This is a genomic window from Paraburkholderia sp. A1RI_3L, from assembly GCF_048957895.1.
Lineage (GTDB): Bacteria > Pseudomonadota > Gammaproteobacteria > Burkholderiales > Burkholderiaceae > Paraburkholderia > Paraburkholderia kururiensis.
Genome location: NZ_JARCHA010000004.1, coordinates 1 through 114,140, shown reverse-complemented (window position 1 = coordinate 114,140; position 114,140 = coordinate 1). Strand labels below are relative to the sequence as shown.

General features: G+C 64.9%; 101 protein-coding genes and 2 pseudogenes (1 of these 103 running past the window's edge). 48 read left to right on the top strand and 55 right to left on the bottom strand.

Annotated elements, in window-relative coordinates; all coding sequences use genetic code 11:
- The 3 genes from PXJ20_RS13360 to PXJ20_RS13350 all read right to left on the bottom strand — a co-directional run.
- Nucleotides 1-216: the 5' portion of an ABC transporter permease gene (locus tag PXJ20_RS13360; protein WP_017775597.1), read on the bottom strand. 576 nt of this gene lie to the left of the window's left edge; only the first 216 of its 792 coding nucleotides appear in the window; its start codon is at nt 214-216; the stop codon falls past the left edge of the window.
- Nucleotides 213-1,148: an ABC transporter permease gene (locus PXJ20_RS13355; RefSeq protein ID WP_413214986.1), complete on the bottom strand. Its 936-nt coding sequence runs from the start codon at nt 1,146-1,148 to the stop codon at nt 213-215. The genes PXJ20_RS13360 and PXJ20_RS13355 overlap by 4 nt, the downstream gene beginning before the upstream one ends.
- A gap of 66 nt (nt 1,149-1,214) precedes the next feature.
- Entirely contained in the window at nt 1,215-2,336 is a 1,122-nt protein-coding gene (locus tag PXJ20_RS13350; protein ID WP_413214987.1) for an ABC transporter substrate-binding protein, read from the bottom strand.
- A gap of 360 nt (nt 2,337-2,696) precedes the next feature.
- Here PXJ20_RS13350 and PXJ20_RS13345 point away from each other — a divergent pair, with 360 nt between their 5' ends.
- Nucleotides 2,697-3,467 (top strand): DeoR/GlpR family DNA-binding transcription regulator, encoded by a 771-nt coding sequence (locus PXJ20_RS13345; protein ID WP_017775594.1) that lies wholly within the window; start codon nt 2,697-2,699, stop codon nt 3,465-3,467.
- A gap of 16 nt (nt 3,468-3,483) precedes the next feature.
- Here the strand turns inward: PXJ20_RS13345 and PXJ20_RS13340 are convergent, their stop codons facing one another.
- The 6 genes from PXJ20_RS13340 to PXJ20_RS13315 form a co-directional block, all read right to left on the bottom strand.
- A complete protein-coding gene (locus PXJ20_RS13340) occupies nt 3,484-4,656 on the bottom strand; it encodes an enoyl-CoA hydratase/isomerase family protein (RefSeq protein ID WP_421032197.1) in 1,173 nt (390 codons plus the stop codon).
- Nucleotides 4,653-5,468 (bottom strand): enoyl-CoA hydratase, encoded by an 816-nt coding sequence (locus tag PXJ20_RS13335; RefSeq protein ID WP_421032662.1) that lies wholly within the window; start codon nt 5,466-5,468, stop codon nt 4,653-4,655. Before PXJ20_RS13335 ends, PXJ20_RS13340 begins: the two co-directional genes overlap by 4 nt.
- Entirely contained in the window at nt 5,468-6,361 is an 894-nt protein-coding gene (mmsB, locus tag PXJ20_RS13330) for a 3-hydroxyisobutyrate dehydrogenase (protein ID WP_421032196.1), read from the bottom strand. Before mmsB ends, PXJ20_RS13335 begins: the two co-directional genes overlap by 1 nt.
- Nucleotides 6,362-6,383: 22 nt before the next feature.
- Nucleotides 6,384-7,931: a CoA-acylating methylmalonate-semialdehyde dehydrogenase gene (locus tag PXJ20_RS13325; protein WP_421032195.1), complete on the bottom strand. Its 1,548-nt coding sequence runs from the start codon at nt 7,929-7,931 to the stop codon at nt 6,384-6,386.
- A gap of 123 nt (nt 7,932-8,054) precedes the next feature.
- A complete protein-coding gene (locus PXJ20_RS13320) occupies nt 8,055-9,764 on the bottom strand; it encodes an AMP-binding protein (protein ID WP_421032194.1) in 1,710 nt (569 codons plus the stop codon).
- Between the two features lie 123 nt (nt 9,765-9,887).
- Complete coding sequence (locus PXJ20_RS13315) at nt 9,888-11,021, bottom strand: acyl-CoA dehydrogenase (RefSeq protein ID WP_421032193.1); 1,134 nt, start codon at nt 11,019-11,021, stop codon at nt 9,888-9,890.
- A 296-nt stretch (nt 11,022-11,317) separates the two neighbouring features.
- On the opposite strand from PXJ20_RS13315, the gene PXJ20_RS13310 reads away from it, so the two are divergent.
- From PXJ20_RS13310 to PXJ20_RS13295, 4 genes are all read left to right on the top strand, one after another.
- Nucleotides 11,318-12,349, top strand: a complete 1,032-nt coding sequence (locus PXJ20_RS13310; RefSeq protein ID WP_277598312.1) for an AraC family transcriptional regulator — start codon at nt 11,318-11,320, stop codon at nt 12,347-12,349.
- 58 nt (nt 12,350-12,407) lie between these two features.
- Nucleotides 12,408-14,051, top strand: a complete 1,644-nt coding sequence (locus PXJ20_RS13305) for an NfeD family protein (RefSeq protein ID WP_421032192.1) — start codon at nt 12,408-12,410, stop codon at nt 14,049-14,051.
- The gene (locus PXJ20_RS13300; protein WP_277598314.1) at nt 14,048-14,824 is read left to right on the top strand and encodes a slipin family protein; all 777 of its coding nucleotides are present in this window, start codon (nt 14,048-14,050) and stop codon (nt 14,822-14,824) included. The genes PXJ20_RS13305 and PXJ20_RS13300 overlap by 4 nt, the downstream gene beginning before the upstream one ends.
- A 227-nt stretch (nt 14,825-15,051) precedes the next feature.
- A complete protein-coding gene (locus PXJ20_RS13295) occupies nt 15,052-16,353 on the top strand; it encodes an NCS2 family permease (RefSeq protein WP_126877191.1) in 1,302 nt (433 codons plus the stop codon).
- Between the two features lie 164 nt (nt 16,354-16,517).
- Here PXJ20_RS13295 and PXJ20_RS13290 read toward each other — a convergent pair whose 3' ends face one another.
- On the bottom strand, nt 16,518-16,811 hold the full coding sequence (locus PXJ20_RS13290) for a DUF1488 domain-containing protein (protein ID WP_017775583.1): 294 nt from the start codon (nt 16,809-16,811) through the stop codon (nt 16,518-16,520).
- A 427-nt stretch (nt 16,812-17,238) separates the two neighbouring features.
- On the opposite strand from PXJ20_RS13290, the gene PXJ20_RS13285 reads away from it, so the two are divergent.
- The 11 genes from PXJ20_RS13285 to PXJ20_RS13235 all read left to right on the top strand — a co-directional run bounded on the left by PXJ20_RS13285 (nt 17,239) and on the right by PXJ20_RS13235 (nt 31,512).
- Nucleotides 17,239-19,239, top strand: a complete 2,001-nt coding sequence (locus PXJ20_RS13285) for a sigma-54-dependent Fis family transcriptional regulator (RefSeq protein WP_421032191.1) — start codon at nt 17,239-17,241, stop codon at nt 19,237-19,239.
- A gap of 85 nt (nt 19,240-19,324) precedes the next feature.
- On the top strand, nt 19,325-20,455 hold the full coding sequence (locus PXJ20_RS13280; protein WP_421032190.1) for a VIT1/CCC1 transporter family protein: 1,131 nt from the start codon (nt 19,325-19,327) through the stop codon (nt 20,453-20,455).
- Nucleotides 20,456-20,593: 138 nt separating this feature from the next.
- Entirely contained in the window at nt 20,594-20,914 is a 321-nt protein-coding gene (locus tag PXJ20_RS13275) for a 2Fe-2S iron-sulfur cluster-binding protein (protein ID WP_033351199.1), read from the top strand.
- 324 nt (nt 20,915-21,238) lie between these two features.
- Nucleotides 21,239-21,739, top strand: a complete 501-nt coding sequence (locus PXJ20_RS13270; protein ID WP_421032189.1) for a nuclear transport factor 2 family protein — start codon at nt 21,239-21,241, stop codon at nt 21,737-21,739.
- Nucleotides 21,740-21,977: 238 nt separating this feature from the next.
- Nucleotides 21,978-22,196 carry a hypothetical protein gene (locus PXJ20_RS13265; protein WP_017775579.1) on the top strand — a complete coding sequence of 73 codons (219 nt, stop codon included), beginning with the start codon at nt 21,978-21,980 and terminating at the stop codon, nt 22,194-22,196.
- A gap of 524 nt (nt 22,197-22,720) precedes the next feature.
- Entirely contained in the window at nt 22,721-23,923 is a 1,203-nt protein-coding gene (locus tag PXJ20_RS13260; RefSeq protein WP_421032188.1) for a nitrate/nitrite transporter, read from the top strand.
- A 142-nt stretch (nt 23,924-24,065) separates the two neighbouring features.
- A complete protein-coding gene (gene nirB, locus PXJ20_RS13255; protein ID WP_421032187.1) occupies nt 24,066-26,498 on the top strand; it encodes a nitrite reductase large subunit NirB in 2,433 nt (810 codons plus the stop codon).
- Between the two features lie 55 nt (nt 26,499-26,553).
- Entirely contained in the window at nt 26,554-26,922 is a 369-nt protein-coding gene (nirD, locus tag PXJ20_RS13250) for a nitrite reductase small subunit NirD (protein ID WP_126877258.1), read from the top strand.
- A 13-nt stretch (nt 26,923-26,935) separates the two neighbouring features.
- Complete coding sequence (locus PXJ20_RS13245; RefSeq protein WP_421032186.1) at nt 26,936-29,743, top strand: molybdopterin-dependent oxidoreductase; 2,808 nt, start codon at nt 26,936-26,938, stop codon at nt 29,741-29,743.
- 13 nt (nt 29,744-29,756) lie between these two features.
- Nucleotides 29,757-30,332 carry an ANTAR domain-containing response regulator gene (locus PXJ20_RS13240; RefSeq protein WP_017775574.1) on the top strand — a complete coding sequence of 192 codons (576 nt, stop codon included), beginning with the start codon at nt 29,757-29,759 and terminating at the stop codon, nt 30,330-30,332.
- 10 nt (nt 30,333-30,342) lie between these two features.
- Nucleotides 30,343-31,512 carry a CmpA/NrtA family ABC transporter substrate-binding protein gene (locus PXJ20_RS13235; RefSeq protein WP_421032185.1) on the top strand — a complete coding sequence of 390 codons (1,170 nt, stop codon included), beginning with the start codon at nt 30,343-30,345 and terminating at the stop codon, nt 31,510-31,512.
- Between the two features lie 95 nt (nt 31,513-31,607).
- On the opposite strand, the gene PXJ20_RS13230 is transcribed toward PXJ20_RS13235, so the two are convergent.
- The 4 genes from PXJ20_RS13230 to PXJ20_RS13215 form a co-directional block, all read right to left on the bottom strand.
- Nucleotides 31,608-32,549, bottom strand: coding sequence for a choline ABC transporter substrate-binding protein (locus PXJ20_RS13230; protein WP_017775572.1), 942 nt, complete (start codon nt 32,547-32,549; stop codon nt 31,608-31,610).
- Between the two features lie 93 nt (nt 32,550-32,642).
- A complete protein-coding gene (locus PXJ20_RS13225; protein WP_033351194.1) occupies nt 32,643-33,620 on the bottom strand; it encodes a GlxA family transcriptional regulator in 978 nt (325 codons plus the stop codon).
- Nucleotides 33,621-33,779: 159 nt separating this feature from the next.
- Nucleotides 33,780-34,685, bottom strand: a complete 906-nt coding sequence (gene choW / locus PXJ20_RS13220; protein WP_017775570.1) for a choline ABC transporter permease subunit — start codon at nt 34,683-34,685, stop codon at nt 33,780-33,782.
- On the bottom strand, nt 34,678-35,847 hold the full coding sequence (locus tag PXJ20_RS13215; protein WP_421032184.1) for a quaternary amine ABC transporter ATP-binding protein: 1,170 nt from the start codon (nt 35,845-35,847) through the stop codon (nt 34,678-34,680). Before PXJ20_RS13215 ends, choW begins: the two co-directional genes overlap by 8 nt.
- 583 nt (nt 35,848-36,430) lie before the next feature.
- On the opposite strand from PXJ20_RS13215, the gene PXJ20_RS13210 reads away from it, so the two are divergent.
- Nucleotides 36,431-37,354, top strand: coding sequence for a sterol desaturase family protein (locus PXJ20_RS13210; protein WP_421032183.1), 924 nt, complete (start codon nt 36,431-36,433; stop codon nt 37,352-37,354).
- Between the two features lie 64 nt (nt 37,355-37,418).
- Here the strand turns inward: PXJ20_RS13210 and rhaS are convergent, their stop codons facing one another.
- From rhaS to PXJ20_RS13180, 6 genes are all read right to left on the bottom strand, one after another.
- Nucleotides 37,419-38,426, bottom strand: coding sequence for a rhamnose ABC transporter substrate-binding protein (gene rhaS, locus PXJ20_RS13205; protein ID WP_017775567.1), 1,008 nt, complete (start codon nt 38,424-38,426; stop codon nt 37,419-37,421).
- Between the two features lie 154 nt (nt 38,427-38,580).
- A complete protein-coding gene (locus PXJ20_RS13200; protein ID WP_421032182.1) occupies nt 38,581-39,600 on the bottom strand; it encodes an ABC transporter permease in 1,020 nt (339 codons plus the stop codon).
- Entirely contained in the window at nt 39,593-40,669 is a 1,077-nt protein-coding gene (locus tag PXJ20_RS13195; RefSeq protein WP_126877202.1) for an ABC transporter permease, read from the bottom strand. Before PXJ20_RS13195 ends, PXJ20_RS13200 begins: the two co-directional genes overlap by 8 nt.
- Nucleotides 40,666-42,201, bottom strand: a complete 1,536-nt coding sequence (locus PXJ20_RS13190) for a sugar ABC transporter ATP-binding protein (RefSeq protein WP_421032181.1) — start codon at nt 42,199-42,201, stop codon at nt 40,666-40,668. Before PXJ20_RS13190 ends, PXJ20_RS13195 begins: the two co-directional genes overlap by 4 nt.
- 63 nt (nt 42,202-42,264) lie before the next feature.
- Nucleotides 42,265-43,194, bottom strand: a complete 930-nt coding sequence (locus PXJ20_RS13185) for an amidohydrolase family protein (protein ID WP_421032661.1) — start codon at nt 43,192-43,194, stop codon at nt 42,265-42,267.
- 32 nt (nt 43,195-43,226) lie between these two features.
- Nucleotides 43,227-43,541, bottom strand: coding sequence for an L-rhamnose mutarotase (locus PXJ20_RS13180; RefSeq protein ID WP_126877203.1), 315 nt, complete (start codon nt 43,539-43,541; stop codon nt 43,227-43,229).
- Between the two features lie 131 nt (nt 43,542-43,672).
- On the opposite strand from PXJ20_RS13180, the gene PXJ20_RS13175 reads away from it, so the two are divergent.
- Entirely contained in the window at nt 43,673-44,704 is a 1,032-nt protein-coding gene (locus PXJ20_RS13175) for a LysR family transcriptional regulator (protein ID WP_421032660.1), read from the top strand.
- On the opposite strand, the gene PXJ20_RS13170 is transcribed toward PXJ20_RS13175, so the two are convergent.
- From PXJ20_RS13170 to PXJ20_RS13155, 4 genes are all read right to left on the bottom strand, one after another.
- A complete protein-coding gene (locus PXJ20_RS13170; RefSeq protein WP_421032180.1) occupies nt 44,698-45,480 on the bottom strand; it encodes an SDR family NAD(P)-dependent oxidoreductase in 783 nt (260 codons plus the stop codon). The genes PXJ20_RS13175 and PXJ20_RS13170 overlap by 7 nt on opposite strands.
- A 74-nt stretch (nt 45,481-45,554) precedes the next feature.
- Entirely contained in the window at nt 45,555-46,733 is a 1,179-nt protein-coding gene (rhmD, locus tag PXJ20_RS13165) for an L-rhamnonate dehydratase (RefSeq protein WP_017775559.1), read from the bottom strand.
- 54 nt (nt 46,734-46,787) lie between these two features.
- Nucleotides 46,788-48,137 carry an MFS transporter gene (locus PXJ20_RS13160; protein WP_421032179.1) on the bottom strand — a complete coding sequence of 450 codons (1,350 nt, stop codon included), beginning with the start codon at nt 48,135-48,137 and terminating at the stop codon, nt 46,788-46,790.
- A gap of 35 nt (nt 48,138-48,172) precedes the next feature.
- Nucleotides 48,173-48,925 carry an SDR family NAD(P)-dependent oxidoreductase gene (locus tag PXJ20_RS13155; RefSeq protein WP_126877206.1) on the bottom strand — a complete coding sequence of 251 codons (753 nt, stop codon included), beginning with the start codon at nt 48,923-48,925 and terminating at the stop codon, nt 48,173-48,175.
- A 399-nt stretch (nt 48,926-49,324) separates the two neighbouring features.
- Between PXJ20_RS13155 and PXJ20_RS13150 the strand changes: the two genes are divergently transcribed.
- Together PXJ20_RS13150 and PXJ20_RS13145 are read left to right on the top strand one after the other, a co-directional pair.
- The gene (locus tag PXJ20_RS13150; RefSeq protein ID WP_421032178.1) at nt 49,325-49,870 is read left to right on the top strand and encodes a hypothetical protein; all 546 of its coding nucleotides are present in this window, start codon (nt 49,325-49,327) and stop codon (nt 49,868-49,870) included.
- A 137-nt stretch (nt 49,871-50,007) separates the two neighbouring features.
- The gene (locus PXJ20_RS13145; protein ID WP_421032177.1) at nt 50,008-50,298 is read left to right on the top strand and encodes a hypothetical protein; all 291 of its coding nucleotides are present in this window, start codon (nt 50,008-50,010) and stop codon (nt 50,296-50,298) included.
- Between the two features lie 33 nt (nt 50,299-50,331).
- On the opposite strand, the gene PXJ20_RS13140 is transcribed toward PXJ20_RS13145, so the two are convergent.
- Nucleotides 50,332-50,673 (bottom strand): zinc ribbon domain-containing protein YjdM, encoded by a 342-nt coding sequence (locus PXJ20_RS13140; protein ID WP_017775554.1) that lies wholly within the window; start codon nt 50,671-50,673, stop codon nt 50,332-50,334.
- Between the two features lie 181 nt (nt 50,674-50,854).
- Here PXJ20_RS13140 and PXJ20_RS13135 point away from each other — a divergent pair, with 181 nt between their 5' ends.
- Complete coding sequence (locus PXJ20_RS13135; protein ID WP_421032176.1) at nt 50,855-51,631, top strand: alpha/beta fold hydrolase; 777 nt, start codon at nt 50,855-50,857, stop codon at nt 51,629-51,631.
- A 76-nt stretch (nt 51,632-51,707) separates the two neighbouring features.
- Here PXJ20_RS13135 and PXJ20_RS13130 read toward each other — a convergent pair whose 3' ends face one another.
- From PXJ20_RS13130 to PXJ20_RS13120, 3 genes are all read right to left on the bottom strand, one after another.
- Complete coding sequence (locus tag PXJ20_RS13130; protein WP_126877209.1) at nt 51,708-52,676, bottom strand: LysR family transcriptional regulator; 969 nt, start codon at nt 52,674-52,676, stop codon at nt 51,708-51,710.
- Between the two features lie 91 nt (nt 52,677-52,767).
- Nucleotides 52,768-53,664 (bottom strand): SDR family oxidoreductase, encoded by an 897-nt coding sequence (locus PXJ20_RS13125; RefSeq protein WP_421032175.1) that lies wholly within the window; start codon nt 53,662-53,664, stop codon nt 52,768-52,770.
- 50 nt (nt 53,665-53,714) lie between these two features.
- Complete coding sequence (locus tag PXJ20_RS13120) at nt 53,715-54,485, bottom strand: glucose 1-dehydrogenase (protein ID WP_421032174.1); 771 nt, start codon at nt 54,483-54,485, stop codon at nt 53,715-53,717.
- 105 nt (nt 54,486-54,590) lie between these two features.
- Between PXJ20_RS13120 and PXJ20_RS13115 the strand changes: the two genes are divergently transcribed.
- On the top strand, nt 54,591-55,517 hold the full coding sequence (locus tag PXJ20_RS13115) for a LysR family transcriptional regulator (RefSeq protein ID WP_421032173.1): 927 nt from the start codon (nt 54,591-54,593) through the stop codon (nt 55,515-55,517).
- A gap of 55 nt (nt 55,518-55,572) precedes the next feature.
- Here the strand turns inward: PXJ20_RS13115 and PXJ20_RS13110 are convergent, their stop codons facing one another.
- Nucleotides 55,573-56,406, bottom strand: coding sequence for a hypothetical protein (locus tag PXJ20_RS13110; protein WP_421032172.1), 834 nt, complete (start codon nt 56,404-56,406; stop codon nt 55,573-55,575).
- A 360-nt stretch (nt 56,407-56,766) separates the two neighbouring features.
- Between PXJ20_RS13110 and PXJ20_RS13105 the strand changes: the two genes are divergently transcribed.
- On the top strand, nt 56,767-57,711 hold the full coding sequence (locus PXJ20_RS13105; RefSeq protein ID WP_421032171.1) for an Acg family FMN-binding oxidoreductase: 945 nt from the start codon (nt 56,767-56,769) through the stop codon (nt 57,709-57,711).
- Between the two features lie 86 nt (nt 57,712-57,797).
- Here PXJ20_RS13105 and PXJ20_RS13100 read toward each other — a convergent pair whose 3' ends face one another.
- On the bottom strand, nt 57,798-58,130 hold the full coding sequence (locus PXJ20_RS13100) for a DUF2322 family protein (RefSeq protein ID WP_421032170.1): 333 nt from the start codon (nt 58,128-58,130) through the stop codon (nt 57,798-57,800).
- Nucleotides 58,131-58,191: 61 nt separating this feature from the next.
- On the bottom strand, nt 58,192-58,605 hold the full coding sequence (locus PXJ20_RS13095; protein WP_017775545.1) for a CBS domain-containing protein: 414 nt from the start codon (nt 58,603-58,605) through the stop codon (nt 58,192-58,194).
- A gap of 223 nt (nt 58,606-58,828) precedes the next feature.
- Between PXJ20_RS13095 and PXJ20_RS13090 the strand changes: the two genes are divergently transcribed.
- Nucleotides 58,829-59,488 carry a glutathione S-transferase family protein gene (locus PXJ20_RS13090; RefSeq protein ID WP_421032169.1) on the top strand — a complete coding sequence of 220 codons (660 nt, stop codon included), beginning with the start codon at nt 58,829-58,831 and terminating at the stop codon, nt 59,486-59,488.
- Between the two features lie 117 nt (nt 59,489-59,605).
- On the opposite strand, the gene PXJ20_RS13085 is transcribed toward PXJ20_RS13090, so the two are convergent.
- The 5 genes from PXJ20_RS13085 to xylA form a co-directional block, all read right to left on the bottom strand.
- The gene (locus PXJ20_RS13085; protein ID WP_017775543.1) at nt 59,606-60,787 is read right to left on the bottom strand and encodes a sugar ABC transporter permease; all 1,182 of its coding nucleotides are present in this window, start codon (nt 60,785-60,787) and stop codon (nt 59,606-59,608) included.
- Complete coding sequence (gene xylG, locus PXJ20_RS13080) at nt 60,784-62,370, bottom strand: D-xylose ABC transporter ATP-binding protein (RefSeq protein ID WP_017775542.1); 1,587 nt, start codon at nt 62,368-62,370, stop codon at nt 60,784-60,786. The genes PXJ20_RS13085 and xylG overlap by 4 nt, the downstream gene beginning before the upstream one ends.
- Before the next feature lie 118 nt (nt 62,371-62,488).
- Nucleotides 62,489-63,526, bottom strand: coding sequence for a D-xylose ABC transporter substrate-binding protein (gene xylF / locus PXJ20_RS13075; protein ID WP_017775541.1), 1,038 nt, complete (start codon nt 63,524-63,526; stop codon nt 62,489-62,491).
- Between the two features lie 96 nt (nt 63,527-63,622).
- Nucleotides 63,623-65,101 (bottom strand): xylulokinase, encoded by a 1,479-nt coding sequence (xylB, locus tag PXJ20_RS13070; RefSeq protein WP_017775540.1) that lies wholly within the window; start codon nt 65,099-65,101, stop codon nt 63,623-63,625.
- A gap of 54 nt (nt 65,102-65,155) precedes the next feature.
- Nucleotides 65,156-66,478: a xylose isomerase gene (gene xylA / locus PXJ20_RS13065; RefSeq protein ID WP_126877219.1), complete on the bottom strand. Its 1,323-nt coding sequence runs from the start codon at nt 66,476-66,478 to the stop codon at nt 65,156-65,158.
- 368 nt (nt 66,479-66,846) lie between these two features.
- Between xylA and PXJ20_RS13060 the strand changes: the two genes are divergently transcribed.
- Nucleotides 66,847-68,055, top strand: coding sequence for a XylR family transcriptional regulator (locus PXJ20_RS13060; RefSeq protein ID WP_026121609.1), 1,209 nt, complete (start codon nt 66,847-66,849; stop codon nt 68,053-68,055).
- 75 nt (nt 68,056-68,130) lie between these two features.
- A complete protein-coding gene (locus PXJ20_RS13055; RefSeq protein WP_421032168.1) occupies nt 68,131-69,210 on the top strand; it encodes an aldose epimerase family protein in 1,080 nt (359 codons plus the stop codon).
- A 58-nt stretch (nt 69,211-69,268) separates the two neighbouring features.
- Here PXJ20_RS13055 and PXJ20_RS13050 read toward each other — a convergent pair whose 3' ends face one another.
- From PXJ20_RS13050 to PXJ20_RS13035, 4 genes are all read right to left on the bottom strand, one after another.
- Nucleotides 69,269-70,480: a diguanylate cyclase domain-containing protein gene (locus tag PXJ20_RS13050; protein WP_421032167.1), complete on the bottom strand. Its 1,212-nt coding sequence runs from the start codon at nt 70,478-70,480 to the stop codon at nt 69,269-69,271.
- A gap of 312 nt (nt 70,481-70,792) precedes the next feature.
- Nucleotides 70,793-71,980, bottom strand: coding sequence for a GGDEF domain-containing protein (locus PXJ20_RS13045; RefSeq protein ID WP_421032166.1), 1,188 nt, complete (start codon nt 71,978-71,980; stop codon nt 70,793-70,795).
- A 398-nt stretch (nt 71,981-72,378) separates the two neighbouring features.
- On the bottom strand, nt 72,379-73,818 hold the full coding sequence (locus PXJ20_RS13040; RefSeq protein WP_421032165.1) for a polysaccharide pyruvyl transferase family protein: 1,440 nt from the start codon (nt 73,816-73,818) through the stop codon (nt 72,379-72,381).
- A 12-nt stretch (nt 73,819-73,830) separates the two neighbouring features.
- On the bottom strand, nt 73,831-75,057 hold the full coding sequence (locus PXJ20_RS13035; protein ID WP_421032164.1) for a Rieske 2Fe-2S domain-containing protein: 1,227 nt from the start codon (nt 75,055-75,057) through the stop codon (nt 73,831-73,833).
- 436 nt (nt 75,058-75,493) lie between these two features.
- Between PXJ20_RS13035 and PXJ20_RS13030 the strand changes: the two genes are divergently transcribed.
- On the top strand, nt 75,494-76,213 hold the full coding sequence (locus PXJ20_RS13030; RefSeq protein ID WP_017775531.1) for a FadR/GntR family transcriptional regulator: 720 nt from the start codon (nt 75,494-75,496) through the stop codon (nt 76,211-76,213).
- An 8-nt stretch (nt 76,214-76,221) separates the two neighbouring features.
- Here the strand turns inward: PXJ20_RS13030 and PXJ20_RS13025 are convergent, their stop codons facing one another.
- Nucleotides 76,222-77,964 carry an IlvD/Edd family dehydratase gene (locus PXJ20_RS13025; protein ID WP_421032163.1) on the bottom strand — a complete coding sequence of 581 codons (1,743 nt, stop codon included), beginning with the start codon at nt 77,962-77,964 and terminating at the stop codon, nt 76,222-76,224.
- 499 nt (nt 77,965-78,463) lie between these two features.
- Here PXJ20_RS13025 and PXJ20_RS13020 point away from each other — a divergent pair, with 499 nt between their 5' ends.
- The 4 genes from PXJ20_RS13020 to yjfF are packed head-to-tail and all read left to right on the top strand — an operon-like array spanning nt 78,464 to nt 83,161.
- Nucleotides 78,464-79,429 carry an ABC transporter substrate-binding protein gene (locus PXJ20_RS13020; protein ID WP_017775529.1) on the top strand — a complete coding sequence of 322 codons (966 nt, stop codon included), beginning with the start codon at nt 78,464-78,466 and terminating at the stop codon, nt 79,427-79,429.
- Between the two features lie 38 nt (nt 79,430-79,467).
- Complete coding sequence (locus PXJ20_RS13015) at nt 79,468-80,985, top strand: sugar ABC transporter ATP-binding protein (protein ID WP_126877225.1); 1,518 nt, start codon at nt 79,468-79,470, stop codon at nt 80,983-80,985.
- Nucleotides 80,982-82,019, top strand: a complete 1,038-nt coding sequence (locus PXJ20_RS13010) for an ABC transporter permease (protein ID WP_421032162.1) — start codon at nt 80,982-80,984, stop codon at nt 82,017-82,019. Before PXJ20_RS13015 ends, PXJ20_RS13010 begins: the two co-directional genes overlap by 4 nt.
- A complete protein-coding gene (gene yjfF, locus PXJ20_RS13005) occupies nt 82,016-83,161 on the top strand; it encodes a galactofuranose ABC transporter, permease protein YjfF (protein ID WP_421032161.1) in 1,146 nt (381 codons plus the stop codon). The genes PXJ20_RS13010 and yjfF overlap by 4 nt, the downstream gene beginning before the upstream one ends.
- Before the next feature lie 64 nt (nt 83,162-83,225).
- Here yjfF and PXJ20_RS13000 read toward each other — a convergent pair whose 3' ends face one another.
- Both PXJ20_RS13000 and PXJ20_RS12995 read right to left on the bottom strand, forming a co-directional pair.
- On the bottom strand, nt 83,226-83,627 hold the full coding sequence (locus tag PXJ20_RS13000; RefSeq protein WP_017775525.1) for a hypothetical protein: 402 nt from the start codon (nt 83,625-83,627) through the stop codon (nt 83,226-83,228).
- An 84-nt stretch (nt 83,628-83,711) separates the two neighbouring features.
- Nucleotides 83,712-84,308: a hypothetical protein gene (locus PXJ20_RS12995; RefSeq protein WP_017775524.1), complete on the bottom strand. Its 597-nt coding sequence runs from the start codon at nt 84,306-84,308 to the stop codon at nt 83,712-83,714.
- A 134-nt stretch (nt 84,309-84,442) separates the two neighbouring features.
- Between PXJ20_RS12995 and PXJ20_RS12990 the strand changes: the two genes are divergently transcribed.
- From PXJ20_RS12990 to PXJ20_RS12935, 12 genes are all read left to right on the top strand, one after another.
- Nucleotides 84,443-84,829, top strand: coding sequence for a hypothetical protein (locus PXJ20_RS12990; RefSeq protein ID WP_413215027.1), 387 nt, complete (start codon nt 84,443-84,445; stop codon nt 84,827-84,829).
- A 41-nt stretch (nt 84,830-84,870) separates the two neighbouring features.
- On the top strand, nt 84,871-85,218 hold the full coding sequence (locus tag PXJ20_RS12985) for a hypothetical protein (RefSeq protein WP_421032160.1): 348 nt from the start codon (nt 84,871-84,873) through the stop codon (nt 85,216-85,218).
- Between the two features lie 435 nt (nt 85,219-85,653).
- Nucleotides 85,654-86,313: an NADPH-dependent FMN reductase gene (locus PXJ20_RS12980; RefSeq protein WP_017775521.1), complete on the top strand. Its 660-nt coding sequence runs from the start codon at nt 85,654-85,656 to the stop codon at nt 86,311-86,313.
- A gap of 211 nt (nt 86,314-86,524) precedes the next feature.
- Nucleotides 86,525-86,779, top strand: a complete 255-nt coding sequence (locus PXJ20_RS12975; RefSeq protein WP_421032159.1) for a transcriptional regulator — start codon at nt 86,525-86,527, stop codon at nt 86,777-86,779.
- Nucleotides 86,780-86,873: 94 nt separating this feature from the next.
- Nucleotides 86,874-87,785, top strand: coding sequence for a ferritin-like domain-containing protein (locus tag PXJ20_RS12970; RefSeq protein WP_421032158.1), 912 nt, complete (start codon nt 86,874-86,876; stop codon nt 87,783-87,785).
- A 25-nt stretch (nt 87,786-87,810) separates the two neighbouring features.
- Entirely contained in the window at nt 87,811-89,265 is a 1,455-nt protein-coding gene (gene iaaH, locus PXJ20_RS12965) for an indoleacetamide hydrolase (RefSeq protein ID WP_421032157.1), read from the top strand.
- Complete coding sequence (locus PXJ20_RS12960) at nt 89,262-90,062, top strand: CDP-diacylglycerol diphosphatase (RefSeq protein ID WP_421032156.1); 801 nt, start codon at nt 89,262-89,264, stop codon at nt 90,060-90,062. Before iaaH ends, PXJ20_RS12960 begins: the two co-directional genes overlap by 4 nt.
- Nucleotides 90,063-90,320: 258 nt before the next feature.
- Nucleotides 90,321-90,878: a carboxymuconolactone decarboxylase family protein gene (locus PXJ20_RS12955; RefSeq protein ID WP_421032155.1), complete on the top strand. Its 558-nt coding sequence runs from the start codon at nt 90,321-90,323 to the stop codon at nt 90,876-90,878.
- Between the two features lie 38 nt (nt 90,879-90,916).
- A complete protein-coding gene (locus PXJ20_RS12950) occupies nt 90,917-91,762 on the top strand; it encodes a helix-turn-helix domain-containing protein (protein WP_421032154.1) in 846 nt (281 codons plus the stop codon).
- A 143-nt stretch (nt 91,763-91,905) separates the two neighbouring features.
- Nucleotides 91,906-93,525 carry an MFS transporter gene (locus tag PXJ20_RS12945; protein WP_421032153.1) on the top strand — a complete coding sequence of 540 codons (1,620 nt, stop codon included), beginning with the start codon at nt 91,906-91,908 and terminating at the stop codon, nt 93,523-93,525.
- Nucleotides 93,522-94,628: an HlyD family secretion protein gene (locus PXJ20_RS12940; protein ID WP_421032152.1), complete on the top strand. Its 1,107-nt coding sequence runs from the start codon at nt 93,522-93,524 to the stop codon at nt 94,626-94,628. Before PXJ20_RS12945 ends, PXJ20_RS12940 begins: the two co-directional genes overlap by 4 nt.
- A 20-nt stretch (nt 94,629-94,648) precedes the next feature.
- Nucleotides 94,649-96,040 (top strand): efflux transporter outer membrane subunit, encoded by a 1,392-nt coding sequence (locus PXJ20_RS12935; RefSeq protein ID WP_421032151.1) that lies wholly within the window; start codon nt 94,649-94,651, stop codon nt 96,038-96,040.
- A gap of 121 nt (nt 96,041-96,161) precedes the next feature.
- Here PXJ20_RS12935 and PXJ20_RS12930 read toward each other — a convergent pair whose 3' ends face one another.
- The 4 genes from PXJ20_RS12930 to PXJ20_RS12915 form a co-directional block, all read right to left on the bottom strand.
- Entirely contained in the window at nt 96,162-98,036 is a 1,875-nt protein-coding gene (locus PXJ20_RS12930; protein WP_421032150.1) for a thiamine pyrophosphate-dependent enzyme, read from the bottom strand.
- Between the two features lie 154 nt (nt 98,037-98,190).
- Complete coding sequence (locus PXJ20_RS12925) at nt 98,191-98,832, bottom strand: response regulator (protein ID WP_421032149.1); 642 nt, start codon at nt 98,830-98,832, stop codon at nt 98,191-98,193.
- A gap of 1 nt (nt 98,833) precedes the next feature.
- Nucleotides 98,834-100,459: a histidine kinase gene (locus tag PXJ20_RS12920; protein WP_421032148.1), complete on the bottom strand. Its 1,626-nt coding sequence runs from the start codon at nt 100,457-100,459 to the stop codon at nt 98,834-98,836.
- Nucleotides 100,460-100,535: 76 nt separating this feature from the next.
- On the bottom strand, nt 100,536-101,798 hold the full coding sequence (locus PXJ20_RS12915; RefSeq protein ID WP_421032147.1) for an ABC transporter substrate-binding protein: 1,263 nt from the start codon (nt 101,796-101,798) through the stop codon (nt 100,536-100,538).
- Nucleotides 101,799-102,100: 302 nt separating this feature from the next.
- Here PXJ20_RS12915 and PXJ20_RS12910 point away from each other — a divergent pair, with 302 nt between their 5' ends.
- Nucleotides 102,101-102,715 carry a winged helix-turn-helix domain-containing protein gene (locus tag PXJ20_RS12910; protein ID WP_421032146.1) on the top strand — a complete coding sequence of 205 codons (615 nt, stop codon included), beginning with the start codon at nt 102,101-102,103 and terminating at the stop codon, nt 102,713-102,715.
- Between the two features lie 31 nt (nt 102,716-102,746).
- Here the strand turns inward: PXJ20_RS12910 and PXJ20_RS12905 are convergent, their stop codons facing one another.
- From PXJ20_RS12905 to PXJ20_RS12870, 8 genes and pseudogenes are all read right to left on the bottom strand, one after another.
- Nucleotides 102,747-103,775, bottom strand: a complete 1,029-nt coding sequence (locus PXJ20_RS12905) for a hypothetical protein (protein ID WP_421032145.1) — start codon at nt 103,773-103,775, stop codon at nt 102,747-102,749.
- 50 nt (nt 103,776-103,825) lie between these two features.
- Nucleotides 103,826-105,562, bottom strand: a complete 1,737-nt coding sequence (locus tag PXJ20_RS12900) for a LuxR C-terminal-related transcriptional regulator (RefSeq protein ID WP_421032144.1) — start codon at nt 105,560-105,562, stop codon at nt 103,826-103,828.
- 290 nt (nt 105,563-105,852) lie between these two features.
- A complete protein-coding gene (locus PXJ20_RS12895) occupies nt 105,853-106,437 on the bottom strand; it encodes a hemerythrin domain-containing protein (RefSeq protein ID WP_421032143.1) in 585 nt (194 codons plus the stop codon).
- On the bottom strand, nt 106,421-106,789 hold the full coding sequence (locus PXJ20_RS12890) for a carboxymuconolactone decarboxylase family protein (RefSeq protein ID WP_421032142.1): 369 nt from the start codon (nt 106,787-106,789) through the stop codon (nt 106,421-106,423). Before PXJ20_RS12890 ends, PXJ20_RS12895 begins: the two co-directional genes overlap by 17 nt.
- A gap of 98 nt (nt 106,790-106,887) precedes the next feature.
- Complete coding sequence (locus PXJ20_RS12885; protein ID WP_126877236.1) at nt 106,888-107,091, bottom strand: hypothetical protein; 204 nt, start codon at nt 107,089-107,091, stop codon at nt 106,888-106,890.
- Between the two features lie 49 nt (nt 107,092-107,140).
- Entirely contained in the window at nt 107,141-107,494 is a 354-nt protein-coding gene (locus tag PXJ20_RS12880; RefSeq protein ID WP_421032141.1) for a cupin domain-containing protein, read from the bottom strand.
- A gap of 28 nt (nt 107,495-107,522) precedes the next feature.
- Nucleotides 107,523-108,230 carry a succinate dehydrogenase iron-sulfur subunit gene (locus PXJ20_RS12875; protein WP_421032140.1) on the bottom strand — a complete coding sequence of 236 codons (708 nt, stop codon included), beginning with the start codon at nt 108,228-108,230 and terminating at the stop codon, nt 107,523-107,525.
- 293 nt (nt 108,231-108,523) lie between these two features.
- Nucleotides 108,524-109,045 (bottom strand): annotated as a pseudogene (locus tag PXJ20_RS12870) (transposase); the annotation flags it as partial.
- Nucleotides 109,046-110,042: 997 nt separating this feature from the next.
- On the opposite strand from PXJ20_RS12870, the gene PXJ20_RS12865 reads away from it, so the two are divergent.
- The 4 genes and pseudogenes from PXJ20_RS12865 to PXJ20_RS12850 form a co-directional block, all read left to right on the top strand.
- Nucleotides 110,043-110,450 (top strand): hypothetical protein, encoded by a 408-nt coding sequence (locus PXJ20_RS12865; RefSeq protein ID WP_421032139.1) that lies wholly within the window; start codon nt 110,043-110,045, stop codon nt 110,448-110,450.
- 74 nt (nt 110,451-110,524) lie between these two features.
- Nucleotides 110,525-112,708: a phosphocholine-specific phospholipase C gene (locus tag PXJ20_RS12860; protein WP_421032138.1), complete on the top strand. Its 2,184-nt coding sequence runs from the start codon at nt 110,525-110,527 to the stop codon at nt 112,706-112,708.
- 455 nt (nt 112,709-113,163) lie between these two features.
- Nucleotides 113,164-113,347: pseudogene (locus tag PXJ20_RS12855) on the top strand (IS5/IS1182 family transposase); the annotation flags it as partial.
- A gap of 207 nt (nt 113,348-113,554) precedes the next feature.
- The coding region (locus PXJ20_RS12850) for an SDR family NAD(P)-dependent oxidoreductase (protein WP_421057422.1) at nt 113,555-114,140 on the top strand (586 nt) is incomplete at its 3' end.

The window sequence follows — 114,140 nt, the reverse complement described above, 5'->3', positions numbered from 1 at the left end:
AATGCCCACCACGATGGTGAGCAACGCCATCAGAATGGAATAGCCGAACGAGGCCTGAAAACGTGGGTCGGCCAGCACCACGCGATACGCGTCCAGGCTATACGTGTCGCGCCGCATCCGCAGGCTGAATTCGAACGTTGCGATGAGCGGCACGAGGAAATATACGGCGCCTACGATCATCGCCGTCCATGCGCCTACGCGCGATTGCGTCTTCATCGGCGCCCCCTTTCTGCGCGTGAACGCAGCCAGATATAGCCGCCGTTCGAAAGACCGGTGACGAGAATCATGCCGAGCGCGAGCGCATAGCCCAGATTCTGGTTATGCAGCACGTCCCCGCGAATCTGCGCATAGAGCAGGATCGTCACGATATTGAGCGAACTGCCCGTGAGCGCATACGCTGTGGCCACGGCACCAAACGAATTTGCAAAGAGCAGCAGCGTGGCGCCGAGCACACTCGGCCACAGCACGGGCAACGCGACGTAACGCCAGTACTGCCAGGCGGTGCCGCCCAGCGAATCGCAGGCCTCGCGCCATTCGCGTTTCAGGCCGTCGAGTGCGGGCGTGACGATCAACACCATCAGCGGAATCTGGAAATACAGGTACGTGAGCGTCAGCCCCCAGAAACTCAGGATGCTGAAACCCGTGGCATACAGATTGACGCCCACATATTTCTTGAGCAGAAACGTGACGAGACCCACGCGGCCCAGCGTGCAGATGAACGCGAAAGCGAGCGGCACGCCGGCGAAGTTCGACGCGACGCCGGAAAACGTCATCAGCGTGGGACGAATCCAGCGCGGCAGTTTGCCATGCACCGCGGCCCATGCGAGCAGCGAGCCGAGTACGGCCCCGCCCGCGGCCGATGCCGCGCTGACCTTGAAGCTGATCCAGTAGGCGTCGAGCACGCCTTCCTGAAACAGTTGCCTGAAATTGTCGAGCGTGAAATGGCCCTGCGCGTCCTGGAACGCACCGACCATGAGAAACGCGGTCGGCAGAATCAGAAAGAGCACGGCAAAAACGAAAAACGGCAATACGCCGATCCAGACCAGCAGCCCCGAATGCTGTGCCGGGTTGACCTGGGGCGCCGGCGCGGGCACGCGCGGAACGACGAGTTCCGGCGACCCCGGGCCGAGATCCTGTGAAGCAGCCATCAATATTCCCCGAGAAGGCGGCCCCGTGGGTACGGAGCCGCCTGGTCGCAACTTCGGTTACTTCACTTACTTCACGTTGGCGCCGACAGCCCCGTCCCACTGCTTCGTGATCGTGTCCTTGTACGCGTCCTGCTCGGCGAGCGTCGGAAACACGGCAGCCTTGTAGGCAGCAGCCGGCGGCAGCTTGTCGAGCAGCGCCTGCGGCACCTTCTTCGCCGAAATCAGCTCGTTATAGCGGATGGGGTGGCAGTAGCCCGTGAGCCAGCCGATCTGGCCTTCGTCGGAGTAGAGGTATTCCATCCAGAGCTTCGCGGCATTCGGGTGCGGCGCGTAGGCGCTGATGGCCTGCACGTAGACGCCTGCCACCACGCCCGTCTTCGGCACTACGACGTGCACCTTGGGGTTGCCCTTGAGCGTGTCGCGGTCTGCGAGCGCGTTGTAGTCCCAGCGCACGATGATGGGCGTGGTGCCCTGCGCGAGCGACGCCGCCTTGCCGATCACGGGCACGAAGTTGCCGCTCTTGTTCAGGTCCGCGAAGAACTTGAGCCCCGCCTTGTCGGCCGCGGCCACGTTGCCCTTCGTCTGCGAGAGGCCTGCCGCGAACACGGCCTGAATGGCCTGGTTCGCCGTACGCGGATCGCCCGCGAGCGAGACGGCATTGCGGTAGTCGGGCTTGAGCAGATCGCTCCAGTCGGCCGGCACCTTGTCGATCATGTCGCCGTTCACTTCGAACGAGAGCACGCCGTAATAGTCGCCGTACCAGTAGCCTTCAGGGTCCTTCGCCGAATCGGGAATCGACTTCCACGTGGACACCTTGTACGGCTGCAGGAGGCCCGCAGCCTTCGCGGTGGGACCGAACGAGAGGCCCACGTCGATCACGTCCGGCGCCTGCGGTCCCTTGTTGCCCTTATTGGCCTTGATGGCTTCGACCTCGTCGCCTGAGCCGGCATCCGGGTTCAGTTCGTTGATCTTGATGCCGTACTTCGCCTGAAAGGCGCTGATCATGGCGCCGTAGCCGCACCAGTCATGGGGCAAGGCGATCACCGTCAGTTGCCCTTCCTGTTTCGCCGCGGCGACGAGCGCGTCGGGCGGCGCAGCCCATACCTGCGTCATGCCCGTGGCCGCAACCAGTGCGGCGGCCGCGACAGCCGACATCGAAACAAAACGGCTTGACCTCGTGCGGTTCATGGTGTTTCCCATCCTCTGCCGAAATTGCTGCGTTATAAAAAATTGCAGAAAGACTGCAGGCGGCTTCCCGTCGCCGCGTCTGCGAGCCTCCGCCCGCCTGTTGTTCTGTCAGGACGTTGCGGGCGGCGCGCCCGATAGTAGCGGCGGAATGCGTCAAATTCGTGTCACGCAAGAGCATATGCGCGATGCACAGAGGTCGTGCGCAGAGCACGGTGCCCGGTGTGAGCGAAGGCTAATTTCAAATGCACAAATATGCAAGTCCACAAAAAAATACAACGAAGGAACGCGGCTCGTACAGGTAAGCTACGCGTGCTGCGGCCTGCTGTTCGCCGCCTCACTTCAAGACAGAGCACCCTTCAAATGTGGCAGGAAGACCGTCATCAGAGAATCCGTACGCTGCTCTCCACGCTGCACCGCGTTTCCACGGAACGCATCATGGCGGAGCTGGGCGTATCGCGCGAAACCGTGCGGCGCGATCTGCTGGACCTGGAAGCCATGGGCGAGCTGCGCCGCGTGCATGGCGGCGCGGTGCGCCCCGCTGACGAAGCGCCTATCGACGAACGCGCCCATACGCGCGTGAAAGCGAAGTCCGCTGTGGTAAAGGCGGCAACGGGCATGGTGGCAAGCGGGCAAACGCTCTTCGTGGATGCGGGCACCACGACGTCGCTGCTCGCCGAGCAACTGGCGAAGCTCGCCAACCTGACGGTGGTCACCAACTCGATCGACGTGGCGCTGAAGATGCGCGGCGCAAGCGGCGAGGCCGAAGCGCCCAACGAAGTGATCCTGCTGGGCGGGTCGATCAGCAATCGTGCGGCGGCCACCATGGGGGCCGCCACCGTGCTCGACATCCATCGCTATCGCGCGGACCTCGCCCTGCTCTCGCCCGTGGGCATCGACGCCCGGCACGGCGCGACCAACTACGACCAGGGCGAAGCGGACGTGGCCCGCGCGATGGTAGCCAACGCGGACCGCGTGGTCGTGCTCGCCGACTACAGCAAGATCGGGCAGCGCAGCCGCATTACGTGGTGCCCGCTCGAGCGAATCGACGTCTTGATTACGAACGCAAAGGCCGCCGAGGCCGCGGGCTTCACGTCGTTGAAACGAAAATTGAGACGCGTGCTGCTGGCTTAGTGTCTACACCTGGCGCCTACGCTTCCCCCAGCTCCGCAAGCGGATGCGCGTCCCTGCGCCACGGCGACGAAATGAAGTGGCGCACGCGTTCGGGCCGCACTTCGAAGAGCGTGAGCGGTGCCCAGCGCGGACGCCGGTCTTTGTCTACCAGATGCGCCCGCACGCCTTCGCAAAAATCGCCGTCTTCAATAGCCCGCGTCACGATGCCCAGCTCCATGCGAAAGCATTCGGCCAGCGTCATCTGCCGCCCGCGCAGCAGCGCCTCGCGCGTGACGTAGAGCATGGTGGGCGAATGCGACGTCAGGGCGTCGTAAGTCGCCTGTAACCACTGACGAATCTCGCGCGGCGCCTCACGCTCCAAGTCCTGCTTCAGCGTCGCGACCATGCGATCCACACCCGAACGCCGGTCGAAGTGCCGCAGGATCAATTGCGTAAACGGTGCGAGCGGCGCGTGTGGAACGACGTTGCAAGGCGGCTCGAATACGCGTCGCAATGCATGGAGCAGATCGCCGTCATGCGGCATGCGCAAGAGTCTTTCCTCGAACGAGGCGAGCCATTCCGCTGGCACGCAAAGGTCGGCCAGTTGCAGGCGCAGCGCGTCGGCGCCCGAAAGCGTGGCGCCTGTGAGGCCCACGTACAGTTCCATCTCCGCGGGCATCACGCCGAGAAAACGCGTGGCGCCGACGTCGGGCAGAAAGCCGATGCGCGTTTCCGGCATCGCGAGCTTCGAGCGGTCCGTCACGATACGCAGACGCGCGCCCTGCCCGAGCCCCATGCCCCCGCCCATCACGATGCCATCGAGCAGCGCGATGACAGGCTTCGCAAACGTGTGAATCGCGTAGTCGAGCCGGTATTCGTCGATGAAAAACTGCTGCCATGCGGCTCTGGTCTCTGCATCGCGTTGCCTCGCGAGCGCATACAAAGCGCGCACGTCGCCGCCTGCGCAAAAACCCCTTTCACCTGCGCCGCGCAATACGACTGCAACGATCGCGTCGTCGTCGCGGCAGCGTTCCAGCAGCATGGCAAGCTCGCGCACCATCGCGTGCGAAAGCGCGTTGATGGCCGAGGGCCGGTTCAATGTGATGACCGCGACGCGATTCACCACGCGCAACATCACCTCTGGTTCAGTGGTCGGCGCGAGGTTAGAGGGACTCGAAACCTGCGCCGACGCCTCGCGAAGCGCGCTCATCGTGTGCCCTCCGCTGTACTACTCCTCGTACTGCTCCCCATACTGCTCCAACGCGGCGCGCGCTTTTCCAGAAATGCATTGACGCCCTCGCGCTGATCGGGATGATCGAACAGGTCCACGAAGCGCTCGCGTTCCACCGCAAGCGCTGCCGCACGCGGCACGCCGTTACGCGCCTGGTGGATCAACTGCTTGCTGAACGTGATGGCCTGCGGACTCAGCGTCGTAACGCGCGTCGCCATCGCCAGTGCCGCCTCACGAGCGGCGCCTGTTTCCACCACTTCTTCCACGAGGCCGATGCGCAACGCGGTCTGCGCGTTCACGCGTTCGCCCGTGAGGATCATTCGCTTCGCCCAGCCCTCGCCCACGAGCCACGGCAACGTCTGCGTGCCGCAGCCACAGCACAGAAGGCCCACGGCGGTCTCGGGCACGGCGAGTTGCGCATGCTGTTCGGCGATGCGCACGTCGCAGGCGAGCGCACATTCCAGTCCGCCGCCCATCGCATAGCCGTTGATCGCGGCAATCACCACGGGCCGCGCGTTCTGCAATGCTTCAAATGCCGCGCCGAAACGCGCGGCCGCTTCGCGTGCCACGCGCTTGTCGCCGTCGGCGAACGTATTGAGGTCCGCACCTGCGCTGAAGAAGCGCGGACCGTCGCCTGTGATGACGAGCGCCCGCACGCATTCGTCGGCATCGAGCGTTTCCACGGTTCGTTGCAATTGCAGCAGGCCTTCGGGCGTGAACGCATTCGCGGGCGGGCGCTTCAATGTGACGAGCGCGATGGCCCCGTCGTGCGCGTAGTCAAGTTCGATCATCACGCGCCCTCGCCGTCGCGATACAGCTTGATGATCGAAGAGAAGTCGAGCCGTCCTTCGCCGCGGCTGCTCATCGCCTGGTAAAGCTGCTGCGCGAGCGCGCCGAGATACACCGGTTGATGCGCCGAACGCGCGGCGTCCGTAGCAAGGCCCAGGTCCTTGAGCATCAGGTCCGTGCCGAAGCCGCCCGTGTAGCCGCGCGATGCGGGCGCAGTCTCGATCACGCCGGGAAACGGGTTATAGGTATCTGAACTCCAGCAGCGCCCCGTCGACGTGTTGATGATGCCGGCAAGCACCTTGGTGTCGATGCCGAGCGCCGCGCCCAGCGACATGGCCTCCGCCACGCCCGCCATCGTGATGCCGAGCAACAGGTTGTTGCAGATCTTCGCGACCTGCCCCGTGCCCGTGTCGCCGCAATGCACGAGGTTCTTGCCCATCGCGGACAAGACCGGCCGCACGGCTTCGAATGCGGCCGCGCTGCCGCCCACCATGAAGGTCAACGTGCCCGCGGCCGCCCCGCCTGTACCGCCCGACACGGGCGCATCCACGAATGGATTGCCGTGGTCGGCCGCGAGCGCCGCGAACGCCTTCGCGCTCTGTGGATCGATGGTGCTCGAATCGATGATCGTCACGCCCTTCGCGATGCCGGCCAGCACGCCGTCCTTCGCCGTGAGCACGTCGCGCACGTGCGCCGCGGCGGGCAGCATCGTCATCACGCATTCAACGTCTGTCGCCGCGATCTTCGGCGACGCCGCCGCCTTCGCGCCCGCATCCACGAGCGACTGCACGGCCTGCGCGTTGAGGTCGAACACGTTGAGCGCGTGCCCCGCTTTCAGCAGATTGCGCGCCATGGGCGCACCCATGTTGCCGAGCCCGATAAAGCCTATTTTCATGGCCTGTTCTCCTGTTTGCCGTTCAGCGCAGGCTGATGGTCGTGTTCACGCCGTCGCTGGTCGTCGCGTCGTCGAACCAGCGCGCGGTCACGGTCTTGGTCTGCGTGTAGAACTGCACCACCTGCTTGCCGTACGGACCGAGGTCGCCGAGCTTCGAACCGCGCGAGCCCGTGAAGCTGAAGTACGGCACAGGCACCGGAATGGGAATGTTGATGCCCACCTGCCCCACGTCGATCTCGCTCTGGAATTTTCGCGCAGCCGCGCCGCTCTGCGTGAAGAGGCCCACGCCGTTGCCGAACGGATTGCTGTTCACCAACGCGATGGCCTCGTCGAGCGTGGGCACCGTCATGACGAGCAGCACCGGGCCGAAGATCTCGTTGCGATAGATGTCCATGCTCGTCGTGACGTTCGAGAAGAGGGTCGGGCCGATGAAGTTGCCGTCTTCGTAGCCCTTCACGCGCACGCCGCGCCCATCGAGCACGAGCGTCGCGCCCTGCTTCACGCCCGATTCGATCAGACCGAGAACACGCGCCTTCGCCGCTCGCGACACAACGGGCCCAATGTCCGTGCCGGGCTCGTGGCCCGCGTTCACCTTCAAAGCTTTGGCTTTTTCCACGAGGTCGGGCAGCCAGTCCTTCGCTGCGCCCACGAGCACGGCTACGGAGGTCGCCATGCAGCGCTGTCCCGCTGCGCCGAACGCGGCGCCCACGAGCGCATTGAGCGACTGCTCGCGATTCGCATCCGGCAACACCACCGCGTGATTCTTCGCGCCCATCATCGACTGCACGCGTTTGCCGTGCTCGCTGCCGAGGCGATAGACGTGCGTGCCTACCGCCGTCGAACCGACGAACGAAATGGCCTTCACGAGTTCATGCGTGCACAGCGCATCCACCACATCTTTCCCGCCATGCACGACGTTCAGCACACCCGCCGGCACGCCGGCTTCCAGTGCCAGTTCGACGAGCTGCATGGTGGAGAGCGGGTCCTGCTCCGAAGGCTTCAGCACGAACGTGTTGCCGCAGACCAGCGCCATCGGAAACATCCAGAGCGGAATCATGGCCGGGAAGTTGAACGGCGTGATGCCCGCGCACACGCCGAGCGGCTGGCGCAGCGTGTAGGTGTCCACCGTGCCCGCCACGTTTTCGAGAAACTCGCCCTGTTGCAGCGTGCCGATGGAACATGCGTGCTCCACTACTTCGAGCCCGCGAAAGATGTCACCCTCGGCATCGGGCAGCGTCTTGCCCTGCTCCGCGGTCAGCGTCTTCGCGATACGCGGCATGTGCTCGCGAATCAGCGCCTGGTACTTGAGCATGATGCGCATGCGCGCACCCACCGGCGTGTTCTTCCATGTCGCGAACGCGACATGTGCGGCGCGGATGGCGGCGTCCACTTCATCGGCCGTCGCGAACGGTACGCGCGCCAACACGTCCTGCGTGGCGGGATTCACCACGTCGCGCCATTCCGTGGTTTTCGAGTCGACGAACTCGCCGCCGATCAGCAGCTTGACGGCAGGTGGTGCATCGGATGACGAAGCCGATGAAAGGAAAGAAGCGGAAGGAACGGCGCTCATGCTGTGTCTCCTGTGCGAGAGAGGCCGCCGCGCACCAACACGCATGCGGCGGCGTCTGAAGATGAAGCGATGTGAAGTAGCGGCGAAGATGCGCGCGACGAACCCTCGCCGCCCCGGTGACGATCAACGCAGATCGGGAAAGTCCTCTTCCCAGTACTCGCCGGGCAGGCGGTCGGGCTCAGTGGGCCGCTCCTCTTCGCGGCGCCTTAGCTCGACGCGGCGGATCTTGCCGGAGATGGTCTTCGGCAGATCGCTGAACTGCAGGCGACGAATCCGCTTGTACGGCGCGAGCTTTTCGCGCGAGAAGCGGAACACGCTGCGCGCAAGTTCGGGTCCGGCCTCGAAGCCCTGACGCACGGTGACGAACGCTTTCGGCACGGAAAGGCGCAACGGGTCCGCGCTCGGCACCACGGCGGCCTCGGCAATCGCCTCGTGCTCGATCAGCACGCTTTCGAGTTCGAACGGGCTTAGCCGGTAATCCGACGACTTGAACACGTCGTCGGCGCGGCCCACGTAGACGTAGTAGCCGTCGTCGCGGCGCATCGCCACGTCGGACGTGTGGTAGTAACCGTTGCGCATCGCGTGGTCGGTCGCGTTCGCGTTGTTCGCGTAGCCCGTCATGAGACCGAGCGGACGCTGCGCAAACGGCAAGGCGGGCAGCGCGATTTCGCCTTCGCTCGCGGGCTGATCGTCGGCATCGACCAGTTCCACCGTGTAGCCTGGCAGCGGCCGACCCATGGCCCCCGGCACCACGGGCTGCCCCGGCGAATTGCCGATCTGGCAGGTGGTTTCGGTTTGCCCGTAACCGTCGCGAATCGTGATGTTCCAGGCGCGGCGCACGCGCTCGATGATCTCGGGATTGAGCGGCTCGCCCGCGCCCACGATCTCGCGCAGCTTCACGTCGTACGAGGCGAGCGGCTCCTGCACGAGCATGCGCCACACCGTAGGCGGCGCGCAGAGCGTCGTCACGTTGAAGCGCACGAGTACCTCGAGTATTTCGCGCGGCACGAAGCGCGCGTAGTTGTAGACGAACACGCAGGCCTGCGCATTCCAGGGCGCGAAAAAGCAGCTCCATGCATGCTTGGCCCAACCTGGCGAGCTGATGTTCCAGTGCACGTCGCCGGACATGAGACCGATCCAGTACATCGTAGAAAGATGCCCGACGGGATAGCTCTGATGCGTGTGTTCGACAAGCTTCGGCTTGGACGTCGTGCCCGAGGTGAAATAGAGCAGCAGCGGGTCGGTCGCACGCGTGGGGCCCTCCGGCACGAAATGCGGTGAAGCTTCGCAAGCGTCGGCCAGGTCGAGCCAGCCTTCGCGCCGCGCACCCACGGCAATGCGCTTCACGCTCGCGTCGATCGAATCGAATTTTGCAAGCTCCGCGCCGTCCACGATGACGTAGTGCGCGCCGCCCAGCTGGACACGATCGCGCACGTCGTCAGGCGAAAGCTGCGTGGTGGCGGGCAGCACGATGGCGCCCAGCTTCATGGCCGCGAGCATCACGTCCCACAACTCCACGCGGTTCGGCAACATCAGCAGCAGACGGTCGCCGCGCGTCACGCCCACGCTGCGCAGATAGTTCGCCATGCGCGAAGAGCGCTCCGACATCTGCGCGTACGAAAGCTTGAGCCCTTCGCTTTGCGGGTCGTCGACGATCCATAACGCCGGGTTGTGATTGCCGCGAGCGATGACATCGAAGTAGTCGAGCGCCCAGTTGAATTCGTCCATCGCCGGCCATGCGAACTCGCGATACGCGCCCTCGTAGTCGGTGCGATGGCGCAACAGCAGATCGCGCGCCTCGATAAACCGCTTCGCTGCAGCTCCGTCGTTCATCGTCGTCTCCTGATCGGCGCGAATGTGCGCTCTGTGCCGCTTATTGTGCGCCCGCGTGGGGTCGTTTAGGGTGGCTTACGGTGGCTAAGATCTCTTTGGGGCCTTTTTCCAAGAGCCCTTCTTTTATACGTGTCGCGCAATCACCATCCGCTGCACTTCGCTGGTGCCTTCGTAGATCTGCGTGATGCGGGCGTCGCGGTAGTGGCGCTCTACCGGATAGTCGGCGAGGTAACCGTAGCCGCCGTGAATCTGCAGCGCCTTGGAGCACACCTCTTCAGCCAGCTCGGACGCATAGAGCTTCGCCTGCGAGGCCTCGGAAAGACAGGGCTTGCCCGCCGTGCGCAGCCGTGCCGCGTGATGCACGAGCAGACGCGCGGCGTTGAGGCGCGTGGCCATGTCCGCGAGCATGTTGGCGATGGTCTGATGCTCACGCAACGCCTTGCCGAACTGGATGCGCTCGCTCGCGTAGACACGCGCCGCATCGAACGCGGCGCGCGCAATGCCTACCGCCTGCGCGGCGATGCCGATACGCCCGCCTTCAAGATTCGCGAGCGCAATCTTGAGCCCCTCGCCGCGCTCGCCCAGCAGGTTGGCCTGCGGCACCGCACAATCGTCGAGCGAAATGGGACAGGTGTCCGACGCACGAATGCCGAGCTTGTGCTCCGGGCGGCCCACGTTGAAACCGGGCGTGTGGGTGGGCACGATGAAGGCCGAGATGCCACGCTTGCCGAGATCCGGGTCGGTCACCGCGAACACGATAGCCACGCCCGCGCGCGCGCCGTTCGTGACGAACTGCTTGCTGCCGTTGAGCACCCACTGGCCGTCGCGCAGCACGGCGCGCGTGCGCAGGTTGTTGGCTTCGGAGCCGGCCTGCGGCTCGGTAAGGCAAAACGCGCCGATGGTGCGGCCCGTGGCAAGGTCATGCAGGTAGTGGTCTTTTTGCGCCGGCGTGCCGAAATTCAGGATAGGACCGCAGCCCACCGAGTTGTGCACGCTCATCATCGTGGCGCACGCCGCACAGCCCGCGGCAATTTCTTCGAGCGCGAGCGCATACGCCACGTAGTCGGTATACGAACCGCCCCATTCCGCGGGCACCATCATGCCGAGCAGACCCAGCTCGCCCATCTGCTTCACCACTTCGTCGGGCAAGACGCCGTCGCGATCCCATTGCGCAGCGTAAGGCGCAAGCCGTTCTGCGGCGAATTCGCGCGCCGCGTCGCGAATCATGCGTTGCTCGTCGGTATGGAAATCGTCCATCGGCTGGCTCCTGTCTCCTCGATGCTGCGGCGGTGTGCTTGATGTCGTGCTTGATATCGCGCTTGATGCAGCGCATGCGCGAACATGGCGCGGGCCGCGTCAGCGCTTTAAACTGTCTCGCCCTCGCGCACGCCTACGCGCCGCGCGCCGTATTCGCCGCGTTGTGTGTTTCCGGTTGAGAAGGAGTGTAGGCATGCCCGTGTGCCGCTTCGATGCCCGCTTCGATCAATCGGCGTGAGCGGATTTGCCATGCCCCGGGGCGCGCGGCAGCCCACGCACATCCTTACCCGAACACGATGAAGAAAAACGAAAAAGGCACGATCTCGATGAGCCTCGTGGAGGAAACGCTGGCGCTCGCACGCGAGGGCGGGCTCGACGTGCTGCCGCTCGTCGCCGCGGCCGGAATCGCTCCGCAGATGCTGGCCTCGCCGAAGAGCCGCGTGTCGTCGGCGCAGTACGGCGCGCTGTGGGTAGGCATTGCGCGTGCGCTCGACGACGAGTTCTTCGGCCAGGACTCGCACCCCATGCGCTACGGCAGCTTCATCGCAATGACGCACGCGGCGCTCACGGCGAGCACGGGCAAGCAGGCGTTGCAGCGCGCCGTGAGCTTCATGCGCCTCGTGCTCGACGACCTCGCGGTTCGCGTGGAGGCCGACACCACGCGCGTACGTCTCGTCTTCGAGCATCGTCCGGGCACCCCGGAGCCGAAGATGTTCGCGTATGCCACCTGGTTCATCATCGTCTACGGCCTCGTGTGCTGGCTCGTGGGACGCCGCATTCCGCTCCTGTGTGCGCGCTTTCGCTGCGCGGCCCCGCCCGCCGAGCACGAATACCGGCTCATGTTCTGCGACGACATGGCGTTCTGCCAGGACGCGTCGTACGTCGATCTTTCGCCTGCGTTTCTCGACCTGCCTGTGATCCAGACGGCGCGTTCGGTGAAGGCCTTCCTGCGCGACGCACCCGCCAGCTTCGTGGTGAAGTACCGCAATCCGGGTTCGTTCGCGGCGCGCGTGCGCAAGACGCTGCGCGCGCTGCCCATGTCCGCGTGGCCCGATGCCGGGTCCATGGCGGAGCGGCTGAACGTGGCCGAAGCGACCCTGCGCCGGCGACTCAAGCAGGAAGGCCACACGTATCAGTCCATCAAGGACGACCTGCGCCGCGACATCGCCATCGGCGAACTGCAGGACACGGCACGCACGATCGCGGACATTGCCGCCGCCGTGGGCTTCGCGGAACCGAGCGCCTTTCACCGCGCGTTTCGCAAGTGGACCGGCATGCGCCCCACGGATTACCGGCTGACACGCACGCAACGGGCCGAATCGGACTAAGCTTTAGAACATCACCTTCCCGGCCGGCACCGCCAAAAACGCATGCCGGCCGCCAGCGATGAACACGCTGCCCGTTTTTTTGCGCCGTTTGCTGTGCCTTGCGCGCGTCGCATGGGTCATGCGCACTGCGTCGTCGCGCCGCACGCTGCCGCTCGCGCGGCGCATCCTCTACGGGTTTTCACTCACGTGGCTGCTACTGATCAGCGCTCCTGCCGGTGCGGCCGTTGATGCGAGCATTCATGCAACCACGGCGCCCGCGCCGGTCATCGTGATTCCCGTGGCCGGCGCCATCGGCCCAGCCAGCGCGGACTTCATCGTGCGCGGGCTCGCCCGCGCCGCGCACGACCACGCCCAGCTCGCCGTCATTCAGCTCGACACGCCGGGCGGCCTCGACACATCGATGCGGCAGATCATCAAGGCGATCCTCGCCTCGCCCGTGCCCGTTGCCGCCTTCATCGCGCCAGGCGGCGCGCGTGCGGCGAGCGCGGGCACCTATATCGTCTACGCGAGCCACCTTGCGGCCATGGCGCCCGGCACCAACCTGGGCGCGGCCACGCCCATCCAGATCGGCATGGGCGGCGCCGAGCCGCCGGGCCAGCGCCCGAGCGACGCGAAGCCGCCGTCCGCCGGCGACGAACGCGCAACCGAAACACGCAAGCAGGTGCAGGACGCCGCCGCCTACATCCGCGGCCTCGCCCAGCTGCGCGGACGCAACGCCGACTGGGCCGAACGCGCGGTGCGCGAAGCGGTGAGTCTGTCGGCGAACGAGGCGCTCGCGCAAAAAGTCGTCGACGTCATGGCGCGCGACGTGCCCGACCTGCTGCGCGTGCTGAACGGCCGTCATGTCGCCACCGCCGCGGGCGAGGCCACACTCGCCACCGCACACGCGCCCGTGCTCACGCTCGCGCCCGACTGGCGCAGCCGTTTCCTCTCGGTCATCACGGACCCGAACGTGGCCCTCATCCTGCTCATGATCGGCATGTACGGGCTCTTCTTCGAGTTCGCGAACCCCGGCTTCGTGCTGCCCGGCGTGGCGGGCGCCATCAGCCTGCTGGTCGGGCTGTTCGCGCTACAACTGCTGCCCATCAACTACGTGGGGCTCGGGCTGATTTTTCTGGGACTCGCGTTCCTGATCGCCGAGGCTTTTCTGCCCACCTTCGGCACGCTGGGTTTCGGCGGCATCGTGGCCTTCGTGATCGGCGCGCTGATGTTGATGGACACCGAGGCGCCCGGCTTCGGCATTCCGTTGCCCATGATCGCCGCGCTCACCGCGTTCAGCGTGCTCTTCGTCTTCACGGTATCGAGTGTCGCGCTCAAGGCGCGGCGACGGCCCGTGGTGACGGGTTCGGAAGCGTTGATCGGCAGCGTCGGCGTGGTGCTGGACGAGGGCCTCGCAACGAAGGACATGGACGGGACGGGGACCGCGCCCGAAGGCTGGGCGCGCATTCATGGCGAGCGCTGGCGCGTGCGCTGCGCCGAACCGCTTGCCGCGGGAAGCGAAGTGCGCGTGACGGGCCGCCAGGGACTCATGCTCACGGTGGAGCCTGCGCGCGAAGCGTCGCACACGGCGGGATCGTCGCCATCACCGGGCAGGAACACGGGTGTCGGGTCCATGCAAGCCAGCACGCACGCGCAGGCACCGACATCGGCACCGGCACCGGCACCCCATGCATCGCCTCTACAACAAGGAGAACGTTCATGATGGGATTCACCTTCGGCTTCGGCAGCATCCTGATCGTGCTGCTGATCCTGCTCGTCGCTTCATCGATACGCATCTTCCGCGAATACGAACGCGGCGTCGTGTTCCTGCTCGGTCGCTTCTGGAAAGTGAAGGGACCGGGGCTCGTGCTGATTGTCCCCATCGTGCAGCAGGTCGTGAAGATCGACCTGCGCACCGTGGTGTTCGACGTGCCGCCGCAAGACGTCATCACGCGCGACAACGTGTCGGTGAAGGTCAACGCGGTGGTCTACTTTCGCGTGGTCGACCCCGAACGCGCCGTGATTCAGGTGGCGCGCTACTTCGAGGCCACCAGCCAGCTTTCGCAGACCATTCTGCGTGCCGTGCTCGGCAAGCACGAACTGGACGAACTGCTGGCGGAACGCGAGCAGCTGAACGCGGACATCCAGAAGGTGCTCGACGCGCAGACCGACGCGTGGGGCATCAAGGTCTCCAACGTCGAGATCAAGCACGTGGACATCAACGAAACGATGATCCGCGCCATCGCGCGCCAGGCCGAGGCGGAGCGCGAACGCCGCGCCAAGGTGATTCACGCCGAAGGCGAACTGCAGGCTTCCGAAAAGCTGCTGCAAGCCGCGCAGATGCTCGCGCAACAACCGCAGGCCATGCAGCTGCGCTATCTGCAGACGCTCACCACCATCGCCGCGGACAAGAATTCGACCATCGTGTTTCCGCTGCCCATCGACGTGCTGCAGCACGTGCTGGACCGCTGGGGCCCCAAGCCGCCGCAGGCCTGAGCGCGTCGTCTTTCACGGCGTTGTTGCGTGCCGCTTACGCACGCCGCGCGCAATCCTGATTACAATGCCGCCCGTGACAGCGCGGCCCACCCTGCCGCGCGTGCGGCCGGCCGCAATGGCCGTGCCCGCAGTGGCGGCGGCCCCAGGCCTCGCTCGCGCGAGCCGCACGGCACGTTCGCATGGCCATATCAAGAATCCACGAAAACCAAACCAAGAGGCCCTTCTTCATGGACTCCATCAAACGCTATTTCGGCTTCGACGAAGCGGGCACCAATCTGCGCACCGAATTGCTCGCGGGCTTCACGACCTTTCTCACGATGGCCTACATCATCTTCGTGAATCCGGCGATTCTGGGCGATGCAGGCATGCCGAAAGAGTCCGTGTTCGTGGCCACCTGCCTCGTGGCCGCGCTCGCCTCGCTCGTGATGGGCCTTTACGCGAACTACCCCATCGCGCTCGCGCCCGGCATGGGCCTCAACGCCTACTTCGCCTATACGGTGGTCAAAGGCATGGGCTTCACGTGGCAGGCGGCGCTGGGCGCGGTGTTCATCTCGGGCTGCCTCTTCATGATCGTCACGCTGATCCGCGTGCGCGAGGTGATCGTGAACGGCATTCCGCATTCCATACGCGTGGCGATTACAGGCGGCATCGGCCTCTTCCTCGCCATCATCTCGCTGAAGACCTCGGGCATCGTGGTGGGCAATCCGGCCACGCTCGTTGCGCTCGGCGACCTGCACAACGCGCACGTGGTGCTCGCGATCATCGGCTTCTTCGCCATCGTGACGCTCGACTTCCTGCGCGTGCGCGGCGCGATCCTGATCGGCATCGTCGGGGTCACGGTGCTCAGCTTCTTCTTTGGCGGCAACCAGTTCCACGGCGTGTTCTCCGCACCGCCTTCCATTTCGCCCACGCTTTTTCAGCTCGACATTCGCGGCGCGCTTTCGTCGGGCATCCTGAACGTGATCCTCGTCTTTTTCCTCGTCGAACTCTTCGATGCAACGGGCACGCTGATGGGCGTGGCAAACCGCGCGGGCCTGCTCGTGCACGGCAAGATGCACCGCCTGAACCGCGCGCTGCTGGCTGATAGCACCGCGATTCTCGCGGGATCGGTGCTCGGCACGTCTTCCACCACGGCGTACATCGAAAGCGCTTCGGGCGTGCAGGCCGGCGGCCGCACGGGCATGACGGCGATCACCGTGGCCGTGCTGTTTCTCGCGTGCCTCTTCGTGGCGCCGCTTGCAGGCGTCGTGCCGGGTTACGCAACGGCGCCCGCATTGCTCTACGTGTCGTGCCTGATGCTGCGCGAGATGGTGGAACTGCCCTGGGAAGATGCGACGGAAGCCGTGCCGGCTTCGCTCACGGCGCTGCTCATGCCGTTCACCTATTCGATCGCGAACGGCGTGGCGTTCGGCTTCATTTCGTATGCGGGGCTCAAGCTGCTGACCGGCCAGGCGCGCAAGGTCAAGCTCGTGGTGTGGATCATTGCCGCGGTGTTCCTGTTCCGCTTCTTCTATCTTGGGGCGGAGTAGGCGTCGGGCCTGACCTCAGGCCTGACCTCGGGCCGGATATCGACCCAGGCGTCGGGCAGACGCCGAATGCACAGAAGCACCCCACGGGGTGCTTCTTTTTTTGCTGCACTGCATTCAGGCGACCGGTCATGCCAGAGCCGGGACGCGGGACGAATCAAGGCGGATCAAGACGGCCGCACGTTCGCTTCATAGAACCGCACGTAGCCGCTTCGCAGCACCGCGCACCGCCCGCGCGTTTCGGAGAGCAACCGCCGCGCGGCCGCTTCGATGCGCTCGCGGTGGGCGTCGAAGGCACCCAGCATGTCCTCTGCGCGCGTGGACTCCGCACCAAAATGATCTTCCAGCGCCTCAGCCGTAATCACGCATTCGAGCCGCTCGCCGTCTACCATCGCAGCAAACGCCAGCGTGAGTTCGGGCCCGCAATACTCAGGAGGTTCTTTCGGAAAAATGATCTGCATGGTGAGGTCGCCTTCGGTTCACGGGTCATCGGGGCTGCGCGCTTATGCTGCCTCGCTCCTCCTCGGTGCGCCGCGCGCGCACGCGGCTCGAACGGCTTGAACACTGCTCAAACATCACGCGCCGGGAATCGTGCCCGGCGCGTGATCCATTCACTTTAGACGAGTTGCGGCAACCCGCAAGTTTTACGTGATGCCCGGCCGGGAGGGAGTCATAGCCTCGCAAGCCAGGCGTCGATTTAGTGATGACCGGCGCAAAGGCGAGGCCATGGCGCGCGCCGGGGCCAACCCAAGGACCAGGGCATACCCCGAGCCCGAGCAAGGCCTCACGAGCCCGTGCCCGCCGGCTCGTCCTGTAAGATGAACGCTGACTTGCGCGCCCCTGCTGCGCCGACATTGCGCGGTGCACCACGCGAGACCGGACGAAGCCATGCACTTCGTCGCGCGCCCGGCGCCTGCGCGCCGCACGAACTGGAGACACGCAGTGACTCAACCGCCCGCGATATCGGCCAACCGTACCGACGTCATCGCGCAGGCCCACGCGCGTTCGCGCGAGGTCGGTCTGCGTACCGGCGAAACGCCCGACTTCCAACCTCTCGCGCCGCTCGCTCTGCGCGAGTTGATCGAGCGCAATCAGTCGCTCTATGCGCACGCGCTGCCGGTCATGGAGACACTGCATGCGCAGATCGTCGATACCCAGAGCATGGTGCTGCTCACCGACCGCCACGGCGTGATCCTGCACAGCCTGGGCGACAACGACTTCATCGAAAAAGCCCGGCGGGTGGCGCTCTGTCCCGGCGTTTCGTGGGCGGAAAGCGATCGCGGCACGAACGCGATCGGCACCGCACTGGTCGACGGGCAGCCCACCATCGTTCACGGCGGCGAGCACTTCCTGCGCGCCAACCACATCCTCACCTGCTCGTGCACGCCCATCGTGGACCCGTTCGGCCAGGCCATCGGCACGCTGGACGTGAGCGGCGACACGCGCGGCGCCCACAAGCACACGCTCGCGCTCGTGCGCATGTCGGCGCAGATGATCGAGAACCATCTGTTCGCGAACCAGTTCGCCGACGCTGTGCGCGTGCGCTTTCACGCGCACGCCGAATTCATCGGCACGCTCTACGAAGGGCTGGCTGCGTTCACGCCTGATGGCACGCTGCTTTCGGCGAACCGCAGCGCGCTGTTCCAGTTGGGCCAGCCGCTCGCCACGCTCCAGCGGCAACCCTTCGCCGCGCTCTTCGGCGTACCGTTCCCTGTCCTGCTCCAGCATGCCGCACAGACGCCCGGCGCCTGTCTCACGTTGACGCTGCCGAGCGGCGTGCGCGTGATCGCCCGCGGCGAATTCGCCGCGCCGCACGCCACGGCAGCGGCGCCGCGCGTCGTTTCGCCTCAGGCCGCGGTGCGGCCCGCGGGGTCTGCGGCGCAGGGCTCGCCGGGAGGGCCCGCCGTCACGCTGGCCTCGCTCGATACCGGCGATGCCCGCATGGCCGACGTCCTGCGCCGCGTCGAAAAGGTGCGGGGACGCGACATTCCGGTGCTGGTGCTCGGCCGCACCGGCACGGGCAAGGAATGGCTGGCCCGCGCCATCCACCAGGATTCGCCACGCGCGGACGGCCCGTTCGTCGCGGTGAACTGCGCGTCGCTGCCGGACACGTTGATCGAAGCCGAGCTGTTCGGCTACGAAGACGGCGCGTTCACGGGCGCAAGGAAGCGCGGCAACACCGGCAAGATCGTGCAGGCCGACGGCGGCACTTTATTTCTCGATGAAATCGGTGACATGCCGCTCGCCCAACAGGTACGCCTGATGCGAGTTCTGCAGGAACGCACCGTCGTGCCGCTCGGCGGCACGCGGGCGATTCCCGTGGACCTGCGCATCGTCTGCGCCACGCACCGCAATCTGCGCGAGATGATTGCGGCCGGCACCTTCCGGGAAGACCTCTATTACCGGATCAACGGCCTTGCCGTGACGCTGCCGGCCTTGCGCGAACGCACCGACCTGCCGGTGCTGGTCACCCGCATTCTGGAAAACCAGTGCACGCACCCGCATGCACCGAAACGCGTCAGTGCAGATGTACTGGATTGCTTCGCACGCTGCCGCTGGCCCGGCAACCTGCGCCAGCTCGCCAACGTGCTGCGCACGGCGAGCATCATGGCCGAGGGCGAACACGAAATCGGCCTCGAGCATTTGCCCGAAGATTTCTTCGAGGACTGCGAGCCTGCGGCCAGCCCCGCCCCCGCCGTTGCCCCCGCCGCGGCCGTCGCCGTGAATGGCAACGAAACACCTGCGCCCGGACGCCTCCAGGACTGGCAGGCGGCGCTCATCGAAGCCACGCTGACACGACTGGGCGGAAACGTGTCGGCGGCGGCACGGGAACTCGGGCTCGCGAGAAATACCGTCTACCGGCATCTGCGCAGGCGCACGACGCACTGAAGCCGCAGGCGCAGGCGAAGCACCGTAGCAGCGGGTTTGCGGCCCGTGGGTTAAGCTTGCGCCCGAACCTGCCCGAACCCACGCCATGGCCTCCCGACACGAACTCAAGCGCTATCGCCAGAATCTCGCCGACGAACTCGATAGCGCCGCCGTCTACGAAACGCTCGCCCACGTCGAAAAGGACGCCGCGCGCCGCAGCGTGTTCGAACAGCTCGCGGCGTCGGAGCGCGAGCACGCGCAGCTCTGGTCGGACAAGCTGCGCGCCAACGGCGTGCGTGTGCGGCCGCATCGGCACAGCATCAAGACGCACCTGATGCGCACGCTCACCCGCACGTTCGGCCCCGCCTTCGTGCTGCCCACGCTGGCCGCGGCCGAGTACGCCGACCGCAACAAATACGCGCACCAGCCCGACGCCGAAAAGCTCTCCGCGGAAGAACAGCATCACGCCGACGTCGTGCGCGCCGTGGTGGAGGGCCAGCATGCCGAGGGCCTGTCGAAGGGCGCGCAGATTGCGAGCGCCGAGTCGTGGCACAAGGGCGTGACCTCGGGCAACGACCTGCGCGCTGCCGTGCTGGGCGCCAACGACGGCCTCGTCTCCAACTTCTGCCTCATCATGGGCGTGGCCGGCGCGGGCGCGGCCAACCGCACGATCCTGCTCACCGGGCTCGCGGGGCTGATCGCGGGCGCGTGCTCGATGGCGCTGGGCGAATGGCTCTCCGTCACGAATGCACGCGAACTGGCACGCACGCAGATTGCGAAGGAATCCGATGAAATCGAGCAGACGCCCGACGCCGAACGGCACGAACTGGCGCTGATCTATCAGGCCAAGGGCGTAGAGGCCGAAGAAGCGCGCCGCGTGGCGGCGCAGATCATGCGCGACAAGGACAAGGCGCTCGATACGCTCACGCGCGAGGAACTCGGGCTCGACCCCGCGGAACTGGGCGGCAATCCGTGGACGGCGGCGGGCGTCTCGTTCTGCCTCTTCTCGCTGGGCGCCATCTTCCCGGCCATGCCGTTCCTGTGGGCGCACGGCATGTGGGCCATCGTGCAATGCGTGGCGCTGGCGGGCTTCGGGCTGGCCGCCGTGGGCGTCTTCACCTCGCTTTTCAACGGACGCGGCGCGATGTTTTCCGCCGGTCGGCAGATCGTGATCGGGCTCGTCGCGGCAGCCTTCACGTTCGGCGCGGGACGCTTGCTGGGCGTATCCATTTCGTGAACGGGCAAAGCGTCATTGAACAGCAACGATGTGAAGCAAGCCATGAGTGCGCCTGACGCAGACGGTTCCACGAGCGCAGACGTGAGCGCTCATGCCGCCTCGACGAACGCCTCGACGAACGAGCATCGCGACGCGGCGATCCCACGCGTTCGCGTCGAACCGCTCGGCCGCACCTTCGAGGCGCCCGATACGCTCACCGTGCTCGAAGCCGCCGGCTTCGCGAATCTGCGGTTGCCACGCTCGTGCCGCAACGGCACCTGCCGCACGTGCCTGTGCCGCGTGATCGAGGGCACGGTGCGCCATACGATCGAGTGGCCGGGTCTTTCGGCCGAAGAAAAGGCGCAGGGCTACATCCTGCCTTGCGTAGCCGTTGCGCAAACGGACCTCGTGATCGAGGTGCCCGATGCGGTGGATCTCGATGCGAACCCCCAAGGCAATCGAAACGAAAACGGCCGGTAGCGCCGGGCGTCTTGCCTGAGCGGTCACGCTCCGGTGGTTTGGTACAGCCATGCTGTTGTTTGCGGCGAACCGTGTTCAGACGGCAACCACATGAGTCATCGTTACGTTGCCCGCCGGGACGTCGTGCCAGCGATGGCCGACTGCGCAAAGCAGCGCGGCTTGCTCGCACACACATTCGAGTCTTGCGACCGCGCAAATCGCGTCGCCGTGCTGCACGTTCCACATCCGGTGGGCCTATGAGCGCAGCGTGACCGCGCTGCCTGATCGACTGTCGGACTGTCGGACTGTCGCCATCGTCAACGCCCCATCAAAGGAGTTTGCATCATGAATCGGAATGGCTTTACGTCTGCCGTTTTGTCGTTGCTCGTCGTCGCGCTTCCTGCGGCGTATGCGCAAACAGCGGCAGCGGCCCAGCGCTTTACCGACGGCGATCAGCAGGAAGTCAGAACGCTCTTCCTGCGTCAGGCACATGCCGCGACCACGCATGATCTCGCCGAGTTCGCCAGCGTCTTCGTCTCTGCCGATCCCAGCGAACCCGATCCCGTGGCCCTGGTGGCGCGTCCCTATCGGATCTGGGGCAAAACCGCCCTGCTGGACCACTTCCGCGAAACTTTCAAAGGCGTGTGGAAGTTCGAACCGGAGGCGGACAACATCAAGATACTTCCCATCAGCGATGACGTCGCCCAGATCTACGCGCCAACCATGATCACTTCCGGAAAGTCGCAAGCGTCCGCCACAACGGGGCGATTCCTCATGTACGAAGTAGCGCTTCGCACCGGCGCGGGCTGGCGTATTTCATCGATCGTTCCGGTGCCGGCGGAGTAAACGGCCGGATAGTCCGTCATCGAATCCGCCTTCACATCGTCACATCGCAATGGAAACATGCCGCATAAAAATGCGGCGTCCCCAGGCAGGATCTCTCGCCAATTCGCGAGCCCTCCATTTTTTTCCGTTTGTCTCCTGACTATTGACGTGCGATAAAGCGCGGATCGCATCGCGGTTCGCGCGCACGCATGCTGTTTCTCGCCTGCGCGCGGCCACAACAGCAACAGGAGCAATAACCATGGCCACGCTCGAAGCGTTCCGTGCGGTGCTAGACGACCAGCGCACGCCCGAGATCATCCGCAACCACATCATCGATTCGCTGCAGTACGCCCTGCGCAATTACGGCCAGGTCTTCACCGCCCGTGAAGTGGAATGGCTGCGCGAGTGGGACGACGCGCGCATTCCGCTCGCCGCCTCGCGCGAACTGAAAAAGCGCATGCCCGAGACCACGAGCTGACGACCCGGCTCATCGAGATCGATCACCCCGCGCGCGGCACGCTCGTGCCGCGCGCTTCACGCTTCCCCTGCTTCCCTGTGCATCTCGTGGCAACGGAATGCACGTCCCGCCGCTTCATTCCTTCCCGCCCTTCATGCGCTTCGTGCAGCACGGTTCATGTTCCGTCACTGCATGCGCTCGCCTGCACTTCACTGCAACGCACCGCACCGCAGCAGTGCCTCTGGCCGGTGCGGCGCACTGCTGCGGTGCAATATCCCATTCCCGACCGACCTCCTCAGACCCTTATCCAGTAAGGCTTTGCGCGTTTTCATGCAAGGTGGCACGGCCGTTGCATAGCGAGGCTCGCACCCTGCAACGGCGCAGGGCAGCATGAGTCCCACACGCGACGCGGCACACAGCCGGCGCATGCGGCTCATCCAGAAACACTTCGGTCGGGCAATGGCGTTCGACGTTCGTCGCAACCGGTGCAGCGCGTTCAACGGTTTGAACACGCACACGGCGAGCGATCCAACGACGGAACTCACATGGACCGCAGCTTCTGGCGCAATGGCCACACCCCCACGCTCATCTCGGCGTTCCTGTACTTCGACCTGAGCTTCATGGTCTGGTACCTGCTCGGACCGCTCCAGATCCAGATCGCTCAAACCCTCGCGCTGTCCACGCAGCAACGCGCGCTGATGGTCGCCACGCCGATTCTCGCGGGCGCCATCCTGCGCGTGTTCATGGGTCTGCTCGCCGACCGCGTCGGCGCCAAGCGCGCGGGTCTGCTCGGCCAGGCCATCGTGATCGCGACGCTGGTTGGCGCATGGCAAATCGGCGTGCACTCGCTCGGCCAGGCGCTGTTCCTCGGCGTGCTGCTCGGCGTAGCCGGTGCATCGTTCGCCGTGGCGTTGCCGCTCGCGTCGCGCTGGTACCCGCCGCATCAGCAGGGCACGGCGATGGGGATTGCCGGCGCCGGCAACTCCGGCACGGTGCTCGCGGCCCTGTTCGCGCCCGCGCTGGCTGTCGCGTTCGGCTGGCAGAACGTATTCGGCATCGCCTGCATTCCGGTTGTCGCCGTGCTGATCTACTACACGGCCTTCGCGAAAGACGCGCCCGGCGTCGTCGTGAAGAAGCAACTGGGCGACTATGCGCGCATGCTCGGCAACCGCGATTCGTGGTGGTTCATGTTCTTCTATTCGCTCACGTTCGGCGGCTTCTCCGGCTTCGCGAGCGCCCTGCCCGGCTACTTCCACGACCAGTTCGGCTTCGACCCGAAGATCGCCGGCTGGGCCACGGCCGCCTGCGTGTTCGCGGGTTCGGTGATGCGCCCCATCGGCGGGCTGATGGCCGACCGTATCGGCGGTACGCGTTCGCTGCTCACAGTGTTCGCCTCCGTGGCCGTGCTGATCGGCACCGCGGGCTTCAACGTGGGCGGCCCGCTGCCCACGGTGCTGCTGTTCATCGCCGCAATGCTCTGCCTCGGCGCCGGCAACGGCGCGGTGTTCCAGCTCGTGCCGCAGCGCTTCGGCAAGGACATCGGCGTGATGACCGGCCTCATTGGCATGGCGGGCGGCGTGGGCGGCTTCGCCCTGGCCGCGAGTCTCGGCTCCATCAAGCAGGCTACCGGTTCCTACTCCACCGGTCTTTGGCTCTTCGCCTGCCTCGCCGCGCTTGGCTGGGCCGGTATGAGCAACGTGAAGCACCGCTGGCGCAACGCGTGGTCCGTTGCCGCCGCGCGCGTCTGATGCATACCTGATACGCGAAGACACGAAGCGGAGTGCATGTGCATCGACACACGGCACCTGCACTCCGCCTCTGTACCCGAATGCATTCCGTAACGCATTGAGCCGTTCCACCCGCTCCACCCGCACTCGCAGGAGATTCAGCATGAACAAGCCCCGACTCGTCGTGATCGGCAACGGCATGGCCGGTATCCGCACGCTCGAAGAGCTGCTTGCGATCGCCCCCGACCAGTACGACATCACGGTGTTCGGTGCGGAGCCGCATCCGAACTACAACCGCATCCTGCTTTCGCCGGTGCTCGCCGGCGAGCAGACGTTCAAGGACATCGTGCTCAACCCGCTCGAATGGTATGCGGAGCAAGACATTCGCCTGCATCTGGGCAAGACCATCGAGCGCATCGACCGCGTGCGCCGCATCGTGTTCGCGGACGACGGCACCGAAGCACCCTACGACCGCCTCCTGATCGCAACGGGTTCCGTGCCGTTCATCCTGCCGGTGCCGGGCAATACGCTGGAAGGCGTGATCACCTATCGCGACATTCGCGACACGCAGGCCATGATCGACGCCGCCGAGGTCAAGCAGCACGCGGTCGTGATCGGCGGCGGCCTGTTGGGGCTGGAAGCAGCCAACGGCCTCAAGCTGCGCGGCATGGACGTGACCGTGGTGCATCTGGCCGACACGCTGCTGGAACGCCAGCTCGACGCCACCGCGGGCAAGCTGCTGCAACGTTCGCTGGAAGCACGGGGCCTCGCCTTCAAGCTTTCGAAGGCGACCACGGAGATTCTCGGCAACGAAGCGGGCCACGTGAGCGGCGTGAAGTTCAAGGACGGCGAAACGATCGACGCCGACCTCGTCGTGATGGCCGCCGGCATTCGCCCCAACACGACGCTGGCCGAATCGTGCGGTCTGCACTGCAATCGCGGCATCGTCGTGAACGACACGCTGCAGACCTACGACCCGCGCATCTACGCCGTGGGCGAATGCGTGAGCCACCGCGGCATTGCGTACGGTCTCGTCGCCCCGCTCTTCGAGCAGGCGAAGGTCTGCGCGAACCACCTCGCGCTGATGGGCATCGGCAGCTACAAGGGCTCCGTGCTCTCCACCAAGCTCAAGGTGACGGGCATCGACCTCTTCTCCGCCGGCGAATTCAACGGCGGCGACGGCTGCGAGGAAATCGTGCTCTCCGACCCCGCGGGCGGCGTCTACAAGAAGCTCGTCATCAAAGACGATCAACTGGTGGGCGCGTGCCTTTACGGCGACACGGCGGACGGCGCCTGGTACTTCAAGCTGCTGCGCGAAGGCCGCAAGCTGGGCGAGTTGCGCGACCACATCATGTTCGGCGAATCCAGCGTGGGCGACGCGGGCGTGCAAGGCCAGAGCCGCGCGAGCGCGATGGCCGACAGCGACGAAGTCTGCGGCTGCAACGGTGTGTGCAAAGGCACCATCGTCAAGGCGATCACCGAAAAGGGCCTCTTCACCGTGGACGACGTGAAGAAGCACACCAAGGCCGCGAGTTCGTGCGGCTCGTGCACGGGCCTCGTCGAGCAGATCCTGATGAACACGGTGGGCACCAATTTCCAGGAAACGCCGAAGACGAAGGCCGTATGCGGCTGCACGGACCGCAATCACGGCGAAGTGCGCAAGGCGATTCGCGAGCACCGTCTGCTCACGCACCGCCAGGTCTACGACTTCCTCGAATGGCGCACGCCCAACGGCTGTGCGACCTGCCGCCCCGCGATCAACTACTACCTGATCTCCACGTGGCCGCGCGACGCCGTGGACGATCCGCAAAGCCGCTTCGTGAACGAACGCGTGCACGCGAACATCCAGAAGGACAACACGTTCTCCGTGGTGCCGCAGATGAAGGGCGGCGTGACGAACCCGAGCGAGCTGCGCCGCATTGCCGACGTGGCCGAGAAATACAACGTGCCGATGGTGAAGGTGACGGGCGGCCAGCGTATCGACCTGCTCGGCGTGCGCAAGGAAGACCTGCCCAACGTGTGGCGCGATCTCGGCATGAAGTCGGGCCACGCGTACGGCAAGTCGATCCGCACCGTGAAGACGTGCGTAGGCAGCGAGTTCTGCCGCTTCGGCACGCAGAACAGCACGCAGATGGGCATCGACCTCGAAACGATGCTCGCCAACATGTGGTCGCCGCACAAGGTGAAGCTCGCGGTTTCGGGTTGCCCGCGCAACTGCGCTGAAGCCGGCATCAAGGACGTGGGCGTGATCGCCGTGGATAGCGGCTGGGAACTCTACGTGGGCGGCAACGGCGGCATTCGCACCGAAGTGGCGCAGTTCCTCGTCAAGGTGAAGAACGCCGAGGAAGTGAAGGAGTACACGGGCGCGTTCCTGCAGCTTTATCGCGAAGAGGCGTATTACCTCGATCGCACGGTGCACTACATCGCGCGCGTGGGTCTGGACTACGTGAAGAAGAAAGTGGTGGAAGACGAAGCGAGCCGCAAGGCGCTCTACGAGCGGCTGCTGTATTCGCTGGAAGGGTTGCCCGATCCGTGGGAAGCGCGCATTGGCGGCGCCCGCAAGCACGAATACATTCCGCTCAAGGTAATCGCTTAATAGTCGCCTAATGCACGCAATGACGTACGAGGAACACACGATGGAAATCCAGATCATGGCGCGCGAAGCAGCAAGCGAACACGGCAAGCGGGACGGCTCGGCGTGGACGCCCGTTTGCCGCGTCGAAGACATTCCGCAACTGGGCAGCCGCGTGCTGCAACGCGACGAAAGCCTGGGCGGCAACATCGCCCTCTTTCGCACGGCCACCAACAAGGTCTTCGCGCTGCGCGACCGCTGCCCGCACAAGGGCGGCGCGCTGTCCGAAGGCATCGTGCACGGCGAGACGGTGACGTGCCCGCTGCACGCATGGAACATCGACCTTGCGAGCGGCGAAGCACGCGCGCCGGACGAAGGCTGCGCGGGACGCTTCCCGGTGAAGGTGGACGAAGACGGGCTCGTGCATGTCGATCTCGGCCAGGCTTAAGCGCGTACACGTCATGAAGACCGTCACCCGTTCCACCTGCTGCTACTGCGGCGTCGGCTGCGGCGTGCTCATCGAGTCGGAAGGCGGCCGCATCACGGGCGTGCAAGGCGACCCCGAGCATCCCGCGAATTTCGGCAAGCTCTGCACGAAAGGGCTCTCGCTCGCGCTCACGGCGCAAAGCGAAACGGGCCGCGCACTCGTGCCCGAAATGCGCGCGCATCGTTCCGAAGCACGCCGGCCGGTGAGCTGGGACGTCGCGCTCGATACCGTGGCCGAGCGCTTCGCGCGCGTGGTGGAACGGCACGGGCCAGACGCGGTGGCGTTCTACGTGTCGGGCCAGTTGCTCACCGAGGACTACTACGTCTTCAACAAGCTCGCGAAAGGGTTGATCGGCACCAACAACATCGACACCAATTCGCGGCTCTGCATGTCGAGCGCCGTGAGCGCCTACAAGATGGCGCTCGGTGCGGACGGCCCGCCCACCTGCTACGAAGACCTCGAAGCGGCGCGCACGGTGCTGTTCGCGGGCAGCAACATGGCGTGGGCGCACCCGGTGCTGTTTCGCCGGCTGGAAGCGGCGAAGGCAGCGAACCCGGCGATTCGCTGGATCGTCGTCGATCCGCGCCGCACCGACACGGCGGCTCTCGCCGACCTGCATCTCGCCATTCAGCCGGGCACGGACGTCGCGCTCTTCAACGGCATGCTGCATCACCTCATCTGGGAAGGGCTGATCGACCGCGCGTACATCGAGCGCCACACCGAAGGCTTCGCCGCGTTGAAGGCGATGGTGCGCGAGTACACGCCGCGCGTGGCAGCGGGCCTGTGCGGCATTCGCGAAGAAGACCTGATGCAGGCCGCCGAATGGTTCGGCGCGAGCGAGGCCGCGCTCTCGCTCTACTGCATGGGCCTCAACCAGTCGAGCCACGGCACCGACAAGAACCTCGCCCTCATCAATCTGCATCTGGCCACGGCGCAGATCGGCCGGGCCGGCGCGGGTCCGTTTTCGCTGACGGGCCAACCCAACGCCATGGGCGGTCGCGAAGTGGGCGGCATGGCGACCATGCTCGCGGCGCATCGCGAGATCGGCAATGCGGCGCATCGCGAGGAAGTGGCGCGGCTGTGGGGCGTGCCGTCCGTGCCCGCCACGCCGGGGCTGCCCGCTGTCGAGATGTTCGAGGCCGTGCGCAGCGGCAAGATCAAGGCGGTGTGGATTGCCTGCACGAACCCCGTGCATTCCATGCCCGACATCGCGAAGGTGCGCGAAGCGCTCGCCACGGCCGAATTCGTCGTCGTGCAGGACGCGTTCACGCAGACCGACACCGTGCCCTTCGCCGACGTGCTGCTGCCCGCGGCCACGTGGGGCGAGAAGTCGGGCACGGTCACGAATTCCGAACGGCGCATTTCGCGCGTGCGGGCCGCCGTGCCCGCCGCGGGCGAGGCGAAGCCCGACTGGTGGATCGCCGACCAGGTGGCACAGCGCATGCAGCAACGCCTTGCGGCCAGGCACGGCAAACGCGACGCAAACGCCGCGCCGCTCTTCGGTTTCGGCTCGCCCGAAGCCGCGTTCGACGAGCATCGCCGGCTCACGGTGGGCCGCGATCTCGACATCGGCGGGCTCAGCTACGCGGTGCTCGAAGCGCAGGGTCCGCAGCAGTGGCCGTTTCCGGCGGGCCGCACGCAAGGCGAGGCGCGCCGCTACACGGACGGCGTCTTCGCCACCGCCGACGGCCGCGCCCGCTTTCACGCGCCGCGCTACCAGCCTGTGGCCGAACCCACGGACGCGCGCTTCCCGTTCCGGCTCATCACGGGCCGGCTGCGCGACCAATGGCACGGCATGAGCCGCACGGGCCGCGTCGCCAAACTGCTCGCCCACGCGCCCGAGGCCGCCGTCAACCTCGCCCCCGCCGACGCCGCGCGGCGCGGCTTCGCGGAAGGCGACCTCGTGCGCGTGAAGAGCCGCCGCGGCAGCCTCGTGCTGCCCGTGCAGTTCTCGGACGACGTCCAGTCCGGCACCGCGTTCGTGCCGATGCACTGGAACGGTCAGTTCCTCGCGAGCGGCGGCATCAACGAAGCCACCATCGGCGCCACCGATCCGCACTCGCGCCAGCCCGAACTCAAGCACGCGGCCGTGCGCATCGAGGCTGCGCCGCTGCCCTGGCGGCTCGTGGCCGCCCGGCGCGGCAACGTGCTCGCATTGCAGGCGGCGCTGCAGCCGCTGCTCGCTTCGTGCGCCTACGCGTCCATCCGCATCGAGGCCGACGACGTGATCGTGCTGCGCGCGGCTCACACGGCAGCGCCCGCTATCGCGGGAACTTCTGAAGAGAGCGCTCGGGCCCCCGCAAGCTGGCTCGACCGCCTGCACGCCGCGCTCGACCTGCCCGCAGGCGAAGACGTGCTCGAATACCGCGACGCACGGCGCGGGCTTGACAAGCGCGTGCTGTGGCGAGACAACGTCGTCGACGGTTTCGTGCTCGCGGGCGACGCGACGGGCGGCGACGCGCTGCTCGCGCGGCTCGTGGACGCGACGCCGTGGACCGGTCCGCGCTTTGCCGTCTTCAGCGCCCAGCGCGACAACCTGGCGCCGCGCGACCCGGTGGTGTGCACCTGCATGCAGGTACGCCGCTCGCGCATTGAAGCGGCGATCGGGCGCGGTGCGACGGTGGTCGAACTGAAGGCGACGCTGGGCTGCGGCACGGTGTGCGGATCGTGCGTGCCGGAATTGAAACGGCTGTGTGAGAAGCCGGCGGCAACCGCCGTGCCTTCCGCCGAAACACAGCATGCGGCCGCACTGCAGGCGCCGCCGCGCGCCAGGCTGCGCTAAACTCGCGTCCACCATGCTGCGTGTACTGCTCGTTACCGACACCGAAAAGCCCATCGGCGATCTACGCGACGCGCTCGCGCGGCTCGGCTGCGAGATGCTGCCCGCCACCGCGACGCCGCAGGCGCTGCACCACGTGGTCGCCACGGAACGGCCGGACGTCATCATCATCGACACCGAATCGCCCTCGCGCGACACGCTCGAACAGCTCGCCGTCATGAACGCCACGGCGCCAAGGCCCGTGTTGATGTTCAGCAACGACGCGAACCAGCAGTTGATTCGCGACGCCGTGGGCGCGGGTGTGACGGCCTACCTCGTGGAAGGGCTCGCGAGCGAGCGCCTCGCCCCCATTCTCGAAGTCGCGCTCGCGCGCTTCGCCCAGGAGGCGCAGTTGCGCGAGCGCCTCGCGCAGGCCGAAAACGAACTGGCGGAACGCAAGCTGATCGACCGCGCCAAACGCCTTTTGATGGACCGCCGCAAGATGACCGAGCACGCCGCCTACGCCACGCTCAGAAAGCGCGCGATGGACCAGGGCGTGAAGGTGGCCGAGGCGGCGCGCCAGATCGTCGATGCAGACGGCCTGCCGACATGACGGAACCGCAATGAACAAACCCTCCTCCCTCGCCGCGGACGCGAAGCCACGCGCGGCGGGCGCGCCCGAAAAGACGCATCTGCGGCTGGGCTACGTCGCGCTCACCGACGCGGCGCCGCTCGTGGCCGCGAAGATGCTCGAATTCGGCCACGCCTACGGCCTCACGCTCGAACTGTGCCGGCAGCCTTCGTGGGCCGCCGTGCGCGACAAGCTGCTGTGCGGCGAACTGGACGCGGCGCACGCGCTCTACGGCCTCGCCTACGGCGTGCAACTGGGCATTGGCGGGCCGCAGGCCGACATGGCGGTGCTGATGGTGCTCAACCGCAACGGCCAGGCCATCACGCTGTCGAACCGCCTGGCCGACGCCCTCGACGAGCACCGCACGCTGCACGATGCGCTCGCCACGCTGGGCCGCAAGCCCGTCTTCGCGCAGACGTTTCCCACCGGCACGCATGCCATGTGGCTTTACTACTGGCTCGCATCGGAACGCGTGCATCCGTTGCGCGATATCGAAAGCGTGGTGATTCCGCCGCCGCAGATGGGCGACGCGTTGACGGCGGGGCAACTCGACGGCTTCTGCGCCGGCGAGCCGTGGAACGCAGCGGCGCAGGCGCGCCATGCGGGCCGCACGGCGCTTTTCACGAGCGAAATCTGGCCCGACCATCCCGAGAAAGTACTGGCTGCCACGCGCGAATTCGTGACGCGCCATCCGCGCACGGCGCGCGCCCTCGTGCAGACCATGCTGGATGCGTGCCGCTGGCTGGATGAACCCGGCCATCGCGACGACACGGCGCAATGGCTCGCGCAACCCGAGTTCATCGGCGTGCCGCATGAACTGATCGCACCGCGCCTTGCGGCCACGCTGCCCGACGAGGTGCGCGACGGCGTCTACGGCAAGCGCCTGCCCGTGCGCTTCTTCGACGGCGGCAACGTCAACTACCCGCGCGCCTCGGACGGCGCATGGTTCCTCACGCAATACCGGCGCTGGGGGCTCATCGACACGGTGGACTATCTGGCGGTGGCGGCCGCGATCAATCAGACCGCGCTCTATCGCGAGGCTGCGGCGGCCATGGAGATCGCGGTGCCTGCGCATGAAGCGGCGCCGGTACTGGTGGACGGCCGGCTCTGGGACGACAGCGATCTGGACGCGTACGCAGAAGGGTTCGACATCCACGTCTGAGCGTGGACGTCATCGTATGAGACACGTGCGACGCACACGACGCGCACGAGACACACGAGGCGCACGGCGTGAAAGCCGTGCGCCTCGCCACATGCTTAATGCGCCGCGATATACGCCTTCACCGCGGGCAGCCCGTCTTTGCCGTCGAACGTCTTCACGCCCGCGAGCCACTGGTCGAGCACCTGCGGGTTCGCTTTCAGCCAGTCGAGCGCGGCCTTGTTCGCGTCTTCCTTGTTCATGATGGGCGCCATCACGCGGTTCTCGATCGCCGTGGTGAACTGCAGGTTCGACACGAGCTTCGCCGCGTTCGGGCAACGCGCCGCGTAGTCAGGCGGCGTGGCCGTGAAGACCTTCGCTTCGCCATAGTTCGGGCCGAATACGTCGTCGCCGCCCGCCAGGTAGTCGATCTTCATCTGCACGTTCATGGGGTGCGGTTCCCAGCCGAGGAACACGATCCACTGCTTGTCGCGAATCGCGCGGTTCACTTCGACCAGCATCCCCGCCTCGCTCGATTCCACGAGCTTGAACTTGCCGAGCCCGAACTGGTTGCCGTCGATCATCTTCTTGATGAGCGCGTTGCCGTCGTTGCCGGGTTCGATGCCGTAGATCTTGCCGTTGAGCTTGTCGGCGAATTTCTGGATGTCCGCGAACGACTTCAGGCCGCCGTTATAGACGTAGTCCGGCACCGCGAGCGTGTATTTCGCGCCCGTGAGGTTGGGCGTGGCGAGCACCTTGATCGTGCCGGCCTTCACGAACGGCGTGATGATCGGGTCCATGGTGGGCGACCAGTAGCCGAGGAACACGTCGATCTGTTTGCTCTTGATGCCCGCGAACGTGATGGGCACCGACGCAATGGTTTTCGTCGCGTGATAGCCGAGCCCGTCGAACACGGTCGACGCGAGGCCCGTGGTGGCCGCGATGTCGGTCCAGCCCACGTCCGCGAAGCGCACGTTGCGGCAGGCGGCCGGCTCTGCCGCGTGAACCATCGTGGCCGCTGCGGCGAATGCGCAGGCGGCAGCAAACAGCTTCAATTTCATTGTGATTCTCCTCGGGTTATCGATTGGTCTGTCATGAACTCGGGTCTTTCCGAACGGGCGTGTTGAATCGGCGTCCTGAGGCTGCTTCGGGCTTCAGCTTGCGAGCCGCCGTTCGGCGCTCGGCGCGTGGCCGAACTGCGCGCGATAGGCCTTGCTGAAGTGGCACGGCGAATGAAAGCCGCACACGGTGGTGACGCGCGCAATGGTGGCGTCGGTGGTGCGCAGCAGATCGCGCGCGCGTTTCAGGCGCAACGACAGGTAGTAATGCGTGGGCGACACGTTCAGATAGACCTTGAACATGCGCTGCAGATGCCGCGTGGAAAGCTGCACGAGCCGCGCAAGCTCTTCGAGCGAAAGCGGCTCTTCGATGTTGGCTTCCATGAGCCGCACTACTTCGACCAGCTCGGCGCGCGAGAAGCCCACGCGCGCATCGACGGGAATGGGCTGCGGATCGCTCGCGCTGCGAATGCGCTCCAGGATGAACTGCTCCGACACCTGCGCGGCAAGCCGCTGACCGAGGCGCGCTTCCACGAGGTTCAGCATGAGATCGAGCGGCGCGGTGCCGCCCGTGCAGGTGAGCCGGTCGCGATCCACCACGAAGAGTTCGTCGGCGAAATGCACGCGCGGAAATTCCTTGTGCAGCGCCGAGAGGTCTTCCCAGTGCACAGTGCAGCGGTAATCGTCGAGCAGGCCCGCGGCCATCAGTGCATAGGCACCTGTGCAAAAACCGCCGAGCGGGACGTCGCTTGCGGCCACTTCGCGCAGCAGCGTGGTCACGTTCGTGTTCACCGCGTTGCGGATCTGCGTGCCGCCGCACACGATCAGCACGTCCGGCATACCCGTCTCTTCGATGGTGCGCGTGGGCCGCACGCTGATGCCGTTGCTCGAGCGCACCGGCACGCCGTCGGGCGTAATCACGGACCAGCGATAGTGCTGCTCGCGGCTCACGTAGTTCGCCATGCGAAGCACTTCCACGGCGCTCGTGAACGCGATCATGGAAAAGCTGGGCAGCGTGAGAAAACCAAAATGCGCAGCGCTCGACAACGGCGCAGTACGGGTGGCCAGCTCCATCACGGCGGTCGTCACGTCGCTCTCCTGATGCAAGTACAGGCACGGGTTGGGCCACGCGCCGCACGAAACGTGCGGCGCGCTTGTCTGCTGGAACGATCTTCTATTGCTAAATGGCAGGTGCGGAAGGTCAGGCAGGTGTGGCGACTGCCGCCGCCAACCTCAACTCTGCGCGGCCATCGGCTGGTCGCGGCGCACGCGCATCACGTTGCGCAGACCGGCGAAGCGCGGCGCGGGTGCGGAACCCGGTGTGCGACCGAAGCTTTCCGTGATGCGGTCCAGAATGATGGCGAGCAGCACCACCGAGAGCCCGCTCTCGAAACCGAGCCCGATGTCGAGACGTTGAATACTCGCGAGCACGTCGTTGCCGAGGCCGCCCGCGCCCACCATCGAGGCGATGATGACCATGGAGAGCGCCATCATGATGGTCTGGTTGACGCCCTGCATGATGGAGGGCAACGCGCTCGGGAATTGCACCTTGTAGAGCAGCTGCCAGGGCGTGCAGCCGAACGCCTGGCCCGCTTCCACAATTTCGCGATTCACGTGGCGAATGCCGAGGCTCGTAAGGCGCACCGCAGGCGGCATGGCGAAAATGACCGTGGAAAGAATGCCCGGCACGCGGCCCAGACCGAACAGCATGGCAGCCGGAATCAGGTAGACGAAGGCCGGCATGGTCTGCATCAGGTCGAGCACGGGACGCACCACAAGGGCGACGTGCCGGTTCTTCGCAGTCCAGATGCCGAGCGGAATGCCGAACACGAGACTGATGAGCGTGGACGACAGCGTGAGGCCAAGCGTGACCACCGTCTGGTCCCAGAAGCCCGTGGCATAGATGAGCAGCAGCGAGAGCGTGACGAAGATCGCAAAGCGCCAGCCCACGCGCCACAGGCCGATGCCGATGAAGAGGGCCATCATGGCCCACATCGGCACAGCTTGCAGGCCGTGTTCGATCAGCGCGGCGAAGCTCTCGATGCCCTTGCCGATGGCGTCGAACGTGCTGGCGTCGTGGTCGAGCAGATAGTGGACGGAGTCGTCCACCCACCGGCCAAGCGGAATGATCTCAGACATGGGAACCTCGGCTGCGCGTGAGCACCTTCAACACAACGGATTGATTGACGGAACCGCAGTAGCAGCCCTCGTCGTCGACCACGGGGAGCGCCGTCGCGCTCGCGCACACACGCGACACGACCTGTTCGAGCGACGCACCGCGCGAAATGGGTTCGAGCTGACGCAGCGCAGGCGTCGCGGTGCCCAACGCGTCACGCGTAACGAAGCCCCGAATCTTGCGCGCCTCGTCGAGCACGAACGCGTAGTCCGCACTGCCGTTGAGCGACTCGGCCACGCTCGACGCATCGAGATTGCGCACGAGCGGCACCGCGTTGGTCTGCATGAGGTCGCCCGCCGTGAGATAGCGGCTCGTGTCCACGCCTTCGAAAAACGCGCGGACGTAGTCGTCGGCGGGCTGGCTGATGATTTCCTGCGGCGTGCCGATCTGCACCACGCGACCGCCTTCCATGATGGCGATGCGGTTGCCGATGCGCAGCGCCTCTTCGAGATCGTGCGAAACGAACAGGATGGTGCGGCGCTGCTCCTTCTGCAATTGCAGCAGCACGTTCTGCATTTCCTTGCGCTTGAGCGGATCGAGCGCGGAGAACGCCTCGTCCATGATCATGAGCGAAGGATTCACGGCAAGCGCGCGGGCGAGACCCACGCGTTGCTGCATGCCGCCCGACAGCTCGGAGGGCAGTTTCTGGGCGAACGCCGCGAGACCCACCTGCTCGAGCACCTCGAGCGCGCGCCTGTCGCGTTCCTTGCGCGGCACGCCGGCCACTTCCAGACCGAACGACGCATTGGCGAGCACGGTGCGCTGCGGCATGAGCGCGAACGACTGGAACACCATGCTCATGTCGGTGCGGCGCAGCGCGATGAGTTCCGAGCGCCGCACGGCGGCCACGTCGCGGCCGTCGATCAGCACCTTGCCCGCGGTCGGCTCCACGAGCCGGTTGATAAGACGGATCAGCGTGGATTTGCCGGAGCCCGAGAGGCCCATCAGCACGAAAATCTCGCCTTCCGGCACCTCGAACGACACGTCCTGCACGCCGACCACCTGACCGGTCTTCGCGAAGATGTCGTCCTTCGTTGCGCCGCCCGACAGCATATCGAGCGCGAGTTTCGGGTTGTTGCCGAAGACCTTGTACAGCCCTTCGACCACGACTTTTGGGGAATTCATTGAATTCATCTCCTCGTCGGGCAGGCGTCGGCCCGCTCACAGTGTGCATACATGGTTGCCAGAAAAAACCCCTGTGGGCCGACGATTTACGACAAACGCTTGCGCAAATGCGACACATGCGCAAAGCGAACAGCCGTGCGGTGAGCCGCAAAGGCTTGCCGGACAAGGCGCTGGCGGGTCTGGGCGAAGCGTGGCGCCGGACGGCCGCGCGGGCGGCGCCACGCGGGCCAATGTCGGAATTTGTCGGATCGACGTCCGATTGGGCACACCGGCCGGCACGCCTCGCCGGCCTGACGAATCAGGGTTGTCCCTGGTCTGCCGGCCGCGCCTGGCCTGCGCGGCATCGGAGGCGCGCCATCGCCCTTTCGCGTTACCCGAAAACTACCACCCAACGCGCGCCCTGCCATGACACCCCGCGACATAGTTTTCGCATGGTTTTTAACCGTGCCGATGGCTACATTGCCGCTCAAGGAACGCGAACGGTGCCGTGCACAACGAAGCAACCGGCCGCTGCGCGAGTCCACGAGCCGGCATTGCCCGTGCCGCCCCACATCGCTTTATCGCAGTCCGTCAGGTCGACATCATGTTATCTACCGAACAATTCACGCTCCTGGGCCTTACCGTTTCGGCGGTCGTCGTCAGCGCATCGCTTGTCGAAGCAGGCGTACTCAGCATCAGGAACCGGCACACCGATACGCCGTTCGACTGGCACGAATTCATGCTCTCGCTCGCGGACCTGGTGGGCCGCAAGCTGATCGCGCTGTTGCCGCTACCGCTCACCACCGCCGTTCTCAACGTCGTGTGGCATTACCGCATTCACACGTTGGCGCTCAGCAGCGTCGTCGCGGTACCGCTGCTCTTCCTCGTCCAGGAGTTCTGCTACTACTGGTATCACCGCGCGTCGCACCGCATCCGTTTCCTCTGGGCTACGCACGCGGTGCACCATTCGCCGAACCAGCTCACGCTCTCCACCGCATTCCGGCTCGGCTGGACGGGCAGACTCACCGGCGCCGTGCTGTTCTTCACGCCGCTCGTCTGGCTCGGCATGCGGCCCGAAGTCGTGCTGGCCACGCTCACGCTCAACCTGCTCTATCAGTTCTGGCTGCACACCACGTGGATACCGAAGCTCGGCTGGCTCGAGTACATGTTCAACACGCCTTCCGCACATCGCGTGCATCACGCGTCCAACCTGGCGTATCTGGATGCGAACTACGGCGGCGTGCTCGTGGTGTTCGACCGCCTGTTCGGCACCTATGTGGAGGAGCGTGCCGAGGAACCGTGCCGCTACGGGCTGGTTACGCCTACGCGCTCGCACAACCCGTTCGTCGTGGAACTCGAACATTGGGCGAGCCTCGCACGCGACATCGCGTCGGCAACGGATGTGGGAACGGCGGCGGGGTATCTGCTGCGCCCGCCGGGCTGGAAGCCCGGCGGTGCAAGCGAAACGACGGAAGACCTGCGCCGGCGAGCCGGCATGAAGACAGCAGTAGCGGCCGGCGCGGATTGAGGGGCGAGTGCCTGTCCGCGGGGCCGCGGGGGCCGCAACCGCCACGCGCTGAGAAGCCCTGCGATCAGAAGTTGAAGTTGTCGATATTGGCCGCGTCGAACGTGGTGGGCGGCCCGAGAATGACTTCGCCGCTCTTGCCGATGGTCCGCTTGCCGAGCTTGCCCGCCTCGAACGATTCGCCTTCCTTGCCGGTGATCGTGCCCGAAGCCAGGTTCGCTGCGGCGTAGGCGGCGAGATAACCGAGCTGGCCCGGATCCCACAGCTGGAACGCCTTCACGGTGCCGTTCTTCACGAACGCGCGCATCTGGTTCGGGGTGCCGAGACCCGTCACGGCCACCTTGCCCTTGCTCGACGACGAGGAGATGTAGCGCGCCGCCGCGGCAATGCCCACCGACGTGGGCGCCACGATCGCCTTGAGATTCGGGTACGCCTGCAGCAGCCCCTGCGTTTCCACGAACGACTTCTGGTCGTCGTCGTTACCGTAGGCGATCTTCACGAGCTTCATCTTCGCGTACTCGGGCTTTTTCAGCTCTTCCTGCATCCACTTGATCCACGTGTTCTGGTTCGTGGCGTTCGGCGTGGCCGACAGAATCGCGAACTCGCCCTCGCCGCCCATCAGTTTCGCCACGAGTTGAATCTGCCCGCGCCCGATGCTCTCCGCGTTCGCCTGGTTCACGAACAGCGTGCGGCCTTCGGGCGCCGTGTCCGAGTCGAACGTGACCACCTTGATGCCTTGCGACATGGCGCGTTTCAGATACGGCACGAGCGCGTTCGCGTCGTTGGCGGCGATCACGATGGCGTCCTGGTGCTGCGTGGTGAGCGTGTTGATGTACTGCACCTGCGACGAAGCACCGGCATCCGACGGCCCCACCACCTTGCCATCGCCCTTGAACTCCTTGATGGCGGCCATGCCGCCGTCGTCGGCAATGACCTCGTACGGGTTGTTGATCTGCTTCGGAACGAACGCGATCTTGAGCCCATCCTTGATACCGGCGGCGCTTGCCAGCGCGCTGGTTCCGAGAAGCGCCGCGCACAGCAGCGCAGCACTGGCCTGACGTAATGATCTCGACATGAAGCGTCTCCTCTATTGACCGGACGGGTGTCCGGAGTTGTTGATGTTTCTGGTGTGGTGCGCGGTATTGCGGCTGTGTATTGCGGCTGTGTATTGCGGCTGCGCATTGACTCTATGTATCGACTCTGCGTATTGCGCCCGCACTGCGGGCACTTCAGTTCGAGCGCGCGAGCAACCGCCTGTCGCGCATCGCCCGCATACGCGCTGCGAGATTCGGCACGAGCACCGATGCGAGCAGCAGCGCGCCCGTGACGATGGTGAGCGTTTCGCTCGATACGTCGACGAGCGTCAGCGCATTGCGCAGCACGCCTACGATCAGGAGCGAGAGCAGCACGCCGTACATCGATCCGCGTCCGCCGAAAATGCTGACGCCGCCGAAGAGAACGGCCGCGATCACCGAAAGCTCGAAGCCTTCGCCGTTGTCGCCGCGCGCGCTCGTGAAGCGCAGCGTGTAGACAATGCCCGCGAGCGCGCTCATGGCCCCCGAGAGCACGAAGAGGCGCAGCCGGATCTTCGCGACGTCGATACCCGAAAACGCCGCCGCGGTGGCATTCGCGCCGATGGCGAAGAGGCTGCGCCCAAACGCGGTGGCCTGCAGCAGCACGGTGAACAGCACGGCTGCGACGATCACGATCAGAAAAGGCAGGGGAACGAACGTGCCGCCCAGCGTGTTCATGCCAAACAGCGTCCATGCCTGCGGAAAATCGGCCACCGCCTGGTCGCCCAGCAGCACGTAGGCAAGTCCCCGAAAGAGCGCGAGCGTGCCGATGGTCACCGCAAGCGAAGGCAAGTTGAGCTTCACGATGACGAGCCCGTTGATGAGCCCCGCGAGCGCGCCGAAGACGATGACGAGCGCCACCACCGCCGGCATCGGCAAGCCCATGTGCCAGAGCACGCCCATCAATGCGCTCGATGCGCCGAGTACCGACGCCACGGAAAGATCGATCTCGGCGGCCACGATGATGAGCGTCATCGGCAACGCCATCAGCGCGACTTCGGTGAGGTCCGCCAGCACATTGCCGAGATTCGCGCCGGAGAGAAATACCGGCGACAGCACGCGCCCCAGTACGAGGCAAAGCACGAGAATCACCGCGAGCAGCATTTCCCAACTAGGCGCAACGGTGCGGCTGCGCGTGAGCAATCCGGAATCCGGCTTGACCGCTGACTTAGCCATGGTCGCGTTTCCTCATCATGCGTTTGGCGACGGAGCGGGCGAGCAACGTATCCGCGGCGATGGCGGCCACAATCAACGCGCCTTCAATGGCCTGCTCCCAGAACGGCGAGACGTGCAGCACGACGAGCGCAATGCTGATCACGCCCAGCACGAGCGCGCCCAGCGTGGCGCCGAGTATCGTGCCCACGCCGCCCGTAATCGCCACGCTGCCCACCACGGCGGCCGCCACGACCTGAAGCTCGATGCCCTTCGCGGTGCTCGCGTCCACGGTGCCGAAGCGCGCGAGCCACAGCGCGCCCGCGAGCCCCGCGATGCTTCCCGAGATCAGGAAGCCCGTCATCACGCGCCGCTCCACGTTCACGCCGGCAAGGCGCGCGGCCTCGGGGTTCGAGCCGATCGCGTAGTACTCGCGGCCGGGGCGGAACTGCTTGAGATACACGGCAAGCGCGAGCAACACGAACGCGGAGAGCAGCACCAGCGTGGGCAAACCGAACACGGCACCCGTGGCGAGCCGCGAAAACGCGTCCGGCAGGCTCGTGGCGTTGATCTGTCCGCCGTGCACCCACGCATAGTCCGCGCCGCGAAAAATATAGAGCGTGGAAAGCGTGGCGACGAGCGACGGCACGCGGCCCACTGCCACGAGCAGCGCATTGATCGCCCCGCCCACGAAGCCGATGCCGATCCCCGCCGCGAGCGCAACGACCACGGGCATATGCGGAAACGCAACGTACAGACTCCCCACGGCATACGCGCTGATGCCGACCACCGACCCCACCGAGAGATCGATATGACGCATCAGGATCACAACGGTCATGCCCGCCGTGAGCAAGGCCACAATCGAAACATTGAGCAACACGTCGCGCAGATTCTGCAGATTGAGAAACTGCGGCCGCGCGAGCGCCGTGCCCACGATCAGCAGCACGAGCACGATGAAAAGCGTGGTTTCGCGGCTCTTCGCAAGCACGCCGACGATGCCGCCCGGCGCGCCGCGGCTGGCAATCGCAGCGACCTTGGCCGCGCCCTCGGCATGCGGCAGCGAATGACTGGGCGTGGTCGAATGGCGCATCATGCGGCCCGCCCCAGATGAATGTCGCGCTCGCCCAGCGCCGCGCTCATGATCCGCTCTTCGGTTGCTTCCGCCCGCGCGATGGCGGCCGTGATGCGCCCCTCGTGCATCACGAGCACACGGTCGGCCATGCCCAACACTTCGGGCAGCTCGCTCGAAATCATCAGCACCGCCATGCCCTCGCGCACGAGTTCGGCGAGCGCGCCGTACACCTCGGCCTTCGCGCCCACGTCGATGCCGCGCGTGGGTTCGTCGATGATGAGCACGCGCGGCCCCGTAGCAAGCCACTTGCCGAGCACCACCTTCTGCTGGTTGCCGCCCGAGAGCGTGCCCACTGGTGCGTTGAGGTCGCCGGCCTTGAGTTGCAGCCGCTTGCCCCACTGGCTTGCGAGCTGCATTTCGCGGCCCGCCGAAATCAGACCGTGGCGTACGAGCCTGCTAAGCACCGTCATCGACGCGTTGCGCGCGATGCTGAGTTCCAGCGCCAACCCCTGCTGACGTCGGTCTTCGGGCACGAGCGCGAGGCCCGCCTTGACGGCCGCCGCCGGCCGCCCCGGCGCGAGCGGCTTGCCCGCAATGCGAATCTCGCCGGCATCGAGCGGGTCGATGCCGAAGATGGCACGCGCCACCTCGCTGCGCCCCGCGCCCACGAGTCCCGCGAGGGCCACGATCTCGCCCGCGCGCACCTCGAACGAAATGTCCTTGAAGACGCCGATGCGCGTAAGGCCGCGCACCGCGAGCAGCACGTCGCCAGGCGCCACGTCGGCCTTCGGATAGAAGCTTTCCAGATCGCGGCCCACCATCTTCGCGACGATCGCGCCCGTGGACAGCTCGCTGGTGGGCGCGTCGAACACCTTTTCGCCGTCGCGCATGATGGTGACGTGCTGCGTGAGCGCGAACACCTCTTCGAGCCGGTGCGTGATGAACAGAACGGCCACGTCGCGCTCGCGCAGCTTGCGCACGATGGCGAAGAGCCGTTCGACTTCGGGCAGCGAAAGCGCGGCAGTAGGTTCGTCCATGATCAGCACGCTCGCGTTCAGCGAGAGCGCCTTGGCGATCTCCACCACCTGCTGGTCCGCAATGGAAAGCCCGCGTACGAGCTGCTCAGCCGTCAGTTCGACGCCGAGCGAAGCGAGCAGCGCATCCACTTCGCGGTGCATGGCGCCGTAGTCGATGCGCCCGAACCGGTCCACGGGTTGACGCCCCATGTAGATGTTCTCGGCGATCGAGAGGTCGAAAAATAGTGTGGGTTCCTGATAGATCACCGCGATGCCGGCGTCGCGCGCTGCGCCAGGCGTCGCAAAGCGGCACACGGTGCCGTTCATGCGCAGTTCACCGCTATCGGGCTCGTGCACGCCCGCGAGAATTTTCACGAGCGTCGATTTGCCCGCCCCGTTCTCGCCCAGCAATGCGTGCACTTCGCCGGGCCACAGCACGAGGCTGCCGTCGATCAGCGCGCGCACGCGGCCGAACGACTTGCTCGCCTGGCGTAGCTCGAGGCGCGGCACGCGGCCGTCATGTTCTTTCGTCTCCAAACCGTGTCTCCATGTTGGGGCCGTCGTGTTGCTCTCGTGTTATGCGCGGCCTCGGCGTGCTGCTCAAATCCGATAGATCTTTTCCGCATTGGTGCGAAAGAGCGCGGCCCGCTCGCTTTCGCTGGCACCGCTCACGATGTCCGCATATGCCCGCCACAACGCGCCATACGAACCGAACAACCGGTCCACCGGAAAATTCGAGGCGAACATGGCGCGCTCCACGCCGAACGTGTCGAGCGTTTGCAGCACATAGGGGCGCAGGCTTTCCACGGTCCATTCGTGATCGAACATCGCGAGCCCACTGATCTTCGCGGCCACGTTCGGGCACGCAGCCAGCGCGCGCAGGCCTTCACGCCATGCGCGATAGCCGGCCACGCTGTTGCGGTCCACGAACATGCCCGCGTGATTCACGATGACCGGAATGTCGGGATGCGCCCGCGCAAGCGCCGCAGCCTCTTCCATCTGTGACGGATACAGTTGCAGATCGAACGAGAGCCTGTGTCTGGCTAGCAGCGCAAAGTGACGACGCCACGTGTCGTCGCGCAGGTAGTGGCGCCCCACATAGTCGTAGAGCGGGTTCGCGTGCACGTTGAGAATCTGGCGGATGCCGCGCGTGTTGGCGAACGCGGCGTGCGCGGCGAGAATCTGCGGCGCGTCGGGACGGCTCAGGTCCGCTGCGGCCACGATGCCGTTGGGCCAGCCTCGACCTGCACGGCCCTCGTGCTCGCGCGCATCGTCGGCGAGCGATTGCAGCCAGCGCGTTTCCTCCACCGGATCCGCAGGGTCGTGATTCGCCTCGACGTGGACGACCTTCAGCACTTCGACGCTACCTGCATCGCCGGCCTCACCTGCATCACGCACGAGGTCGGCTACGACATAGTTGTGCGCAAGCTCGCGTGCGTCGCCAACGAACGACACGCCCGGTTTCGCGAGCCACGGGTAATGGTGCGTATCGATGTCCCAGAAATGAACGTGCGGATCGACGACCTGCAAGGTCTGCGGCATGACGCTCTCCCTTGGTCCGTTCAGGGCAGGTGGAACAGCGGTTCGAGCGACGTTTGCAGCGGCGCGCCGTCAGGCGCGGTCTGCATGATGTCGGCCATGTAATCCCACCATTTGCGCATGATGGCGAGCTCCGGAAGCTGCTCCATGGTGTGGCCCGCGCGGCGCTTGAGCACGGCAAAGAGATGGTGGGTGCTTTCGTCGAAGAAAATCCAGTAGTCGCTGATGCCGGCTTCGCGCAGCGCGTCGGCAAGCGCGGGCCAGATCTCGCGATGACGTCGCTCGTATTCGTCGCGTTGACCGGGGTTGAGCACCATCCGGAAGGCGATAGTCTCCATGCTCTGTTTCTCCTCACGTGCGGGTTTTGGCGGGCCCGGCGCCGTGTTTTGAGCGACTATAATTCGTGCACCGATAGCCAACCAATCCGTTGTTGGGATCGGCCGATCCACAAACCGAATCGCACATGGCCATGAACCCTCAGGCAGTGGCAGTCGCGCTCGTCAACCGGCTCAAATTCAAACACCTTGCACTGCTCGTCGCGCTCGACGACGCACGCAACGTCCATCAGGCCGCCGAGGCCGTCAACGTCGCGCAGCCCAGTGCGAGCCGCATGCTGAGCGACATCGAAGAGGCATTCGGGTTTCGCCTTTTCGAGCGCAGCGCGCGCGGCATCGAACCGACGACGCTCGGCACCGTGACCCTCGCCTACGCGCGTCGCGCGCTCGCGGAACTCACGCGCTTTGCCGAAGACCTCGACGTGAAGCGCAAGGGCGGACACGGGCAACTCACGGTGGGCGCCATCATGGGCGCCGCACCCGACGTGCTCGCCATGGCCGTGGCCGCGCTCAAGACCGAACGCCCGTTGCTCAACGTGCGCATCCTCGGCGAAACCAGCGACCAGCTCGTGCAGCTCCTGCATCGCCGCGAAGTGGATCTCGCGCTGGGGCGCCTCACCACGCCGCTGCAACATAACGACTTCCACTTCGAACCGCTTGCGCGCGAACCGCTGCTGCTCGTGGTGCGCGCACGCCATCCGCTGGCGCGCAGCACGAGCGTGACGCTGCCCGAACTGGTGGACTGGCCGTGGGTCGCGCAGCCCATTACGAGTCCGGCACGCGTGCTGTTCGAAGAAGAGCTTGCGCGCGCGGGGCTCGCTACGCCGGTGAATCTGACCGAATGTGCGTCCGTGTTCGCCACGCTCCAGTTGCTCGAAAAATACGATGCGGTTGCGATGCTGCCGGAGTCCGTCGTGCGCGACCACGTGCGCGGCAAGCTGCTCGTGGCGCTGCCGCTCGAAATCGGCAAGAGCCTGCCCGGCTTCGGCGTGCTCACACGCAAGAACGAGTCGCTCGCCGAACCGGCCGAACACTTCGTGAGCCTGCTGCGCCGCTTCTCGCAGCCGCTCGCCGACGCACGCACGGGCGACCCTTCCAGTGCGTCGGCCGGGCACGTCTATGAGGGCGTTGCGGCGCCCGGCGCGTCTTCGCTGCCGGCTCACTGAAGATTGACGAAGAGACCGCCGTCCACGAGCAACGCGGCGCCGGTCACATAACGCGCGCGGTCGGAGGCGAGAAACACGACACAGTCGGCCACGTCTTCCGGCGCACCCAGGCGGCCCAGCGGAATGCGCTTTTCGAAGTAGGCGCGCTTCGTATCGTCGGCGAGATCTTCTGCATTGAGGTCCGTCGCGATGGTGCCCGGCATCACCGAATTGCATCGGATCCCGAACGGACCCAGCGCGATGGCGCACGACTGCATCAGTGAATGCACGCCGGCCTTGGTGGGCGTGTAATGCGTCTGCATGCCGCCGCCCACGAGCGCACTGATGGAACTGGTGGCCACGATCGCGCCGCCCGTGCCCTGCTCCTTCATCTGCCGCGCCACGGCCTGGGTCACGTAGAACGCGCCGTTCAGGTTCACGCCCACGGTGCGTTCCAGCACCGAAGGCGGCATGTCGAGAAACGCATGGAACGGGCAAATACCCGCGTTGCTCGCGAGCACGTCCACCTTGCCGAACGACTCCACGGTGTGACGCACCAGATCGATGCCCGTTTGCGGCGCGGCCACGTTGCCCTCAATGGCAATCGCGCGGCGGCCCAGCTTCTCGATTTCGGCCACTACTTCCGAGATGGCCGTGCGGCGGCCGTACGAGGCGTCGTTGTCGCCCCAATAGTTGATGGCAACGTCGGCGCCTTCGCGCGCACTCGCTAGTGCAATCGCACGGCCAATGCCGCGCGAACCGCCGGTGACAATCACCACCTTGTCCTTGAGCAGCACATTGTTCTCCTTGCGAGGATGGGCATTTCAGGCCCTATCTGAAGGCCTCATTGCAATGCACTTCGACACACCCGTCAATGCGTATGCGGCCGTTCGAGCGCGCATTCCGGATTCAGCCGCACGCCGAACCCCGGCGTATCGGGCACCTTCATGCGGCCGTTCACGGGAACAGGTTCGTCGAGCAGGAGCGGCGTGAACATCGGCACCACCTGGTCGGCCTTCGGCGCCATCATCAGGAACTCCGAAAACGGCGAGTTGTGGCGCGTCACGACGAAGTGATAGCTGTACACGGACGACCCATGCGGCACCACCATCACGTTGTGCGCATCGGCCAGCGCCGAAATCTTGATGAGTTCCGTGATGCCGCCGCACCAGCCCACGTCGGGCTGGATCAGGTCGCAGCAGCCCATTTCGAGCAGCATGCGAAAGCCCCAGCGCGTCGCCTCGTGCTCTCCGGTGGACACGAGCATGCCGCGCGGCACGTTGCGGCGTAACTCCGCGTAGCCCCAGTAGTCGTCGGGCGGCAGCGCTTCCTCGATCCATTTGAGGCCGTACTCGTGCGCGGCCTGCGCGAGTCGCGTGGCATAGCGCACGTCGAGACTCATCCAGCAGTCGTACATCAGCCAGAAATCGTCGCCCACGCGATTACGCATGTCCGCGAGCTTCTCGATGTTCTGCCTGAGTCCCTCCTCGCCTTCGGCGGGACAGTGCTGCAACGGCAGCTTGCCGCCGATGAAGCCCATCTGCTTCGCGAGATCCGGGCGCGCGCCTGTGGCGTAGAACACGAGTTCGTCGCGCACGGGGCCGCCCAGCAGCTGATACACGGGCTCTTCGCGAATTTTCGCGAGCAGGTCCCACAGCGCGAGGTCCACGCCCGAAATCGTGTTGAGCACCACGCCCTTGCGGCCGTAATAAAGCGTGGCGTAGTACATCTGATCCCACATCTTCTCGATGTCGGTTACAAGCTGGCCTTCCAGAAAACGCGCGAGGTGCTTTTCGACGATGAACGCGCCAATCTCGCCGCCCGTCGTCACACCGAAGCCGACGGTGCCGTCGCTCGCTTCGATCTCCACCACCAGCGTGCCGAGCACGTTGATGCCGAACGACTGCCGGCTCTGCCGGTATTCGGGATAGCGCGCCATCGGCGTGGCGATGTGGTCGTCTATCCAGTGCCCGTCGCCCTGGTCGTGATAGTCGGCGCCGCCGCCGCGAACGATGAAGGCACGCACCTGCTTGATGGTGGGCATGGCCATGGGTAGTCGCTCCCTTTGCTTGATGAGCTTGCTCGATGAACTCGCTTGATGAGATCAGCGCGCGCGGTGGGCGCGCGGCTCGAAGGTATCGGTGGTGGGCCCGGCTTCGCGCGGCACCAGCGTGCCGACCAGCAGCGCCGCGACAAGACTCGCCGCTCCGAGCACGGCGAGGCCTGCGGCTGCGCCGCTCGCCGGCGTACCCGCTGCCGCCAGGTTCTGGACCAGCGCGCGCAGACTGGGCGCGATGAATCCACCCAGGCTGCCCAGCGAATTGATGAGCGCGATGCCGCCCGCCGCAGCCACGCCCGTGAGATAGCGCGTGGGAAACGTCCAGAAAAGCGGCTGCGCGGCGATAAAGCCGCTCGCGGCACAGCACAGCGCCAGCAGTGCGAGCAACGGGTTGTGCGTCGTGCCCGAGAGCGCAATGCCCAGCCCCGCAAGAACGAGCAGCGCGACGGCCCACCCGCGGTGCGAGCCCGTACGATCGGCATGGCGCGGCACGATCCACGTCACCGCGAGCGCGCACAACCACGGCACCGCCGTGACGAGTCCAACCTTCAGACCCACGCGCGTACCGAGCAGCGACGCCACCTGTTGCGGCAGAAAGAAGATCACGCCGTACACGCTCACCTGGATCAGCGCATAAATGCCGGCGAAGAGCAGCACGCGTGCGTTGAACAACGCAGCGAGCACCTGCTGCGGGCCGTGGGCGGCGGCATGGCGCGCATCGCGCTCCACCGCCTCCGTCAGCACGCGGCGCTCGGCATCGTCGAGCCAGCGCGCGTTGGCGGGCTTGTTGTCGAGATACCAGAACGCCCACACGCCCACAGCCGAGGCGAGGCCGCCTTCGATCAGGAACAGCCACTGCCATCCCGCGAGTCCGACGAGGCCGTGCATGTCGAGCAACAGCCCCGAGAGCGGGCTGCCGAAAATGAACGCAAGCGGTGCGCCGAAATAAAACACGCCGATGGCACGGCCGCGCGCCGACTGCGGAAACCAGTGCGTGAGGTAATAGATGATGCCGGGAAAGAAGCCCGCCTCGGCCACGCCGAGCAGAAAGCGCAGCGCGTAGAACGACGTAGGCGTGCTCGCGAAACACATCGCGCTCGAAACGAGGCCCCACGTCACCATGATGCGGCACATCCATGCGCGAGCGCCCACGCGATGCAGCAACAGATTGCCTGGCACCTCGAACAACGCATAGCCCGCGAAAAACACACCCGCGCCGAAGGCGAACGCCGCGTCGGAAAGGCCCGTATCGTGTTGCAGCGCCTTCTGCGCGAAGCCGATATTCGCGCGATCGAGAAACGCGAGCACGTACATGAGCAACAGGAACGGCAGCAGCCGGCGCATCGCCTTGCTCACGACGCGATCCACGGACGGCATTGAAGTCGTCGGGTTCATCTTGTTTCCCCTACGTCTGATTCGCAACGCGGCCGTCAGTACGTGGCGCGGCCACCCGACAGATCGAATACGGAACCCGTGCTGAACGCGCAGTCTTCCGAGGAGAGCCAGACGATCAGCGAGGCTGCCTCGTCCGGCATCAGGAAGCGGTTCATCGGAATCTTCGAGAGCATGTAGTCGATGTGCTGCTGCGACATCGAGTTGAAGATCTCGGTCTTCGCCGCCGCGGGCGTGACGGCGTTCACGAGAATGTTCTTCGCGGCGAGTTCCTTGCCGAGCGACTTCGTGAGCCCGATGAGCCCCGCCTTCGAGGCGCTGTAGTGCGAGGCGTTCGGATTGCCCTCCTTGCCCGCCACCGACGCAATGTTGACGATGCGGCCATAGCCCTCTTTCAACATGTGGGGCACCACGGCGCGGCAGGTCAGGTAAGGCCCGATCAGATTCACGTCGATCACGCGGCGCCAGACCTCGGGCTCCAGTTCCCACGTCACGCCGTTGCCGCCCGTGATGCCCGCGCAGTTGATGAGGACGTGAATACCGCCGTGGTCCCGCACCGTCTGCTGCGTTGCGGCGTCGACAGAGCGCTCGTCCGTGAGTTCGACCGTGACAGCCGATACCGTGCCCAGTTCGGCGAGTTCGCGCCGGCTGCTTTCGAGGCGATCGGCGTCGATGTCCCACAGCGCGACGGCCGCACCCGAACGCAGCGCGCGCTCTGCGACGGCATAGCCGATGCCGCGCGCGCCGCCCGTGATCACCATGACCCGGCCGTTCAAGTCGATCTGATTCATTGCTCCTCCAATAGGGCCGCACGTGGGACGTGCGCGGATGTCTCGTTTGTCTTTTTTGGCCGGCCGTGGGAAGGCGCCCGGATCACTGGCGGCCATGCTGGAGAGCACTATAGGCGAGCGGTGATAGCCGAACAATCCGGAAGCGGCATGGGGTGATAGCAAAAACGGATCGCACGGATGGCGGGTCGAGTGGAGTTGAATAGCGGGTTGGACGGCGCGGGCGGGATCATCGACAATCCGCGCTGGTGCCGCTCAGGTGCCGCACTGGACCACGCGTGAAAGCGACCACCGCCCCGCGCGGACCGCGAGCCGGCACGCCAACGACAACATTCAACGAACAGACGAACGCCCATGATCGAGCGTCACAGCGCGTTAGCGCTTCGTAAAGTAGCGGCCGTTATGTGGGGGCTATGTGTAAGCCTCAGCGCACCTGTTGCGCATGCGGCCGGCTTGCCGGCCACCGTTGCCGCGCAACTGCCCAAGGGTTACGTGCCGATGGTGTATCAGGCGGGTCCGCACATCGAGGGCGAACGGCAAAGCCTGCTCGTCGTGGCTCACCGGCCCGACGACTCGACAGACAAGCCGTCACCGCGTCCCCTCCTCATCTTCGAGGAACAGGCGGGCGGCCAGTACCGGCTCTCGGCGCGCAACGACACGGTCGTATTGCGGGTCAACGAAGGCGGCCAGTGCGATCCGTTCGAAGACGGCTACGATGGGCTCGCGGTCAAGGGCCGCTACTTCACGGTGCAGAACGCCGTGGCGTGCGGCGCGCATTGGACCGACTTCATCACGTTCCGCTACGACGCGGCGCAACGGGCGTGGTTCTTCGACAGTGAAATCTTCACGTCCTCCGACCCACTCAACGACACGCCGGACAAAACCCACATGACGCGCGCGAATCGCGCGAAGCCGGTCACGTTCGAAGCCTGGCGTCCCGATCGCTGAGACGCCGCCGCTGAGGTCATGCAATGAGAGACAACCTTCCTGCACCGAAACGAAGAACGCTCGCTACGCTCCTGTGCCTCGCCATACTCACGGGCAGTGCGGCGGCGGAGCAAATGCCAAGGCCGCCAGGCCCCGTCATGATGGTCCACTTCGATTACTACCTGAAGGACCGCACGCGACTCCATGCGCTGGAACATCGGCTCGCGACGGCGATAAAGCGTGCGGGTGCAGGCGAGCTTGGCGAGACCGAGTTGCACATCGACGGCAACGACGGCTATCTGTACATGTATGGGACGGACGCGGACAAGCTGTACGCCGTGACGGGTCCGATTCTGAGAGCGTCCCCGATGATGGCAGGTGCCGAAGTGACGACACACCATGGTGCGCGCGCGCAGACGTTCGGCTTGAACGATCAGCGCGCGCGGTAGAGAAAGGCATGGCGAATGTTGCCATGCCGCACATCACACCTTCCTGACGAATTCCGATTTCAGACTCATTGCGCCAAAGCCATCGATCTTGCAATCGATATCGTGGTCGCTGTCCACGAGTCGGATGTTCTTCACCTTGGTGCCCATCTTGATCACGCCACCGGAACCCTTCAGCTTCAGGTCTTTGATGACGGTGACGGTATCGCCGTCCTGCAAGACGTTGCCTGCGGAATCCCGATAAACGCGCGCGGCCGCTTCAGTAGGCGCCGCCGCTTCTGCGGACCATTCATGTGCGCATTCCGGGCAGATGTAGACGCCCCCGTCTTCATACGTGAACTCGGAATGGCATTTCGGACAGGGCGGTAACGTACTCATATGTAATCCTTGGTACCTGACAAAATCGATGAGAAGCGCGCCAGTATAGCGCCCCGCACTGCGGCGATTCGATCCTGTCGCCCCATGATCGGCTGTCGATAACGAACCGAGGGTTATCGAACCGAGGCTCGCGACCTAAGATGCGTCCACGGTTTGGCACATCAAGAAAGGGAGCATCGCCATGCACATTCGGACAAGCGGCACGACCATTCACGTAAGGCAACAGGGAGACGGCGACCTCGCGCTCGTGTTTCTCCACTATTGGGGCGGCTCGTCTCGCACGTGGGATATCGTCGCCAACGAACTCAAGAGCCGCTACAGGATCATCGCAACGGACCATCGCGGCTGGGGTGAGTCGGACGCGCCGGCGCACGGCTACGCCCTTGCCGATCTGGCAGACGATGCGGAGGAAGTGATCGAAGCCCTGAACGTGCGGCGTTATGTCGTGGTCGGTCATTCGATGGGCGGCAAGGTCGCGCAACTGCTGGCATCGCGTCGGCCCGCGGGGCTGCTGGGGCTCGTGCTGGTCGCGCCGTCCCCTCCTTCGCCCATGGCCCTTACCGACGAACAGCGCGCCGCGATGACTGCCGCGTACGATTCGCGCGAATCGATCGAGTGGGTACTGGACCATGTGCTGACTGCGAAGCAGCTTGCGCCCGAGCTTCGCGAACAGGTCATTGCGGATAGCCTGCGCGGCGCGGCGCAGGCCAAGGCCGCGTGGCCCAACGCCGCGATGCTGGAAGACATCACCGCCGACGTCGCGTCCATCGACGCGCCGGTGCTCGTGATTGCAGGCGAGCGCGACCAGGTGGATCGCGTCGAGACATTGCAGCACGAATTGCTGCCTCGCCTTCGCGGCGCGCGTCTGCATGTATTGCCGGACACGGGGCACCTGTCACCGCTCGAAGCACCGTATGAACTTGCGAGCGTGATTGAAGCATTCGTTCGCGAGCGGTAACAGCGACTTGGACTTCACGGCGCGAGCCGTGAGCGTGGCGATTCAACGCGTCTTCACGCGAGGCCCGCTCGTGCGTCTACGGGTCAACTCGATCAACGCGGCCACGCGAGCGCTTCGTGCCGCTCTTGCGCGGCCGCGCGACGCTGTCCCAAGGCGGTTCGTCCCCGAATGCCGCCACGAGATGATCGATCAGGCTTCGAACCTTCAGCGGCATGTGGCGCGCGCTCGGATAAACCGCCTGAATCACCAGTTCGGACGTGCTGTATTCGGGCAGCAACGCAACGAGGTGCCCCTGCGCGATCTGTTCTCCGAACACGAATGTCGGACCGTAGACGATGCCTGCGCCTGCAAGCGCCGCATCAAGCAGCATCTGCGTATTGTTTGCCGCCATCCGGCAAGGGCCATCAATGACATGCGCACGGCCCTTCGCATCGACCAGCGTCCAGTCTCCAACGGAAACGGCCTCGCTGAACGTGAGCCGCGGCGCCTGCCGCAGATCGTGCGGCGTACGCGGCGTACCGTACCGCTCCAGATACGCCGGTGACGCACAGATCACCATTCGACACGGCGCAAGGCGCCGCGCAACGAGTCCTGAATCGGGCAGGCGTCCAATTCGTATCGCCACGTCGACGCCCGCTTCGAGCAGATCGACATAACGGTCGCTCAACGACACTTCGACGTTGACGTGCGCATGCGCTTCCAGATAGCGCGCCAGAACCTTGCCAAGATGCATTGCGCCGAACGTGACGGGCGCGGCAATACGCAGCACACCGCGGGTCGTTCCTTGCGCGTCGCTGGCTTCGCGGTTGGCCTCGTCCCAGGCGTGCAGAATCTGTTTGCAGCGCTCGTAATAGCGCGCGCCGATATCAGTGAGACTCAGGCGGCGCGTGGTGCGGTGGAGCAGCCTCGCGTTGAGTTCCGACTCGACGGCACTCACGTACTTGCCCGCCATCGCGGCGGATAAACCAAAGCGTCGCGCGGCCGCGGCAAGGCTGCCTTCCTCGACCGCGGCGACGAATACTCCCAGGGCAGTCAGCCGGTCCATTCGTTCCTCTATTCGATCGCATCGTGACGGGAGCCGTGAGCATAAACCAGTCGCCGCGTGGGACAAAGGCGCAAGGCACGAAGGGACAGCGTCAATAGCGGCGCGGCCTCAGCAATTCCGACAGGCCCACGCGATGCAGCATCTCGGCCCTCAGCCGGTCGAGCACGGCGAAGCCTACGTCCGCGCCGTCTTGCGTCGGGTCCACGTGCACGCGGAACGGCCGCTGACCGAACGGCGCGTTCACGATATCGACCAATGCCTGAGCGACGAGCGCCACGTCGGCGTGCGGCGGTACGATCGCGGCGAAGGCCTTCTGGATACGCTCGCCCAGCCCCGCGTTCGGTCCGCTCTCATAGGCCTCGAGCACCTGTTCGTCGGCAGGACGGCCGGCATGCGCGAAGTGATTCGTGCCGGAGGTGAAAGCGCCCGGCACCACGATCGAGGTCTCGATACCCCAGCCCGATAGCTCGCGCGCGTATTGAACCGCGATCGAATCCATCGCCGCTTTCGCCGCGAAATAAGGCGCGAGATACGGCGGTGTGCCGCCCGCCGAACTGCTGCTCGACACCCATACGAGCAGGCCGCGCTTCTGCTTGCGCATCTGCGGCAGCACCGCTCGATTCACGCGCTGCGTACCGAGCACGTTGATGTCGTAAAGCTCAGCGTATTGCTCCGGCGTGAACGCCTCTGCCGGTCCAAAGGCCATGTGGCCCGCGTTATGAACGATGACGTCGATGCGGCCCTGCTCGCGAGTCACCTGGGCAATGCCTGCGTCCACGGACGCCTGCGAAAGCACGTCGAGTTCGACAGTGCGCAGATCGACACCGTGCTCCGACGAGAACTGCGCCACCTGCCCGACGACGGGCGCGTTGCGCCCCGCCGTGTCGCGCATCGACGCGTAGACAATGTGGCCGGCTCTTGCCAGCGCTTCGGCGCTCAGGCGTCCAAAGCCGCTCGATGCGCCAGTCACGACGATGACGTGTTTCATGTTGGCTCCTTGATTTGCGACGGGTTCGAATGAAGGGAAGTGGCTCGGCGTTAAACAATGCCGCCGTTCACACGCAGCGTTTGGCCGTCGATCCAATCGGCCGCGCTGCTCACGAGAAACGCCACCACCGACGAGATGTCCTCGGGTTGACCCAGACGTTCGAGCGGCGGCATCTTCGCGAGCCGTTCGACCTGCTCCGGTGTCTTGTCCTTGAGAAAGAGTTCGGTGGCCGTGGGTCCGGGCGCGACCGCATTCACGGTGATGTTGCGACCGCGCAGTTCCTTCGCGAAGATGTTCGTCATCGTTTCGACCGCGGCTTTCGTGGCGGCGTAGACGGAATAGCCCGGCGTGGCGAGTTCCTTGATGCTGCTGCCGAAATTGACGACGCGCCCGCCGCTGCGCAGCTTCTTCGCGGCCACGCGCAATGTGTTGAAGGTGCCCTTCAGGTTGATGGCGACGAGCCGGTCGAACAGCGTGTCGTCGGTATCGACCAACGGCACGAGGCCCGGCTGCATGATGCCGGCGTTGTTCACGACGATATCGACGCCGCCGAACAACGTGATGGCCTGGTCGAACATCGCGGCAACCTGGGCCGGCACAGCCACGTCGGCTTGAACGGCGGCAGCGCGACCGCCTGCGGCTTCGATCTCGGCGACAACTGCTTGTGCGTCGGCCGCGCGGCCCGCGTAATTCACGACGATGGCGATGCCGTCCGCGGCGAGGCGCTTCGCGATAGCTGCGCCGATGCCGCGCGAGGCGCCGGTGACAATTGCGACCTTCGATGCAAGCTTGACTGCGTTGGTGCTGATTTGTGTGCTCATGGTGGTTCCCCGTTCGGGTGGGTAGTGACGCGATGGGTTCATCATCGTCTCGACCTGCCTACGACGGAAGCCGCATAGCCGTCATATCGCTTATACTCAACGCGTATGACCCTCTTCGACGACCTTACCCTGCTGCGAACCTTCGTCTCCATCGTGGGGAGCGGCAGCATCTCCGCGGCGGCGCGCAAGCTACACCTGAGTCAGCCCACGCTGAGCCGTCAGTTGCGCGCGCTCGAAGACCGGTGCGGCGCACCGCTGCTGCGCCGTGACACGCACCGCATGAGTCTCACCGACACGGGGCATCAATTCCTCGCGGACGCACAGGCGCTACTCGCGCTCGCAGAGGAATCCGAACAGCGGCTGCGCAACGACCAGAGCGAATTGAGCGGCAATATCCACATGTTCTCGACCATCGACTTCGGTCAGTCCGCCGTGAGCCGGCTCATCAGCAGCTTCATTCAGGCGCATCCAGGCGTGCGCATCGAACTGGGCTATTCGAACCGGCCGCTGCACATGATCGAGGAAGGCTGCGACGTAGGCATCCTGGCGGGCACGCTGACCGACGATCGCGTGGTGGCCCGCTCGCTCGGCGAGATCGCGCGATACGTCGTCGCGTCGCCGTCGTTTCTGAAGGATCACAAGATTCGCGGCACGCCGGAATCGCTCGGCAAGCTGCCGTGGATCGCGCTGTCCAGCCGGCAGTTCGGCGGTTCGCGAGACGTCACGCTGCACTCGGGCAATGCGACGCACACGCTACAGATCGAGCCCGTGTTCGTGACGGAAGGCGTAACGAGCATTCGCGAATCGGTGCGCATGGGACTCGGCATCGCGGTGTTGCCGGAATGGCTTGTTGAGGAAGACCTGCTCTCGGGACGACTCGTGCGAATTCTGCCGAAGTGGCATGCAAAGCCTCTTCCCGCGCAGATCATTTTCCCGGTGCAACGCCGGCTGCCGTTTCGCGTGAGGGCGTTTATCGAGTTTGCGACCGAATATATGCGGACGGTTTTGAAGACGACGGACAACAAGCGGTAACGTGGCGAATCCCGGTGTGGCGCGCTCGTCGATGCGCGCAACGCAGCATGCGAAGTCACCCGCGCGTCATTCGCCGCAAGCGCATCACGTGCAACCGGTGGCTGAGGCCCTTGAACATGCTGCGCTCGTGCGGGTCGCCGAAATGCAGCAGCACGGTGCAGCGGACACGGGACGGCGCGCAGGCCTGATTCGCATGCAGCGAACGCATACCCCAGAAAAAGTACAAATTCCCCGGCGTCAACGTGACGACCTTCGCCGACAGCCATTTCCGGACAAACGCTAAACGCCACACGGGCGCGAGCAGCTTTTCGATCAATAGCTTTTCGAGAATGTTCACGACCGACGATCGCCTTGCATTGCGCAAGTTCGGAAACATCACGAGATGGCCCGGCGGCTCGCCCGGGTCGCACGGAATCAATACCGGCAGCAGGATCGAGACGACATACGAGTCGTAGTGGAAGTTGCACGAGTGACGCCGCCCCTGCTCACCAGCCAGTACGCGCATGACGGGCAAGATCCGGTCGCTGGGCGGCGACACACCCATCTTGAGCATATAAAGCTGGCGTAACAGGGCGAGCAGTTCGACGTCGTCGAAAAGCGGGCCCAGGCAGGTATTCACGCACCACGCTGCGCCGTTGAAGGCGAAGTATTTGAAGCCGTCCTGTTCGATCAGTTCGGATACCGCGCGGCGCAGCTTTGCCAGTACGGACGCCGACACAACGTCGTTCAGCACGCCGAACCCGGATTCGTCCATCGACACCGCGAGCGCGCGAGCGCTCTGCGCGCTGATGGGGGCGAAGTCGCCACGCTCAGGGTATTCATCTAACGCGGTCATCGCAGTTCTCGTCTGTTGTTTTGAATATCGGCCCACCCGCCATACGAAGCACACTAAAGGGAAAATCTGTCGTATTCCGTGCGCCCGCGTACAGTAATCGAAATAATCAGATTGCTTAAAAACGCATTAAAAGCGCTTTAAAGCCGTCATGCCGGATAAATAAAACTCCTGTCCCGATTGATTCAGGTCAACGGCAACGGCGCACGCGTGGCATAGGTTCCGATAGCGCAGAACGAACCAGTCACCACCACGCACGGGGAAGCGAACATGAACAGGCGTACTTTCTTCCTCGGCGCGGGGGGCGGCTTGATGCTGGCTGCCGGCGCGACGGCGTGGATGTCGTCCACGGGATCGATGGCCGATTACGACGCCTACGCAGGGCACCTGCGTGCAGCGCCCGTTGTGCCGCCCAACATGCGCGACGTCATCCGCTACGCCACGCTTGCCGCCAACAGCCACAACACGCAGCCCTGGCGGTTTCGCGTCGGCGACCGGTTCATTGAGATTGCGCCGGATGTTTCGCGCCGAACGCCCGCGGTCGACCCCGACGATCATCATCTGTTCGTGAGCCTCGGATGCGCGGCGGAAAACCTCGCTATCGCGGCGACCTCGCTGGGATGGCCCGGTGAACTCCAGATCGCGCCGGACGGAGACCTCATACGCTATGCCTTCGTCAAGGGGCCGATGATCGCGAGTCCGCTCTACGCAGCCATTCCGAAACGGCAATCCACCCGCGCCGAATACGACCGACGCTCCGTTCCTGCCGCGCACCTTGCGCTCCTGGAACAAACGGCCGACACCTCCGGCGTTCATCTGGCTATCCTGACCCATCGCATGGATATCGACCGAATGAAGGAACTCGTGGTTGCCGCCAACAGCGCTCAAATGGCGGACATGGCGTTCATGCGGGAGTTGAAGCAGTGGATCCGGTTCAATCCGCGCAGCGCCATGACGTCAGGCGATGGCCTTTTTTCGGCGGCAAGCGGCAACCCGGCGCTGCCGGACGCCATTGGACGGTTCGCGTTCGATCGGTTCTTCAACGCGCGCAGCGAAAGCGACAAATACGCACGTCAGGTCGATTCTTCAGCCGGCGTCGCCGTGTTTGCCGGCGACCGCGAAGACAAGGCGCATTGGATCAGGGTGGGCCGCGCTTGCCAGCGCTTCGCATTGACTGCGACGAGCCTCGGCATCAAGGTGGCCTTCATCAATCAACCTGTTGAAGTGGCGCGGTTCCGTCCTGAGCTGGCGGGTCTTGTCGAGATGGCCGGGCACCGCCCCGACATCGTCCTGCGCTTTGGCTACGGGCCGACGCTGCCGTTTTCTCCCCGCCGGCCCGTGGAAGCGGTGCTGATTCGATAACGCGCGGGATGGGAAGCGGCCGGCGCAGCGGCATCACGCAAGGTCGTGTGAAGGCACGGCAGCCGCGTGTGAGGCCTGCGCGAACCTCACGCCCCTCTCACCACCCCGATACTCAACGCCTCCGCGCCCGCCGCGATCGCCAGCAAACGGTCCACGTTCGGATGTGCCCCTGGCCGCTTGCGTGCGTCCTCGGTGTGTTCGGCGAATACGGCGAGTCCGTGCTCGGCGGCCCTGGCGTCCAGCGTGCCGAACACCGTTTGCAGGTAGTGGTAGACGGCCACCGATCCCTGCTTGCCGGGCACGTTGTCGATACTGGCCACCACCGCGCCCTTGCCGTCGATCAGATCGATGCGCGTGATGCCTTCAATGCCCGGCAGGCGGGCGAGGTTGTCCTTGAATACGTTGCCTGGTTGAATCACTGACTACACTCCGTGGGTCTGAAAATTCGAAACAGATGAGGGAATATCGGGCAGCGACCTCTCACTGCGCCGCGCGCGGCGCCAGCGCCCGCAGTACGTCGCGCCAGCTTACGATTCCCACGGGCCGCATGCCGTCGCGCACGATGGGAATGCACGACACGCCCTTCTCGAGAAATATCTCGACGGCCGCTGAAACGTCCGCGTCCGGGCCCAGCGTCACGGGCTTGCGGCCCATAATCTGGTGCACGCGCCGGTTCAGCGTCGCCACGTCGCGCGGCGCCTCCACCACGCTGTCGATGAACGGGCTTAACGCGCGCAGCAGGTCGCGGTCCGAGACAACGCCCTGCAATTCGCCGTCTTCCACCACGAGCACGTGATGAAACTTCGCCGAATCGAAGATGTGTTTGACAGTCGCGAGGGTGTCGTCGAAGCTCACCGTCACGACGCGTGTGGTCATGATTTCCCTGATTTCCATGAGTGGTCCCCTGTGCCGCCGATGCTCGCCGCGCCTCTAGCCGTGCGGGCGCATCGCGATGGCGCGAATAATAGCGCGTTCCGGGTCGGCCCAAACAGGTCGCGTTCCAGAAAGAAACGCGTGGCGCGATGTCGATTCCCGCCCGGCTCGTTCGTCGTCCATGAGAAGCGGCTGATCGAATCCGTCGACGCCGCACTCCCTGAACCCGACACGGTGAACCGCCATGCCCCTGGAACTCTATGCCCACCCCTTTTCGTCATACAGCCAGAAGGCGTTGATCGCGCTCTACGAGAACGGTACGCCCTTCGAATGGCGCCCGCTCGGGCCCGAGCATCCCGAGAACGGGCAAACGCTTGCCACGCTCTGGCCGATGCGGCGCTTTCCGCTGCTCGTGGACGGCGAACGTGTCATCACAGAAGCCAGCATCATCATCGAGTACCTGCAGCTCAACTATCCCGGCCCCGTGCGCCTCTTGCCCGACGACCCGCACGCGGCGCTGGAGGTGCGCGGCATGGACCGCTTCTTCGATAACTACGTTTCCACGCCGCAGCAGCGAATCGTCTACGACAGCCTGCGGCCGGAGGCGGAGCGCGATCCGCGCGGCGTGACGGACGCGCGCGCGATGCTCGACACGGCGTACGCCTGGCTCGACAAGGTCATGGCAGAACGCGAATGGGCCACGGGCGACGCGTTCAGTCTTGCGGACTGCGGCGCCGCGCCTTTCCTGTTCTACGCGGACTGGACGCATCGCATCGATGCGTCGTTCGCGAACGTGATCGCCTACCGGAAACGGCTACTCGCGCGGCCGTCGTTTGCGCGTGCGGTTGACGAAGCGCGTCCGTACCGGCCGCTGTTTCCGCTCGGCGCACCGGATCGCGATTGAAGGGGGAGAGAGAACGTGCGACCGCCGCGCGCCAGGACACGAGCGCGGGCGGCAGCCACAAACCAGAAAGCGGGATAGCCTGGAAGGCAGAACTCCGGAACGGCGGCAAAACAACAATCAACGCCGGTTCGACCCCGACACCACATCGATCCATACCGCGAGCACGAGGATGGTGCCCTTCACGATCATCTGCCAGTACGCATCCACGTCGAGCATCGACATGCCGTTGTCGAGGCTCGCCATCACGAGCGCGCCGATCAGCGCGCCGTAGACAGTGCCCGAGCCACCGCGCATCGACGTACCGCCGATGAAGCACGCCGCGATCGCATCGAGTTCGCCCATCGAGCCCGCCGAAGGCGAGCCCGCCGCGAGCCGCGCGGTGTTCACGATCCCGCCGAACGCGCACATCAGGCCCATCAGCGCGAAGATGGCGAGCTTCACGCGGTCGGTGTTGACGCCCGAGAGCCGCGTGGCCTCCAGGTTCGAGCCCACCGCATAGATGCGCCGGCCGAACACGGTCTGCGTGGCGATCCACGTAAAAATGCCGAGCAAAGCAAGCAGCAGCAGCACCGGCACCGGAATACCGCCGTACTGGTCGAGCATGGCGACGAACGCGAGCAGCACGGCGCCCGCCGCGACCACCTTGGTCACGTCCTGCCACATCGGCACCACGGCAAGCTGATAGTGCTGCCGATTACGCCGGTTGCGCACCGTGAGCAGCGCCACCACGGCGAACAGCACGACCGCGAGCGTATCGCCCACCACGCGCGGCAGGTAGCCCTGGCCGATGAACACGAGGTTGTCGGAAACGGGCGCGATGGTGGAGCCGCCCGTGATGCCGAGCAGGATGCCGCGATACGCGAGCATGCCGCCCAGCCCCACGATGAACGACGGCACGCGCCGCCACGTGGACCACCAGCCGTTAAACATGCCCACCAGCACGCCGAGCACCATCACGGCGGGCACGGTCGCGGCCACGGGCCAGTGATGATTCACGTCGAGAATCGCAGCCACGCCGCCCAGGAGACCGAGCAGCGATCCGACGGAAAGGTCGATCTCGCCCGCGATGATGACGAACACCATGCCGCACGCGAGCATGCCCGTGATCGACATCTGCCGCAGCAGGTTCGAGACGTTGCGCGGCGTGACGAACGCACCGTGCGTGAGCACCGAAAAGAATATCCAGATGGCCGCCACCGCGAGCAGCAGCGCGAGCACCTTGTAGCGCGCGAACAGTTGCTTGATGCGTTCGGCGCCATACGGCGACGGCGCGGGCGATGAAGTGAGGTCGGGAGTCATGCTGCACTCGCTCCGGTATGAGTGATGAACGGACCGGCGCCGGCCGCTTCGGCTGGGCGCCGCGCGGGCTGAATGGCCGCGGTGAGAATGCGTTCCTGCGTGAGGCCGTCGTTGACGAAGTCGCCGCGCAACTCGCCTTCGCCGATCACGAGCACGCGGTCGCTGATGCCCAGCACTTCGGGCAACTCCGACGACACCATCACGATCGCCATGCCGCGCTTCGCGAGTTCGAAGATGAGCCGGTAGATCTCGTACTTGGCGCCCACGTCCACGCCGCGCGTGGGCTCGTCGAGAATCAGCACCTTCGGCTCGGTCATCAGCATCTTCGTGAGCACGGCCTTTTGCTGGTTGCCGCCCGAAAGGCTCGCAATGGAAAGCATCGGGTGCGCCGTGCGGATCGACAGGCGCCGGATCTGCGCGTTGATGGCGTCGAGTTCGGCTGCGGCGTCGATGCGTCCGCGCTTTACAAAGCGCTCCAGCACCGCAAGCGTGATGTTGTGCCCCACGCCGAGCGCGGGCACGATGCCGTGGCGTTTGCGGTCCTCGGGCACCATCGCGATGCCGGCGCGAATCGCGTCGAGCGGCGAGCGCACCTTGAGCGGCTTGCCTTCGAGTATCACCGTGGCGCTGCTCGTGCCCGGATATGCACCGAACACGGCCTGCATGAGCTCCGTGCGCCCTGCCCCCACCAGCCCGGCCACACCCACAATCTCGCCGCGCCGCACCGCGAACGACACGTCGTCCACGCGCTTTCTGCGCGGGTTGGTGACGTCGAAGCACGTGACGTTGCGCGCCTCGAACACGACCTCGCCCACCGTGTGTTCTTCACGCGGAAAGAGCTGCGTGATCTCGCGGCCCACCATCATCTGGATGATGCGTTCGGTGGTGAGCGTGCTCATGGGCGCCGTGCCCACGTGCCGGCCGTCGCGGATCACCGTAATGGTGTCGCACACGGCCTCCACTTCGTCGAGCTTGTGCGAGATGTAGACGCATGCCACGCCGCGCCGCTTCAGGTCGCGCACGATGTCGAGCAGGATGCGCGTTTCCGACGCCGTGAGCGACGACGACGGCTCGTCCAGAATCAGCAGCTTCGCGCGCTTGTTGAGCGCCTTCGCGATCTCGATGAGCTGCTGGTGGCCGCCGCCGTAGTTCATGACGGGCTGCGCCACGTTGATGCCTTCTATGTTGAGGCTGCGCAGCAGTTCGTCGGCACGTTGATACATGGCCGCATAGTTCATGCGGCCGCCCGGCAGCGTGATTTCGTTGCCGAGGAAGATGTTCTCGGCCACCGAAAGCTCGGGTACGAGCATGAGTTCCTGGTGGATGATGACGATGCCCGCATGCTCCGTATCGCGCACGTTCGCGGCTTTGAGCGGCTTGCCTTCCCAGAGGATCTCGCCTTCCCATGTGCCGTGCGGATACACGCCCGAAAGCACCTTCATGAGCGTCGATTTGCCGGCGCCGTTCTCGCCGCACAGGCCGACGCATTCGCCGGCATGCACGGTGAGATCGATGCCCGACAGCGCCTTGACGCCCGAGAAAGCCTTGACGATGCCACGCATCGTCAGCAGTGGTTGCTCCATTCGCTTTTGCCTCACTGAGGGGATACGACAGCAGCATCAGGCTCGCTGCAGGCACGCAACGGCGCGCCTGCAGCGAGTGCCTGCCCCCTGCCCGCTTATTGCCTTGCTTATTGCCTTGTTATTGGCTCGCGAGTTGTGCCTGCGTATAGAAGCCGTCCTTCACCACCACATCGACGTTGCTCTTCGTGAGCAGCGTGGGTTGCAGCAGGACCGTATCCACCTTCTTCTTGCCGTTGTCGTACTGCGCGTTGTACGCGGGCTTTTCGCCCTTCGCGAGTTGCACGGCGAGCTTCGCGGCTTCGCCTGCAATCAGCTTGAGCGGCTTGTAGACCGTCATGGTCTGCGTGCCCGCGATCACGCGCTTCACGGCGGCAAGATCCGCGTCCTGGCCCGAGACGGGCACCTTGCCCGCCAGGTGTTGCGCGGCCAGCGCCTGGATCGCGCCGCCCGCGGTGCCGTCGTTCGAGGCGACCACGGCGTCGATCTTGTTGTTGTTCGCGGTGAGCGCGTCTTCCATGATGCGCAGCGCGGTGGACGCACTCCACTCCGGCACCCACTGCTGGCCCACCACCTTGATATCGCCGCGATCGATAGCGGGCTTCAACACCTTCAACTGCCCTTCGCGCAGCATCTTCGCGTTGTTGTCGGTAGGGGCGCCGCCCAGCAGGAAGTAGTTGCCCTTCGGCTTCGCGTTATAGACGCCCTGCGCCTGCAGTTCGCCCACCTTCTCGTTGTCGAACGAGATGTAGGCGTCCACGTCGGCATCCAGAATCAGGCGGTCGTACGACACCACCTTGATGCCGGCCTTCTTCGCTTCGGCCACCACGTTGCCGAGCGTCTTCGAGTTGAACGGCACGATCACGATCACGTCGACGCCGCGCGAAATCAGGTTTTCGATCTGCGAGATCTGGCGCTCTTCGCTCGCATCCGCGGACTGCACGGAAACGGTGGCCCCCAGCTTCTGCGCGGCGGCCACGAAGTAGTCGCGGTCGCGCGACCAGCGCTCCACGCGCAGATCGTCGATGCAGAAGCCGATTTCGGGATGGTCCTTGCTCGCATGCGCAAGCGGTGCGACGAGCGACAGACTCGCGGCCATGGCGGTGCATAGCAGCGAAGCCAGAACGGAACGACGGGTAGCACGCAGTACGGGTTTCATGTCTCACTCCTGTTTATGGTCGTTGATGTAATGCCGTCTTGCGGCGCCGCGCGGCCCTTCGCGCGACGCGTTACTGCTTCTTCACCGCTGCGGTGGTTACGCCGTCGCGGCGAACACCGGCTCCAGCGCGCGATACAACGCACGAAACACGGGGCGGCGCGTGTCGCTGTACCACGCGTGGCGGCTCGCGTTGGGCTCGCGCACCGCGGTAACGGGCGGCGTGGGACACACCGCTTCGAGCGACGCACCCGGCTCCACGGCGAGATGCGCGAGGCGCGCCGCGCCTAGTGCCGGACCCACCTCGCCGCCGGCGCGCAGCGTGAGCGTGCGGCCCGCGATGTCGGCGAGCATCTGCGTCCAGTACGGGCTGCGCGAACCGCCGCCCACCAGCGTGATCTCGTCGGGCACGAGGCCGGCCGCATGCAAGGCGTCCATGCCGTCGAGTAGCGCGAACCCGACGCCTTCCAGCGTAGCGTTGGCGAGGTCGGCGCGGTTCGTGTCGGGCGTCATGCCGTGATACACGCCGCGCGCGTTCACGTTGTTCCAGGGCGTGCGTTCGCCGCTCAGATACGGCAGGAACCAGGGGTGCGCACGGCCCGCATGCGCCTCGGCATCGGCGAGCAGCGCGGCTACGTCGGCGTAGCCCGTCAGGCGCGCGCAGAAGTCGAGACAGCCCGCCGCATTGAGCATCACGGACATCAAGTGCCACGTGCGCGGCAACGCATGACAGAAGCTATGCACGGCCGACGCGGGATTCGCGAGAAAGCCGTCCGACACCGCGAAATAGACGCCGGACGTACCCAGCGACAGCATGGCTTGCCCCGGTTTCACGATGCCCACGCCCACGGCGCCCGCGGCGTTGTCGCCGCCGCCCGCCGCCACCGGCACTTCGCGCAGCCCCCATGCGCGCGCAAGCTCGGGCGTGAGCGTGCCCGTCACGCGATTGCCTTCGAACACGTCCGGCATCTGCTCGCGCGAGAGTCCACACGCGGCGAGCAGCACGTCGCTGTAATCGCGCTTCGCCACGTCGAGCCACAGCGTGCCCGCTGCATCGGAGGGATCGGTCGCGAAACCGCCCGTAAGGCGATAGCGCAGATAGTCTTTCGGCAGCAGCACTTTCGCGATACGCGCGAAGCAATCGGGCTCGTGCTTGCGCACCCACAGCAGCTTGGGTGCCGTGAAGCCCGGCATCGCGAGGTTGCCGGCGATCTGATGCAACTGCGGCACCGCGGCTTCGAGTTCGACGCATTCGGTATCCGAGCGGCCGTCGTTCCAGAGAATCGCGGGGCGCAGCACGTCGCCGTTCGCATCCAGCAGCGTGGCGCCGTGCATCTGGCCCGTAAGCCCGATGGCTTCGATGCCGGCGCGCTCGATGCCGGCTGCCTGCGCCTGCGCGAGCAGGTCTTCCATCGCCGCGGTAGTCGCGGCCCACCAGTCGTGCGGCGACTGCTCGGACCAGCGCGGCTGCGGTCGCGACACGGCGAGCGCATGCGTCGCCGTGCAGCGCACGTGCCCGTCGCGGTCGAGCAGCACGGCCTTTACGCCCGACGTGCCGAGGTCGATGCCGATGAACATGGTGTCTCGCCCAGTGTCTTGTTTTGCCGCGTGCGGATTCGCGCGCGGAGCGTCTCAACGCACGCCGTAAATGGCCTGGTTCACGATGTTCTCGAGCTGCTCCTGGCGCCCGCTCACGTGTACGGGATGAATGCCGCGCTGCTGCGCCTCGGCCGCGAGGCTTTGCAGCGTGTAGCCGCCCGAGAGAATCTTGCGGCCGAACTCCGTGTCCCAGCCCGCGTAGCGTTGCTGCCTGAACTGTTCGAGCCGGTCGTTCTCCACGAGCGCCGCCGCGCGTTCCAGCGCGAGCGCGAGCAGGTCAATGGCGCCCACGTGGCCGTAAAACAGGTCTTCGGCGTCCACGCTCTGGCGGCGTACCTTCGAGTCGAAGTTCATGCCGCCCGTGGTGAATCCACCATGACGCAGGATCTCGTAGAACGCGAGCGTCATTTCTTCGACGCTGTTGGGAAACTGGTCCGTGTCCCAGCCGTTCTGCGGGTCGCCGCGGTTCGCATCCACGCTGCCGAAGATGCCAAGCGCAAACGCCATCGCAATCTCGTGATGGAACGAGTGACCCGCGAGCGTGGCGTGATTCGCCTCGATGTTCACGCGAATTTCGTTCTGCAATCCGTACTGGGTGAGAAAGCCGTGCACCGTGGCCACGTCGTAGTCGTACTGGTGCTTGGTGGGCTCCTGCGGCTTCGGCTCGATGAGGAGCGTGCCCTTGAAGCCGATACGGTGTTTGTGCTCCACCACCATGTTGAGAAAGCGCGCGAACTGCTCGCGCTCGCGCACGAGGTCGGTGTTGAGCAGCGTGTCGTAGCCTTCGCGGCCGCCCCACAGCACGTAGTTGTCGCCGCCCAGCTTGTGCGTGGCGTCGAGCGCGTGGCTCACCTGGGTCGCGGCATACGCGAACATCTCGGGGTTCGGGTTCGTCGCGGCGCCCGCGGCGTAACGCGGATGCGAGAACAGGTTGGCCGTGCCCCACAGCAGCTTCATGCCGCTGTCCTGCTGCTTGCGCGCGAGGTAGTCCGTCATGCGCGCGAAGTTCTCTACATAGTCGCGAATGTTCTCGCCTTCGGGCGCGACGTCGGTGTCGTGGAACGTGTAGTACGGCACGCCGAGCTTCGTGAAGAACTCGAAGGCGTGGTCGGCCTTTTGCTGCGCGCGCTCCATGGCGTCGCCCGGTTGCTGCCACGGGCGGTGAAAGGTGCCTTGCCCGAAGATGTCGACGCCGGGCCACACGAAGGTGTGCCAGTAGCAGACGGCGATGCGCAGATGCTCTTCCATCGTCTTGCCGAGCACGCGCTTCTCGCGGTTGTAATGGCGATAGGCGAGCGAATGCTCGGACTGCGGACCTTCGTAACGGACGGGCGGGATGTGCTCGAAGTAGGACATGGCGTCTCCATTGTCATGTTGCGCCGCAGCGGTCACAGCAGGTGCGGCACGGCGCGCGTTGGGCATGAGGTGGACATGCCGTGGGCGCCGTTCGATAAGGTGCGGCCATGCTGCCAGTGCAGGCCCGCCGCCGACAATTGCGAAATTTCACAGCGCCCGTGATGTTTCCCGCCAAACGTCATCGCCATGTTCGGCACGAATGCGCAAGACGCCTAAAATAGCCAGACGCTTAAAACCGCCGGACGCTTTGCTTGTTCCTGCCGGGCAGGCAGGTCAACAGGTAAGGCGAAACCAGGAACCGGACAAAGACAGGAGACAAGGGTGAGCCGCGCGCTGTGCTTCAGTTCGCGCCGTGCCCATCCACCATCATGCCGAGCACGATCCGACACCCGACGCCCCAGAAGACGCACCGCATCGCGCTGCTGTTCAATGCGAACAAGGTGTACGACCGCGAGATCATCACAGGCATTGGCGACTATCTGCGCTCCACGCGTGTGGCGTGGGATCTCTTTCTGGAAGAGGACTTCCGCTGCCGCCTCGCGGGCATCGAGCACTTCGACGGCGACGGCATCATCGCGGACTTCGACGACCCCGCCGTATGCGAAGTGCTCGCGGACTGCACGCTGCCGCTCGTCGCGGTGGGCTCGTCGTATGAAGACGCTGCCCAGTACCCGCCGAACCTGCCGTACATCGCCACCGACAACGCCAAGCTGATCTCGCTCGCCGTCAACCACCTGCTGGGCGCGGGGTTGCAGCACATGGCCTGCTACAGCCTGCCCGAGTCGCCCACCAACCGCTGGGCGCAGCAGCGCGAACTCGCCTTCGAGCGGCTCGCGCAGGCCGAAGGCATGGAAGCGGAAATCTATCGCGGCCTGACCACCAGCGCGCCGGACTGGAACCACGCCACCGAGCAACTCGCGGCCTGGCTCGAACGCCTGCCGAAGCCGGTCGGCATTCTCGCCGTCACGGACGCCCGCGCGCGGCACCTGCTCCAGGCGTGTCTGATCGCGGGCATTCCGGTGCCCGAGGAAGTGGCGATCATCGGCATCGACAACGATCCGCTCACGCGCACGCTGACGCGCATCCAGCTTTCGTCAGTAATTCAGGGCACCGAAGAGATGGGCCGCACCGCCGCGCACCTGCTGCACAAGATGCTGCACGGCGCGCGCTTTCCGGGCCACCGCGTGCTCGTGCCGCCGGTGGGCATCAACGTGCTCGAATCGACGAAGTACCAGCCGCTCGCGAGCCAGTACGTGAAGCGCGCGCGCCACTTCATCCGGCAGTACGCGTGCCAGGGCATTCGCACCGAACAGGTGGCCGACCACGTGGGCGTGTCGCGTTCTTCGCTGGAGGAATATTTTCGGCGTGAGATGCAGTGCACGGTGCACCAGGAGATACTGCGCTACAAGCTCGACGCGGCCAAGGCGATGCTCGTGAAGGGCGATGCATCGAGCGCGGAAGTGGCCGTGCGTTGCGGGTTCACGTCGCTGCAGTACATGTATGCCGTATTCCGCCGCGAACTGGGCTGCACGCCGCGCGAGTATCAGGAACGCGCGAGGTCCGCGGTGGCGCCATAACCGCCATAAGGGCCATACAGGGCCGCCCTGTCGTTGCAACCGTCCGTCCCTGTCTTATCCGAATCTGCAGACTCCATGATCCGAACCGCGCAACTGACTTCCGAACCCTGGGGCACGCTGCCCGACGGCGAGCCGGTCACGCTCTTCACGCTGCGCAACGCGCACGGCATGAAGGTGGCCATCAGCGACCTGGGCGCCACGCTCGTCTCGTGGCACGTGCCGGACCGTACCGGCCGCCTAGGCGACATCCTGCTCGGCCACGACACGCCCGCCGAATATCTCGCGAGCGGCGCCTACATGGGCGGACTCGTGGGCCGCTGGGCCAACCGCATCGCCAACGCGCGCTTCACGCTGGACGGCATCGAATACGCGCTCGACCGCAACGAGGGCAACAACCTGCTGCACGGCGGCTCGCACGGCTTTCATCGGGCGATGTGGGACGTGACGGAAGACGGCGACGCGCTCGTCATGCGCCTCGATTCGCCCGAAGGCGACGCCGGATTTCCGGGCAACGTGAGCGTGCAGGTGCGCTACACGTTCGACGACGACGGCACGCTCACCCTCGACTACGAGGCGCTCACCGACGCGCCCACGCCGCTCAACCTCACGAGCCACGGCTACTTCAACCTCACGGGCCAGCCCGGCACGGACATTCGCGGCCACGTGATGACGATCGACGCCGACGCGTTCTTCGAAGTGAACGCGGAGCTGATTCCCATCGAGCGCGCCGACGTGGCGGGCAACGCGTTCGACTTCCGCCACAGCGCGCCGCTGGGTGCGCGGCTCGACTGGCCGCATGCGCAGTTGGCCCGCGCGGGCGGCTTCGACCATTGCTACATCCTGCGCGAGCCTGCGGGCGCGGGCGCCGACGCGAATGCATTCACGGTGCGCGAGGTGGCGCGCGCCTACGACCCGGGCAGCGGGCGCGAACTCGTCGTGTCCACCAACGAGCGCGGACTGCAGTTCTATACGGGCAACTATCTGGAAGGCGAGCCGGGGCGCAACGGCACGGTGTATCGGCGGCACGCGGGCCTGTGTCTGGAGGCCGCGGCGTTTCCCAACGAGATCAACATGGAAAGCAGTGAGCGCGTCGTGCTGCGGCCCGGCGAGACGTATCGGCAGACCACCCGGTATCGGGTGGGCGTGGTGGACTGACGCGAAGACTGAGCCGCGCAAGAACCGCGGCCGCGCACGCCACCCGGCATGGCGTGTCTCAACGTCCCGCGTCCGTGGACGAGATGGATTCGGCGCCGGCTTCGGAAACCGACGGCCCCTGCCTCACGCCCCACCCGTCCTTCTTGCGCTTGCGCTTGGCGTCGTACATCGCGGCGTCGGCAAGGCGCAGGACGGCGTCGATGTTCGTGGCGTCGTCCGGCACGGTCGCCATGCCGATACTCGCGCCCACCTGCGCCGTGATGCCCGGCGCTAGCTCGAACGGCTTCGCGATCTCGCGCGCCATGGCGTGGGCGAACTGGTGTGGGCCGTCCTTGCCCGGGAACGCGGCGCCGTCGTCGAGAATCACGAATTCGTCACCGCCAAGGCGCGCCACGAGCGCGTGCTTGCCTGCCAGCGCACGCAGCCGTTCGGCTACCTGCACGAGCAGCGTGTCGCCGGCTTCGTGGCCGTAGGCGTCGTTGACGGGCTTGAAGCCGTCGAGGTCCAGATACAGCAGCATCATGCCGGGCTGCATGCGGGCGCCCGTCCCCCAGCCGTTGCGCGCGGCGTGGAAGAGACCGGTGCGGTTCAAGAGACCCGTGAGGCCGTCGTGACGCGCGCGCCGGTCGTTTTCGCGCTCGGCCTTCATGGTGGTGATAAGCATCGCGTTGAGGCGCCGCGCCGCCGCGCTCATCGCGAAGAGATAAAACGGAATCTGCACGAGCGTGAGCAGCAGCACCTTCTGGCCCGCCAGCAGCGCGCCGATGCAGCACGGCCCGAGCGACAGGAAGATCATCACGGCTACGAGGCGCGGCGCCGCGAAGTTGCGAAAACAGATGCCGCCCACCATGGCGGCCGCGGACAGGAACGAGAGCGTGGCGGCCACCCAGTCGCCGCTGATCGCACTCACGAACGCGCCATAGCCCACGGTGGCGCCCCAGAGCGGCGCAAGGCTGATGTAGAAGTCGGTGGGGGTCGGTTTGCCTTGCTTCGCGCGCTGCCGCGCGATCACGAGCACGGCCCAGCGCGTCGTGCACACGACGATTTCGGCAACGAGCCACAGGCGGAACAGGACAGTGGGATGGCGCGCCGCGAGCACCCAGGCGACGGCGATGGTATTGAACACGCCGCCGAAGAAGATCGGCATCGTGCCGAACAGCGTGCCGACCAGTTCGACGCGGATGTCGCGCGGCGTCTCCTGCCCCGGCTCGGTGAGCCACGTCGCCAGACGGCCACGCGGCAGCGTGTAGGTTTCGTTCGCGTTTTTCACCTGAGCTTCACCTGATGCACCCTGATGCGCTGGCGCGACGTCCTGGCGTCGTCCCGCTACGGTTGGGGAAAGCCGGTGGTCCACTTGACGACGCAGAAGCACAGGCCAGCGTGCCGCCGAATACGCTGGAGGACCTGCGGTTCACCCCGGCGCCGAGCTTCGGCCAGCGCCGCGGATAAGGGTGTGGCGCAACTCCATATCGGCACGACGCGGCAGAACTTTAGGCGAAGTTGGCGTGGGACGCAAACCCGCCCGCGGCCGGACACGGAGGGGCGCCGCCGCTGCTGCCGATGTCACCGCTCATCTCGTCCGTCATGTCGGCGACCCGAAGGCCGCCGGCTGCTCGAGCGGCGCTTCGTGCAGGCAGACGCGGTCACGGCCCGCGAGCTTCGCCGCGTACAACGCGCGGTCGGCACGCGTGGTCAGGCGATCCAGCGTCTCGCCCTGCTCGCGCATCGCGAGGCCGCCGCTGATGCTGTAGCGGCATGGGCCGGCGTCGGTGCTCACGGCGTGCCGGCTCGCTTCGCTGCGCAGGCGCTCGGCCACGCGCCGGGCGTCCGCGAGCGCCGTGCGCGGCAGCAGGATCGCGAACTCTTCGCCGCCCAGCCGCGCCAGTGCATCGTCGCGGCGCAGGTGGACGCGCGTGAGCGCCGCGAACTCTCGCAGCACGCTGTCGCCTCCAGCATGGCCGAAGGTGTCGTTGATCGTCTTGAAACGGTCCAGATCGACGATCAGGAGCGACAGCGGCGCGCCGTGCTGGTCCGCTTCGGCGAAGCACTTGCGCGCCATCGCCTGAAAGCCCGTGCGCGACAGCGCGCCCGTGAGGAAGTCGTGATTCACGGCCTTGCGCGCATCGGCCAGCAGTGCGTCGTGCACCATCAGCATCGCGCACATCGACATCACCGGCATGATGGCCGCGCCCACGCACAGCAGGATGACGTTGACGTTGGTGGTGAACATGAGCGGGCTCGACGCGCCCGGCAGCGCGCTGAAGTAGAGTCCGCGCGCCAGCTGGCAGAGCCCGAAGATCGTTGCCAGCACCACCGTCACCACGTACGGATAGCGCGCCCGATCGGCTTCGCGGTTGCGCACCACGAGAACGGCGGTCGCAAAGCAGATGGCCGCGGTGAAGAACGTGGAGACCATCACGCGCGCCGGGATGCTGTCCACGGCGTAGCGCCAGTACGCAAGCGCGGGAACGGTCGAAAGGGTAACGAGCAGCAGCCAGGACCAGCGCACGGGGCGCCCGAGAAAACGCGCGAATCCGGCGTACAGCACCGACCCCGCCAACGCCACGAGGAAGTTGGCCACCAGGACGGAAACAACATCGGAAATGCGGCCGCGCGCGAGCAGCAGTGGCAACGCGGCCGTGAGCACGGTGTTGGCGGCGAACCATTCGAGCACGCCCGGCACGCCGGAGCGCAACAGCGAGCCGAGCAACACGAGCATCAGCAAGCCGAAAAGCGCGGTGGAGGCGAGAGCGACTGAAACGGCGGCCATAGCGGGAAACAGACAAAGGGCGGATGCCAGCCTGCAGGTGCAGGATTCCCCTGAAGTTTACGGCCTGCGGCACGCAAACTTGAAGCGGGACCGCACGCAGACGTGCCGGCACCGTGCCGCGTGGACGGTGCCTGACCGCGTCAGCAAAAAAAACGCCGGCAGTGCCGGCGTAAAGAATTCTGACCCGGGGTGGTCAGTATTCCGAGGAAACATTCCGAAGAACGTTGATGACACGATACGCCGCCAGGCGCCGGGCCAATGCCTCGAAGTAGCGGGGTTCTCTGGCCGATTTCGCCCTTTCGGCGGCGCAGGGTGCGGTACCAGACGGTGTCGGACTGATCAGACGATTATGCGTTCGTACACGGCGTCGGGCCCGCCGGGATTACCGGTTCGAGGCTCTACCGCTGGCCCACGGCCGCCGCGAGCCATTCGCCCATCTGGTCGAGCCGCATCTGCTCGCGTCTTGCGAGCAAGGCGTAGGCGTCGCGCAGCGCATCGATGGCGGGTTGCGGCTGGCAGAGGCGCGCAAGCGCCCGTTCGCCGCCGTCCGGGTCCGTGCAGCGCGCGAACCAGCCGGGAAACCCGCCTTCGGTCAGCAGCCGGTCGATGCGCGCGTCCATCGAAAGACCGAACACCGGCACCCGGTTCGCAATCGCCACCACGGCCGCGTGGTAGCGTGTCGTCACCACGCGCGCGGCATGGGCCACGGTGCCTGCGACGTCGTCCAGCGTCGCGGTGCCCCGCGCCATGATCGGCACGTCGAAGGGCACGCGCGCCGCGATGGCCTCGCAGGCAGCCCGGTCGAGCCGCTCCATGGCCACCAGCACGGGCGGAAAGCCTTGCTTGCGAAAGCGTTCGGCCAATCCGGCGAAGCGTTCGACATAGGCCTCGTACGCCGCCTCCCGCGCGTCGTCCCACGTGTGGAAGTGAAACGGGCCGTAGCGCAGCGGGGAGCTTGCGCGCTGGGTGTCGAGCGCCTTCGCCCGCGCCACGTCCGCGGTGACGGGCCACCAGAACGGATTGTTCGGACACAGCGCCACATAGTTCGCCGGCAACGCCGCCACGCGCGCGGTGCGCACCGGCGTCCAGCTCCAGGCGCAGTCCGCGCCCGGCAGCGAGGCGATGTCGAGCGACGCCAGATGCTCGCGCGCCGCATCGTTGCGGCAGAAGATGTGCGCGCCTGTTGTTGCCGCCGCCCGCGCGAAGCGTGCCAGGGCGTCCGTCATCTCGCCGCTGTCGATGCCCCATGCGACGCCTCTGACCTGCGCATCGCCGTTCGCTGCGCCGGGCGCCCCGGCCGGCCCCACCGCCCCCGCCGCGCTCGCCAGCGCGACGCCGCCGATCAGCATGCCCGAGAGCGAGTCCGAGAATTTCGACGTGTAGGTGGACCCTTCCACGTTGAGCACGAGGTCGTAGTCGGGTATGGCGGCGGCGAACGCATCGGGCACGTAGGGCAACTGCACGGGCATGCGCGGGGTGGCGGCCAGCACCGGGTGATCGAAGAGATCGCCCAGTGCAAAGAGTTCGATCCTCAAGCCCTCGCCGCGGTCGTCGCGCTCGCCGAACAGACGTTGCAGGTGGCGGATGGTTTGGATGGTCCGCAGGTCCGCGCCCGTGTTGCCCGCGCCCGCGTAGCTCAACAGCAGCACGCGCAGCGCGCGGCCGGTGCGCGGTCGCGGGGAACGCGTGGGACAAGGCCGACGGCGGGCGGCCTCGATGCGCTCCAGCATGTCGTCCAGAAATACCGCGTCGGGGTCCGGCGCGTTGACATAGCGTTGCAGCGCGGCCATGGACCGCGTGGCGTCGTCGGCGAGAAACGAACTGAGCGTGGCCGTCATGCGGGCTCGTGGCTAGGCAAGGTTGAGCATCTTCCAGAACGCCGCGGCGGGGTCGTCGGAATGGGCCGGATCGTTCGGGCCTTGCGAGGCGGCGTGGTTGGCCGGCAAATCGGGCTGTGGAACGGGCTGCTGTGGAGCGCCCTGCGCAGCAGGCCGTTGACCGGCCAACGATGCGCCGGCATCCGTAGCGCCCGCCGCGCCCTCCCCGCCCGCCGCTTCGCGGGCAAGCTTCGCTTCCATGATGCGGCGCGCGCGCACGGCGCCCTTGTCGATGGTCAGCATCGCCGGCTGCATCGACCAGAAGTCGCGATCGCCGATCGCACGCTGCTGCGCTTCGAGCATCGGGAGGTCCTCGTTCCTGAAGGGCTCCATGATTCCTTCGATCGCTTGATCGACGATCGCCTGGCCCGCTTCGCCCATCTCGCGCGGCAGCCCGAACGAGAAGAAGTAGTGCGTGGTGGTGGTCGTTTCCGGCGTGAGCCAGTGGGCCGACGGCGAGACCCGCGCGTTTTCCGGCGGCGCGCCCGTTTCGTTGAGGCCCACGGCGATGGCGAGCAGCCCCGGCGCATTCCAGCGCACGTCGAACCAGCGGTCGACACTCGCATCCTCCGCTACGCCGAACGAGCGTGCCATGAACGGCTGCACGATCTCGCGGTGCGCCTCGCGCCTGACCCAGACGGTCTCGTCGTCGCTTGCGAACTGGACGTTGCCGCGCGCCATGGCGTCGCTGCCGAGCGTGCCGGGGTGCAGGAACTGGAAGTGGCTCAGGTCGAGCAGGTTGTCGACGCTCAGCTGATAGTGCGCCTGCGTGCGCAGATAGCCTTCACTCGTGTAGCGATGTGCCGGATCCAGAAAGCCGAAGTCGGGCAGCGCGCTCGCCTCGGCGCGCGCCGGGTCGCCGGGCCAGATCCAGACCGCGCCGTAGCGTTCAAGCAGCGGGTAGCCGCGCACCTTCGCGCCCGCGGGCACGCGCCCGTCGCCGTGCGGATTGTGCGTGCATTCGCCCGCCGCGCCGAAGCGCAGCCCGTGATACGGACATTCGATCGCGCCGTCCACGCAACGCCCGCGCGAAAGCGGCGCGAAGCGATGCGGGCAGCGGTCGTCGAGCGCCACGGGCGCGCCCGCGGAATCGCGAAAGAAAACGATGGGCTGGTCGAGCAGCGTGCGCGCAAGCGGCGCGTCGGGTTTCACCTCGCTGCTGAAGGCGGCCACGTACCAGGCGTTGCGAAGGAAAGGCATCGGCTTTTATCGGCAAAAGACGGGATGCTCCCGATGGTACGAACGCGTCCGCTCAGGCATTCTGAAAAAAGCTCAACAGCAAGCGGGCCACTGCGTTTTGCGAGCCGCCGCTGCGCATCGGCGTTCCAGCGAGCGTGACGCCTCGACGGATGCAGCCGTTTCGCGCGGCTGCGGACAAGGCAGCACACGGCGACGTACGGCGAGCCACGGCAAGACACGGCGACAGACGACGAAAGGCGCGCCGGCGCGCAAAAACCTGCGTGCTATGCTGTTGCAGCGCTACCCCGTGGCGTCACCGGCTGTTGCAGGACGGCGAAGCGCGGACAGCAACATCGGCAATCGAGGCGAACGTCGCAACGATTCACCCAACGCAAACAGCCATCGCGGCGCTTGCATGGGAAGGCAAGCGGCGGCAGCACGCCCCCCTCTGGACACCATGGACTACCGGCATCTTCAGAACCGCAAGAGCATGCACGCCCGCATCGTGCAGGAGCTCGGCATCGAAATCGTCAGCGGCAAGCTCAAGCCCGGCGAACGGCTGCCCGCCGAACCGATGCTCTGCGAAACCTATGGCGTGAGCCGGCCCGTGCTGCGCGAGGCGACGCGCGTGCTGGTGGCGAAGGGGCTGGTGGTGTCGAAGCCGCGCGTGGGCAGCGTGGTGCGGCCGCGCGAAGAATGGCACATGCTGGACCCGGACGTGCTCTACTGGACCATCAACAGCGTGCCGGAAAGCGCGTTCTTCCATTCGCTGCTGGCCGTGCGCCGCATCATCGAGCCGGCCGCCGCAGCGCTCGCGGCCACGGCGGCCACGGACGAAGACCTCAAGCGCATCGGCTCCGCCTTCGAACGCATGGAGCACGCGCCCACGGTGGGCGACCTGCTCGCGCCCGACCTCGAATTTCACCGCGCCATCATGGCGGCCACGCACAACGACATGCTGGCCTACATCGGCAACATGCTGTCGCTCGCGTTATCGGAATCCATCAAGCTGACGAGCCGCCATCCGGACACGCACGCCCTTTCGCTGCCGCGTCACAAGGCGATACTCACGGCGCTGCAAAACCGCGACCCGCTGGGCGCGCGCCACGCGAGCCTCGTGCAGCTCGAAAACGCACGCGCGGATGCCGACAGCGTGCTCGGCCCCGTCCACATCTAATTGCACATCTAGTGCGAATGGCGGGGCACTTCCGCCCCGCGGCACCCCACGAGGAAATCGAAGTCGCAGCCTTCGTCGGCCTGCAACACGTGTTCGACGTAAAGCTTGCGATAGCCGCTCGTGTCGGCGGGCAGCGTTTGCTGCGCCGCTTTCCATTGCGCGAGGCGCGCGGTCATGTCGGCGTCCGTGATGTCGAGATGCAGGCGGCCGGTCTCGCAGTCCAGTTCGATCCAGTCGCCGTCGCGCACGATGGCAAGCGGGCCGCCCGCGCGTGCTTCCGGCGCGACGTGCAGCACCACCGTGCCGTACGCCGTGCCGCTCATGCGCGCATCCGAAATGCGCACCATGTCTTTCACGCCTTCGCGCAGGAGCTTCGGCGGCAGACCCATGTTGCCGACCTCGGCCATGCCGGGGTAACCCTTCGGACCGCAGTTCTTCATGACGAGCACGGAATTCGCGTCCACGTCGAGCGCCGGGTCGGCGATGCGTGCCTTGTAGTCTTCGAGGTTTTCGAACACCACCGCGCGGCCGCGATGCTTGAGCAGTTCAGGCGTCGCTGCGGACGGCTTCAGCACCGCGCCGTTCGGCGCGAGATTGCCGCGCAGCACGCACAGGCCGCCGTCCGCCACGAGCGGCTTGTCGAGCGGGCGGATCACTTCGTCGTTGTAGTTCGGCGCCGCGCGCACGTTGTCCCACAGCGTCTTGCCGTTCGCGGTGAGCGCGTCGGGATGCGGCAGGAGCCCGGCTTCGCCCAGGCGTCGCAGCACCGCGGGCAGACCGCCCGCGTAATAGAACTCCTCCATCAGAAAACGCCCTGACGGTTGCAGGTCGACGAGAGTGGGCGTGTGGCGGCCGATGCGCGTCCAGTCGTCCAGTTCGAGCGGCACGCCCACGCGGCCGGCGATGGCCTTCAGATGAATGGCCGCGTTGGTCGAGCCTCCAATCGCCGCGTTCACGCGAATGGCGTTTTCGAAGGCTGCGCGCGTGAGCAGTTTCGAGATTCGCAGGTCGTCCCACACCATGTCGACAACGCGCATGCCGGAGAGATGCGCCATCACGTAGCGGCGCGCGTCCACGGCCGGAATCGCCGCGTTGTGCGGGAGCGTGACGCCCAGCGCTTCGGCCATGCAGGCCATCGTGGAAGCCGTGCCCATCGTGTTGCAGGTGCCCGCCGAGCGCGACATGCCCGCCTCCGCGGACATGAATTCGTCGAGCGAAATGCGCCCCGCTTTCACGGCCTCGCTCAACTGCCAGACGATGGTGCCCGAGCCGATGTCGTGGCCCTCATGCTTGCCGTTGAGCATCGGCCCGCCCGTGACGAGAATGGCCGGCACGTCGCAGCTCGCGGCGCCCATCAGCAGCGCGGGCGTGGTCTTGTCGCAGCCGGCGAGCAGCACAACCGCGTCGATGGGGTTGCCGCGAATCGACTCTTCCACGTCCATGCTCGCGAGATTGCGCGTGAACATCGCCGTGGGCCGCAGATTCGATTCGCCGTTCGAAAAGACCGGAAATTCCACGGGGAAACCACCGGCTTCGTAGATGCCGCGCTTCACGTGCTCCGCGAGCTTGCGGAAATGCGCGTTGCACGGCGTGAGTTCCGACCACGTATTGCAGATGCCGATAATCGGCTTGCCCGCGAATTCGTGGTCCGGAATGCCCTGGTTTTTCATCCAGCTGCGGTACATGAAGCCATTTTTGTCGGCGCTGCCGAACCATTCGGCCGAACGCAGCTTGCGGGTTTTATCTGTCATGGGAAGGGTCCATTTTTCCGATGCTGCAACGCGGGACGCAAATGGTGGGACGACGGCAATTTATCGCCGTCCTTATCAACAAATAGCATGACTATTTATTCGCGCTAGGTGGGGAAAACACGGATCACATGCGGCTGTTTCGGTGAATATAGTATGTCTATTAATCATCCTGACCATGCCACATTTCGGGATGAAAAATGACCGAAGCAGACTCACAGAACCTGAGAAAAAAGCGCAGAAGAAAGCCGGAATCCAGCCAGCAATAACGCGGCCACAAGACATCCGGCATTACCAGGATTAACAGGCAACACCCAGGCGACACCCAGGCAACCCCCAGGCAACCCCCAGGCAACACCAGGGCAGCAATCAGCAGTCGGCAACACAGCAGTCACAGCAGGGCCTGCAGGAACCGGTGCTTGCCGCTGTCGGGCACATAGACCCGACTCAGGACGCGAACGGCGGTGCCGGATACCAACGACACGAACCGGAGACACACCCCATGGAACCCACGAAACGCATGACGCTTCGCGTGCTGCTTGCCGCCGCATTCGCGCTGACCGCTGTCAGCAGCCATGCGGACGAGAAAAAGATCACGCTCGGCTTTGCGCAGGTCGGCGCCGAAAGCGCATGGCGCACCGCCAATACGGTCTCGATCAAGAGCGCCGCGAAGGAAGCCGGCATCAATCTGAAATTCTCGGACGCCCAGCAGAAACAGGAAAACCAGATCAAGGCGATTCGTTCGTACATCGCGCAAAAGGTGGACGTGATCGCGTTTTCGCCCGTGGTCGAATCCGGCTGGGAGCCGGTGCTGACCGAAGCAAAAGCGGCCGGCATTCCGGTGATTCTCACCGACCGTTCCATCGACGTGAAAGACCAGTCGCTCTACACCACGATGATCGGCTCCGACTTCCTCGAAGAAGGCCGGCGCGCGGGCAAGTGGCTGGAAGACCGTTATCGCAACGACGCCGGCCCCATCAACATCGTCGAATTGCAGGGCACGGTGGGCTCCGCGCCCGCGAACGACCGCCATGCGGGCCTGATGGAAGTGATCAAGAACGATCCGAAGTTCAAGATCATCGCGTCGCAGAGCGGCGACTTCACGCTGGCGGGCGGCAAGCAGGTCATGGAAGCGTTCGTGAAGACCTACGGCAAGCAGATGAACGTGGTCTACGCGCATAACGACGACATGGCACTGGGCGCAATCCAGGCCATGGAAGAAGCGGGCATGAAGCCGGGCAAGGATGTGAGCGTCGTCTCGTTCGACGCCACGCACGGCGGCTTCCAGGCGATGGTCGCGGGCAAGATCAACGTGGACGTGGAATGCAGCCCGCTGCTCGGGCCGCAGCTCATGACCGCGGTGAAGGACCTCGTGGCCGGCAAGCAGTTGCCCAAGCGCATCGTGACGAACGAAACGGTGTTCCCGCAGAGCGTCGCGGCGCAGATCATGCCGCAGCGCAAGTACTGATCACGGCACACTCACAGGGCGCGCGCATAGGCACATACATGGCGGCTAACGCGATACTCGAGACGACGGGCGTCAGCAAGTCCTTTCCGGGCGTGCGGGCGCTCAACCAGGTCGACTTCCGGCTCTTTCCCGGCGAGATCCACACGTTGATGGGCCAGAACGGCGCCGGCAAGTCGACGCTCATCAACGTGCTCACCGGCGTGCATGCTCACGACGCCGGCGAGATCCGGCTGGACGGCAAGGCAGTGAGTTTCGCGACGCCGCTCGAAGCGGAAGCGGCCGGCGTTCGCACGCTCTACCAGGAAATCAACCTGTGCCCCAACCTTTCTGTGGCGGAGAACGTGTTTGCCGGCCGCCAGCCGAAACGGCGGGGCGCGATCGACTGGAAGACCATCAACGCGCGCGCCGCCGATGCACTGGCGGCGCTCAACGTGACGCTCGACGTCACGCGTTCGCTGGACGCGTATCCCGTCGCCGTGCAACAGATGGTGGCCATCGCGCGCGCTGTGTCCGTGGATGCGCGCGTGCTGATTCTCGACGAGCCCACCTCGAGTCTGGACGACAGCGAGGTGGCGCGTCTTTTCGCGGTGCTGCGCAAGCTGCGCGACTCGGGCATCGCGATCCTGTTCGTCACGCACTTTCTGGAACAGACCTACGCGGTGTCGGACCGCATCACCGTGATGCGCAACGGCGAACGCGAAGGCGAATACCTCGCGAAAGACCTGCCCATGACGCAACTCGTCGCGAAGATGGTGGGTCATGAAGGCATGAGCGAGCGGCTGGAACGCGACGTCGCAGAGCGAAAGGCAGCGCCCACGGGCGACGCGCGGCCCTTCGTGGAAATGCGCGGCGTCTCGCGGCGCGGGCTCATGAACCCCGTGGATCTCGACATCGCGCAAGGCCAGATCGTCGGGCTCGCCGGGCTGCTCGGTTCGGGCCGCACCGAAACGGCGCGGCTCCTCTTCGGCGCGGAAAAGGCCGACGGCGGCGAAGTGAGCATCGGCGGACGACGCGTGAAGCTGCGCTCGCCGCACGACGCGGTGCGCCACGGCATCGGCTATTGCCCGGAAGACCGCAAGAAAGAAGGCATCATCGCCGACCTGCCGCTGCGCGAAAACATCGTGCTCGCGCTCCAGGCACGGCGCGGCTGGTGGCGCGCCATTGGCCGCGCAAAGCAGCGCGAGATGGCGGACAGCTACATCAAGCTGCTGGGCATCAAGGCGCGCGACGCCGAACAGCCCATCGGCCTGCTCTCGGGCGGCAACCAGCAAAAGGCGCTGCTCGCGCGCTGGCTCGCCACCGAACCGAAAATGCTGATTCTCGACGAACCCACGCGCGGCATCGACGTGGCCGCGAAATTCGAAATCATGGACCGCGTGCTGTCGTTCTGCGCGAAGGGACTCGCCATTCTGTTCATCTCGTCGGAAGTGAGCGAGGTGGTGCGCGTGAGCGACCGCATTGCCGTGCTGCGCGACCGCCGCAAGGTCGCCGAAGTGACGTCCGAGGCGGCCTCCGAAGACCACGTCTACCGGCTCATTGCGGGAGGCGAACGATGAAACTCGTCAGAACGGCGCTCGCGCATCCGCTCGTGTGGCCGGTGGTCACGCTCGTGCTGCTCACGCTGCTCGATCTCGCGCACAACAGCGCGTTTCTTTCCATCCGTATGCTGGACGGCCACCTGTTCGGCGCGCCTATCGACATCCTGAACCGCGCGGCGCCGCTCGTGATCGTGTCGCTCGGCATGACGCTCGTGATCGCGACGCGCGGCATCGACATTTCGGTGGGCGCGGTGGTGGCGATTGCGGGCGCCGCAGCGGCAACGGTGCTCGCGGACGACCCATCGCAAGTCGGGCTCGCGCTCGCCGCGGCGCTCGGCACGGGCATCGCGGCCGGCGTGTGGAACGGGCTGCTGGTCGCGTTCGTGGGCATGCAGCCCATCATCGCCACGCTGATCCTGATGGTGGCGGGCCGCGGCATCGCGCAATTGCTCACAGGCGGCCAGATCATTCCGATCGGCGCGCCCGGCTATCTCGTGCTTGGCGACGGCTACCTCGTGAGCGTGCCGTGTTCGGTGTGGATCGCACTGGCCGCCATCATCGCGACGGCGCTGCTCGTGAACCGCACAGCGCTTGGGCTCTTCATTCGCGCCATCGGCATCAATCCGGTTGCCACGCGTCTTGCGGGCCTGCGTTCGGCGTCCATCGTGTTCGGCGTCTATGTGTTCTGCGGTTTGGCGGCCTCGGTGGCCGGCATTCTCGCCAGTTCCAACGTGCGCAGCGCCGACGGCAACAATGCGGGCCTGCTGCTCGAACTCGACGCGATTCTCGCCGTCACGCTGGGCGGCACGTCGCTCGCGGGTGGGCGCTTCAGCCTCGCCGGCACGGTGCTGGGCGCGCTCATCATCCAGACGCTCACGTACACCACCTACTCCATCGGCGTGCCGCCCGAAGCGACGCTCGTCGTGAAGGCTGCCGTCGTGCTCGTGGTGAGCGTGATCCAGTCGGCCACCATTCGCGCGCTGCTCGCGCGCCATCTCCAACGTGTCCTGCCTGCCGCGCGGACCCGGCCTATCGTCGAGGCATCCGAATGAGCGCCCTCAATTCCGGACCGCGCCGCCCGCTGCGCGAGCGCTGGCTGCGTCCGCTGATCGACCCGCGCACGCTGCCCATCGCCGTCACCGTCATGCTGTTCGCCGCGCTGTTCGGCTTCGGCTCGGTGATGTACACGGGCTTCTTCTCGCTGCAGGTGCTGCTCGGCCTGCTCGTGGACAACTCGTTTTTGCTCATCATCGCGATCGGCATGACGTTCGTGATCGTCTCGGGCGGCATCGACCTTTCGGTGGGCGCCGTGCTCGCGCTCACCACGATTCTGTGCGCGGTGGGCTCCGAGCGGCTGCATTGGCCCGTGTGGGCCATCGTGGTGGTGGTGCTCGCGTTCGGCGCGCTCTACGGCGCCGCGATGGGCGCGCTGATCCACTTCCTCAAGCTGCAACCGTTCATCGTGACGCTGGCGGGCATGTTCCTCGCGCGCGGCACGTGCTTTCTCATCACGACGCAATCCATCACGATCAACGACCCCGCCTTTCACGCGATTGCCGGCTTCAGCGTGCGCGCCGGCAGCGGGTCGCTGAACGCGGGCGCGCTGGTGGCCATCGTCACGCTCTTCGTCGCCATCTATATCGCGCACTACACGCGCTTCGGACGCAACGTCTACGCTGTGGGCGGCAACGAGCGCTCGGCGCTGCTGATGGGTCTACCCGTGGCGCGCACGAAGGTGCTCGTCTACGCGTTCAGCGGTTTTTGTTCGGCGCTGGGCGGGCTCGTGTTCACGCTCTACGTGCTCTCCGGCTACGGCTTGCAGGGCCAGGGCATGGAACTGGATGCGATTGCGGCCACGGTGATCGGCGGCACGCTCTTGACGGGCGGCGTGGGCTACGTGATCGGCTCCGTGTTCGGTGTGGGGATTCTGGGCACGATCCAGACGCTCATCACCTTCGACGGCACGCTCAGCTCGTGGTGGACGCGCATCGTGATCGGCGCCCTGCTCTGCGCGTTCTGCCTGCTGCAACGCGTGATCGAACGGCAGGCAACGCGCCGCAAGTCCGACGGCACAGGCGCCGGTGCGGGCGCGAAGGCGGGCCGCAAGCGGCGCACGGAGCCCGACGGCGGCGCGCTGGCTACCCAGGGCGGAACGGGGGGAACTGGCGGGGTGAATGCGACGCGGCACGGGTGACGCGATAAGGGTGACGCGATAAGCGTCGCGAGTTGAGCGCGGCGGGTTGAACGCCGCGTGCCGTTCACGACGGCGTGAGCCTCAGCAACAGCCGCCACGTACGCCACGCCAGCAACACGATGTGCAGCGCAAGACCGAGCGAAAACACCACGATCAGACACACGGCGGTCTTGCGCGAATCGTAGTGCAGCGCAGCCAGCGGCTCGTGCGAAACGAGCGAAACGGCCTCGCGCACGATGCCGAGCGCATCCGGCACGAACACCAGCGCCACGCACACCGAGAGCACCGCGAGCGGCACGACGCGGGCGCGCAGCACCATCCTCACCTGATGCCGCCGCGGCCCGGCGTCGGCGGCGCGCGCCGGCACGGGCATTTCCAGCGCCCGGGCAATCTCGGGATACCACAAGCCATACAGCACGGTGACAGCCGCGGTCAGGAGCGACGCGGCGGCAAGCAGGTCGGTCATGCGGGCGGGCCTCCTTTGGGCTGCGGTTGGTGCTTTGGTGCTTTGGCGTTTCAGCGCTCAAGCGTTCCAGTTGCCCGGCTGGCTTCATCCATCGCCGAGATGATCGGTCTGCGGCGGCACTCCGAGCAGCTTGCACAATTGCTCGTAGCTCGACGGCCGGATGTCGTAGGTCGACACGCTGCCGCGCCGGCGCGTGACCGGCGTGAGCGTGCCGTCGGCGGCGGCGAGCAGCTTGTTCAGCTCGTCCACGATGTTCGTGTTGTTGAGCACCATGGTGTAGACGCCGCCCTCGCGGTCGTAGGCGAGATTCGTCATGGACGCCGCCATGGTGGCCCGCAGCCCTTCCTGCAACTGATACTGATATTTCGAGAGCACCGAGCGGATCAGCCGCCGGCTTTCCGCCGACGTGGTCTGGAACAGCGCGGAGACGAACTGCTCGTCGGGAATGCGGCCCGCAAGCGCAATCGAGATCAGCAGGTACAGCCGGTATTCGAGCATGTCGCTGCCGCGCTTGAGCACCTTCTGCCCGCGGTACATGGAAAGGTATTCGCTCAGCGCCGCCTCGGCATGCCGGCCCAGCACGCCGGGCAACGCGGCAGCGTCGCAGCCGAGAATGCGGGCCAGTTCCTGCGCGCCTTCCGGGTCGAGCCGGTCGGGCGGAATCGTCACCGTGATCTGCATGGGCGGCCTCACCTGCTGGAACTTCCAGCTTGCGGTTTATGGAGAATCCTGTATAAATGTACAGTATGCTGCGTGCCGCCGGTTCACATCGCGCGAGTATTTTTCAGAGAAAATTCCTGCCGGAACGGAGTGCCATGGGTGCCATGGAAACAGGGGTTCACGCTATGCGCAACGGCAACGCGGCGCAGGGCACACGCGACGCTGCCGGTAACGAAGCGCAGCGCGTGCCGCCCGGCACAGCGGCCCACACGCACCCCATCACGCACCCCATGCCGGAGGTGGCGGCGTTCGTCGCGCAGTTGCGGCAGGCATTCGGCGACGCGGTGATCGAAGAAGCCGTCCATCGCGGCAAGGCTGGCGAGCCGGCTTTTTTCGCGGCGGAGAACGGTCGGACAGTCGGCACGCGGGCGCCGGCGTCTACGCAGTCGTGGGTGGTGGACGCCGCGGTGCGCGACCGGTATTACTGCCCAGGCTGCGACGGTTCGTGTGTGGGAACCGGCGCGCACTGCCGCCGCCCATGAACTGCGAAACAACGGGCGCTACGGCGATACGGAGAAACGACGTGCGATTCATTCTGACGGGTGCGGTGCTGTGCGCCCTGCTGTTCGACTTCAGCTTGCCGGCGCTGGCCGGCGAGCACTACGTCGAGGTGTGGAACCCACCCGAAGCGCGGCAGCGCCTGCACAAGCCGGCGGCCGGCGCGCGCAAGGGGTCGCGCCAGAAGCGGGCACAAAACGGCGACCACACCACGGCGCGCAAAGTCGCCGATCCGGCTGCGGCCGGCTCGGGCAGCGCTGCGGGCAATGGAACCGGCGCTGGGGCAGGCGCGGGCCGCGCCAAACGGCCACTCGATCTCGATCACGACATTCCGCGCAAGATCGGGCCGGACGGAAACATCATGCAGGTTTGAAGGCGCGATGGCGCCGCGTCCACGTAGCGCCGCGCCCACATAGCGCTGCGGCTGCACGCGGACCTCACAAAAAAAAACTCCGGCACCTTCCGGTGGCCGGAGCCCAGTCCCATGTCAAGGAGTGTCATCAAAAGAGGAGACGGCTTCATCGTAGCCAGTCGTCGCCCGCTTTCACAACGAATGCTTTCGCATATGCTTATCGCGGCGCTCGCGCGCGATCTCTCATCTTCCTCTCCCCGCGCTGCAATACCCTCGTCGCCTCATATCGTTAGCACGAAAAGTCGGTTCGCGCGGCTACCCCCGGTCACTAAGATGGCGGTTCAGGCTTACAGCCTGCCTTGATTTCGGCTTCGTGCTTCCCCTGTCCGGTCCCTTGCCGTCGCGCGTTCCCCGCGCCGCGAGCGCGCCGGCTTCCGCTAACGAAGGAGCATTGCGTTGACCCTTTTCGATTCTTCCCGCCGGCCGCTCATCGTGGGCATTGGCGGTACGACGCGTGCTGCGTCGTCCACGGAGCGCGCGCTCGACTTTGCGTTGCGCGGCGCCGAAAGCGCCGGCGCGCGCACCCAACGCTTCGGCGGCGAGTTTCTGCATCGGTTGCCGCACTACGCGCCTGAAAACCCCGAACGCACGCAGGAGCAGCGCGAACTGATCGAAGCCGTACGCGCCGCCGACGCGCTCGTCATCGCCACGCCCGGCTATCACGGCGGCGTCTCGGGCCTCGTGAAGAACGCGCTGGATACGCTCGAAGAACTGCGCAACGACGAGCGGCCCTATCTCGACGGACGCGCCGTCGGCTGCATCGTCACGGCCTATGGCTGGCAGGCCGCGGGTTCGGTGCTGACCTCGCTGCGCTCCATCGTCCATGCGTTGCGCGGCTGGCCTACGCCGTTCGGCGCCGGCATCAACACGCTCGAGACGCGCTTCGAGACGCCGCACACGTGTTCGGACCCGAAGGTGGTCGATCAACTGGCGACGGTGGGCAAACAGGCCGCGCAATTCGCCATCGCGTTCAACGCGGGGCGCGCCGAAGAAGAGGATGAGGCAGTCGCATCGGCGGCGCATCGCAGTGCGCGGCTGCTGAGCCTTGCCGGTTGACGACGTGCCGAGGGCGACGGGCCGGGCCTTCGCGCTCGGCCATGGAAGCTCGCGCATGCAGGCGAGGCGCTCATCCTCGTCTCTCTCGTCCCTCATGAGCGTTCCACACCGCCATCGATTTGCTTGCGAAGAAAGATTGGTTCCGCCGCCGCGTTGCGTGCCGTAGGCTGCTCTTCAGTCATCCAATGAAGCAACCCTGCACGCGAGCACCATGAACCGGGCCATCCAATACAAGGGCTACGCGGTCACGCCAGTCGCCCAGCGTCTGCCGAACGGCCTCTTCGCCGCCGGCCTCACCATCGAGCGCGTCGCCATCGAACGCGTGGCCACGGAAACCGCCGCCGCCAACGAAAGCGACGCGCGTTCGTTCGATGCCCTCGACTACTTCTTCGACGAGGAACATGCCCTCGCCTATGCGTCCCGCTGGGGCCGCCGGTGGATCGACAACCGCAAACGCGGACAGTAACCGGCCCAGCGCGCCGCGCATTGCCGCCGTCACGGCGCCGCTGCGAGGGGTGTGACAGAATAGGCGGCATCCTCGCCGCCTGCTCTCGCGCTCCATGTCCGATACCCTGTCGCATGTTGCAGAAGACCACGCCGACGCCGATACGGCGTTCCGCCACTGGACGTTCGACACGCCCGGTCCCGTGCGCATCGGCTCCGATGACCACCGGCGCATGTTCTGCCGGATGCTGCTTGACACCCACCACCCCTACAAGCCCGCCGTCATCGACTGGCCGCCGCTCGCGCCCGACGCGCTTGCGCGCCTCACGTCGCTGCCCATCTGGGACATGGCCGTGCAGACCGAAGGCCGCGCCTCGGTCCGCGTGAGGACCTACGCCGCGAGCATCCGCGAGCCGCTCCTTGCCGAAGCGCTCGCGCTCGACGCCGACGAGGAAGCGCGCCACAAGGTCGTGCTCTCGAAGCTCGTGCAGGCCTATGGCATCGCGCTTGCGCCGGAGCCCGACTACATCGAGCCGCGCGACGCCGAATGGGCCTGGATGCTCACGGGCTACAGCGAATGCATCGACAGCTTCTTCGCCTTCGGGCTCTTTCGCGCCGCGCGGGAATCGGGTTACTTTCCCGAGCCGCTTGTCGAAACCTTCGAGCCCGTGATCCAGGAAGAAGCGCGCCACATTCTCTTCTTCGTGAACTGGGTGACCTGGTACCGGCGCAATCTGCCGTGGTGGCGGCGTCCGTGGCACACGCTGCGCGTGGCGGCAATCTGGATTGCGCTCGTGCGCGAACGGCTTGCCATTGCGCGCGGCATCGACGCGGACGGCGGCGTGCACGACTCCAACTTTCTTGCCGCCAATCGCGGCACGCTCAACGCAACGCTGACGCCGAAAGCGCTCCTCGACATGTGCCTCGAAGAAAACGAGCGGCGCATGAGCGGCTACGACGCAAGGCTGGTGCGTCCTTCGGTGATGCCCGCCGTCGCGCGCTTCGCGCTGCGTTTTCTGAAACGATGACAAACCTGGGTGAGGAGCCTTGCGCATGACGTGGAGCGTCGACACACAACTCGCCTTGACCGCGGTGCAGGCCGTGCAAGCCATCCAGGCAGGCCGTCTGAAGGCCACCGATTACGTCGCGACACTGCTCGCCAGAGCGCAGGCGCTCGCGAATCTCAACGCACTGACCGAACTCGACGTGGAAGGCGCACTGGCCGACGCCCGCCGCATCGACTCCATGACGCCCGAGGCGCGCGCCTTGCTGCCGCTCGCGGGCTTGCCCGTCGTCATCAAGGACAACATCAATACGCGGCGGCTCAGCACGACGGGCGGCACGCCCGCGCTGGCCGGCTTCAGGGCCGCTGACGACGCGCCGTCGGCGAAGCGTCTGTTCGAAGCAGGCGCCATCCTGCTCGGCAAGGCCAACATGCACGAACTCGCGCTCGGCATTACGAGCACCAATCTGAGCACGCACGCGGGCCCCGTGCGCAACCCTTACGACCCGGGGCTGATCCCCGGCGGCTCGTCGGGCGGCACGGCCGCCGCCATCGCGGCGCGCATCGTGCCGGCCGGCCTCGGCAGCGATACCGGCGGCTCGACGCGCATTCCAGCCGCGCTGACCGGCATTGCGGGCTTCAGGCCCTCGGTGGGCGACGGCGGCGCGGCGCGCCGCTATCACGATCCGCAGGCCGTGGTGCCCATTTCGCACACACGCGACACCGTAGGCCCGATGGCGCGCACCGTCGCCGACATCGCGCTGCTCGACGGCGTCATCACGGGCGACGCCACGCTGCCCGACGTATCGCTCGCGACGCTCAGAATCGGCCTGCCCGCGCCGCTGTGGGAGGGCCTCGAACGCGCGCTGGAGACAACGGCACGCGACGCGCTCAAGCGGCTCGAAGCGGCCGGCGTGACGTTTGTGGAAGTGGCCATGGCGGACCTGCTCATGCTCGACGAACGCACGGGCGGCCCCGTCGCGATCCACGAAGCGGGCGAGGACGTGCACGACTGGCTCGTCGCGAACCGCGCGCCGGTGAAGACCGTGGCCGCGCTTGCCGCGAGTATCGCGAGCCCCGACGTGCGCCGCGCCTACGACGCGATACTCGACGGCGGCTGGCGCGACGCGTACCACGAGGCGATCACCGTGTGGCGGCCGAAGCTCCAGCAGCACTATGCCGAGACCTTCGCGACTCACCGGCTCGATGCCCTGCTCTTTCCCACCACGATGCTCGCCGCCGTGCCGCTCGACGAAGTGAACGGCTCGTCGAGCGTCTCCATCGACGGCGGCCCGCCCGTCAACGAGATGAACGCCTATCTGCGCAATACCGACCCCGCAAGCAACGCCGGCGTGCCCGGCCTCTCGCTGCCGGCCGGCCTCACGTCCGCGAAACTGCCGGTGGGACTGGAACTGGACGGACCGCTCGGCAGCGACCGCCGGCTGCTCGCCATCGGCATGGCGTTCGAACAGATTCTCGGCCCACTGCCCGCGCCCGTGCTATGAGCGGCGCGCCCCTTGCCCGATACGTGCCGCGCGCACAGATGCCGCGCGCCCTTTCCATCGCATTCACCGCGCTGGCCGCGTGCCTCGCCGTGCTGGCGAGCACGGCGTGCACGCACCTGGCCGCCGTCGATTCGAACGCGTTGTGGAAGATCGTAGGCGGCCAATGCGTGCCGGCCGCGCAGGCGTCGCGGCCGCCGGGACCGTGCACGAAGGTGGATTTGCAGGCGCATTACGCGCTGCTCAAAGACATCAACGGCGCTGCGCAATATCTGCTGATTCCGACCGATCGCGTTGCGGGCATCGAAAGCCCCGAGATTCTCTACGCAGGCTCGCCCGAGTACTGGGCCGACGCATGGACCTCGCGGCACTACGTCGAAACGCGCGTGAAGCGCACGCTCGCCGCGGATCAGATCGGGCTCGAGATCAACTCGGCGCATCGGCGCTCGCAAAACCAGTTGCATATCCACATCGATTGCCTGCGGCCCGACGTGACGAGCGCGCTCGCGCCCCATCGAACCGATTCGCCCAACACGTGGCGCGAAATGACGCTGGACGGCAACCGCTACCGCGTCATGCGCGTGACGAGCCTGAAAGACGCGAGCAATCCCTTCCGAGTCGTGGCGCGCAGCCTGCCGGATGGGCAGGCCATGGACACGCAGACGATTCTCGTGACCGGCGCGGGGGCGGATGCCGGCGATGGATGGATTGTGGTGAACAGCAGTCTGGACGGCGACGATGGGACAGGGACGGCGGAGGGATTGCTGGACCACGCCTGCCGGGTGGGGACGGCGGGGTGAACTTCGCGGATGGTTCTTGCCCGATGTGCTGTCGAGCCAATGCGCGCGGCGTCGTGTGGCGACCAACAAGCTTTGACATCAGTTCTGCTTTCGACAGCCGTCGTTCAGCCTGGCCACGAACGCACGACAATTTCATACGCCGCATGCCATGCTTCGCCGCGTTGATTACATCGGATGTAATTGGCGCAATGAACGACCGCTTCTACTCTTCGGCTGTCGCGCCTCCATTCCGGTAGCGCTCATCGCCGAGGAAATACCATGTCCAGCTATACCGCTTACACGATCGAAACCGCTCCCCCACAATCGAGGCCCGTGCTCCAGCAATTGCAGGAGGCGTTCGGGCTGATCCCGAACATCGCGGCCACGATGGCCGGGTCGCCGGTGCTGATCAACGGCTTCATGGGCCTGTTCCAGCGCGTCCATGCAAGCAGCCTGACCGAGCCGCAGATTCAGACAGTGTTGCTCACCAACGCCGTCGCGAACGCCAGCGCATGGCCGGTCGCGTTTCACACGGCGCTCGCGTTGAAGCAGGACGTACACCGCGCCGATATCGATGCGATCCGGCACGGTGCCTTGCCGGCCGACGCTGGACTGGCCGCGCTATCGGCTTTGGCGCGCACGCTGATAGAAAAACGCGGCCACCTGGCCGAATCTGACCAGCGACGCTTTCTGGAAGCGGGGTTCAGCCTCGAGCAGATACTCGAGGTCATTGCGGTGGTGGCCGCATCGACGATCACGAATTACACGAGCAGCGTAACGCACCCTCCGCTCGAAGCGCAGTTCGAGGCGTTCGCCTGGCATGCGCCTGTACCCTGAGCCATCCTTGATCATCCATGTCAATTGGGAGGAGTCTGATGAGCGCCACCCGTCCCGATGCGAAAGCGCTGCCGGGTGATCTCGGCGACCTGCTGCGGTATTGGCGCGACGTGCGTGGCATGAGTCAACTCGATCTGTCGCTCGAGGCAGGCGTCTCGCAGCGTCAGATCAGTTTCATCGAAAGCGGGCGCAGCGTGCCGGGTCGGGACACGCTTCTGACACTTGCACAGACGCTCGATGTGCCGCTGCGCGAGCGCAATGCCCTGTTGCTCGCTGCTGGCTACGCGCCCGTGTATTCAGAGGCGCCATGGGACGCACAGGAGATGCATAGCGTCATCCGCGCGCTGGAACGGGTCGTTCGCCAGCATGAGCCCTTTCCCGCGATCGTGATGGATCGCCACTGGAACGTTCTGATGACCAACAGCGCGGCGCCGCGCTTCTTCGACTGTTTCATCGACATGGCCTCACGCGAAGGCCCGCGCAACATGCTGCATCTGATCTTCGATCCGCAGGGGATGCGTCCATTCGTGGCCGATTGGGAGACCGTCTCGCGAAGCTTGCTGCAACGCGTGCATAGGGAATCGGTCGGCCACATGGTCGATGCCGGCACCAGGCGTCTGCTCGACGAACTGCTTGCCTATCCAGACGTGCCGCGCGACTGGAAGATGCATCATGGGCCGTACACCCCACCTACGATGCCCATCATTCCGATTGGCTTCATGAGCGAGGGAGTCGTGCTTCGATACTTCTCGATGGTCACCACCGTTGGCGCCCCGCAGAACGTTGTGGCACAGGAGCTGCGCCTGGAATGCATGTTCCCCGCTGATGACGAAACCGAAACACGCCACCGGCAGTTGCTCGCCGTGCATTCCAAAGGTCACTGAAGCGCAGGCTGATATTGCCGTCGGCATCAACGGTAGTGGCTCCCCCATGATTTCCGGCGCCATCCCCAATCAGGGGGATACAGCGCACCCCAGCGCACAAGGTAGCCTTGCACCTCAAGCAACCGGGGAGTGCAGGGAGTGCAATGAGCGCCTACGTTTACGCCGATTCCGAAAAGCCGACGTCGGCGGGTTCTCCGTACACCCCGCGGATGACGTCGCGGCGCCGGCTGGCCTATGCCGCGGTCGGCACGTTCATCGGTTTGATGACGACCTTTCCCAACGCACTCACCAACGTCAATCTCGGGACCATCTCGGGCTCCCTCGGCCTGTATACGGCAGAAGCGAGCTGGCTTCCCGCGCTCTATTTCGGAATGAACGCGAGCGCGAACCTCACCTTGGTCAAGGCGCGCGCGCAATTCGGCATTCCGCTGGTCACACAGGGGTTGTTGATCCTCTACGCGCTCGTCGCTGCGCTGCAATTACTATTGCCCGGCTTTCCCATGGCGGTAGCAGCGCGCGTTGCCAACGGCCTCGAAACGGGCGCGCTGACCAGCCTTTCCATCTACTACTTCCTGGTGATCATGTCGGCGAAGCACCGTCCGCTGGCGCTCATCATCGGGATCAGCCTGACGCAGTTCGGCACGCCGCTGGCGCGCCTGATACCGGTGGAGCTATTGAGCACGGGCGGTTGGCAAGGCATGCATTGCATCGAGCTGGCCGTGCCTCTCGCGATACTGGCCGCGATCCTGCTTGCGCCCTTACCGCCCAGTGACCGGGCACGCTCCTTCGAGCCGATCGACTTCGTCAGCATCGCGCTGCTGGTGCCCGGCATCGTGCTCGGCTGCGAAGTGCTGGGCCTCGGACGCTCGGTCTGGTGGCATGACACGCCCTGGCTGGGCCGCATGCTGGCCGGCTGCGTGCTGCTGCTCGCGATCGGCATCGGTATCGAGGCCAACCGCAAGCGGCCCCTGCTCGAACTGAAGTGGCTGTCCACGGTCAATATCGCCCGCTTCGTCGGCATCGCGCTCCTGATGCGACTCGCCCTCGCCGAGCAGACCTTCGGTTCGGTCGGGTTGCTGTCAGCCGCCGGCCTCGACAACGACCAGCTGCACATCCTGTTCGTCCTGGTGGCACTGGCGATGGTGGCCGGTATGGCCGTGAGCGTGCTGACCTTGAGCGAAGCACGGCTGCCTTATCACGTCATGCTGGCGGCCCTCTGCATCGCCGCAAGTGCATTGCTCGACAGCCATGCCAACAACCTGACGAGGCCGGAACAGCTGTACCTCAGCCAGGCGTTGATCGGCTTCGGCACCACGCTCTTCATCGGCCCCGCCATGCTGTATGGATTCATCCAGATGCTGCGCAAAGGCACCGACCACTACATCACGCTGGTCGTCGTCTTCAGCATCACGCAGAACGTCGGCGCGCTTGCCGGTTCGGCCATGATGGGCAGCTACCAGATCGAACGCGCCCACGTGCACAGCGACGACCTGGCAACTCAACTGGCGATCGGCAAGCCGGCCGTGAGCAGCCGTCTTTCGGCGGGCGCCGCCGCGGTTGCCCCCGTGGTGAGCGACCCAGCAATGCGCGCCGCCGAAGGCGGCGCGCTGCTGAACCAGTCGATATCCGGCGAGTCGTCCGTACTCGCCTACGACGACGTGTTCCGCCTGCTGGCGTCGCTTGCTGCCGGCACGGCGGGCGCAGTCGCCCTTTCGCTGTTCTTCAATTACCTACGACCATCCGCCCGACAGGTGCAGCCATGACTTCTCCGCCCACGACGTCCGCCACATGGGCGCCGCCCCGCCGGCGCTTCTGGGTAACGGCATTCGTCGCGGTCATCGCGCTGACCGCCCTGCTCGCCATCGCTCGCGCGTGGGGCTGGTTTTCACTGCACAGCGAAACGACGGAGGACGCCTATGTGCGCGGGCGCACCACGGTCATTGCACCGCAGGTGAGCGGGTATGTCGCGAAGGTAACGGTGCATGACTACGAGCACGTGCAAGCAGGCAAGGTACTGGTTCGCATCGACGACAGCAGCTATCGCGCTCGGGTCGAACAAGCCCAGGCCGCGCTGCAGGCAGCGCAAGACAATCTCGCCAACAACGCCCAGGCGCATGCTTCGAGCGAAGCAGCCTTGAAAAGCCAGGACGCGGGCATACTCAACGCCCAGGCCCAGTTGGCCAAGGCGAAAGCCGACATGGCTCGCATCGCGAAACTGGTCGCCGACGGCTCCGTGTCTTTGCGCGAGCGCGACCAGGCCGTTGCCGCGCTCGCGCTGGGCGAAGCGCAATTACGGCAGACACAGGCAGCGCGAGAACAGGCGCGGCAAGCCATCCTGACGGTCGAAACAGCGCGCCTCAGCCTGCAGGCCGCCATCGCCGAAGCCAGGGCGCAGTTGGATGCCGCCCAGATCGATCTGGGCCACACCGTGATACGCGCGCCGGAGAGCGGACAGTTGGGCGAAATCGCTGTGCGACTGGGCCAGTACGTGACGAACGGCACGCAACTCATGGCGGTGGTGCCGGATGAACGCTGGATCATCGCCAACTACAAGGAGGCGCAAACCGCGCACATGAGGGTGGGCCAGCCGGTGAGCTTTACGGTCGACGCGCTCGACGGCGCGCGGTTGCAGGGGCATGTAGAACAGATCTCGCCAGCGGCGGCCAACGAGTTTTCCGTGCTCAAGCCGGACAATGCGACCGGCAACTTCGTCAAGGTGCCGCAACGCATCGGCGTTCGCATTACCGTCGATCCGCACCAGGATCTCGCAGCGCGGCTGCGTCCCGGGATGTCGGTGGTCACGGACGTCGACACGCGCGCCGCGGCTCGCCGCGACAACTCGACCGATACGCAGCGCCGCTCATGATACGTCGTCGTTTTATCGTATTGCTCGGTGCCGCACTGGCCGCTTGCGCGGGTCCGCGCAGGCAGGCGCCGGCCGAATCGGGCGTTCAGGCGCCGCAGGCCTGGCGCGCGCCGACCCACGCCGGCACGAACACACTGCGGCTCGACTGGTGGAAGTCGTTCGGCGACGCCACGTTGGACGCCCTCGTCGAGCAAGCGATGTCGCACAACGACGACATTGCTCTGGCCGCGGTCAATGTCGAGGAGGCACGAGCCCAGCTTGCCTATGCCCAGGCGCAGCGTATGCCGAACGTGCAGCTTGCCGCCGACGGCGGTCGCGAACGCAACGTCAATCCGGGATTCGGCGTGCCCGAGGAACAGGCCGCCGGCGAAGCGCTGGTACAGGCCAGCTACGACCTCGATCTGTTCGGCAGACTCAAGGCCAGCAGCGCGGCTGCGCGCGCCTCGCTCCTCGCCACGGAAGACGCGCGGCAGACCGTGCGGCTGGGGGTGGCCGCCACCGTCGCGACCAGCTACTTTACGTTGCTCTCGCTCGACGCCCAACTGGCGATCGTGCGGCAGACCCTTCAGGTGCGGCGCGACGAACTCCATATCGAGCAGCATCGCTTCGATGCCGGTTATTCGACGGCACTCGACCTGACCCGCGCGCAAGCGGAGCTGGAATCCACGGTGCAACGGGTACCGGGCCTCGAGCTTGGAATGGCGCGCGCGGAAAACAGCTTGAGCCTATTGCTGGGTCGCGTACCCGGCGCGATCGCGCGTCCGCACCGCTTCGAGCAACTCACGCTACCGGAGATTCCGGTCGCGCTGCCGTCGGTCGTGCTGCGCAGCCGCCCTGACATCGCAGCGGCCGAAGCGCGCCTCGCCGCCACTGACCACACACTCGATGCCGCGCGCGCCGCCTTTCTGCCGGATATCCGGTTGTCTGCAATGGGCGGCTTTGTCGGGTCTACGCTGGTCGATGCGAGCCCGGTCAGCGTCTGGTCGATCGGCGGCAGCATTCTCGCGCCACTCCTCGACGCGGGCCGGCTGCGATCGCAAGAAGACGTCGCCACCGCGCGTCGCGACGAAGCCGCCTTCGCCTATCGGAAGACGGTGATGCAGGCGTTTCGCGAGGTGGAGGACAACCTGGCCGCCACAGCGAAATATCGGGAACAGTACGAATCGCTATCCCGCACGTGCGACATCCTGCAACGTGCTTTCTCCCTTGCCAGCAGCCGATACCGCGAAGGCTATGCCACTTACCTGGACCAGCTGGACGCGCAGCGCAATCTGCTTGCTGCCCAACTGTCACTGGTGCAGTCGCGCCAGGATCGTTTCGATGCTGCGGTCAGCCTGATACAGGCGCTGGGCGGTGGCTGGGCACCCGACACGCAACGTCGGGAGGCGCGAGACGGATCGCAAGACGGATAACCCACGAGCGGGCCCACTGAAACGCGGCGGGGCTTCCTGATGCCAGGAAGCCCCGCTGTTTTACAGACCCCAGATTGCACGGCAGCGTGGGACCGAACATCAGTGCCCAACTGCCCGTTCGTCAGATGAAGTTTTCGGTAATCATCTCCCACACTTCGCCGCCCTTGCCGTGCAGGACCGCCTTGGCCGTGTACAACGCCATGCCGATCGCAGGTTCGACGGCGACGAACGGTGGCATCACCAGTTCCATGGCGTTGACCTTGACGTCGAGCAACGCCGGACCGGGCTGGGCCAACCAGTCGACCACCGCGGCCTCGATGTCTTCTGCCTTGTCGACATGCCGGCCCCACAGTCCCACGGCCTTCGCCACGTTGCCGAAATCCGGATTCTGCAAATGCGTGAAGGTGTTGAGCATGCCTTCGGCCTTCTGCTCGATTTCCACGAAGCCGAGTTTGCCGTTGTTGAATACCACCACCTTGATCGGCAGTTGCTCCTGAACGATCGTCAACAGGTCGCCGAGCAGCATGCTGAAACCGCCGTCGCCGCACAGGGCGACAACCTGCCGCCCGGGTTGGCACTTTTGCAGCCCGATGGCGGAGGCCATGCCGCTCGCCATGGTCCCGTGCAAGAGGCTGGTAAAGAAGCGGCGCTTGCCGTTCGCCCGCATATGGCGCAAGGCCCACACGACGGGCGTGCCGTCATCGCAGGCGAAGAGCGTGTCCTCGGCGGCGTGCCTGTCGATCAGTTCTGTCACGTGGATACCGGACAACCCGCTGTGATATCCCGGCCGGGCATGTTCGCGGGCGGCCTGCTCGCCTTCCTGGTAACGCATCACGAATGTGTCGCGGAATTCGGTGCGCTCGTGCTGTACCAGGCGAGGCAGCAATGCCGCCAGCGTGTCCTTGATGTCGCCCACTACGCCGATCTCTACCGGATGGCGACGGCCGATGTGACTGGAGTCGATATCGATCTGCACGATCCTGGCATTCGACGGGTAGAACTGGCTCCACGCGAAATCGGCACCGAGCAGCAGCAAGGTGTCGCATTCCAGGATCGCCTTGTAGCCCGCTTCGTTGCCGATCAGTCCGGTCATCCCGATGTCGTACGGGTTGTCGGGTTGCAGCGCATCCTTGGCACGCGAGGTGCGGGCAATCGGCGCATTCAGGCGCGAGGCCGTCGCCATAATTTCCGCGTGCGCGCCCATGCAGCCTGAGCCGCCGTAGATCGTGATGTTGCCGCCCGTGTTGAGGATGGCGGCAATCCGGTCGAGCTCTTCGTCGTTAGGTCGGATGACCGGCTTGCTCACATGCACGCTAAACGGCAATTCGTCGACGGCGTCTTCGCGCGAGACGTCGGCCGGGACGATCAGCACCGCCACGCCGCGTTGGGTCAGCGCGGCCTGACACGCGGCGACGGTCTTGCGACGCGCCTGATCGGACGAATAAACCATGTCGCAATACACGCTGCACTCGCCATAGACTTTCTTGAAATCGACCTCCTGAACCGACTGGAAGCCAAGGTCCTTGCGGATCAGTTGACTGGCGATGAGGATTACCGGGGCCCGGTTGCGATGGCCGTCGTACAAGCCGTTGATGAAGTGCAAACTACCGGGACCGCAACTCCCCGCACACGCGACCAGCCCGCCCGTGAGTTGCGCCTCGGCGGACGCGGCAAACGCGCCCGCTTCTTCGTGGCGCATGGTGATCCATTCGATATTGCTCCCGGTAATCGACTCCGCAATCCGGTTCAGCGTATCGCCAACGATGCCGTAGCAGCGCTCGACGCCGGCAGACTCCAGAACTTCGACAATGACATCCGCTACCTTCTTGCTCATGTTCAGCCTCCGGTTTGTCGGCTTCCCTCCGCGTGAAACATCAAGAAGGCGGAGGTTCGGTTCCTTGCTCGCATGGCGGTGGTGTTCCAGCGCACTACCCAGATGCGTCGCATCCGTCTTACCGTTCAGCGCAGGCAACAGCGCACCGAGCGTGTCCTTCATTCGATGTAGCGTTTTCGAAGTGCGCCGAACCGTTATTCGGCCAGCTACGCCATGCGTCGCCAGCGACGGTGTGCAACGGCCGCAGTATCAGGCAGCAGACACGCGCCAACTATCCCCCGTGTGGGGGGCTGCAAGCTTCGATAGCGCGCGTTGTCTATCGCGCGTCGTTCTTGATGATGCCCTCGGCAATCGCGAGACGTACGATGTCGGCGTTGCTGCGCAGCCCGAGCTTTTGCATGAGTCGCGTTTTGTGCGTGCTGATCGTTTTCGCGCTGAGCGAAAACCGTTCCGCGATCTCGGTGACGGAAGCCCCCGATGCGAGCAACCTGAACACTTCGAATTCACGGTCGCTGAGTGCGGACATCGTCTGTACCTCTGCATCGAGCTTCGCGAACAGAAGTGCTTCCATCAGCGATGGATCGACGAACTTTCCTCCAGACGCCACTTTATGGATAGCCGTGATCAGGACGTCGGGGTCGCCGTCTTTTGTCAGGTAACCATGAGCGCCGACGCGCAGCGCCCGTGTCGCCAACTCGGCTTCCGCATGCATGCTGAGAACCAGGATGCGTGACGCCGGCCGGATCGATGCAATCTGCTTGATCAGATCCACACCATGGACACCTGGCATCGTCATGTCCAGCAGAACGACATCGACAGGGTTGGCGCCCAGCCATGCAAGGGCTTCCGCTCCGCTGCCTGCTTCTGCGGCCACCACCAGATCGCGGTCCGTCTCGCAAATGCGCCGCAGACCGCGACGCACAATCGCATGATCGTCAACAATAATGAGCCTGACCATTTTAAAAGGCTCCTGAAGGAATAATTAAGCTCACGGTTGTGCCAAAACCGGGTGCGCTTTTGATCGACAGACTCCCGCCACACATGCGCGCGCGTTCCCGCATGCTGAGTAAGCCGTATGACTGAGCTTCCAGCGAGGCATCGACATCGAATCCACATCCGTCGTCGATGATCGACATGCTCAACGTACCATCCTCGTTTGACCAATACACCCTGACCGACCGTGCATGGGCATGACGAATGATATTGGTCAGCGCGCCCTGTGCCAGCCGGAATATCGCCGTGGCCACCATTTCGTCCAGCAACGGTACTTCACCGCAATGCTGAAATGCACAGGCAATGCGGTTGCGCGTCGTAAAATCGGTCGTCAGCCATTTGAGCGCCGCCACGATTCCGTAGTCCAGAGCGACCGGACGCAGCGCGTTCGAAACGTTTCGCACAGTGGCAATCGTCCCGTCGATCATGTCGAGCATCTCGTCCGCGCTTCGTGTCGCATCGGCGGGCGTAATGCCGGGACGTTTCAGCAGAAAAGCTTCGATCTTGAGCGCCGTGAGTGATTGACCCAATTGGTCGTGAACTTCGAGCGCGATTCGCTTGCGCTCTTCCTCGCGCGCGGATTCGAGGTAGGCCGACACACCGCTGATCCGGCCACTCAGCGCCAATGCCTCCTCGGTGCGCTCCTCCGCACTCGCACGCAGTCTGGATTGGCGCACGAAATGAAGGGCGACCAGTGCGACCGCGAACACTAAAGCCGCCGTTGCGCCCAGGTTCCATGCGACGTCGCGCCACCATCGCGCCAGCAGATCGTCCCTCGATATCCCGACCATGACAAACACGGGAAAATTGGCCAACCTGCGGTAGCTGTAGAGCCGGTGCACACCGTCCGCTGTCGATTGGACAAGAATGCTGCCGACTGGGCCGTCGGATCGATACGATGCGAACACCTGCCGGTTACCGATTGGACGTCCGCTCAACGCGTTATTCGACGGTCTGGAGAGAAACGTGTAATCGTCTTCGGAGTTGAGAAAGATCCTGTCTTCCTGACCAATCGACAACGATCGATAAAACGTCTTGAATAGCTCGATGTCGATGGTCACGAGTGCGACCCTGTGCGAACCCGAGCCCGTGGCGGGGATACGCCGCATCATGGGGATCACCAGCTTTCCGGTCCATGGGCTCACCATAGGGCGGCGAATGCACGGCTTTTCACATTCGAATCCTGCCGACAGATCCAATGCCGATTTTGGTGGCGTCACATTGTTATAAAGGGCGATCGAATCGCCATCTACTGTAATGGAATTTTTTTCGGTGTCGGCCACGGCAACGGAATCGATGCCAGGCATACGCCGCTTAATGGCCGAAATGGTGGATTCGAGCGTGCGATCGCTGCGGCTGGTCGAATGAAGCGTTGCGTCGGCCACCGACGCAAGAACGAGTTGTGCCTGCAGGAACACGCCGTCAGCGTGTTGCGCTGCAAGCTTCGCCAGTTCCTCTCCGCGGTCGTGCATCGAGCGCAACTCTTCAAGTCGAACCGCCCAGTTGCGCCACCCTTCAATACCGAGCAGGCAAACACAAAAAAGCGCGACGAAAAGTACGACCAGATAACCTTGCGGATAGTTTTTGGACATTTAGTCGCCTGCAAGAAGGGGGCTGCCGGCGATGCGCGACATCGCGTTTCGAGCCGGTGCCGCTGCAAATGCAAGGTCACAGAACATTCTGCAACGCCTTCTGTGTACCCGCGACGTCCAGTTGATGACGCCAGAAGCGCATCAGCACCACGCGTATCGCGTGGCTTTCGTCCGGCGACAGAAACATGTCCGCGTTCGGCACGACATCGTCATGCCTCACCAGCGCCGCGAAGCGCTGCTGACAAACGTTCAACCTGTCGGTATCGACATCCAGACGTGCCGGAATCGAACCCTTCTCGCGAGAGAAGTCGATCTGCACCGTTGGGTCGGTCGCTACCTCGGCCAGCAGGTTCTGCGCCTTTATCTTTGCCGGCTCATCTGTCTTCGGAAACACCCATACGTCGCCGCCGATCATCGCCGTCTGCTCCGGCCCGGTGCCGATTCCGGGCAGGCATCCAAAGTCTTTTCCGGCAGATAGGCTTTTCGCAATGAACTCGCCTTCAGCCCAGTCCCCCATGAACTGCACAGCCGCGTGATTCGAGATGACCTGTCGCGTTGCATCGCTCCACGTGGACGCTTGCAGTGAAGGTTCGGCGAGGTCTCTGATTTCGCCCAGGTAAGTCAGGACGCGAGTGAGTTCGGGCGAAGCCGCCAGCGCCACGTCATGATCCCGGTATAGCCGCAGGAACCGCTCCTTGCCCGCCACGCCAAGCAGCAAGCTATCGAAGATTATCTTGACTTCCCAGTCTTGCGGGCCTATGGCCACCGGGACGAAACCATGGTCTCGTGCTTTGCGCAAGTCCGCGATCAACTCGTCGATATTGCCAGGCGGGGAATCCACTCCGCTTTTCCTGAAAACCGTCCACGAGAAAAAAATCGCGCTGTAATTGTGGATGCCCAGCGGCACCGCATAGAAGTGTCCGTTGCGCCGGATGATGCTTTGCACGTAGGCGGGAAAAACATTCGCCCAGTTGTTCCTGCTCGACACGGAATCAAGCCGTCGCAATTGTCCGTCTTCGACGAGCTGGTCGAATTGCCGGGAGATATTAAATTGCGCAACATCGGGTGAATGGCCGTCGCGCATCGACCGAATGGTCGTTTGCTCGGCGGCGAGCGCGCCGGGTGCAATCTGCACTGTCAGTCGTCCGCCCGCTGCGTTGAAGGCGGCCACGACGTGGCTCAACGCGGCCGACTCGGAGGGCGACGACCACCACGTCAAGAGGTCGAGATGCGATTCGTTGTGCCGGTAGTGCGAGACGGTATACCCCACCGCGACACCAAGAACGACCAGTGCCGCGACTACACCCGCTGCTGCACGTCGAGTACACAGGCGCTTCATGTCATCTCACACGCCGTTCGGAAATCTGGGGCTTCGACGTCGACGCGGGCATCGTCGCACTGTGCGAGGCGGCACTCCGACCACTGAGACTGGCGCGGACCGTTTGCCTGGGTAGGAATCGCCCTACCCCATATTTAAGGGAATTTTCCACGGCTGACAGGCAGGTTGCTGATAGGCAGATCGCAGCAGTGAAACTAATATTTTTTTCCATGATTAGGGAATTCACAACGCACCTGGATGGTGCCTGCGAGCTTGCATTAAGCACGTCGATCACCGAGTCAAGAGCTTACACGGAGCGTCGAATGATCTCTTTTCCTCCTTTCCAGCTGGACTCCGACAACAAATGCCTCTGGAAGTCCACCGCGACGGGTACCATGCACAGACTGACATTGGCTCCGCGAGCCTTCGACATGCTCGAATTCCTGATACAGAATGCCGGGCGGCTGGTGACTCACGAAGGCCTGTTGACTGCATTGTGGCCCAATCAGTGGGTGCAGCCAGAAGTCATCAAAACGCACGTCAGGTCGATTCGCTCCGTTCTGGAAGACGATGCGAGGCAACCCAGGTTCATCGAGACGCATCGTAGCCGAGGGTATCGGTTCATTGCCGATATCGTATCGAGCGGGCCGGATCGACTTATCGTGCCGGCACGGGCCGACACCGTCGTTATGTCAACGTCCGGCGCGCATGTTCCAGGCCGTCTGACGCTGCGGGAAATCGCCGCGCTGCTGGAACAGATTCCGGATGAGCCGCCTGACGCGTGGGCGAGGGAGGATACGTATAAGGCCCACTCTTTGACGGTAGACGGGCTCCCGCCTTGCGCACACGACTTCCAGGCTGCTCGCCTGACGGTGATTGTGACGTATCTGCGAGACGACGCCGATAGGGTCGTGCGCCCCGCAAACGTACTTCATTAAGACCTTCGCCCCCGGTCTCTCCAGACAAGGCTCACGGGCGGCCCTGCCATCGTCGCGCACTCGCGCCATATACCAGTCTGCGCACGCGATTCAGGTTGCCCAGCGGACGGAACGGCGCTGGCGCGTTCCAGGGATTGAAAGCCATATCAGCGACGGCTTGTGCCTGGCGTCTGCCCTCCTCACTGTCGAGCGACCGACGCGATATCGTCAACGTGGCGATATCGATCGGTGCAGAGTCAGCCTCCTGCCACGGTACGGCGGCATCCTCGATGGGCGTACGTACTTCGTCAACGAACCGCTGCAGCGCGAGACGAAATACCACATCGCCCTTGCTCAACCGTTGCGCAAGTTCATCACGCAGCGCATTCTCGCCATCGAATTTTTTCGCGAGCGCCGAAGCGCCGTGTGCTGGACACAATTCGAAGCGCACCGGCACAGAACCCCAAAGTATTGCTCCCCGACTCCAGAAGCGCTCCAGGGCGAGACTTTCAGGAATTCGGGCGCCGTGTCGCACATTGTCCAGCATGCGTCGGGCCTCGCTCTCGCCGAACCTCTGCACGAGGCGCTCTGCAAACCTATCGCGCGGCCCCTGGGCAAGGACGGCGAAGTCGACAAATTGCTTCGCGTTTCGCGCGTGCGAAACGGGATAGTTTGTCATGAGAAGATCGTGCACGTGTTGCGATTCGGGCTCGCCCTGCTGCGGCTGCAACACTCGAGAGTCGGCCCAGATTTTGATTGCGGCGCCACGCATGTCCGGACTGTTGTCAGGTTGTGCGAACGGACTCGCATTCGAAAACCGGACGGCCGCGCGCAACGTTGCACCCGGACCGAAGTGTCCCACCCGGAATTCCTCGGGCAACGCCGCGTCGACCGTCAACACCGCGTCCGTCACGCCTGCGATCATCTTGGCGTGTAGCGTACGGTCTGCGTGCTCGCGCCCGGATGCTTTCCGGTTGGCTTCCTGGATATCGAGCATCTGCCCGGCCAATTGAAGAAATATGGCCTCTTCCGCCTCCGGCGATCCACCGTCATAAGTTTCTTGCCAATTTGCGATGTCCATACTTCTTTCCTTTACATGATTTAATTTCGAGTCTGGCCGTATCGCGCGCATCACAGGCTGCCGACGTGCGCTCTGGTAACACGGTCCGCAGCCTCTTTCTCCGAAAACCGTGGCAGCTCGAGTCGAGCAGCCACAGTCACCGCCTCCGCGCGGTTTTTCACTGAGAGCTTCGTATAGAGATGCTTCGCATGGGACTTGACGGTTTCAGGCGCGATGCGTAAATGCATCGCAATCTGTTTATTCGTCATCCCTTGCCCCATAAGTCCAACGATCACACGTTCGCGGTTGCTGAGACCCGTAGCCGCGCTCAATCCCCGGTGAGCGTTCGAATTCGCGTCTACGCCTCCGCACGGTTGCGACAGGTGCCTCGCGCGCTTGCGTCGCGCATCGATCAGGCTTGCGTAGGCACGCAGGCTGTGAGCGTCGGTTAGCGGCAGCGGCATCTCCCCTCGTCCGAGCTTCTCGATCAGTTCACCTACGCTATCGCCGCAGTCCACGAACGTTTGCAGCAGCCCTGCTGCAACGGCGTAGAGCATGAGCGTAGCGAGCAATTCGAAAGCCTCGTCTTGCCGCTGCTGCTGCAATTGCATTTCCACCAGTAGAAGCGCGACCTCGACCGCACTGATGTAATCGTGCCGCGATACGCAATCGCGGTAGACATTCTGAAGCTGCTGAACACCGAACGTGCCACTCGGCCGCGCAAGCGCCAGACGCGCCTGAGTGATTGCAAGGTAACGTGCCATTTCGAAGCTCGGCATACCACCCTGCGGCACACATGCTGCGATCTGCGCCTCCAGCCGTCGCGCGCAACCCGTTGCTTCGGCAGCTGATCCCATCCCGAGATGGATTGCCACCTGTTGTGCAAGGCTAGCGGCGCGCAGGCGCGGCCAGCGGGATTTGATCGCAAGTTCCTCGGCTTCAATGAGCAAGGCTAGTGCATGGCCTGTTTGTCCGCGCGCCGCAGCGATGCGCGCGAGGAGGCTGTAGCAACGGAGCACACCCTCGACCATGCCTGCGCGGCGCAGATGAGGCAGGCGAGGCGCGATCAGTGCATGGGCTTCCTCCAGGCGCCCCCGCTCAAAGAGCACCTGTCCGATTATGCTCGCCGGCAACACATCGATTGACGGCGATACGTCACCGATGTATTGCGCCATGTTGAGGGCATGCTCGGCCAATGCCTGGGCTGAATTCAGATGCAATTGCCGCAGCTCGGTCATTGCGTCGACTGAACAATCGAATACCGCGGTCGCTGCGCGCAACCGGTCGGGGTACTCGCCAGTCTCACCGGATGTCGGTGCCTCTAGCTGCGTCATATCGCCGAGGTGCCAGTACACGTATCGACACACGGATCGCGCGACGTGCGCTGCCGGCGAATGAGCGTGGAGCCGCAACGCAGACAGGGCGGCAGCAAGCGCCGCGGTCACATCGTCCTGCAGTACAAGTGACGCGGCGCGCATGGCCGCGACCTCGCTGAACAGCGCCAGCACGTCTTGCCCCGGTACCAGCGCAATCTGTCGTTCAACACGCTGCAGAACTACGAGGGCTTCCGCGGCATCCAGCCGAACCAGCATATGCCGCGCACGGGCCAGTTCCAGTCGGATCCTCGCTGCACTTGCCGTTGACTGGTCCCGCGCAGGCGGTACAAACGGCAGATGGCCATCAACGGCCAATGGAAAGGTACGCCTGAGTGCAGGCCCACAGGCCATTTGCATGCCGGCCCATGCCGCACGGGCAGAGCATGCATCCGCATCTAATGCCTGCGTACAGCCCACACTTGCTTCGTTCATGCACCGCTCCGGCCGATGGATCGTCGCAGGGTTACGACGATTTGATGGCTTTACAGCCTAGCCATGCCCCGACGAAGAAGCGTGATGACCTCGTTTTTGTTTGGTAAAGGATTCGTTGTTCGGAAGGGTGGCCGCTGTAACCGTTGCGAGCGGACTAATCAGCGTATCCGGCCTCGTTCACTGCTCGCGTGCAATTTGCGAAGAAGCGTGGAATGTGCCACCGCCGTGCATCCCGAAGTTCGCTACGAAATCCATGACAGTTTATTTCTGCGTCGGCGAGTCGCCGTGTGTCAGTCGCGAGAAAGATCGATGCCCTCGCAGCCGCATGCCGCCTCGGTGGCGATGATGCGGTGGAGTTGTGCGAACCGCTCCTGCACCGGCTCTTGAAAGAGCGGATCCACGGATTGGCCGGGAACCGTCTGCTCGATGAGCGACCAGTCTGCGTCGTCGAGATGGCGCACGGCGACCGGAAACAGCGTCAATTCCTCGAGCGCCATGTTGTGCCGAAGGCGTTCTGCATAAAGGCGAACATGGGACTGCAGCAGCGCGCGCGACATGTTTTCGTCACGAAGCATCGATTCAAGGTCCTGAATCAACTCGTGGCCCAATCGTGCAAGCGTTGCATGCTGGTTCGACAACTCGCTCCCCAGTTCGACGCCCAACGCTTGCTTCCCGATCAGCCTTTCGATGATGCGGTCTTCCAGCGCATGGTGGTCGACGTCCGGAAACCGCGTCAGGTAATAGAGCGCATCCACCAGGAGGGCGGCGTTCGACTCTGCCGCGGATTCGGTGGAAATTGATCTGCTGTCGAGAAGATCGACCAATCGATCGAGCCGTCGGTGTTCCGCGATCAGTCTGTCAACGATGCTCGCCATTTTCAACTCCCTTCCGCTCTGCCTGCTGTCTCATCACGTTGAGCGCGAGTGTCGAGTGGGCATAGGCGGCGCCGGCACGCATCTCGGCGGCCAGCCAGATAGCCTCCATGATCTCGCTTTCGGTGGCGCCGGCCTTCATGGCTTCCCGGGTGTGGCCGCGTATGCAGTACGGGCATTGCGTGACGTGGGCCACGGCTACCGAAATGAGCTGCTTCGTCTTGGCCGATAACGCGCCTTCCGCGAAGACGGCTTCGCTAAATGCCTTGAAAGCGGCCAGCGTCGCGGGCGCGAGTTCTTTGCGCCGCGCGGCGATCTCCGCGTCCGGCAGGGGATACATCGAATCGCCCATCATTCACCTCTCGCGAAGGGAGGACTAACCGGTGCTCGCTGACCGGTGATGCGAGTCCGTTTGTGTCCAACGTCACAAATGCGAAGTCGGCGCCCCATCGCTCACACGGTCGGGGCGGTTCGCAACCATTTCCTGAAATCCAGATACGCGGCAATGAATCGCTGACGGTACGGTGGGCAATGTGCGAAGTGCCCCTTCGTCAGAACCGCGCGGCGGTAGATCGACATCGTGCGGCGCACCCATTGGACAGCCTCCGGCAATCCGTCGCGGGCGACGAGAAATTCGATACGCGCGTGCTCGTTCATTTCGAACTCCCTTCAAAGCCTGCGGTTACCGGCTGCTCGTAGCCGTTGATTATTTGTCTGCGCGCGCCCCGTGGCCAGGCGGAAGATAGAGCGTCACGAGTAGCGAGGCACTCTCCTCGGCCTCGAGCCAGTGCGGTTCATCACCAGCGAGAAACAACATGTCGCCCGCGCGCATCAGTTTTGTCCCCGACGCCATACCGAACCTGACCGCGCCCTCCAGACACTGCACGATGATCTCGCCAGGTGCGCGATGTTCGGGAATGTGCTTGCCGGCAGGAAGGACCAGGCGGACCACTTCGAGGTGATCCGAACGCATGAGCGTGACGGACGGCGAATTCGACAGCGCCTTATCCAACGGACGGACATCGATCAGTTCACCTTGCGATGCATGTCTCATTGCCATAGCACTCTCCCCTGCTGCCGGGTATGGTTCAGATCACTCGTCGTGCGAGCATGGTGCGGATTTCGCCGATTGCCTTCGCCGGGTTGAGACCTTTGGGGCAGACGTCCGTGCAGTTCAGTATCGTCCGGCACCGGAAGAGGCGATATGGATCTTCCAGATTGTCGAGTCGCTCGCCCGTCCCCTCGTCGCGGGAATCCACCAGAAAGCGATAGGCCTGCAGAAGGCCGGCTGGGCCGACATATTTGTCCGGGTTCCACCAGTAGGAAGGACATGCGCTGGAACAGCATGCGCACAGAATGCACTCGTAGAGGCCGTCGAGCTGATCACGCTCCTCGGGCGTCTGGTGTCGTTCCCGCTCAGGCGGGGGGGTGTCGTTGATCAGGTAAGGCCTGATCGAGTGGTACTGCTTGAAAAACGCGGTCATGTCCACGATCAGGTCGCGCACGACGGGGAACCCAGGCAACGGGCGCAGGACCGTGTGGTGGGAAAGATCGTTGAGATTTGTCGTGCAGGCCAGACCGTTCTTGCCGTTGATGTTCATCGCATCCGAGCCGCACACGCCTTCACGGCACGAGCGGCGGAAACTGAGCGTCTCGTCGAGCGACTTGAGCCGGACCAGGACATCGAGCAGCATCCGGTCGCCCGGCACCGTCTCGATCTCAATACGCTGCATACGAGGAGCGGCGTCCTGATCCGGGTTGTAGCGATAGATATCGAACGTTCTCGTCTTGCTCACGACATCCCTCCATACAAGGCAGGTGGACCAGAAAGCAGTTCGCGAGGCGCCTATCACGTTGCGCTTTCGTTTCGAAACCAACGACGTGAGCGCACCGAGGTAGATCGGCCACCTCCAAATATATCACGACGTGATATATTTGGCGAACGGGCTTCGGCCCGTTGACGGCCGAGGCTGTGTAAAAACATGCGGAACGGCCGACCGGTGACGCCCGGGGGAGCGCAGTTGCGTTAGACCAGCCGCAGGCGGATGACGTGATCGTGTTTTATTGGCGACAGCGTCGGCACGCGAGTTCACGCGCCGGCCAGCTTCATTGCACGCATCGTCTTTGCGAACCCGAGAATCCTGATCACGCGTTTGAGGTTGTAGGCCAGCACATGCAAGCTCATTTCGGCGGCGACATGGTTAAGTCCGCGCGTCTGGAAGTGCGTCGAACCCATCCAGTGCTTGAGTGTGCCGAACACATGCTCAACTGTCCGGCGTCGTATCGTCATGGCGTCTAGCTGACGATCCAGCCTGGACTGCATTGCCTCAAGCACCGCTTCATGTTTCCATCGTCGAATACGATGGTAATCAGCAGGCGTGCACTGGCTTTTCATCGGGCACTTCGGGCAAGCGCTACTCCAGTATGTTCTCTGCTCCAGCAGGTTAGCGCTTTCGAAGGAGGTGTATCGGTATATAGCCCATTGACCCGCTGGACACAGGTATTCGTCATCGCGTGCAATGTAGATGAAGTCGGCCCGGTCGAACCGCCCGTCCGCCTTTGCACCTGATTTCGGGCTTTTCGCCGTACCACCGGTCCTAGATAAACGGCGTCGGGGTTATGAAGTCGGCCAGCTCATGGAGGCCTTTGCGCTTCGCGATGGCGTCGATTACGGAAAGCCATCGCTACAAAATCAAGCGAGCTTCTTGATTGCACAGCGGGATGAGGTGTTTGCAGACCCTGTCACATACGAGGAGGACTACGCGAAAGTTCACGAGCATCCCTGAGATGCAAATCAGGCTTCCCTCTTGATCGCTATCTTGACATGAATGAATTGACGGTTAGCCTCAATGCGTGGTTATTCAAAATGGAAACCATAACGATTTCAAGTGCGGCGATTCGTACGAGCTTGCGCTAGAGTTTGGTGGTCCACCATTGATTCCATCCACCGAGTGCGCAATGAAGTACAAGCGAATTGACACATCCCGGTATGTCGTTGTCGCACCAGTGAAATTTTCGATCCCCAAAGCGTGGATCATAGACTTTGGTGTGAGCTTCTGTAAGGAGCGACTTCACCGAATACCACGAATATCCAATCTTCTCGATGAATGGGTGGCCACACGAATACAATTGCAAACCGTACTTCGGACGCGAGGTATTTTTGAAACTACAGGATCGCCCGGGCGTCACAGTGAGGGAGGTGAGTGGATTGATCGGAAGGGAACGGATGCGTGGGGAGGCGACGGAGGTCTAACAGAGTATCTTCTGCCACTTGAATTCCCTCATCACACTCATTCTCCTTGCCGTGCGATTGAATCGCTAAATCGCCGTACCACTTCCACCAGGAAATTCCATCAAATAATTTAGCCACGTTATTTTAAGACCTGATAAAAAACACACAACTCACCCACTCCAAACCTCCCACAATCCCCACCCGTTCGGCTGGAATCCTCAAAAAATCTCATCGGCCGTCTCATCTTAATATTTCATTCACAATAAAAGACGGAATTGATTCGGCGAATTGCGCACCGCTTCATTCACAAATATGACACCAACTGTGATTCAAGATATGTCCGTCTTTAATTCAGGCATCGTGACAGGTCGGCAAAATGAAAGTATCCACGATACTGGGCGTGCTAGCAGTCGCGTTGATGCTGAACGCTTGCGACAAAACCCAGCCGCCCGAGGCGGCCGCGGTCCAGCCGGATGTCGCGGCGCGCTCGCTGCAACCAGCCCGCAACGCGGTCCGTCAGGTAGCAGGCGCCACCCGCTTCGGCGGCGCTCCCTCGGCAGAGATCCCCGCGCCCGGAACGCCCGTGCCGTCCACGATCGATCCGCCCTCGCCGGCCATCTCGATGTCGGCCGGCGTGACCGAAACCGTCGATCCGCCGCGCGCCGGCCCGCCGTTGGCGCAAGCGGTTGGACGCAGCCCCGATGGTGCACCGTGGGCGGCGGCCGAGCAATCCACCCCGGTCGTTCATTACCCGCCCGAACCCGCGGCGGATGAAAGCAATTGACCGGCCGTTTTTAGCAGTCGTCATAGCAAGCCGCCCACCCACGCACCACCCTATCGCTGACGAGAGGCTCAACCATGTCTACGTATAACCGACGACGTTTCCTGCGAACCGCCGCCTCGACGGCCGGCGCAGCCGCCGCCGTGACGATGTTCCCGGACGCAATCCGCAAGGCCCTGGCCATTCCGGCCGCCTCCGGCACCGGCTCGTGCCACGACATCCAGCACATCGTGGTGCTGATGCAGGAAAACCGCTCGTTCGACCATTATTTCGGGCATCTGTGCGGCGTGCGCGGCTACAACGACCGCTTCCCGATCCCGCTGGCGAGCGGCCAGCCGGTCTGGTTCCAGCCGTCCAGGGAGAATCCGCAGACGCCGGTGCTGCCGTTCCGCTATGACGTCAACAAGATCAGCGAATGCCTGGGCGACCTCGACCACAGCTGGTACCCGACCCATTACGCGATCAACAACGGCCGCATGGACGCCTGGCCGGCCAACAAGTCCGACCTGACGATGGGCTATCACGTGCGCGAGGACATCCCGTTCCACTACGCGCTGGCCGACGCATTCACGATCTGCGACAACTACTTCTGCTCGATGCCGGGGCCGACGCATCCGAACCGCATGTACCTCATGACCGGCATGGTGGACCCCACCGGCAAACAGGGCGGCCCCCTGCTCGACAACAACGACGCAGTCGATAACGACCTGCCGCCCAAGTGGGATCTGCTGACGTGGACCACCTATCCGGAGCGCCTGCAGGCCGCCGGCATCTCGTGGCAGATCTACCAGCAGGGCGTCAACGGCAACGATCCGGTGAACGGCAACTACGGCACGAACGTATTGCCGAACTTCGCCAACTTCATCAACGCGCCGGCCGGCTCCGCGCTGCAAACGCGCGGCAACGCGGTGCGCACGCTGGCCGACCTGAAGAACGACGTGCTGGCCAACCAGTTGCCGCAGGTCTCGTGGCTGTGCCCGCCGGCAATCTACTCGGAGCACCCGAGCTACACGCCGGCCTACGGTGCGACCTACATCGCCCAGATTCTCGACGCGCTGACGGCCAATCCGGAGGTGTGGAGCAAAACCGTCTTCTTCCTGATGTACGACGAGAACGACGGCTTCTTCGACCACATCGCCCCGCCCCAGCCGCCGACCAGTCGCGCCCAGGGGCTCTCGACCGTGGACGTGAGCGCCGAGATCCACAACGTCGTGAACCCCGCGCGCGGCGGCAACTACACCGCCGACAACCTGCCTTACGGAATGGGCCCGCGCGTGCCGATGATCGTGATCTCGCCGTGGACCAAGGGCGGCTACGTCAACTCGCAGGTGTTCGACCACACCTCGGTAATCCGCTTCATCGAACAGCGTTTCGGCGTGATGGAACCGAACATCAGCCCGTGGCGCCGCGCCGTGTCGGGCGACCTGCTGAGCTGCTTCGACTTCGGCACACCGGACGCGGCCGTCCCCAGGCTGCCGGACACCAGCAGCTACCAGGCGATGTCGGACGCGTCCTGCCAGAACCCGAAGGCCGTGGTGCCCTCGCCGCCGAACCCCGCGACGATCCAGACCCAGGAGCCCGGCGTGCGCGCCGCGCGCGCACTGCCCTACGAACTGCACGTGAACGGCCACGAAGCCGACCAGGACAACGCATTCCAGATCCGCTTCTCGAACACCGGCAAGGCGGGCGCGAGCTTCTACGTCTACGCGACCAACCGCAGCGACGGCCCGTGGCGCTACACGGTGGAAGCCGGCAAGTCGCTGGTCGATACCTTCGACCTGTCCGGCACGGAGGGCGTGTACAACTTCCTCGTCTACGGCCCGAACGGCTTCGTGCGCCAGTTCGTCGGCGCCATTGCGCAGGACAAGAAGGTGCGGCACCAGTCGGCCAGGCCGACGGTGGTCGTCGGGTATGACGAGACCAACGGCAGCGTAGTGCTCAGGATTGCCAACAAAGGGCGCGAAGCCGTCAGGCTGTCCGTCACGGACAACGCGTATGGCGCGCAGACGCGTCACTTCGCGATTCCGTCGGAAGGGTTCGTCGAGGAAGTCTGGGCTCTCCGGCACAGCCACCAATGGTACGACCTGACGGTATCGGACGGCGCCGCCTTTGCCTGGCGCGCCGCCGGTCACGTGGAGACCGGCAGGAGCAGCTTCAGCGATCCGGCCGCGATGCGCGTCGTGACGGAACTGCCGCACTCCATCACCGCCTCGCCAGCGGCGATCGCGATGCAGGACCGGCAGGATACGGTGGACGTGTAAGAAGGACGGACACAAGTCACCTACGAAGCGCGCGCAGACCACGGCGACAGCCGGGGATAGGCCACGCAACATGAGTGTCGGAACGGCGCTCGAATAGATTGCCTGGTTTGCCGGATTCGGCAAACCAGGCATGCGTGTGCGTGACGAACTAGTGACTCCGTCCAGGTCGTTCTTGTCTTCTACACCGCTGTGGGCGAGACGGGCCGTGATTGCGTGGGGCTTCCGGTGGCACCGGCACGGGGCAAAGTCATCGCCCTTTTGCGCATGCGGTTAGCCCGCAGGTTTGCGGAACCGGCTGTTCAGACGCGACACCGCCGGGGTGGACAAGCGCAATTTCTCGCGAGTCTACGACGATGTGCTGCTTTAGCAGGCCGTTGAAATATCCCACACCGTCGTCATCCGTCCGGGAGCGGTAAGGTTGAAACAAGTAACTGGACAACCCTGGGACCGAAGCGATGCGCGGAGCCGACGGCTACATCGAGACGATGTTCACGATGGCGCGTCTGCATGACTTCGCGTCGGCCAATCACCCGATGCGCCCCAATTCGCACGTGACTGAACGACGCGCTCAAGCACATGGACCCGTTGTTCACGCGGATGTATGAGAGCGACGCGAAGGGTGCGCAAAACAACGCTGCGCGCAGCGACGATCAGCGCTCGGGAGAAGATCAGCGTGCTGGTCGACGCGTCACAGGCACGGTCGCGATTCTACTCCGGGCGACCGGTGACAACTGACTCGGGGCCTGGATCGAAAAATCTGGTACATCGTCGCCACTTTGAGCCATTCGACACAGGGCTTTGAATCGCCGACAATCGCCAGCCAACGATTGGCTTTTAGAGGACCGCATGGCCACTGTGAAAACCTCGGCTCCTGTCGCTCTTGTAACCGGCTCGACGTCCGGGATTGGTGCTGCAATCGCGCGACGGCTTTCAAAGGATGGATTCTCTGTCGTTCTCCACTCGCGCAGTTCCGTCGATGCCGGGCTCGCGTTGGCCCGGGACCTCGGTTCCGCCGCGTACTTGCAAGCCGATCTAGCCAACGATGCGGAGAGAGTGAATCTCATCCGTGACGCAATCGGCGTTTGGGGCCGACTCGACGTTCTGGTCAATAACGCCGGCATCAGTCGAGTTATCCCCCATAATGATCTGATGGCTGCCTCGCCAGACGTTTGGCACGAGTTGTATGAAGTCAATGTTGTCGCGCCGTTTCGCCTTGTAGCCGAAGCGCAATCGGCGCTGCGTGAAGCGGCGGTGCGAGGAAAGGCGGGGTGCGTCGTCAACGTGAGTTCGCATGCCGGAGTGCGACCTAAAGGTGCGTCCATTCCTTACGCAGCGACGAAAGCGGCGTTAAACCATGTGACACGTTTGCTTGCCCTTTCGCTCGCCCCAGACATACGAGTAAATGCTGTCGCGCCTGGCTTGGTCGACACGC

What these genes read in the sequence shown, in the direction of transcription:
- xylA (WP_126877219.1), bottom strand. Translation starts at nt 66,478, where the DNA reads ATGTCCTACTTCGAGCACATCCCGCCCGTCCGTTACGAAGGTCCGCAG.
- PXJ20_RS13280 (WP_421032190.1), top strand. Translation starts at nt 19,325, where the DNA reads ATGGCCTCCCGACACGAACTCAAGCGCTATCGCCAGAATCTCGCCGAC.
- PXJ20_RS13305 (WP_421032192.1), top strand. Translation starts at nt 12,408, where the DNA reads ATGAACACGCTGCCCGTTTTTTTGCGCCGTTTGCTGTGCCTTGCGCGC.
- PXJ20_RS13260 (WP_421032188.1), top strand. Translation starts at nt 22,721, where the DNA reads ATGGACCGCAGCTTCTGGCGCAATGGCCACACCCCCACGCTCATCTCG.
- PXJ20_RS13150 (WP_421032178.1), top strand. Translation starts at nt 49,325, where the DNA reads ATGTGGGGGCTATGTGTAAGCCTCAGCGCACCTGTTGCGCATGCGGCC.
- nirD (WP_126877258.1), top strand. Translation starts at nt 26,554, where the DNA reads ATGGCGCGCGAAGCAGCAAGCGAACACGGCAAGCGGGACGGCTCGGCG.
- PXJ20_RS13195 (WP_126877202.1), bottom strand. Translation starts at nt 40,669, where the DNA reads ATGATGCGCCATTCGACCACGCCCAGTCATTCGCTGCCGCATGCCGAG.
- PXJ20_RS12995 (WP_017775524.1), bottom strand. Translation starts at nt 84,308, where the DNA reads ATGCAGATCACGGTGACGATTCCGCCCGACCGGCTCGACCCGGAAGGC.
- yjfF (WP_421032161.1), top strand. Translation starts at nt 82,016, where the DNA reads ATGAGCGCCCTCAATTCCGGACCGCGCCGCCCGCTGCGCGAGCGCTGG.
- PXJ20_RS12975 (WP_421032159.1), top strand. Translation starts at nt 86,525, where the DNA reads ATGAACCGGGCCATCCAATACAAGGGCTACGCGGTCACGCCAGTCGCC.
- PXJ20_RS13235 (WP_421032185.1), top strand. Translation starts at nt 30,343, where the DNA reads ATGAACAAACCCTCCTCCCTCGCCGCGGACGCGAAGCCACGCGCGGCG.
- PXJ20_RS13060 (WP_026121609.1), top strand. Translation starts at nt 66,847, where the DNA reads ATGCCGAGCACGATCCGACACCCGACGCCCCAGAAGACGCACCGCATC.
- PXJ20_RS12925 (WP_421032149.1), bottom strand. Translation starts at nt 98,832, where the DNA reads ATGGTCAGGCTCATTATTGTTGACGATCATGCGATTGTGCGTCGCGGT.
- PXJ20_RS13130 (WP_126877209.1), bottom strand. Translation starts at nt 52,676, where the DNA reads ATGGACCGGCTGACTGCCCTGGGAGTATTCGTCGCCGCGGTCGAGGAA.
- PXJ20_RS13155 (WP_126877206.1), bottom strand. Translation starts at nt 48,925, where the DNA reads ATGAATCAGATCGACTTGAACGGCCGGGTCATGGTGATCACGGGCGGC.
- PXJ20_RS13120 (WP_421032174.1), bottom strand. Translation starts at nt 54,485, where the DNA reads ATGAGCACACAAATCAGCACCAACGCAGTCAAGCTTGCATCGAAGGTC.
- PXJ20_RS13180 (WP_126877203.1), bottom strand. Translation starts at nt 43,541, where the DNA reads ATGGAGACTATCGCCTTCCGGATGGTGCTCAACCCCGGTCAACGCGAC.
- PXJ20_RS13135 (WP_421032176.1), top strand. Translation starts at nt 50,855, where the DNA reads ATGCACATTCGGACAAGCGGCACGACCATTCACGTAAGGCAACAGGGA.
- PXJ20_RS13115 (WP_421032173.1), top strand. Translation starts at nt 54,591, where the DNA reads ATGACCCTCTTCGACGACCTTACCCTGCTGCGAACCTTCGTCTCCATC.
- PXJ20_RS13290 (WP_017775583.1), bottom strand. Translation starts at nt 16,811, where the DNA reads ATGCAGATCATTTTTCCGAAAGAACCTCCTGAGTATTGCGGGCCCGAA.
- PXJ20_RS12940 (WP_421032152.1), top strand. Translation starts at nt 93,522, where the DNA reads ATGACTTCTCCGCCCACGACGTCCGCCACATGGGCGCCGCCCCGCCGG.
- PXJ20_RS13090 (WP_421032169.1), top strand. Translation starts at nt 58,829, where the DNA reads ATGCCCCTGGAACTCTATGCCCACCCCTTTTCGTCATACAGCCAGAAG.
- PXJ20_RS12905 (WP_421032145.1), bottom strand. Translation starts at nt 103,775, where the DNA reads ATGGACATCGCAAATTGGCAAGAAACTTATGACGGTGGATCGCCGGAG.
- PXJ20_RS13000 (WP_017775525.1), bottom strand. Translation starts at nt 83,627, where the DNA reads ATGACCGACCTGCTTGCCGCCGCGTCGCTCCTGACCGCGGCTGTCACC.
- PXJ20_RS13200 (WP_421032182.1), bottom strand. Translation starts at nt 39,600, where the DNA reads ATGGCTAAGTCAGCGGTCAAGCCGGATTCCGGATTGCTCACGCGCAGC.
- PXJ20_RS13230 (WP_017775572.1), bottom strand. Translation starts at nt 32,549, where the DNA reads ATGAAATTGAAGCTGTTTGCTGCCGCCTGCGCATTCGCCGCAGCGGCC.
- PXJ20_RS13105 (WP_421032171.1), top strand. Translation starts at nt 56,767, where the DNA reads ATGCGCGACGTCATCCGCTACGCCACGCTTGCCGCCAACAGCCACAAC.
- PXJ20_RS13240 (WP_017775574.1), top strand. Translation starts at nt 29,757, where the DNA reads ATGCTGCGTGTACTGCTCGTTACCGACACCGAAAAGCCCATCGGCGAT.
- PXJ20_RS12990 (WP_413215027.1), top strand. Translation starts at nt 84,443, where the DNA reads ATGGGTGCCATGGAAACAGGGGTTCACGCTATGCGCAACGGCAACGCG.
- choW (WP_017775570.1), bottom strand. Translation starts at nt 34,685, where the DNA reads ATGTCTGAGATCATTCCGCTTGGCCGGTGGGTGGACGACTCCGTCCAC.
- PXJ20_RS13210 (WP_421032183.1), top strand. Translation starts at nt 36,431, where the DNA reads ATGTTATCTACCGAACAATTCACGCTCCTGGGCCTTACCGTTTCGGCG.
- PXJ20_RS13355 (WP_413214986.1), bottom strand. Translation starts at nt 1,148, where the DNA reads ATGGCTGCTTCACAGGATCTCGGCCCGGGGTCGCCGGAACTCGTCGTT.
- PXJ20_RS13095 (WP_017775545.1), bottom strand. Translation starts at nt 58,605, where the DNA reads ATGGAAATCAGGGAAATCATGACCACACGCGTCGTGACGGTGAGCTTC.
- PXJ20_RS13020 (WP_017775529.1), top strand. Translation starts at nt 78,464, where the DNA reads ATGGAACCCACGAAACGCATGACGCTTCGCGTGCTGCTTGCCGCCGCA.
- PXJ20_RS12970 (WP_421032158.1), top strand. Translation starts at nt 86,874, where the DNA reads ATGTCCGATACCCTGTCGCATGTTGCAGAAGACCACGCCGACGCCGAT.
- PXJ20_RS13215 (WP_421032184.1), bottom strand. Translation starts at nt 35,847, where the DNA reads ATGAATTCCCCAAAAGTCGTGGTCGAAGGGCTGTACAAGGTCTTCGGC.
- PXJ20_RS12920 (WP_421032148.1), bottom strand. Translation starts at nt 100,459, where the DNA reads ATGTCCAAAAACTATCCGCAAGGTTATCTGGTCGTACTTTTCGTCGCG.
- PXJ20_RS13140 (WP_017775554.1), bottom strand. Translation starts at nt 50,673, where the DNA reads ATGAGTACGTTACCGCCCTGTCCGAAATGCCATTCCGAGTTCACGTAT.
- PXJ20_RS12885 (WP_126877236.1), bottom strand. Translation starts at nt 107,091, where the DNA reads ATGAACGAGCACGCGCGTATCGAATTTCTCGTCGCCCGCGACGGATTG.
- PXJ20_RS13285 (WP_421032191.1), top strand. Translation starts at nt 17,239, where the DNA reads ATGCACTTCGTCGCGCGCCCGGCGCCTGCGCGCCGCACGAACTGGAGA.
- PXJ20_RS12945 (WP_421032153.1), top strand. Translation starts at nt 91,906, where the DNA reads ATGAGCGCCTACGTTTACGCCGATTCCGAAAAGCCGACGTCGGCGGGT.
- PXJ20_RS12880 (WP_421032141.1), bottom strand. Translation starts at nt 107,494, where the DNA reads ATGGCAATGAGACATGCATCGCAAGGTGAACTGATCGATGTCCGTCCG.
- PXJ20_RS12900 (WP_421032144.1), bottom strand. Translation starts at nt 105,562, where the DNA reads ATGAACGAAGCAAGTGTGGGCTGTACGCAGGCATTAGATGCGGATGCA.
- PXJ20_RS13015 (WP_126877225.1), top strand. Translation starts at nt 79,468, where the DNA reads ATGGCGGCTAACGCGATACTCGAGACGACGGGCGTCAGCAAGTCCTTT.
- PXJ20_RS12950 (WP_421032154.1), top strand. Translation starts at nt 90,917, where the DNA reads ATGAGCGCCACCCGTCCCGATGCGAAAGCGCTGCCGGGTGATCTCGGC.
- PXJ20_RS12860 (WP_421032138.1), top strand. Translation starts at nt 110,525, where the DNA reads ATGTCTACGTATAACCGACGACGTTTCCTGCGAACCGCCGCCTCGACG.
- PXJ20_RS13300 (WP_277598314.1), top strand. Translation starts at nt 14,048, where the DNA reads ATGATGGGATTCACCTTCGGCTTCGGCAGCATCCTGATCGTGCTGCTG.
- iaaH (WP_421032157.1), top strand. Translation starts at nt 87,811, where the DNA reads ATGACGTGGAGCGTCGACACACAACTCGCCTTGACCGCGGTGCAGGCC.
- PXJ20_RS13045 (WP_421032166.1), bottom strand. Translation starts at nt 71,980, where the DNA reads ATGGCCGCCGTTTCAGTCGCTCTCGCCTCCACCGCGCTTTTCGGCTTG.
- PXJ20_RS13350 (WP_413214987.1), bottom strand. Translation starts at nt 2,336, where the DNA reads ATGAACCGCACGAGGTCAAGCCGTTTTGTTTCGATGTCGGCTGTCGCG.
- rhmD (WP_017775559.1), bottom strand. Translation starts at nt 46,733, where the DNA reads ATGGCCATGCCCACCATCAAGCAGGTGCGTGCCTTCATCGTTCGCGGC.
- PXJ20_RS13125 (WP_421032175.1), bottom strand. Translation starts at nt 53,664, where the DNA reads ATGAAACACGTCATCGTCGTGACTGGCGCATCGAGCGGCTTTGGACGC.
- PXJ20_RS13055 (WP_421032168.1), top strand. Translation starts at nt 68,131, where the DNA reads ATGATCCGAACCGCGCAACTGACTTCCGAACCCTGGGGCACGCTGCCC.
- xylF (WP_017775541.1), bottom strand. Translation starts at nt 63,526, where the DNA reads ATGAAACCCGTACTGCGTGCTACCCGTCGTTCCGTTCTGGCTTCGCTG.
- xylG (WP_017775542.1), bottom strand. Translation starts at nt 62,370, where the DNA reads ATGGAGCAACCACTGCTGACGATGCGTGGCATCGTCAAGGCTTTCTCG.
- PXJ20_RS13315 (WP_421032193.1), bottom strand. Translation starts at nt 11,021, where the DNA reads ATGGACGATTTCCATACCGACGAGCAACGCATGATTCGCGACGCGGCG.
- PXJ20_RS12955 (WP_421032155.1), top strand. Translation starts at nt 90,321, where the DNA reads ATGTCCAGCTATACCGCTTACACGATCGAAACCGCTCCCCCACAATCG.
- PXJ20_RS13335 (WP_421032662.1), bottom strand. Translation starts at nt 5,468, where the DNA reads ATGATCGAACTTGACTACGCGCACGACGGGGCCATCGCGCTCGTCACA.
- PXJ20_RS13145 (WP_421032177.1), top strand. Translation starts at nt 50,008, where the DNA reads ATGATGGTCCACTTCGATTACTACCTGAAGGACCGCACGCGACTCCAT.
- rhaS (WP_017775567.1), bottom strand. Translation starts at nt 38,426, where the DNA reads ATGTCGAGATCATTACGTCAGGCCAGTGCTGCGCTGCTGTGCGCGGCG.
- PXJ20_RS13265 (WP_017775579.1), top strand. Translation starts at nt 21,978, where the DNA reads ATGGCCACGCTCGAAGCGTTCCGTGCGGTGCTAGACGACCAGCGCACG.
- PXJ20_RS12915 (WP_421032147.1), bottom strand. Translation starts at nt 101,798, where the DNA reads ATGAAGCGCCTGTGTACTCGACGTGCAGCAGCGGGTGTAGTCGCGGCA.
- PXJ20_RS13025 (WP_421032163.1), bottom strand. Translation starts at nt 77,964, where the DNA reads ATGACAGATAAAACCCGCAAGCTGCGTTCGGCCGAATGGTTCGGCAGC.
- PXJ20_RS13325 (WP_421032195.1), bottom strand. Translation starts at nt 7,931, where the DNA reads ATGAGCGCCGTTCCTTCCGCTTCTTTCCTTTCATCGGCTTCGTCATCC.
- PXJ20_RS12910 (WP_421032146.1), top strand. Translation starts at nt 102,101, where the DNA reads ATGATCTCTTTTCCTCCTTTCCAGCTGGACTCCGACAACAAATGCCTC.
- nirB (WP_421032187.1), top strand. Translation starts at nt 24,066, where the DNA reads ATGAACAAGCCCCGACTCGTCGTGATCGGCAACGGCATGGCCGGTATC.
- mmsB (WP_421032196.1), bottom strand. Translation starts at nt 6,361, where the DNA reads ATGAAAATAGGCTTTATCGGGCTCGGCAACATGGGTGCGCCCATGGCG.
- xylB (WP_017775540.1), bottom strand. Translation starts at nt 65,101, where the DNA reads ATGTTCATCGGCATCGACCTCGGCACGTCGGGCGTAAAGGCCGTGCTG.
- PXJ20_RS12865 (WP_421032139.1), top strand. Translation starts at nt 110,043, where the DNA reads ATGAAAGTATCCACGATACTGGGCGTGCTAGCAGTCGCGTTGATGCTG.
- PXJ20_RS13295 (WP_126877191.1), top strand. Translation starts at nt 15,052, where the DNA reads ATGGACTCCATCAAACGCTATTTCGGCTTCGACGAAGCGGGCACCAAT.
- PXJ20_RS13345 (WP_017775594.1), top strand. Translation starts at nt 2,697, where the DNA reads ATGTGGCAGGAAGACCGTCATCAGAGAATCCGTACGCTGCTCTCCACG.
- PXJ20_RS13010 (WP_421032162.1), top strand. Translation starts at nt 80,982, where the DNA reads ATGAAACTCGTCAGAACGGCGCTCGCGCATCCGCTCGTGTGGCCGGTG.
- PXJ20_RS13340 (WP_421032197.1), bottom strand. Translation starts at nt 4,656, where the DNA reads ATGAGCGCGCTTCGCGAGGCGTCGGCGCAGGTTTCGAGTCCCTCTAAC.
- PXJ20_RS12895 (WP_421032143.1), bottom strand. Translation starts at nt 106,437, where the DNA reads ATGGCGAGCATCGTTGACAGACTGATCGCGGAACACCGACGGCTCGAT.
- PXJ20_RS13160 (WP_421032179.1), bottom strand. Translation starts at nt 48,137, where the DNA reads ATGAACCCGACGACTTCAATGCCGTCCGTGGATCGCGTCGTGAGCAAG.
- PXJ20_RS13030 (WP_017775531.1), top strand. Translation starts at nt 75,494, where the DNA reads ATGGACTACCGGCATCTTCAGAACCGCAAGAGCATGCACGCCCGCATC.
- PXJ20_RS13320 (WP_421032194.1), bottom strand. Translation starts at nt 9,764, where the DNA reads ATGAACGACGGAGCTGCAGCGAAGCGGTTTATCGAGGCGCGCGATCTG.
- PXJ20_RS13225 (WP_033351194.1), bottom strand. Translation starts at nt 33,620, where the DNA reads ATGGAGCTGGCCACCCGTACTGCGCCGTTGTCGAGCGCTGCGCATTTT.
- PXJ20_RS12960 (WP_421032156.1), top strand. Translation starts at nt 89,262, where the DNA reads ATGAGCGGCGCGCCCCTTGCCCGATACGTGCCGCGCGCACAGATGCCG.
- PXJ20_RS13035 (WP_421032164.1), bottom strand. Translation starts at nt 75,057, where the DNA reads ATGCCTTTCCTTCGCAACGCCTGGTACGTGGCCGCCTTCAGCAGCGAG.
- PXJ20_RS13040 (WP_421032165.1), bottom strand. Translation starts at nt 73,818, where the DNA reads ATGACGGCCACGCTCAGTTCGTTTCTCGCCGACGACGCCACGCGGTCC.
- PXJ20_RS13085 (WP_017775543.1), bottom strand. Translation starts at nt 60,787, where the DNA reads ATGACTCCCGACCTCACTTCATCGCCCGCGCCGTCGCCGTATGGCGCC.
- PXJ20_RS13310 (WP_277598312.1), top strand. Translation starts at nt 11,318, where the DNA reads ATGAAGAAAAACGAAAAAGGCACGATCTCGATGAGCCTCGTGGAGGAA.
- PXJ20_RS13270 (WP_421032189.1), top strand. Translation starts at nt 21,239, where the DNA reads ATGAATCGGAATGGCTTTACGTCTGCCGTTTTGTCGTTGCTCGTCGTC.
- PXJ20_RS12930 (WP_421032150.1), bottom strand. Translation starts at nt 98,036, where the DNA reads ATGAAGGACACGCTCGGTGCGCTGTTGCCTGCGCTGAACGGTAAGACG.
- PXJ20_RS13175 (WP_421032660.1), top strand. Translation starts at nt 43,673, where the DNA reads ATGAACCCTCAGGCAGTGGCAGTCGCGCTCGTCAACCGGCTCAAATTC.
- PXJ20_RS12890 (WP_421032142.1), bottom strand. Translation starts at nt 106,789, where the DNA reads ATGATGGGCGATTCGATGTATCCCCTGCCGGACGCGGAGATCGCCGCG.
- PXJ20_RS13245 (WP_421032186.1), top strand. Translation starts at nt 26,936, where the DNA reads ATGAAGACCGTCACCCGTTCCACCTGCTGCTACTGCGGCGTCGGCTGC.